The 84,498-nt window shown below is 70.4% G+C and carries 77 protein-coding genes, 1 tRNA gene and 1 pseudogene (1 of these 79 only partly in view); 31 read left to right on the top strand and 48 right to left on the bottom strand.

The annotated features are described in order from the left end of the window. Positions 1-260: 260 nt before the first annotated feature. From D0Y53_RS04720 to D0Y53_RS04685, 8 genes are all read right to left on the bottom strand, one after another. Positions 261-1,466, bottom strand: a complete 1,206-nt coding sequence (locus D0Y53_RS04720) for a D-alanyl-D-alanine carboxypeptidase family protein (RefSeq protein ID WP_117202041.1) — start codon at positions 1,464-1,466, stop codon at positions 261-263. 89 nt (positions 1,467-1,555) lie between these two features. After that, entirely contained in the window at positions 1,556-2,944 is a 1,389-nt protein-coding gene (locus D0Y53_RS04715) for a septal ring lytic transglycosylase RlpA family protein (RefSeq protein WP_117202040.1), read from the bottom strand. Beyond that, positions 2,941-4,122, bottom strand: coding sequence for a lytic murein transglycosylase B (mltB, locus tag D0Y53_RS04710; protein WP_117202039.1), 1,182 nt, complete (start codon positions 4,120-4,122; stop codon positions 2,941-2,943). Before mltB ends, D0Y53_RS04715 begins: the two co-directional genes overlap by 4 nt. A gap of 127 nt (positions 4,123-4,249) precedes the next feature. Then, entirely contained in the window at positions 4,250-5,362 is a 1,113-nt protein-coding gene (gene rodA / locus D0Y53_RS04705; RefSeq protein ID WP_117202038.1) for a rod shape-determining protein RodA, read from the bottom strand. Next, on the bottom strand, positions 5,359-7,311 hold the full coding sequence (gene mrdA, locus D0Y53_RS04700) for a penicillin-binding protein 2 (protein ID WP_117202037.1): 1,953 nt from the start codon (positions 7,309-7,311) through the stop codon (positions 5,359-5,361). The genes rodA and mrdA overlap by 4 nt, the downstream gene beginning before the upstream one ends. Before the next feature lie 3 nt (positions 7,312-7,314). Beyond that, complete coding sequence (mreD, locus tag D0Y53_RS04695) at positions 7,315-7,794, bottom strand: rod shape-determining protein MreD (RefSeq protein ID WP_117202036.1); 480 nt, start codon at positions 7,792-7,794, stop codon at positions 7,315-7,317. Beyond that, positions 7,791-8,756: a rod shape-determining protein MreC gene (mreC, locus tag D0Y53_RS04690; protein WP_117202035.1), complete on the bottom strand. Its 966-nt coding sequence runs from the start codon at positions 8,754-8,756 to the stop codon at positions 7,791-7,793. Before mreC ends, mreD begins: the two co-directional genes overlap by 4 nt. Positions 8,757-9,137: 381 nt before the next feature. After that, positions 9,138-10,184, bottom strand: coding sequence for a rod shape-determining protein (locus D0Y53_RS04685; RefSeq protein ID WP_117202034.1), 1,047 nt, complete (start codon positions 10,182-10,184; stop codon positions 9,138-9,140). A gap of 332 nt (positions 10,185-10,516) precedes the next feature. On the opposite strand from D0Y53_RS04685, the gene D0Y53_RS04680 reads away from it, so the two are divergent. Continuing rightward, positions 10,517-11,449 (top strand): carbohydrate kinase family protein, encoded by a 933-nt coding sequence (locus tag D0Y53_RS04680; RefSeq protein WP_117202033.1) that lies wholly within the window; start codon positions 10,517-10,519, stop codon positions 11,447-11,449. A 176-nt stretch (positions 11,450-11,625) separates the two neighbouring features. On the opposite strand, the gene D0Y53_RS04675 is transcribed toward D0Y53_RS04680, so the two are convergent. The 4 genes from D0Y53_RS04675 to D0Y53_RS04660 form a co-directional block, all read right to left on the bottom strand. After that, positions 11,626-12,093 (bottom strand): aminoacyl-tRNA deacylase, encoded by a 468-nt coding sequence (locus D0Y53_RS04675; RefSeq protein ID WP_117202032.1) that lies wholly within the window; start codon positions 12,091-12,093, stop codon positions 11,626-11,628. Positions 12,094-12,258: 165 nt separating this feature from the next. Continuing rightward, complete coding sequence (locus D0Y53_RS04670; protein ID WP_233511645.1) at positions 12,259-13,008, bottom strand: hypothetical protein; 750 nt, start codon at positions 13,006-13,008, stop codon at positions 12,259-12,261. Next, a complete protein-coding gene (locus D0Y53_RS04665; RefSeq protein WP_233511644.1) occupies positions 13,005-14,018 on the bottom strand; it encodes an alpha/beta fold hydrolase in 1,014 nt (337 codons plus the stop codon). The genes D0Y53_RS04670 and D0Y53_RS04665 overlap by 4 nt, the downstream gene beginning before the upstream one ends. 72 nt (positions 14,019-14,090) lie before the next feature. Further along, entirely contained in the window at positions 14,091-16,046 is a 1,956-nt protein-coding gene (locus D0Y53_RS04660; protein ID WP_117202031.1) for a M1 family metallopeptidase, read from the bottom strand. Positions 16,047-16,280: 234 nt separating this feature from the next. Between D0Y53_RS04660 and D0Y53_RS04655 the strand changes: the two genes are divergently transcribed. Further along, positions 16,281-18,527 (top strand): carbohydrate binding family 9 domain-containing protein, encoded by a 2,247-nt coding sequence (locus tag D0Y53_RS04655; protein ID WP_158550574.1) that lies wholly within the window; start codon positions 16,281-16,283, stop codon positions 18,525-18,527. A 223-nt stretch (positions 18,528-18,750) separates the two neighbouring features. Here the strand turns inward: D0Y53_RS04655 and ubiE are convergent, their stop codons facing one another. Further along, positions 18,751-19,512, bottom strand: a complete 762-nt coding sequence (ubiE, locus tag D0Y53_RS04645) for a bifunctional demethylmenaquinone methyltransferase/2-methoxy-6-polyprenyl-1,4-benzoquinol methylase UbiE (RefSeq protein WP_117202028.1) — start codon at positions 19,510-19,512, stop codon at positions 18,751-18,753. Between the two features lie 201 nt (positions 19,513-19,713). Here ubiE and D0Y53_RS04640 point away from each other — a divergent pair, with 201 nt between their 5' ends. From D0Y53_RS04640 to D0Y53_RS04630, 3 genes are all read left to right on the top strand, one after another. After that, a complete protein-coding gene (locus tag D0Y53_RS04640; protein WP_117202027.1) occupies positions 19,714-20,067 on the top strand; it encodes a hypothetical protein in 354 nt (117 codons plus the stop codon). A gap of 8 nt (positions 20,068-20,075) precedes the next feature. Beyond that, positions 20,076-20,555, top strand: a complete 480-nt coding sequence (locus D0Y53_RS04635) for a DUF2231 domain-containing protein (RefSeq protein WP_117202026.1) — start codon at positions 20,076-20,078, stop codon at positions 20,553-20,555. 133 nt (positions 20,556-20,688) lie between these two features. After that, complete coding sequence (locus tag D0Y53_RS04630) at positions 20,689-22,377, top strand: GspE/PulE family protein (RefSeq protein WP_158550573.1); 1,689 nt, start codon at positions 20,689-20,691, stop codon at positions 22,375-22,377. Between the two features lie 7 nt (positions 22,378-22,384). On the opposite strand, the gene hslU is transcribed toward D0Y53_RS04630, so the two are convergent. From hslU to D0Y53_RS04580, 10 genes are all read right to left on the bottom strand, one after another. After that, positions 22,385-23,779 carry an ATP-dependent protease ATPase subunit HslU gene (hslU, locus tag D0Y53_RS04625; protein WP_117202024.1) on the bottom strand — a complete coding sequence of 465 codons (1,395 nt, stop codon included), beginning with the start codon at positions 23,777-23,779 and terminating at the stop codon, positions 22,385-22,387. A 126-nt stretch (positions 23,780-23,905) separates the two neighbouring features. After that, entirely contained in the window at positions 23,906-24,457 is a 552-nt protein-coding gene (gene hslV / locus D0Y53_RS04620; RefSeq protein ID WP_117202023.1) for an ATP-dependent protease subunit HslV, read from the bottom strand. A gap of 49 nt (positions 24,458-24,506) precedes the next feature. Then, complete coding sequence (locus D0Y53_RS04615; protein WP_117202022.1) at positions 24,507-24,938, bottom strand: hemerythrin domain-containing protein; 432 nt, start codon at positions 24,936-24,938, stop codon at positions 24,507-24,509. Between the two features lie 61 nt (positions 24,939-24,999). Then, a complete protein-coding gene (gene xerC / locus D0Y53_RS04610; protein ID WP_117202021.1) occupies positions 25,000-25,899 on the bottom strand; it encodes a tyrosine recombinase XerC in 900 nt (299 codons plus the stop codon). Positions 25,900-25,903: 4 nt separating this feature from the next. Next, entirely contained in the window at positions 25,904-26,593 is a 690-nt protein-coding gene (locus D0Y53_RS04605; RefSeq protein ID WP_117202020.1) for a DUF484 family protein, read from the bottom strand. Then, positions 26,590-27,450, bottom strand: coding sequence for a diaminopimelate epimerase (gene dapF / locus D0Y53_RS04600; protein ID WP_117202019.1), 861 nt, complete (start codon positions 27,448-27,450; stop codon positions 26,590-26,592). The genes D0Y53_RS04605 and dapF overlap by 4 nt, the downstream gene beginning before the upstream one ends. A 3-nt stretch (positions 27,451-27,453) precedes the next feature. Further along, entirely contained in the window at positions 27,454-27,717 is a 264-nt protein-coding gene (gene lptM / locus D0Y53_RS04595) for an LPS translocon maturation chaperone LptM (protein WP_117202018.1), read from the bottom strand. 37 nt (positions 27,718-27,754) lie between these two features. After that, positions 27,755-28,186, bottom strand: coding sequence for a YbaN family protein (locus D0Y53_RS04590; protein WP_117202017.1), 432 nt, complete (start codon positions 28,184-28,186; stop codon positions 27,755-27,757). Between the two features lie 3 nt (positions 28,187-28,189). Beyond that, positions 28,190-30,358 carry a S9 family peptidase gene (locus D0Y53_RS04585; RefSeq protein WP_117202016.1) on the bottom strand — a complete coding sequence of 723 codons (2,169 nt, stop codon included), beginning with the start codon at positions 30,356-30,358 and terminating at the stop codon, positions 28,190-28,192. Positions 30,359-30,411: 53 nt separating this feature from the next. Beyond that, positions 30,412-32,571 carry a prolyl oligopeptidase family serine peptidase gene (locus D0Y53_RS04580; protein WP_117202015.1) on the bottom strand — a complete coding sequence of 720 codons (2,160 nt, stop codon included), beginning with the start codon at positions 32,569-32,571 and terminating at the stop codon, positions 30,412-30,414. Positions 32,572-32,682: 111 nt separating this feature from the next. Between D0Y53_RS04580 and D0Y53_RS04575 the strand changes: the two genes are divergently transcribed. Next, the gene (locus D0Y53_RS04575; protein ID WP_117202014.1) at positions 32,683-33,000 is read left to right on the top strand and encodes a hypothetical protein; all 318 of its coding nucleotides are present in this window, start codon (positions 32,683-32,685) and stop codon (positions 32,998-33,000) included. An 11-nt stretch (positions 33,001-33,011) separates the two neighbouring features. Here the strand turns inward: D0Y53_RS04575 and D0Y53_RS04570 are convergent, their stop codons facing one another. Then, positions 33,012-33,941: a patatin-like phospholipase family protein gene (locus D0Y53_RS04570; protein WP_117202013.1), complete on the bottom strand. Its 930-nt coding sequence runs from the start codon at positions 33,939-33,941 to the stop codon at positions 33,012-33,014. Between the two features lie 4 nt (positions 33,942-33,945). Continuing rightward, entirely contained in the window at positions 33,946-34,914 is a 969-nt protein-coding gene (locus tag D0Y53_RS04565; protein WP_117202012.1) for a helix-turn-helix transcriptional regulator, read from the bottom strand. 203 nt (positions 34,915-35,117) lie between these two features. Here D0Y53_RS04565 and D0Y53_RS04560 point away from each other — a divergent pair, with 203 nt between their 5' ends. From D0Y53_RS04560 to D0Y53_RS04540, 5 genes are all read left to right on the top strand, one after another. Then, positions 35,118-38,258 carry a molybdopterin oxidoreductase family protein gene (locus tag D0Y53_RS04560; protein WP_158550572.1) on the top strand — a complete coding sequence of 1,047 codons (3,141 nt, stop codon included), beginning with the start codon at positions 35,118-35,120 and terminating at the stop codon, positions 38,256-38,258. Continuing rightward, positions 38,255-39,088 carry a 4Fe-4S dicluster domain-containing protein gene (locus tag D0Y53_RS04555; RefSeq protein WP_117202010.1) on the top strand — a complete coding sequence of 278 codons (834 nt, stop codon included), beginning with the start codon at positions 38,255-38,257 and terminating at the stop codon, positions 39,086-39,088. Before D0Y53_RS04560 ends, D0Y53_RS04555 begins: the two co-directional genes overlap by 4 nt. Positions 39,089-39,140: 52 nt before the next feature. Beyond that, a complete protein-coding gene (locus tag D0Y53_RS04550; protein WP_117202009.1) occupies positions 39,141-39,494 on the top strand; it encodes a heavy metal-binding domain-containing protein in 354 nt (117 codons plus the stop codon). 34 nt (positions 39,495-39,528) lie between these two features. After that, complete coding sequence (locus D0Y53_RS04545) at positions 39,529-40,485, top strand: dimethyl sulfoxide reductase anchor subunit family protein (RefSeq protein WP_117202008.1); 957 nt, start codon at positions 39,529-39,531, stop codon at positions 40,483-40,485. An 85-nt stretch (positions 40,486-40,570) separates the two neighbouring features. Beyond that, positions 40,571-41,245, top strand: a complete 675-nt coding sequence (locus D0Y53_RS04540; RefSeq protein ID WP_117202007.1) for a DUF481 domain-containing protein — start codon at positions 40,571-40,573, stop codon at positions 41,243-41,245. On the opposite strand, the gene hemC is transcribed toward D0Y53_RS04540, so the two are convergent. The 9 genes from hemC to D0Y53_RS04495 all read right to left on the bottom strand — a co-directional run bounded on the left by hemC (position 41,233) and on the right by D0Y53_RS04495 (position 49,355). Further along, a complete protein-coding gene (gene hemC / locus D0Y53_RS04535) occupies positions 41,233-42,156 on the bottom strand; it encodes a hydroxymethylbilane synthase (RefSeq protein WP_117202006.1) in 924 nt (307 codons plus the stop codon). The genes D0Y53_RS04540 and hemC overlap by 13 nt on opposite strands. A gap of 420 nt (positions 42,157-42,576) precedes the next feature. Further along, the gene (locus tag D0Y53_RS04530; RefSeq protein ID WP_117202005.1) at positions 42,577-43,305 is read right to left on the bottom strand and encodes a LytR/AlgR family response regulator transcription factor; all 729 of its coding nucleotides are present in this window, start codon (positions 43,303-43,305) and stop codon (positions 42,577-42,579) included. A gap of 62 nt (positions 43,306-43,367) precedes the next feature. Continuing rightward, positions 43,368-44,432 (bottom strand): sensor histidine kinase, encoded by a 1,065-nt coding sequence (locus tag D0Y53_RS04525; RefSeq protein WP_117202004.1) that lies wholly within the window; start codon positions 44,430-44,432, stop codon positions 43,368-43,370. A gap of 2 nt (positions 44,433-44,434) precedes the next feature. Beyond that, positions 44,435-45,124, bottom strand: coding sequence for an alpha/beta hydrolase (locus tag D0Y53_RS04520; RefSeq protein ID WP_117202003.1), 690 nt, complete (start codon positions 45,122-45,124; stop codon positions 44,435-44,437). A gap of 77 nt (positions 45,125-45,201) precedes the next feature. After that, positions 45,202-45,858 (bottom strand): helix-turn-helix transcriptional regulator, encoded by a 657-nt coding sequence (locus tag D0Y53_RS04515; RefSeq protein WP_117202002.1) that lies wholly within the window; start codon positions 45,856-45,858, stop codon positions 45,202-45,204. 3 nt (positions 45,859-45,861) lie between these two features. Continuing rightward, on the bottom strand, positions 45,862-46,548 hold the full coding sequence (locus D0Y53_RS04510) for a hypothetical protein (RefSeq protein ID WP_117202001.1): 687 nt from the start codon (positions 46,546-46,548) through the stop codon (positions 45,862-45,864). A gap of 343 nt (positions 46,549-46,891) precedes the next feature. After that, complete coding sequence (locus D0Y53_RS04505) at positions 46,892-47,512, bottom strand: hypothetical protein (protein ID WP_117202000.1); 621 nt, start codon at positions 47,510-47,512, stop codon at positions 46,892-46,894. 386 nt (positions 47,513-47,898) lie between these two features. After that, positions 47,899-48,294 carry a cupin domain-containing protein gene (locus D0Y53_RS04500; protein ID WP_117201999.1) on the bottom strand — a complete coding sequence of 132 codons (396 nt, stop codon included), beginning with the start codon at positions 48,292-48,294 and terminating at the stop codon, positions 47,899-47,901. A 161-nt stretch (positions 48,295-48,455) separates the two neighbouring features. After that, positions 48,456-49,355 carry a LysR family transcriptional regulator gene (locus D0Y53_RS04495; RefSeq protein WP_117201998.1) on the bottom strand — a complete coding sequence of 300 codons (900 nt, stop codon included), beginning with the start codon at positions 49,353-49,355 and terminating at the stop codon, positions 48,456-48,458. 189 nt (positions 49,356-49,544) lie between these two features. Between D0Y53_RS04495 and D0Y53_RS04490 the strand changes: the two genes are divergently transcribed. Together D0Y53_RS04490 and D0Y53_RS04485 are read left to right on the top strand one after the other, a co-directional pair. Then, complete coding sequence (locus D0Y53_RS04490) at positions 49,545-49,958, top strand: DoxX family protein (protein WP_117201997.1); 414 nt, start codon at positions 49,545-49,547, stop codon at positions 49,956-49,958. A 120-nt stretch (positions 49,959-50,078) separates the two neighbouring features. After that, positions 50,079-50,885, top strand: a complete 807-nt coding sequence (locus D0Y53_RS04485) for a dioxygenase family protein (RefSeq protein WP_117202073.1) — start codon at positions 50,079-50,081, stop codon at positions 50,883-50,885. Between the two features lie 108 nt (positions 50,886-50,993). Here D0Y53_RS04485 and D0Y53_RS04480 read toward each other — a convergent pair whose 3' ends face one another. The 4 genes from D0Y53_RS04480 to D0Y53_RS04465 all read right to left on the bottom strand — a co-directional run bounded on the left by D0Y53_RS04480 (position 50,994) and on the right by D0Y53_RS04465 (position 54,652). Beyond that, positions 50,994-52,469 (bottom strand): MFS transporter, encoded by a 1,476-nt coding sequence (locus tag D0Y53_RS04480; protein ID WP_117202072.1) that lies wholly within the window; start codon positions 52,467-52,469, stop codon positions 50,994-50,996. Next, positions 52,466-53,725, bottom strand: a complete 1,260-nt coding sequence (locus tag D0Y53_RS04475; RefSeq protein WP_117201996.1) for an amidohydrolase — start codon at positions 53,723-53,725, stop codon at positions 52,466-52,468. The genes D0Y53_RS04480 and D0Y53_RS04475 overlap by 4 nt, the downstream gene beginning before the upstream one ends. Before the next feature lie 95 nt (positions 53,726-53,820). Continuing rightward, entirely contained in the window at positions 53,821-54,084 is a 264-nt protein-coding gene (locus D0Y53_RS04470) for a hypothetical protein (RefSeq protein WP_117201995.1), read from the bottom strand. Positions 54,085-54,238: 154 nt separating this feature from the next. Continuing rightward, positions 54,239-54,652, bottom strand: a complete 414-nt coding sequence (locus D0Y53_RS04465) for a VOC family protein (RefSeq protein WP_117201994.1) — start codon at positions 54,650-54,652, stop codon at positions 54,239-54,241. Positions 54,653-55,391: 739 nt separating this feature from the next. On the opposite strand from D0Y53_RS04465, the gene D0Y53_RS04460 reads away from it, so the two are divergent. The 8 genes from D0Y53_RS04460 to D0Y53_RS12565 all read left to right on the top strand — a co-directional run bounded on the left by D0Y53_RS04460 (position 55,392) and on the right by D0Y53_RS12565 (position 63,184). After that, complete coding sequence (locus D0Y53_RS04460) at positions 55,392-56,342, top strand: DNA-methyltransferase (protein ID WP_117201993.1); 951 nt, start codon at positions 55,392-55,394, stop codon at positions 56,340-56,342. After that, complete coding sequence (locus D0Y53_RS04455) at positions 56,339-56,794, top strand: BglII/BstYI family type II restriction endonuclease (protein ID WP_117201992.1); 456 nt, start codon at positions 56,339-56,341, stop codon at positions 56,792-56,794. Before D0Y53_RS04460 ends, D0Y53_RS04455 begins: the two co-directional genes overlap by 4 nt. A gap of 12 nt (positions 56,795-56,806) precedes the next feature. After that, positions 56,807-58,093 carry a hypothetical protein gene (locus D0Y53_RS04450; protein WP_147319005.1) on the top strand — a complete coding sequence of 429 codons (1,287 nt, stop codon included), beginning with the start codon at positions 56,807-56,809 and terminating at the stop codon, positions 58,091-58,093. 205 nt (positions 58,094-58,298) lie between these two features. Then, complete coding sequence (locus tag D0Y53_RS04445) at positions 58,299-59,912, top strand: DEAD/DEAH box helicase (RefSeq protein WP_199491999.1); 1,614 nt, start codon at positions 58,299-58,301, stop codon at positions 59,910-59,912. Further along, the gene (locus tag D0Y53_RS04440; protein WP_117201989.1) at positions 59,905-60,759 is read left to right on the top strand and encodes a protein NO VEIN domain-containing protein; all 855 of its coding nucleotides are present in this window, start codon (positions 59,905-59,907) and stop codon (positions 60,757-60,759) included. The genes D0Y53_RS04445 and D0Y53_RS04440 overlap by 8 nt, the downstream gene beginning before the upstream one ends. A gap of 392 nt (positions 60,760-61,151) precedes the next feature. Continuing rightward, positions 61,152-61,853, top strand: a complete 702-nt coding sequence (locus D0Y53_RS12575; protein WP_147319004.1) for a hypothetical protein — start codon at positions 61,152-61,154, stop codon at positions 61,851-61,853. 65 nt (positions 61,854-61,918) lie between these two features. Beyond that, positions 61,919-62,419: a hypothetical protein gene (locus tag D0Y53_RS12570; protein WP_147319003.1), complete on the top strand. Its 501-nt coding sequence runs from the start codon at positions 61,919-61,921 to the stop codon at positions 62,417-62,419. Positions 62,420-62,479: 60 nt separating this feature from the next. After that, positions 62,480-63,184 carry a hypothetical protein gene (locus tag D0Y53_RS12565; RefSeq protein ID WP_233511643.1) on the top strand — a complete coding sequence of 235 codons (705 nt, stop codon included), beginning with the start codon at positions 62,480-62,482 and terminating at the stop codon, positions 63,182-63,184. Between the two features lie 585 nt (positions 63,185-63,769). On the opposite strand, the gene D0Y53_RS04430 is transcribed toward D0Y53_RS12565, so the two are convergent. From D0Y53_RS04430 to D0Y53_RS04420, 4 genes and pseudogenes are all read right to left on the bottom strand, one after another. Continuing rightward, positions 63,770-63,964, bottom strand: coding sequence for a helix-turn-helix transcriptional regulator (locus D0Y53_RS04430; RefSeq protein ID WP_117201987.1), 195 nt, complete (start codon positions 63,962-63,964; stop codon positions 63,770-63,772). A 290-nt stretch (positions 63,965-64,254) separates the two neighbouring features. Then, positions 64,255-64,644 carry a hypothetical protein gene (locus D0Y53_RS12560; RefSeq protein WP_147319001.1) on the bottom strand — a complete coding sequence of 130 codons (390 nt, stop codon included), beginning with the start codon at positions 64,642-64,644 and terminating at the stop codon, positions 64,255-64,257. Positions 64,645-64,650: 6 nt separating this feature from the next. Continuing rightward, positions 64,651-65,860, bottom strand: a pseudogene (locus D0Y53_RS04425) (tyrosine-type recombinase/integrase). A 176-nt stretch (positions 65,861-66,036) separates the two neighbouring features. Further along, positions 66,037-66,112, bottom strand: a tRNA-Ile gene (locus D0Y53_RS04420). Between the two features lie 230 nt (positions 66,113-66,342). Between D0Y53_RS04420 and D0Y53_RS04415 the strand changes: the two genes are divergently transcribed. After that, a complete protein-coding gene (locus D0Y53_RS04415) occupies positions 66,343-67,134 on the top strand; it encodes an NRDE family protein (RefSeq protein ID WP_117201986.1) in 792 nt (263 codons plus the stop codon). A 316-nt stretch (positions 67,135-67,450) separates the two neighbouring features. Here the strand turns inward: D0Y53_RS04415 and rpoD are convergent, their stop codons facing one another. Both rpoD and dtd read right to left on the bottom strand, forming a co-directional pair. After that, on the bottom strand, positions 67,451-69,319 hold the full coding sequence (rpoD, locus tag D0Y53_RS04410) for an RNA polymerase sigma factor RpoD (protein WP_117201985.1): 1,869 nt from the start codon (positions 69,317-69,319) through the stop codon (positions 67,451-67,453). A 114-nt stretch (positions 69,320-69,433) separates the two neighbouring features. Next, complete coding sequence (gene dtd / locus D0Y53_RS04405; protein ID WP_117201984.1) at positions 69,434-69,874, bottom strand: D-aminoacyl-tRNA deacylase; 441 nt, start codon at positions 69,872-69,874, stop codon at positions 69,434-69,436. A 65-nt stretch (positions 69,875-69,939) separates the two neighbouring features. Here dtd and D0Y53_RS04400 point away from each other — a divergent pair, with 65 nt between their 5' ends. The 5 genes from D0Y53_RS04400 to D0Y53_RS04380 all read left to right on the top strand — a co-directional run bounded on the left by D0Y53_RS04400 (position 69,940) and on the right by D0Y53_RS04380 (position 74,582). Beyond that, complete coding sequence (locus D0Y53_RS04400; protein ID WP_117201983.1) at positions 69,940-70,869, top strand: lauroyl acyltransferase; 930 nt, start codon at positions 69,940-69,942, stop codon at positions 70,867-70,869. A 16-nt stretch (positions 70,870-70,885) separates the two neighbouring features. Then, entirely contained in the window at positions 70,886-71,395 is a 510-nt protein-coding gene (locus D0Y53_RS04395) for a PH domain-containing protein (RefSeq protein WP_117201982.1), read from the top strand. After that, positions 71,376-72,887 carry a PH domain-containing protein gene (locus tag D0Y53_RS04390; protein ID WP_117202071.1) on the top strand — a complete coding sequence of 504 codons (1,512 nt, stop codon included), beginning with the start codon at positions 71,376-71,378 and terminating at the stop codon, positions 72,885-72,887. Before D0Y53_RS04395 ends, D0Y53_RS04390 begins: the two co-directional genes overlap by 20 nt. Next, positions 72,884-73,645, top strand: coding sequence for a glycosyltransferase family 2 protein (locus tag D0Y53_RS04385; protein WP_158550570.1), 762 nt, complete (start codon positions 72,884-72,886; stop codon positions 73,643-73,645). Before D0Y53_RS04390 ends, D0Y53_RS04385 begins: the two co-directional genes overlap by 4 nt. Before the next feature lie 73 nt (positions 73,646-73,718). Continuing rightward, positions 73,719-74,582, top strand: coding sequence for a glycosyltransferase family 2 protein (locus D0Y53_RS04380; RefSeq protein WP_117201980.1), 864 nt, complete (start codon positions 73,719-73,721; stop codon positions 74,580-74,582). Here D0Y53_RS04380 and D0Y53_RS04375 read toward each other — a convergent pair. From D0Y53_RS04375 to def, 4 genes are all read right to left on the bottom strand, one after another. After that, positions 74,579-76,258 (bottom strand): ArnT family glycosyltransferase, encoded by a 1,680-nt coding sequence (locus D0Y53_RS04375; RefSeq protein WP_117201979.1) that lies wholly within the window; start codon positions 76,256-76,258, stop codon positions 74,579-74,581. The two genes, D0Y53_RS04380 and D0Y53_RS04375, sit on opposite strands and share 4 nt — an antisense overlap. Positions 76,259-76,495: 237 nt before the next feature. Next, positions 76,496-77,800 (bottom strand): 16S rRNA (cytosine(967)-C(5))-methyltransferase RsmB, encoded by a 1,305-nt coding sequence (gene rsmB / locus D0Y53_RS04370; protein ID WP_117201978.1) that lies wholly within the window; start codon positions 77,798-77,800, stop codon positions 76,496-76,498. Then, positions 77,797-78,717 (bottom strand): methionyl-tRNA formyltransferase, encoded by a 921-nt coding sequence (fmt, locus tag D0Y53_RS04365; protein WP_117202070.1) that lies wholly within the window; start codon positions 78,715-78,717, stop codon positions 77,797-77,799. The genes rsmB and fmt overlap by 4 nt, the downstream gene beginning before the upstream one ends. A 106-nt stretch (positions 78,718-78,823) precedes the next feature. Continuing rightward, the gene (gene def / locus D0Y53_RS04360; protein ID WP_117201977.1) at positions 78,824-79,342 is read right to left on the bottom strand and encodes a peptide deformylase; all 519 of its coding nucleotides are present in this window, start codon (positions 79,340-79,342) and stop codon (positions 78,824-78,826) included. 158 nt (positions 79,343-79,500) lie between these two features. On the opposite strand from def, the gene D0Y53_RS04355 reads away from it, so the two are divergent. The 4 genes from D0Y53_RS04355 to D0Y53_RS04340 form a co-directional block, all read left to right on the top strand. Then, positions 79,501-80,670, top strand: a complete 1,170-nt coding sequence (locus D0Y53_RS04355) for a LysM peptidoglycan-binding domain-containing protein (RefSeq protein WP_117201976.1) — start codon at positions 79,501-79,503, stop codon at positions 80,668-80,670. Between the two features lie 75 nt (positions 80,671-80,745). Further along, on the top strand, positions 80,746-81,876 hold the full coding sequence (gene dprA, locus D0Y53_RS04350; RefSeq protein ID WP_117201975.1) for a DNA-processing protein DprA: 1,131 nt from the start codon (positions 80,746-80,748) through the stop codon (positions 81,874-81,876). A 203-nt stretch (positions 81,877-82,079) separates the two neighbouring features. Continuing rightward, positions 82,080-82,586 (top strand): DUF494 family protein, encoded by a 507-nt coding sequence (locus tag D0Y53_RS04345; RefSeq protein WP_117201974.1) that lies wholly within the window; start codon positions 82,080-82,082, stop codon positions 82,584-82,586. 168 nt (positions 82,587-82,754) lie between these two features. Beyond that, positions 82,755-84,498: the 5' portion of a DNA topoisomerase I gene (locus tag D0Y53_RS04340; protein ID WP_117201973.1), read on the top strand. Its footprint extends 845 nt past the window's final position; only the first 1,744 of its 2,589 coding nucleotides appear in the window; it begins with the start codon at positions 82,755-82,757; its stop codon lies beyond the right edge, outside the window.

The following is an 84,498-nucleotide window of genomic DNA, read 5'->3' as shown; positions in this document are numbered from 1 at the left end:
GGGCCATGGATGGCCCACGACCCGACTTAAAGACAGGAGGTCGTCAGGAGGGCGCAGCACCCCCAGCCCGCCGGGCGGCGACTCCCTCCGAAGCCGATCCTGACGTGACGTCAAGCCAGGTATGGCCCGCGCCCCGACTGAGACAGGACGTCGCCAGCAGGCGCAGCCACCTCCAGCCGCCGGGCGGCGACTCCCTCCAAAGCCTGGAACAAAAAAGCCGGCTTGCGCCGGCCTTTTCGCATGCATCGGCGGCGCGGTGCCTACACCGAGTCCCACCACATCCAGAACTCGTCCCACAGGCGCTTGAAGAAACCGCCCTGCTCGACCGCCTCGATCGCCACCAGCGGCCGCTGCGCGATCACCTTGCCGTCCAGCGCCACCTTCACCGTGCCGATGCGCTGGCCCTTGGCGATCGGCGCGACCAGGGTCTTGGGCACGTCCATGGTCGGCTTGAGCTGCGCGTACTTGCCGCGCGGCAGGCTCACCAGCAACGGCTCGGCGACCCCCAGCCGGACCTCGCCGGCCTTGCCCTTCCACACCTTCTGTTTCGCCACTTCCTTGCCGGCGGCGTAAAGCTGATGGGTTTCGTAGAAACGGAAGCCCCAGTTGAGCAGCGCCTGGCTGTCGACCGCGCGCTGGTTCTCGCTGCTGTCGCCCAGCACCACCGAGATCAGGCGCTGGTCGCCGCGCTTGGCCGAGGCCATCAGGCAGTAGCCGGCGTTGGCGGTGTGCCCGGTCTTGATCCCGTCCACCGACGGGTCGCGCCACAGCAGCACGTTGCGGTTGGGCTGGGTGATCGGGCCGACGGTGAATTCCTTGATCTTGTTGTAGGAATACGCCACCGGGAAATCGCGGGCCAGCGCGCGCCCGAGCAGGGCCAGGTCGTAGGCGGTGCTGTAATGGCCTTCGGCCGAGAGCCCGTGCGGATTGACGAAGTGCGAGTTCTTCATGCCGATGCGCTGGGCATAGGCGTTCATCAGCGCCGCGAACGCCTGCTCGCTGCCGGCGACGTGTTCGGCCAGGGCGATCGCGGCGTCGTTGCCGGACTGCACCACCATGCCTTTCTCCATCTCCACCAGCGGCGCGGTCTGGTTGACCGGGAAGCCGCTGTAGCTGCCCTCGGTGCCGGCGCCGCCGGTGCGCCAGGCGTGCTCGCTCATCATCACCTGGTCGTCGGCCTTGACCTTGCCGGCGGCCATTTCCGCGGCGATCACGTAGGAGGTCAGCACCTTGGTGATGCTGGCCGGCTCGCGGCGCGCGTGGATGTTGTCCCCGGCCAGCACCTGGCCGCTGGCCGCATCCATCAGGATCCAGGCGGCGGCGGTGGCGGGTGCCGGCGGCGGCGGGATCGGCAGGGCGTCGCTGAGCGCGGCCGGCCGCGGCGCGGACGGCGCGGGCGTCTGCGCGAGGGCGAGACCGAAGACGGCGACGAGGGCGGCGGCAAGGGCGGCGGGGACTTTCTTCAAGACAACAGGCTCCGGAACGGCCGGCCTTCCGTGACCGGGATGACGGGGGCAGTCCGCAGGCGCAAGCCGCGGACCGGAAACACGCGAGTCTACTCGCGCACGGGTTGCGGCTGGCCGAAGCCCAGGCGCTGGATGCGCGCGACCAGCTCCGGCGTCCGCGCCGGATCGACCGGACCCACGCGCAGACGCCACACCCGGCGGCCGTTGGCGTCGGCGTCCAGCAGCCGCGCGCCGGCGATGCCGGCGCCGTCGAGCAGCGCCAGTGCGCGTTCGGCGTTGGCGTGGGCGGCGAAACTGGCGACCTGCAGGATCAGCCCGGCGCTGGCCGGCGGCGCGTCCGCGACCGTTGCGGCCGTCGCGGCGACGCCAGCGGCAGGCGGCACCACGGCAACCGCAGCGGACACGCCCGGCCCGTCGCCGGTGGCCGCGCCGGCGCCCGAGATCGGCGCTGCGGCCGCAGCCCGGCCCGCGAGCCGGACAGGTGCTTCGACCCCGGCTGCGCCTTCGCGCGGGGCCGGCTTGCCGGTGGCCACGCGCGCGCGGCGCGCGCGCATCCACGCGTCGAACTCGTCGGCGCCCATGGTGCGGCCGTCCTGGCGCATGTCGAAGCGCCATTCGCGGGCCTGCGCGGACCCGGCGGCGGCCGCGGACGCCGACGCCGGCGGGCGCTCGCCAGCCTGGGCGGCGGCGATCGGCAAGGCGCCGACCAGCCGGTCCAGCGCGCTCGGGGGCGACGGCGGGACCGCCGGGGCAGCCGGTGCCGCGGCTGCGGCGGCGGCGATCGCCGGCTCCGGCGGGCGCGCGTCCTCGCCCGGGCTCAAGCCCTGGACTTCGACCTGCGCGGTGCCGGCGCGATCGACGCCGAGTTTCACCGCCGCGGCATAGCTCAGGTCGATGATGCGGCCGTCGTGGAACGGACCGCGGTCGTTGACCCGCACCACCACCGACTTGCCGTTGGCCAGATTGGTGACGCGCGCGTAGCTGGGCAGCGGCAGGGTCTTGTGCGCGGCGCTGAAGGCGTACATGTCGTACACCTCCAGGTTGGAGGTGCGGCGGCCGTGGAACTTGTTGCCGTAGTAGGACGCCAGCCCGGTCTCGGCGTAGCCCTGGGCGCTGTCGAGCACGCGGTAGGACTTGCCCAGCACGCTGTAGGGCGAGCGGTTGCCGTAGCGCGAACGCGGCTCGGCGACCACATCCGGCTCCGGGATCAGGTCGATGTCGGGGATGCCGCCGCTGGGCGCGCTGTCGCGGATGTGCGGCGCATACAGGCCGCCGGCGACGTAATCGCCGCGCTTGCCCGGATCCTCCTGCGCCGGGGCGTAGGGCGAGCGCCGTGCGGGGGTCGCGGGCGACGCCGACCCCGGATCGATCCGCTGCCCGGTCGACGCCGGACCCGACCTGGGCGGCGCGCTGCTGCAGGCGGCCAGCGCGCCGGCGGTGAGCGCCAGGACCAGCCCGCGGGCGCGCGCGGGACTCATGCGCCGGGGGTTCCCGCCGCGTCGCCGGACGGCGGCTCGCTGCCGGCGCGGATCGCCTGCGCCAGCTGGTGCACCGCCAGCGCGTACATCGGCGAGCGGTTGTAGCGGGTGATCACGTAGAAATTGCGGTAGCCGAGCCAGTACTCGCGCCCGGCCGCGCCGTCCAGCGCCAGCAGGGTCGCGCCCTGGTCGGCGGCCACCCGCGGCTCGCCGGGCTGCGGCGTGTAGCCGCGCCGCGCCAGCGCCGCCAGCGGATACACCGGGTCGAGGGTGTCGGGGACGAAATCCGCGGCCGCCGGCGCCCGCGCCGCGCGCGCGACGACCGCGCCGCCGCGCTGCCAGCCGTGGGCCACGAAATAGTTGGCGATCGAGGCGAAGATGTCGTCGCGGTCGCCGATCAGGTCGCGGCGGCCGTCGCCGTCGCCGTCCTTGCCCCAGTTGCGCCAGCTCGAGGGCATGAACTGGCCCCAGCCCATGGCGCCGGCGTAGCTGCCGGTGAGCGCGGCCACGTCGATGCCCTCGTCCTTGCCCAGCGCGAACAGCTGCGCCAGCTCGCCGCCGAAGAACGGCGCGCGCGGGGCGTAGCCGAAGGCCAGCGTGTACAGCGCATCGAGCACGCGGTACTTGCCGGTGATGCGGCCGTAACTGGTTTCCACGCCGATGATCGCGACGATGTACTCGGCCGGCACCCCGCTGCGCGCGGCGACCCGGTCCAGCGCGGCGCGGTGTTCGGCGTAGAACGCGCGCCCGCCCTGGATGCGCGCGTCGTTGAGGAAGATCGGCCGGTACTGCGCCCACGTCCGCACCTTCTCGGCCGGGCGCGAGATGGCGTCGACGATGCCCTGCTGGAACCGCGCCTGTGCCAGCTGCGTGCGGACCGCGGCCGGGTCCAGGCCGTACAGGCCGGCGGCGTAATCGACGAACGCCTCGATCCGCTGCGCCTGCGGCAGCGCCGGGTCGGTCACTGCCGGCGGCGCCAGCGGGCGCTCGGGCGGCTGCGGGATCGGCGGCAGCAGGGGACCCTCGGCAGGCGCAGCCGCGGTCGAGGCCCGCGCCGGGGCGTGCGTGGCGCAGGCCGCCAGCGCCACGCTGGCCAGCAGCCCACAGGCCAGTGCCGGCGCCAGCGGGCGCCACCGCGGCCACGATCGGTACTGTCTGGACGTTGCGCGTCGGATCATCGGCGCGAGGGTAGCATGCGCTCCGGCAGGCTCAACCTCGGCGCCGCGCACGCACGCGCAGCCGAAAATGCGGTCGCGCGTCGACTCCCGGGCCGCCGCATCAACACGCCGCCGGACCCGGTCCGGTTCAATAGCCGTGCATCGGCTTGTGCGCGCGGACCGCCATCACCACGCCCAGGCCCGCCAGCAGCGACACCGCCGAGGTGCCGCCGTAACTGAGCAGCGGCATCGGCACGCCCACCACCGGCAGCAGCCCGGAAATCATGCCGCCGTTGACGATCACGTACACGAACAGCGACAGCCCCAGGCTGCCGGCGAGCAGCCGCGAATAGCCGTCGCGCGCCGACGCCGCGATCCACAGGCAGCGGCCGACGATGAACAGGTACAACGCCAGCACCGTCGCCACCCCGACCCAGCCGAACTCCTCGCTCAGCACCGCGAAGATGAAGTCGGTGGTGTGCTCGGGCAGGTAGTCCAGGTGCGACTGCGAGCCCTGGCCCCAGCCCTTGCCGGTGAGGCCGCCGGCGCCGATCGCGATCTTGGACTGGATGATGTTCCAGCCCGCCCCCAGCGGGTCGGACTCGGGGTCGAGGAAGGTCAGGATGCGGTCCTTCTGGTACGGCTTGAGCAGCCAGAACCAGGCCACCGGCGCGGCCGCGGCGATGCCGCCGGCCGCTGCCACGAACCACCACCACGACAGCCCGGCCAGGAACAGCACGAACGCACCGCTGGCCGCGACCAGCATCGCGGTGCCGAAATCCGGCTGCAGCAGGATCAGTCCGGTCGGCAGCGCGACCAGCGCGACCGCGCTGAGCACCACCCCGAACCGCGGCGGCAGCGGCTCGCGGTTGAGGTACCAGGCCAGCATCATCGGCAGGGTCAGCTTGAGCAGTTCCGCCGGCTGGAAATAGAACAGCTTCAGGTCGATCCAGTGGCGGCCGGAGCGGCCGGTGCCGATCGCCAGCACCAGCAGCAGCGGCAGCAGGGTCAGCGCATACGCCCCCGGCGTGACGTTGCGCAGCCGGTGCGGCGGCACCCGCGACAGCGCCCACAGCGCGGCGAAGCCCACCGCGTAGCGCGCGCCCTGCGCCAGCACCAGCCGCGGCGATTCGCCGCCGGCGCTGTACAGCACCGCCAGCCCGATCGCCATCAATGCCGCCAGGGCGACGCACAGCGGCCAGTCGAGGGTGCGCGCGAGCCGCGCGGCGAGGTCGTACAGCCAGCGCAGGATCGCGTTCATGGCCGCGCCGCCGGCCGCGGCGCCGCGGTGCTGCTCGCATGCGCCTGCACGTTGCCGAAGTCGGCCAGCGGAGCGCCGTCGGCGCCGGTGCGGGCGGGCGGCGCCGGCGGCGCGCCGAGCAGCCAGGCGTCCAGGATCTTGCGCGCGATCGGCGCGGCGGTGGTGGAGCCGAACCCGCCGTGCTCGACCATGACCGCGACCGCGATCGTCGGCGCCTGCGCCGGCGCGTAGCCGATGAACCAGGCCTGGTGGCGCAGGTGCAGCGGCAGCGCGTGCGGATCGGCGCTGACGTTGCCCTTGCGGCTGACCTTCTGCGCGGTGCCGGTCTTGCCGGCGATCAGGTAGGGCACATCGCGACCGATCGCGTAGTAGGCGGTACCGCCGGGCGCGGTGGTGGCGATCATGCCCTCGCGCACCGCCTGCAGGTGCCCGGGCTGGTCGCTGACGCGCTGCGGCGGCGGTTCGGGCAGCGCCTGCCACGGCGCGTTGTAGCCGTCGCGGCGCTGCCGCACCAGGTGCAGGCGCCGCAGCTGGCCGTCGTCGGCCAGCGCCGCGGTGGCGCGCGCCAGTTGCAGCACCGTCGTCTTCCAGTAGCCCTGGCCGATGCCGGCGATCACGGTCTCGCCGACGTACCACGGCTCCTTGCTGTGCGCCGCCTTCCACTGCGGCGAGGGCAGGATGCCGGCGCTCTCGCCGACCAGGTCGATCCCGGTGGGCGCGCCGAAGCCGTACTTGCGCATCCACGCATCGAAGCGGGCGATGCCCATGTCCAGCGCCAGCTTGTAGTAGTAGGTGTTGACCGAGGCGGCGATCGACTTGCGCAGGTCGGTCCAGCCGTGGCCGCCGGCGTGCGAGTCGCGGTAGCCGCGGCGCTGGCCGGGGATGTGGAACTCGCCGGTCGACAGCACCCGGTCCGACGGCGTGCGCAGGCCGCTGTCGAGCCCGGCCAGGGCGAGGAACGGCTTCACCGTGGAGCCCGGCGGGCCGCCACCGAGCACGTTGCGGTTGAACAGCGGCCGCGACGGGTTGTCGATCAGCGCCTGGTAGGCGTCGTGGGAAATGCCGTTGACGAACGCGTTGGGGTCGTAGCTGGGCAGGCTGACCATCGCCAGGATCTCGCCGCTGCGCGGATCCACCGCCACCGCCGAACCGTCGAAGTCGCCGAACGCCGCGACCGCGGCGCGCTGCAGCTCCAGGTCGATCGACAGCTTGAGGTCGGCCCCCGGCACCGCCGGCACCCGGCCGACGGTGCCCAGCGCGCGGCCCTCGACGTTGGTCTCGACCTGCTCGTAGCCGACGCGGCCGCGCAGCGCGGCGTCGTAATAGCGCTCGATCCCGGCCTTGCCGGTATGGGTGAAAGCGCTGTCGGCCGCGTCCGGCTGCTTGAGGTCCTGCTCGTCGATGCGGCCGACGTAGCCGATCACGTGCGCGAGCAGGGCGCCGTGGGGATAGCGGCGGTTGAGGTAGGGCACCAGCTCCACGCCGGGGAAACGCCAGCGGTCGACCGCGAAGCGCGCGGCCTCTTCCGGGCTCAGCCGCGGCTTCAGCGTGATCGGTTTGAAGCGCTTGCCGGCGCGGCGCGCGGCCTCGAACCGCGCCAGCTCCTCGGCGTCGAGCGCGACGATGCGCCGCAGCGCCGGCAGCCAGGCCCGCGGCGGGCCGGCTTCCAGCGGAGTGACGTCGAGCCGGTAGGCGGGCACGTTGTCGGCCAGCACGCGGCCCTCGCGGTCCAGGATCAGCCCGCGTCCGGGCAGCACCGGCCGCGGCTTGACCCGGTTGGCCTCCGAGCGCATCGCATAGTCGTGGTGCTCCAGCACCTGCAGCCGGAAATACCAGGCGGCGAGTCCGCCCAGCGTCAGCAGCACGACCGCGAAGCCGATCGCCGCGCGCACGCGGAACTGCATCGCCTCGGCGCCCGGGGACTTGAGCTGGCGGCGGCGCGGACCCATCGCTCAGCCGCGGCGCCCCAGCCGCAAGGTATCCAGCAGCAGGAACACCGGCGTCCACAGCAGCATCCCCAGCAGCGGCGCCCACCAGAAACTCCACGGCAGCTGCGGCTCGCCCAGCATCAGGTGCAGCGCGGCGCTGACCACGCGGTCGTTGAGCAGCAGGCCGCCGATCGCCAGCGCCTGCTGCGACAGCGGGAAGAACCGCAGCTGCGCGCGGAAGCGCTGCACGATGAAGGCGACGATCACCAGCCGCAGCGCCTGTTCGCCGAGCAGGCCGCCGAAGGCGAGGTCGGCGATCACGCCCAGGGCGAAGGCGGCCCCCAGGCCGATGCGGGTGGGCGCCTGCAGCAGCCAGTACACCAGCGCCAGCGCCAGCCAGTACGGCCGCAACGGCTGCAGCCACGCCGGCAGCGGCAGCAGCCCCAGCAGCAGCGCCACCAGCAGGCTCAGCGGCAGCAGCCACGGGCGCTGGCCGCGGCTCATGGGGTGCGCTCCGCCGCGGCAGCGGGTGCGGACTCCGGGGCGCGGGCGGCGGCGGTCGGCGCCCGCGCCTGCGACGATTGCGCCGGCCGCGCCGGCGGCGGCGCCTCCCGCAGTCCCGCGGCCGAGCCCCGGCTCTTGAGCAGCAGCACGTCGCGGCCGCGATCCAGCTGCGCGGCCGGGTCGAGGTCGCCGACCAGGAAGGCGCGGCTGTCGTCGGGGCGCAGCGCGGTCAGCGTGCCGACCGGGAAACCGGCCGGGAAGCGCCCGCCCAGTCCCGAAGTGACGACCGCGTCGCCGACCCGCACGTCGCTGGACAGGGGAATGTTGGCCAGCTCCAGCTGGTCGCTGCGGCCCTTGCCGTACGCCACCAGGCGCACGCCGCTGCGCGCCACCACCACCGGCACCGCATGGTCGGGATCGGTCAGCAGCAGCACCGTCGCCGTGCCCGGCTGCACCGCGATGATCTGGCCGAGCAGGCCGCCGGCGTCGATCACGCTCTGCCCGGCGTGGACGCCGTCGCGGCTGCCGGCATCGAGCACCAGCCGCTGCCGGGTGGGGTCCAGGTCGATGTCCAGGATCGGCGCCAGCTGCACGTCCAGGCCGCCGCGCTCGGCCGCGCCCAGCAGGCCGCGCAGGCGCGCGTTCTCGGCCGCCGCGGTCTGCAGCCGCGCCAGCCGCGCGCTGCCGATCAGCAGCGCGTTGCGCAGCATGCGGTTCTCGCGTACCAGGCGCGAGCGGGTGGCGGCGCTGTCGCGGATGTTGTCGCCCACCCGCCCGGGCAGGCCGGCGAGCCACCACAGCGGCTGCACCGCCAGCTCGCCGCGGGCGCGGATCTGCGCCAGCCAGCCGCCGCGGTGGTCGAGCACGATCAGCGCGACCGCGAGCGCCAGGTACGCCAGCAGCCGCAGCGTACCGGCGACATCGCCGGAACGGGCAGCAGGGGAACCGGCATAGGCGGGCACGTTCGCGGGATTCGGCAGGCGGTCGGTGGCGGGATGGAACGGCGTCCCGGCAGCGCCGGGCGATGCAGCGGCTCCGTGCCGCCCGCGACGCGCGGCGTGCGCGAACCGCGCCCCGCCGAGGATCGATGCATCGATTGTGTCCGAAGACGCGCGCGTTTTGTAGCCGCGTCGTCACGCAACAGGAGCGCAGCCCCGCATCCGGCCCGGCGACGGGCCAACGCCAGCGGTCGCAGACCGCTTGCGGCGCATGGATGCGTCCGAAGACATGGTCCATGGAGGGACCAACACCAGCGGCTCCTTGCCGCTGGCGGCGGCGGACAAAAGTCGCACTTTTGCCCGTCGCTTCGGGGCCGGCCCTGGATGGCCGATCCCCGAATACGGTTATTCCGGGGCGAAGAACTCGTTGCCGTGCATGTCCACCAGCTCCAGCGCGCGGCCGCCGCCGCGGGCGACGCAGGTCAGCGGGTCGTCGGCCACCTGCACGTGCAGGCCGGTCTCCTCGCTGATCAGGCGGTCCAGGTCGCGCAGCATGGCGCCGCCGCCGGTGAGCACGATGCCGCGCTCGGCGACGTCGGCGCACAGCTCCGGCGGGGTCTGCTCCAGCGCCTGGCGGATCGCGGCCACGATCCCGGCCAGCGGCTCGCGCAGCGCCTCCAGCACCTCGTTGGAGTTGATCGTGATCATCTTCGGCACGCCCTCGGCCAGGTGGCGGCCGGAGATCTCGATTTCGCGCACGTGCTGCTGCGGGTAGGCGCAGCCGATCTCCAGCTTGATCCGCTCGGCGGTGGCGTCGCCGATCAGCATGCCGTAGGTGCGGCGGACGAAGGCGATGATCGCCTCATCGAAGCGGTCGCCGCCGATCCGCACCGACTGCGAGTAGACGATGCCGTTGAGCGCGATCACCGCGACCTCGGTGGTGCCGCCGCCGATGTCCACCACCATCGAGCCGCGCGCCTCGGTCACCGGCATGCCGGCGCCGATCGCCGCGGCCATCGGCTCCTCGATCAGGAACACCTCGCGGGCGCCGGCTTCTTCCGCCGATTCCTTGATCGCGCGGCGCTCGACCTGGGTGCTGCCGGCCGGCACGCACACCAGCACCCGCGGGCTCGGCCGCAGCATCCGCGACTTGTGCACCTTGCGGATGAAGTACTTGAGCATCTCCTCGGTGTAGGTGAAGTCGGCGATGACGCCGTCCTTCATCGGCCGGATGGTGCTGATGTGGCCGGGAGTGCGGCCGAGCATCTGCTTGGCCTCGGTGCCGACCGCGGCGACCGAGCGCGAGTTGCCGGACAGGCGGTCCTGGCGGATCGCCACCACCGAGGGCTCGTTGAGCACGATCCCCTGGCCGCGGACGTAGATGAGGGTGTTGGCCGTGCCGAGATCGATCGACAGGTCGTTGGAGAACATGCCGCGGAACTTCTTGAACATCGGGGAAGGGCGTCCGTCAGGGGCGGGAACTGGGGAAGCGGGCCGGGTCGGACAGGGGCCATCCGGCCGGGGGACCGGGTCCGCATGCGAACCGCAGGGGATGGGCTAGCCTAGCAACGCCCCCTACCCCGGGCAACCGGAAAATCGCGGGATTTCCGCCGCGGTTTGCGCCGCGCGTCGCGTTTGCGGGCCGCGCCCGCGGCTGGCCTCGCCACCGGCGAGCCGCTACCCTAGCCGCTCGCCGCACGCGGCGACCCCGGCCCGCCGCCGGACCCGTCCGGATTCCCCTTCCCGCCGCCCCGCCGGCCCGCCGGCGCCCACGAGGCTCGTCCATGTCTGCGCTGATCTGCGGTTCCCTGGCCTACGACACCATCATGGTGTTCCCGGACCAGTTCAAGAACCACATCCTCCCGGACAAGGTGCACATCCTCAACGTCTCGTTCCTGGTGCCGCGCATGCGTCGCGAGTTCGGCGGCTGCGCCGGCAACATCGCCTACAACCTGAAGCTGCTGGGTGGCGAGCCGGTGCCGATGGCGACCGTCGGCCAGGACTTCGGCCCCTACCGCGAGTACTTCACCGAGCTGGGCATCGACCTGTCGCGGGTCAAGGAGATCCCGGAGCTGTTCACCCCGCAGGCCTTCATCACCACCGACCACGACAACAACCAGATCACCGCCTTCCACCCCGGCGCGATGATGCGCAGCTACGAGAACCACGTCCGCGACGTGCCCGGGATCAGCATCGGCATCGTCAGCCCGGACGGCTACGAGGGCATGCTGCAGAACGCGCGCGAGTTCGCCGAGGCCGGGATCCCGTTCATCTTCGACCCGGGCCAGGCGATGCCGCTGTTCAACGGCGCCGAACTGCGCGCCTTCATCGAGCAGGCCGACTACGTCACCGTCAACGACTATGAGTCCAACCTGCTGCAGGAGCGCACCGGCTGGGACGAGAAGACCATCGCCGGCAAGGTCGAGGCCTACATCGCCACCCGCGGCCCGCACGGCGCGGTGATCCACGCCGGCGGCAAGGTCATCGAGGTGGCGCCGGCGCACGAACGCCGCATCACCGACCCCACCGGCTGCGGCGACGCGTTCCGCGCCGGGCTGATCTTCGGTATCCAGAAAGGCTGCGACTGGCCGACCATCGGCCGCATCGGCAACCTGATGGGCGCGCTCAAGGTCGAGCACCCGGGCACCCAGAACCAGCGCTTCGACTACGCCGAGTTCGCCGAGCAGTTCCGGCAGCAGTTCGGCTACGCGCTGTAGCGCGGCCGTCGCCGCCCGCCCCTCGCCGCCCGCCGACCGCATCCGGCGGACCGCATCCCGCGATGCAGGAGCGACGCAAGTCGCAAGGGGTCGGCTGCGGGACCGCCGGGCGTGAGCGCGTTCACGGCGCGCCCGCGCCCGTGCTCACCCGCGCCGCCGCCCTGCCGCCGCCCGCCTCACATCACGTGCGCCAGCCACAGCAGTTCGGGCTGCGCCAGGCGCTCGAACTCGCTGTAGGGCATGCGCACCAGATCGGTATGGGTGCCGGCGTTGAACGCGATCTCCGGCTGCCCGACCAGGCGCTCGTCGACATACACCGGGATGCCGTAAAGATGCCCGAACGGCGGCATCGCGCCGATCTCGCAATCCGGGAACGCGTCCCTGAACTCGTCTTCCTGCGCCAGCTCGACCTCGCGGCCGCCGAGCGCGCGCGACAGCCGCGTCAGGTCGATGCGGTAGGCCGCCGGCATCACCATCATCGCCATCTCGCCGTCGACCTTGAGCATCACGGTCTTGGCGAAATGGCGGTTGCCGATGTGCGCGGCGTTGGCGGTCTCCTGCGCGGTCAGGGTGCGCTCGTGGCGCAGCGTGCTGTAGGGCGCGTGGCCCTGGTCGAGGAACTGGTGCAGGCGTGGGGAGAGCATGGTCGCCTCCGTTGGCGCCCCCTCCGCTCCTTCCGCGGCGGCAGCGCTGGCAGGGCCGGGCGCGTGCGTCCTGCGCCGCGCCGCCGGGCATCGGTACGTTCGCCGTGCCCGCCCCGAAGGTACTCCGCGCGCCTTAGCGCGGCGTGATGCCGGCGCGGTCGCGGTTCAATCCCAACCCGGCAACTGCGCGCGATCCAGCCCGCCGACCTCGAACACCGCCGTCTTGCTGCCGACGGCCCTGGTCGGGAACCGGATCTGCAGCAGCTTCGCGCCGCGGGTCATTCGCCACAGCCCGCGCTCGTCCTCGATGAACATCGCGATCGCCTCGTCGGTCTTCGGGCGCGAGGCGGCCATCGCCTTCGGCGCGGCAGCGTCGACCTCGACCTGGACCTTGCAGCCGCCGTAGCAGTCGAAGTCGCCGGCCTGCAGCACCAGGTAGGCGCTTTTGCCCCACGCCGGGTGGTCGCGGAAGATCAGCCGCACCGGCGTGGCGCCGCTGCCGTCGACGTCGACTTCGTCCTTGGCATAGATCGAGGCCGACAATTGCGTGCCGCCCTGCACCGGCTCGCGGTTGTAGCTCCACAGCGCGGCGGTGCGCGACTGCTCGCGCGCGGCCTCGGCCCTGGCCGCGACGGCGTCGAACTGCTTGCGCACCCGCGCTGCGGTCTCGGTCTCCGGGTATTGCGCCAGCAGCACGTCGGCCTGGGCCTTGGCCAGCGCCCAGTTCTGCTGCGCGAGCGCACCGTCGAACGCGGCTTCCGCCTGTTTCGCGGCATCCTCGGCGATCGCGGCCTGCATCGCGGCCTGCGCGGCCGCCTGCTCGACCAGGCGCTGCTTGCGATCGCAAGCAGGCAGGCCCAGCAACAACGTCATCGACAGCAAGACGCACAAAGCCGGCTTCGACAGGTCTGTCATCGGGGTTGTCCTCGTTCGATCAGCGCAACCACGGCATCGGCCACCGCATCGGGGCGTTCCATCAGCGACATGTGGCCGCAATCGTCCAGCAGCACCTGCGTCGCCTGCGGCAGGCGCGCAGCGTACAGCTCCAGCGCGCTGGGATCGATCACCGCGTCCTGCCGGCACCACAGCAGCAGCGCCGGCTGCGCAATGGCGGCGGCGGCGTCGCCGGGCAGGAAGCGTTCGGGGCCGCGACCGATGCGGTCGAGCACCGCCTGCTCGAAGCCGGCGTCGGCGCGGCGGCGCGCGATCAGGCCGCTGGACGCCGGCCACGGGATCCACGGCTTGGCTTCCGGGCGATGGAACACAGTGTCGATATAGCGCGTGAGGCTGGCGCGGTCGTCGACCGCGAACGGATTCCGGCCGGCGAGCACGTCGATGCCGAACCGGTTGTCGTCGAAGCGCACGCCCGCGGCATCCAGCAGCCCGACCCGCGCGACCGCCTCCGGATCGCGCGCCGCCACCAGCGCGGCGATGCCGCCGCCCATGGAATGCCCCAGCAGCACCACCGGCCGGCCCGGCGACAGCGCGCGGATGAACGCGTCCACGCGCGCGGCCTGGGCGCGGAAGCCGTAGTCGGCCCCCGGCTTGCGTTCGCTCTGGCCCCAGCCCGGCAAGTCCGGGATCAGCAACCGGTAGCGGCCGCGCAGGCGCTGCGCCAGCGGATACCAGTTCTCCTTGCTGCCGGTGAAGCCGTGCAGCATCACCACCACCGGCGCGTCGGCGGGTGCGACATCGCTGGACGCATAGACCCAGCGATGGTCGGCGACCTCGATCGTGTCCGCCGCCAGGCCGGCAGCCAGGCGCTGGCGCTCGAACTGCGCGCGCACCAGCAGGTAGGGATCGTGCGCCAGCCAGCCGCCGAGCGCGAACAGGGCGAGCGCCAGCGCGAGGAGCGCGCGTTTGCCGCCGCGCTTCACCGCCGGCGACTCACCCCGCGCCGCCGGCGCCGGCGCGGACGCGGGCACGCAGCGGCATGCGCCCGGACCGGGAGGCGGCTGCCGCCAACCGCGCGGCCGTCGGCGGCAGGCGCGACGGCCTCACTGCGGGTCGGCGGGGGCGCCCGCGGCCTGGGCCTTGGCGATCGCCGCCTCGACCGAGCCGCTGGTGATCGGGTGGTAGCCCGGCCGCGCCTGCGCGAACACCCGCTGCGCGAACTGCAGGCCTTCGGACGTTTTCACCAGCGCGTTGTAGATCGGCATGATCAGCTTGCGGCGGCCGACGCGCTGCATGAACGCGGCCATCGCATCATCGGCGGCGTGGTAGCCGCTGCGCACCGCCAGCGGATACCAGCGCTGCGCGATCTCGCCGTTGGCGGTGCCGGTGAAGTGGTAGGCGCCATCCAGCGCCGCCATCTGCTCGGCGCTCAGCGTGTCCGGCATGCCTTCCAGGAACCGCACCCATTCCTGTGTGCCCCACGCCGAGGTCACGACCGACGCCGGCAGCTTGCCGGTCCCGGTCCAGGCGATGCGCGCGGCATCGACGATGCTGAAACGCTGCGAGCGCAGCCGCGGCGCGGTCGCCGGAATCCCCGGCTGGTACAGCCAGGCGTCGAACTCGGCCTGGTCGACCTTGCCCGGGTGCTTGTCCAGCAGGTTGGCCTTGGCGTACTGCGCGAACTGCGCGCTGGAGATGCTCTGGAACGCGAAATGGTCGAAGTAGCCGCGCAGGAAGGCGTCGAAATCGGCGCGGCCGTAGCGGTGCTCCAGGAACTGCATGAACCAGGCGCCCTTGGTGTAGACGGTGCCGGTGAGGTTCTCGTCCGGGTCCTTGAGGTCGCCCGGCTTCACCACCAGCGGTTGCAGCGGCTTGTTGGCGTCGGTGAATTCCTCGCGCAGCTCCTCGCGAGCGATCACGCTTTCCATGTTGGCGCGCTCCTCGCCGTAGAGCGCCTCCACGATCCGGTTCTCGACGTAGCTGGTCAGGCCCTCGTTGAGCCAGGCGTCGCGCGAGGTCGAAAACGTGACCAGGTTGCCGGACCAGCTGTGCGCCAGCTCGTGCGCGACCAGCGACACCAGCGACTTGTCGCCGACGATCACGGTCGGGGTGGCGAAGGTCAGGCGCGGGTTCTCCATGCCGCCGTAGGGGAACGAGGGCGGCAGCACCAGCAGGTCGTAGCGGCCCCAGCGGTACGGGCCGTACAGCGATTCCGCGGTCTGGATCATCTTCTCGGTGTCTTCGAATTCCTTCTGCGCCTGATCGACCATCGCCGGCTCGGCCCAGACCCCGCTGCGCTCGGAGATCGGCTTGAACACCAGGTCGCCGGCGGCGATCGCCAGCAGGTAGGACGGGATCTTCTGCGGCATGGTGAAGCTGTAATCGCCATCACGCACGGCTTTGGGATCGTTGTCGGCGCTCATCAGCACCATCGTGTCCTTCGGTGCCGTCACGTGCGCGCTGTAGGTGAAGCGCACCTGGGTGGTGTCCTGCAGCGGCACCCAGGAGCGGGCGTGGATCTGCTGCGACTGGCTGAACATGAACGGCTGCCGCTTGCCCTGGGTCATCGATGGCGCCAGCCACTGCAGGCCGGAGGCCTCGGGCGAGGTCCTGTAGGCGATGCGCACGGTGGCGTTGCGCTCGGGCGTCTGGATGGTGAGCTTGCTGCCCAGCAGCGGGTCGGGGTCGGCCAGCGCGTAGCGCAGCGGCGCCCACTGTCCGTCCTTGCCGGCGCCCTCGACCTTGTCGATGGTCAGGTCGCGCGTGTCCAGCAGCAGCTGCGTCGCCTCCGGGTCCAGCCATTCCAGCGCGTAGGTGGCGGTGCCGGCGATCTGCTTCTTGTCGAAGTCGATCGCCAGCTCCAGCCCCAGGTCGGTGGTGCGGACCTGGTCCGGCTGCGCGTAGGAGAACTCGTCGCGGGCGACGGCATCGGTGGACATGGCGGCCTCCGGCTGGGCGGCGGGCGGAGCGGCCCGGTCGGCGGCCGGGGCGGACTCGCGCGCGCAGCCGGCGAAGGCGAAGGCGGCGATGGCGGACAACAGCAGCAGGCGTGGGCGCATGGGCAGGAGCCGATGGGACGGGCCGGCGAGTTTAGCGCCGCCTGCGTGTCCTTGCCGCAAACCCATTCATGGGTCAACCCGACTTGCGGCACTCCTGCGCCGGCACGCAACCGCGCATCGTCTGCATCGCGCAGCTGCACTGGGCCTGCAGTCCCTGCCATTGGTCATGCCAACCCGGACGCCCGCACGTGCATCCCTACCCCCGGACTGCCGACGCCTCCCGGAGAATGCCGCTTGAACCTGCACGCCCTGCTCGCCGCCCTGCTGCTGTGCGCCCCCATTGCCCATGCCCAGGACGCCGGCATACCGGCTCCGGCCGGGGATGTCCCCGGCGGCCGCATCCCGCAGTTGCAGGGCGAGATCGTCATCGACGGCAAACTCGACGACGCGGCTTGGCAGGGCGCGCTGGTGCAGGAGATCGCCTACGACATCCAGCCCGGCGACAACACCCCGGCGCCGGTGAAGACCGTCGTCCGCATCGGCTACACCACCGACGCGCTGTACCTGGCCTACCACGCGTTGGACGACGACCCGTCGCAGATCCGCGCCCACCTGCGCGACCGCGACGCCGCGTTCGACGACGACTGGGTCGGCGTGTTCCTGGACACCTTCAACGACAACCGCCGCGGCTACGAGCTGATCGTCAACCCGCTGGGCGTGCAGGCCGACCTGATCCGCGACGAAACCAACACCAACAACCAGGAAGACACCAGCTGGGACGGGCTGTGGCAGAGCGCCGGCCAGCTCACCGCGGACGGCTACGACGTCGAGATCCGCATCCCGTTCTCGACCCTGCGCTTTCCCACCGGCGGCGGCGACCAGCGCTGGGGCATCTCGCTGTTCCGTAACTGGCCGCGCGACAAGCGCCACCAGCTGACCAGCCACAAGGTGCCGCGCGAGTCCAACTGTTTCCAGTGCGAGTGGGGCAAGTACGAGGGCTTTGCCGGTGCGCACCAGGGCCGCAACCTGGAGGTCGTGCCGACCCTGACCATGGGCAAGTCGCAGCGCCGCGACGCCGCCGGACAGCCCTGGCAAAGCGGCGACAGCTCGATCGAACCGGGCCTGGACGTGAGCTGGGCGCCGTCGCCGGCGATGACCCTCAACGCCACCATCAACCCGGATTTCTCCCAGGTCGAGACCGACCAGCTGCAGCTGAACTTCAACGACAGCTTCGCCCTGTTCTACCAGGAGAAGCGGCCGTTCTTCCTCGAGGGCGCGGACTACTTCACCAGCCAGTTCGACGTGCTCTACACCCGCCAGATCGCCGACCCGGACTTCGGCCTGCGCGTCACCGGCCGCACCGGCAGCGGCGCCTACGGCGCGATCGTCGCGCGCGACGCCACCACCTTGCTGCTGGTGCCCGGCGTGCTCGGCTCCGGCTTCGAGCAGCTCGACCAGAAGGCGGATGTCGCCGTCGGCCGCTACCGCTACGACTTCAACACCCATGTCAGCGTCGGCGCGATCGGCACCTTCCGCCAAGGCGACGACTACGCCAATAACGTGGCCGGCGTGGATGCGCGCTGGCAACAGGGTGCGCACACCGCCACCGCGCAGCTGCTGCACAGCCAGTCCGAATATCCGCTGGCCATCGTCGACACCTACAAAGACGAACTCGGCGGCGACCCCACACCCACCGGCAACGCCTGGCGCGCCGAATATCTCTACGACAGCCGCAACTGGAACTTCGACGCCTGGCACGAGAACATCGACCCCGGCTTCCGCGCCGACCTGGGCTTCATGGGCCAGGTCGGCTACGACAAGTCGCTGCTCGGCGGCCAGCACACGTGGTACCGCGACGACAAGTCTTTCAACCGCATTTCCGTGTACGCCGATTTCGACGTCACCCACCGCTACGACGGCCAGTTGCTGGAGCGCGAGTGGGAAGGCCAGGCCAGCGTGCAGGGCCCGAAGCAGAGCCAGCTCACCCTGCACGGCATGACCCGCCAGCGCTTCTGGCAGGGCACGCTGTTCGACGAGCACTATGTCGACGTCAACGGCAACTACCGCCCGAGCGGCAACCTGCAACTGGGCGCCTACATGCAGGTGGGCACGATGATCGACCTGGCCGCGGAGCAGACCGGCCGGCGCACGATGCTCGAGGTCTGGGGCAACGCCAACGTCGGTCGTGGCATCGCCATGAACTGGGACCTGATCCGCCAGCGCATGCGCCGCAACGGCGGCACCGCGTTCACCGCCACCGTGCTCAACGCCGGCGGCAGCTGGCAGCTCGACCCGCGCCAGCGCCTGCGCCTGACCCTGCAGGGCAGCGACGTGCAGCGCGACCAGACGTTGTACTTGGACCCGGTCGACGCAACCGCGCGCGACTGGGCCGCGCAGATGGTCTATTCGTACAAGGTGAATCCACACACCGTGGTCTACGCCGGCGCGTCCTATGGCGCGTTCATGGACGACGACAACCCGGACCTGTTCGGCGATACCCGCAGCATGTTCCTGAAGCTCAGTTACGGCTGGCAGCCGTAGGCCGGGAAAAGCAGCCCCTCATCCGCCTTCGGCACCTTCTCCCCGCAAGCGGGGAGAAGGAACAGCATTGCCCCCGCCCCCCGCAGCGGACAGAACCGTCCCCTCGCCCCGCGCAGCGGGGTGAGGGACAGATCCGCGCAGCGGATCAGGGTGAGGGGTGCGTGACAGGCGATGCTGCGCGGCGCGTCGTACAAACAACTGCGCGCCGCAGCAGATTCACGCCTCAGACCCTGTAGCCGGTATGGATCGCGACGATCCCGGCATTGAGGTTGCGGTAGTCCACGCGCGCGAACCCGGCCGCTTCCATCATCGCCTTGAGTTCGTCCTGCGGCGGATGCCGGCGGATCGACTCGGCCAGGTACCGGTAGCTGCCGGCGTCGTGCGCGAACAGTTGCCCGAGCCGCGGCAGCACCTTGAACGAGTGGAAGTCGTAGAGCGGCTTGAACCAGTCGGCCTGCACTTCCGAGAACTCCAGCACCCGCGCCTGCCCGCCGACCTTGAGCACGCGCTGCATCTCGCGCAGCGCGGCATCCTTGTCGGTGACGTTGCGCAGGCCGAAGGCGATGGTGACCAGGTCGAAGCTGGCGTCGGGGAACGGCAGCTGTTCGGCGTTGCACTGCACGTACTCCAGCCCGCGCACCAGCCCGCGGTCGGTCAGGCGGTCGCGACCCACGCGCAGCATGCCGGCGTTGATGTCGCCCAGCACCACCTCGCCGGCGTCGCCGACGCGGTCTTTCAGCAGCGCGGCAATGTCGCCGGTCCCGCCCGCCAGGTCGAGCACGCGATCGCCCTTGCCCACCTGCGCGGTGGCGACGAAGTAGCGTTTCCAGACCCGGTGGATGCCCAGCGACATCAGGTCGTTCATCAGGTCGTAGTTGCCGGCGACCGAGGAGAACACCTGCCCGACCAGCTTCTGCTTGTCGCCGGTGGGCACCTCGCGGTAGCCGAAGTGGGTGGTGTCGGAGGGGTGGGCCGGATCGCTCATGGGCGGATTATCGCATCGCCGTCGCCCCCGATCGATTCGCGCCGCCACGGCCTTTGCACATGCCGGCGTTGCCGTCCGCGCACGCGCCGGCTGCAATCGTCCGGCAACGATGCCCGCCGGTGCCTGCCGGCGGTCGCGCTTGCGGGGGACGGCTCGCCGACGGCGAGCCGCGGCAACGCAATCCACGGGGAGACACACATCATGATGCTGATCTATGCGGCGGTACTGTTCGCGTTGGGCGCCCTGGGCGGGCTGGTACTGGCGCTGCGCGCCTTCAAGGGGCAGGCGCTGCCGCTGCCGCTGGCGCTCGGCCATGGCGTGCTCGGCGCCGCCGGCCTGGTGCTGCTGATCGTCGGCGCGCTCACCGGCAGCGGCAGCCAGACCGCGCGGATCGCCCTCGCGGTGCTGGTGATCGCCGCGCTCGGCGGCTTCTACCTGCTGTCGTTCCACCTGCGCAAGCAGCAGCACCCCAAGGCGGTGATCGGGCTGCATGCGCTGCTGGCGGTGGCCGGGTTCGCGACCCTGCTGGTCGCGATCCTGCAACTGCAGGCCTGAGCCGGACGATGCGCGCACGAGCGGCCCGGCAGCGCCATCCGCTGCATCCGGCGCTGGTGCATTTCCCGATCGCCTGCTGGAGCGCGGTGCCGGTGCTGGACGCGCTGTACCTGCTGCTGCAGACGCCGCTGTGGTGGCGCTGCAGCTTCTGGCTGCTGGCGATCGGGACCGCCACCGCGCTGGCGGCGATGGCGGCCGGGCTGGTCGACCTGCTGCGCCTGGCGGCGGCGCATCCGGCGCAGCGAACCGCGCAGCGCCACCTGCTGCTGATGGGCAGCGCGTGGAGCGTGTTCGTGCTCGACCTGCTGCTGCGCTCACCCACGCACCTGCCCACCGCGGCCATGGCCTGGTCGGGCCTGGCCGCATCGCTGCTCGGGTTCGGGCTGCTGCTGGCCGGCGCCTGGGCCGGCGCCGAACTGGTGTACCGGCACGGCGTCGGCCAGGTGCCGACGCCGGAGCCGTCCGCCGCGGAGCGCGGACCGGCCTGAGGTTCGCCACGTCGCCGGCGCTGCGCCCGGCGGATGAATGCGGGGCCGCAGGTGCGGCGCCGCTCGATTTTGACCCGAATCAATGCGACCGCGCCGGCCGCCCCCATACTCGCCGCAAAGGGGAGAGGGGGCGATGGCCGACGACGGCACACACAGCAGCGGGCCGCTGACCCTGGTAGACGATGCGGCGCTGGACGCCTATCTGGCCGGGTATTCGCGCCAGGCTTTTTCCTCCCCGCGCGAATCGCACGGCCTCGACCTGACCGCCTGGCTGGCGCTGGGCGAGGACGCCGACGAGCGCAGCTACGACACCGCGTTGCGGCTCGGCTTGCCGCTGGTGCGGCTGGCGGCGCTGACGCCGGATCCGGCCGCGCTGGCGCTGATCGCGCCGCGGGTCGCACGCGAACTGCGCGCGGTGCCGCTGCGCGTGCGCGAGGGCATGGTCGCGGTGGCGATGGAGTCGCCGGGCGCGGGCAACGTGCACGCGATGCTCGACTTCCTCAGCCGCGAACGCATCGTCCCGCTGGTCGCCACCCCGCGCGAGATCCGCGAGGCCATCGCCCGCTGCTACGACCGCGCCGAGGACCAGGAGACGGTGCGCCAGCTCGGGCTGGACCCGCTGGCCGGCGCGGTCGATGCCAGCGAGGAGGAAGCGCAGCGACTGGCCCGGCAACGGCCGGTGGTGCACCTGGTCCACACCCTGATCGCCGACGCGGTCGCGCGCCGCGCGTCCGACATCCACCTGCGCCCGGGCCCGCACGGCACCGACGTGCTGTACCGCATCGACGACGAGATGGTGCCGGTGCGTGCGCTGCTGCGGGCGCTGCACCCGGCGGTGGTCTGCCGGATCAAGGTGCTCGGGGCGATGAACCTGGCCGAGCACCGCAAGCCGCAGGACGGCCGCACCAGCTTTGTGCTCGACGACGGGCGCAAGGTCGACCTGCGCATCTCGGTGCTGCCGGCGGTGTTCGGCGAGAGCGTGGTGGTGCGCCTGCTGGACACCAACGAGAGCCTGTGGAGCCTCGACCAGCTCGGGCTGACCGGCGCCGACCGCCAGCGCGTGGACGACGTGATGCAGCGCAGCCACGGCATGTTCCTGGCCACCGGCCCCACCGGCTGCGGCAAGTCCACCACCCTGTACGCGATGCTGCTGGAGCTGCGCAAGCAGCGCATCAACGTGCTCACGATCGAGGACCCGGTCGAGTTCCACATCGAGGACATCCAGCAGATGCAGGTGAACCGGGCCGCCGGCTTCACCTTCGCCAGCGCGATGCGCAACTTCCTGCGCCACGACCCGGACGTGATCATGGTCGGCGAGATCCGCGACCGCGAGACCGCCGACATCGCGGTGGAAAGCGCGCTCACCGGCCACCTGCTGCTGAGCACGCTGCACACCAACACCGCCGCAACCACGGTGACGCGGCTGCTGGACCTGGGCGTGGAAGCCTACCTGCTGCGGGCCTCGTTGCTGGCGGTGATCTCGCAGCGGCTGGTACGGCTGACCTGCGCGCACTGCCGCGAACCCGAGCCGGTCGACGCGCACGTGCGCGCGGCACTGGGCGTGGGCCTGGACGAGGTCTTCCACATCGGCCGCGGCTGCAGCCGCTGCGACGGCCTGGGCGTGCACAAGCGCCAGGCGGTGTACGAGCTGATGGTGCTGACGCCGCGACTGCGGGCGCTGATCGTGCCCGGCGCGGAAGCCGACGCGATCCACGCCGCCGCGATCGAGGAAGGCATGGTGCCGATCACCCGGGCCGCGGTCGCGCTGGCCCGCAGCGGCGCGATCTCGCTGGCCGAAGCCTGGCGGGTGCGGGCGGACTGAGCGCCGCTCAGAGGATGTAGCGCGACAGATCCGGGTCCTGCACCAGCTCGCCCAGGTGCGCGTCGACGTAGGCGCGGTCGATGGCGACCGTGTCGCCGCCGCGGTCCGGGGCCTCGTAGCTGAGCGTGTCGAGCAGGCGCTCGAGCACCGTGTGCAGGCGCCGCGCGCCGATGTTCTCCTGGCGCTCGTTGACCTGCGCGGCGATGTCGGCCAGGCGCTCGATGGCGTCGCCGGCGAAGCGGAGCGCGACGCCCTCGGTCTTCAGCAACTCCACGTACTGCGTGGTCAGCGCCGCTTTCGGTTCGGTCAGGATGCGGACGAAATCGTCCTTGCTCAGCGCGCTCAGCTCGACCCGGATCGGGAAGCGGCCCTGCATCTCCGGAATCAGGTCGCTGGGCTTGGCCAGGTGGAACGCGCCGGAGGCGATGAACAGGATGTGGTCGGTCTTCACCGGCCCGTACTTGGTGCTGACGGTGGAGCCTTCCACCAGCGGCAGCAGGTCGCGCTGCACGCCCTCGCGGCTGACGTCGGCGCCGTAGCCTTCGGCGCGCTTGGCGACCTTGTCGATCTCGTCGATGAAGACGATGCCGTGCTGCTCGCAGGCCTGGATCGCGGCCTCGCGCACTTCCTCCTCGTTGACCAGGCGCGCGGCCTCCTCCTCGACCAGCTGCGGGCGCGCGGCGGCGATCGTCAGGCTGCGCTTGTGGGTCTTGCTGCCGGCGACCTGCGCGAACATCTGCCGCAGCTGCTGGCCCATTTCCTCCATCCCCGGCGGCGCCATGATGTCGACGCCGACGTTGACCGCGGTCTCGATCTCGATCTCGCGCGCATCCAGCGCGCCGCTGCGCAGTTGCTTGCGCAGCTTGGTGCGGGTGTCGCTGTCGGCGGCGTGCCGGGCCGAGGGTTCGGCGCCGATGTCGATCGTGGTCTGGGCGCCGAAGCCGAAGCCGGTCGCCGGCACTTCGCGCCGCGGCAGCAGCGCATCGAGGATCCGCTCCTCGGCGCGCTCCTCGGCCTGGGTGCGTACCCGCGCCTTGGCCTGCTCGCGGTACAGCTTGACCGCGGTGTCGGCCAGGTCGCGGATGATCTGCTCCACGTCCTTGCCGACGTAACCGACCTCGGTGAAGCGGGTCGCCTCGACCTTGACGAACGGCGCGTTGGCCAGGGTCGCCAGCCGCCGCGCGATCTCGGTCTTGCCGACGCCGGTGGGGCCGATCATCAGGATGTTCTTCGGCATCACTTCGTCGCGCAGCTCCGGGGCGAGCTGCATCCGCCGCCAGCGGTTGCGCAGCGCGATCGCCACCGCGCGCTTGGCGGCCTGCTGGCCGACGATGTGCTTGTCCAGCTCCTGCACGATCTCGCGCGGGGTCATGGTGGCGGAGGTGTTTTCGGTCTTGTGCATTTCGGATCCGTTCGTCCTGGGCGTAGCCGCGAAGCGGCAGAGTCGAAGGACATCGCAGTGCCACGGGCCATCCCACCCTTCGACTTCGCGCCTACGGCGCTACGCCCAGGGCGAACGGCCGGATTGTCAGAGTTCCTCGACCACGACGTTGCGGTTGGTGTAGATGCAGATGTCGCCGGCGATGCCCAGCGCCTCGACCGCGACCGCGCGGGCGTCCAGCTGCGTGTGCGCCAGCAGCGCGCGCGCCGCCGACAGCGCGAACGGGCCGCCGGAACCGATCGCGACCAGGCCGTCCTCCGGCTCGATCACGTCGCCGGTGCCGGAAACGATCAGCGAGGTCTCGCGGTCGGCCACCGCCAGCAGCGCCTCGAGCTTGCCGAAGCGACGCTCGGTGCGCCAATCCTTGGCCAGCTCGACCGCGGCGCGGGTCAACTGGCCGTGTTTCTCCAGCTTGGCCTCGAACAACTCGAACAAGGTGAAGGCGTCGGCGGCGGCGCCGGCGAAACCGGCCAGCACCTGGCCGTCCTTGCCCAGCCGGCGCACCTTGCGCGCATTGGCCTTCATCACCGTGTTGCCGAGCGTCACCTGGCCGTCGCCGGCGACCACCACGCGGCCGTCGCGGCGCACCGAGACGATGGTGGTGGCATGGAACACGTTGGGCTGCTGGCTCGGATCCATCGGCGACTCCCGGGAGACCTGACCGATGTGGGGGCCGCCGCGCGGCGTCTCAAGGCGGGTCGGAGCCCGCCGGGGCGAGGTCGGCGGCCGGCAGCCGCTGCAGCACCGGCCACAGCACGCGCTCCTCGAAGCGGACGTGGTCGGTCAGCCGCTGGCCGTACTCGGCGATCGCGGCCGCCGTCGGCGGCATCGCCTGCGCCCGGGCACGCAGCCAGGCGTGGTCGGCGCGCGTGCGCTCCTGCAGCGCCGCCGGCACCGCGGCCGCGTGCCGCCGCAGCAGGGCTTCCTCGGCGGCGAAATGGGCCACCAGCACCTCACGGTGATGGGCCGCGATGCGCGCGCGCAGCGCGGCGACCTCGGCATCGCTCGCGCGCTTGCAGTCGCGCCCCAGCACCAGCGCCTGATGGTGTTCCTGCGACAGCGCGCGCAGCACGCCGCGGCGCGGGAGCTGGTTGGTGGTGTCGGGACGCGCCTCGCTCACGCGGCAACGCCTGCGCCGCGACCGGCGCGGCCGTCGCCAGCGCGCGGCCGCGACGACGCGCTCACCGCTCGCCTCCGGACTTGCGCCGGGCGCGCGGATGTGCGGCGTCGTAGACCTTGGCCAGGTGCTGGAAGTCCAGGTGGGTGTAGATCTGGGTGGTGGCGATGTCGGCGTGGCCCAGCAGTTCCTGCACCCCGCGCAGGTCACCGGAGGATTCCAGCACGTGGCTGGCGAAAGAATGCCGCAGCAGGTGCGGATGCACGCGCTTGAACAGGCCCTGGCGCTGCGCCAGCAGCCGCAGGCGCAGCTGCACCGCGCGCGGGGTGATCGGGCCGTGGCGGCCGGGGAACACCGGCGTCTCGGCGGAGGTCGGCGGCTGTTCAGCGCGCCAGGCCGCCAGCGCGGCGCGCGCATGCGAGCCGACCGGCACGCTGCGCTGCTTGCCGCCCTTGCCCAGCACCGTGACCAGGCCCTCGTCCAGGGCCAGGTCGCGCCAGCGCAGCGCGCACAGTTCCGACAGGCGCAGGCCGGAGGAATAGAACAGCTCCAGCAGCGCGCGGTCGCGCAGGCCCAGCGGCGCATCGGTCGGCACTTCGACCAGCGCCTTGGCCTCGTCCGGGTCCAGCACATGCGGCAGCTTGCGCGGCGCTTTCGGCGCGCGGATCGCGGCGGCGGGGCTGGCGGCGATGCGGCCGCGCTTGAGCAGCCAGCGATAGAAGCTGCGCACCGCCGACAGCCGCCGCTGCAGGCTCTTGGGCGACAGTCCGCGGCGGTGCTCGGCGGCGACGAACGCGCGGATGTCCTCGCTGCCCAGCGCCGGCAGCTCGCGCGCCTGCGCCCGCGCCCAGGCCGCGAGCGCATCGAGGTCGCGGCGGTAGGCGTCCAGCGTGTGCGCCGACATCCGCCGTTCCACCTGCAGGTGGGCGAGGAACTCCTCGACCGGTGCGGCGCTGGCGCTCATCCGCTCAGCGGTCGAAACGGCGCAAGGCGGTCGCCAGCGCCTCGCCCATCATCCGCAGGAACAAGGTGCCCATGCCCGGATAGAAGCGGTTGGGTTCGCGGCTGCCGACCGCGAGCAGGCCGACGCCCGGCAGCGGCAGCAGCGCGCTCGACTGCACCTCCGCGGCGCGTTCGCCGTACAGCAGCGCGTTCTTCTCCGGCTGCAGGCGCCCGCACAGCGGTTCGCCCTCGGCCAGGCAATCGCGGAATGGCGCCAGCGCCGTGTCGTCGCCGGCGATCGTCTGCAGCCAGTCGACGTCGTCCAGGCCGGCGACCGCGTCGAACAGCACGATCCGCACCAGGTCGCCCTGGAAATCCTCGGCCAGCGAGGCCGCCATCGCCCGCAGCGTGTCGGCGGCGCTGGCCTGGCGCAGCAGCGCCAGGGTCAGCTGGTGGGTGCGCACCGCCAGGCGCTCGTTCTCCTGCGCATTGGCGAACAACTCCTGCAGCCGCCGCGACAGCTCGCGGTTCTTGTCGCGCAACACCTCCAGCTGGTAGCTGGCCAGCGACGCCGCCGGGCCCTGCTCGCGTGGCACCACCATGCTGATCGCCAGGTCCGGGAATTGCTGCAAAAACTTCGGATGCCGGCGCAGCCAGGCCGCGACTTCGTGCGCGCCGAGCTTTTCCTGGGCGTGCCTTTCGCTGCTGTCGCTCATGCCAGGAACTCTCCTTCGAAGACGAATGCCGCCGGCCCGGCCATTGTGAGTGGCGCGTCGTCCTCGCGCCAGCCGATGCGCAACGTGCCGCCGGGCAGCACCACCGCGACTTCGCGATCGATGCGGCCGCGGCGCATCAGGATCGCCGCCGCGGCGCAGGCGCCGCTGCCGCAGGCCCGGGTTTCGCCGGCGCCGCGCTCGTACACGCGCAGGCGGATGCGGTCGCGGGCCTGGACCTGGACGAAGCCGACGTTGACCGACTGCGGGAACGCCGCCTGCGCCTGCAGCGCGGCGCCGAGCGCGGCCACCGGCGCGGCCTCGACGGCCTCGACCTCGATCAGCGCGTGCGGGTTGCCCATCGACACCGCGCCGAAGCGCACTTGCCGCCCGTCCACCGCCAGCGCGTATTCGTCCTGCGCCGCGTCGAACCCGAGCAGCGGCAGCGCCTGCGGCGCGAATTGCGGCACGCCCATGGCGATGCGGTAGTGGCCGTCGTCCAGGCGCTCGACCGCGTGCCGGCCGGCGGGGCTGTCGAGCACGAAGCGCGTACCCGTCGCGGCGCCGTCGCGCACCAGCCAGGCGGCGATGCAGCGCGCGCCGTTGCCGCACTGCTGCGCCGGCGAGCCGTCGGCATTCCAGATCCGGTACGCGGCGACCGCTTCCGCGCTGCGCGGCGGCTCCACGGTCAGGATCTGGTCGCAGCCCACGCCGGTGTGGCGGTCGGCGAGCGCGCGGCTGAGCGCGGGCGACGGCGGCGGCGCACCGGCGCGCAGGTCCAGCACGACGAAGTCGTTGCCGGCGCCGTGCATCTTGGTGAAGCGCAGCGGCGTGGCCAGGGGTCGCGGCGCGGCGCCCATCGCTCAGTCGTCGCTGTCGGCAGCGGGCGGCGCCGGCGGGGGTTCGGGCGCGGCGGGCGGCGCAGGCGCAGGGGGCGGCGGCGGGACGCTGTCGTCCGCCGGGGCGGCGTCCTCGGCCGGCGCCGCGGGCGGCGCGTCGGCGTCCGGCGCGGGCATCGCTGGCACGGCTTCGGGCATCTGCGAGGGCAGCAGCAGCGGGCCCTTGTTGCCGCAAGCGGCGAGCAGCAGCGCGGCCGCGACCAGGGCGAGGACGGGGAGCGTTTTCATGCCGGCAGTGTAGCGCGGGCGCCTGCCGGCGGCGCCGTCAACGCGGCTCCGGACGCGTCCACAGCCACAGCGCGACCGCGGCCATGATCGCAGTGCCGGTAGCCGCCATCCAGACCTGCGGCGCGGTCAGAAACAGGATCGCCGCGCAGGCGGACATCATCGCGGTGGCCAGGCGCTTGCCGCGACGGCTGACCGCACCCTGCGCCTGCCAGTCGCGGATCACCGGGCCGAACTGGCGGTGCGCCAGCAGCCAGCGATGCAGGCGCCGTGAGCCGCGCGCGGCGGCGTAGGCGGCCAGCAGCACCAGCGGCACCGTCGGCAGCCCCGGCAGCACGATCCCGACCAGCCCCAGGCCCAGCGCCGCGTAGGCCAGCAGCCACCACGCCCAGCGCCAGCGCCCCGATCCCGGAGCCGCCGCCGGGTCCGGGGGCGGCCGCGGACCGCGCGGCGCCGGCGTCTGCGTCGCCACGTCCTAGCGGGCGGCGACGCCGAGCTGGTCGAGCATGAAGGCGTACATCTCGGCGCGCTCGCGGTAGCGGCGGAAGCGGCCTGACTTGCCGCCGTGGCCGGCTTCCATGTTGGTGCGGAACACGACCGGGTGCGTGCCGGTGTCGAGGTCGCGCAGGCGCGCCACGTACTTGGCCGGCTCCCAGTACTGCACCTGCGAATCCCACAGCCCGGTGCCGACGAACATCGCCGGATACGCCTGCGGCTTGAGGTTGTCGTAGGGCGAATAGCCGAGCATGTAGTCGTAGGACGCGCGGCTCGCCTCCGGGTTGCCCCACTCGTCGTACTCGTTGGTGGTCAGCGGGATGCTGGCGTCCAGCATCGTGGTCACCACGTCCACGAACGGCACCTGCGACAGGATCACGCGGTAATCGTCCGGCGCCAGGTTGGCCACCGCGCCCATCAGCAGGCCGCCGGCGCTGCCGCCCATCGCCGCCACGCGGTCCCTGGCCGCGTACTTGTGCTCGACCAGCCAGCGGGTGACGTCGATGAAGTCGGTGAAGGTGTTGTTCTTGTTGAACAGCTTGCCGTCGTCGTACCAGGCCCGGCCCAGTTCCTGGCCGCCGCGGATGTGCGCCAGCGCGTACACCATGCCGCGGTCGAGCAGGCTGACGATGGTGGCGTTGAAGTTCGGGTCCATCGACAGGCCGTAGCTGCCGTAGCCGTACTGCAGCATGGCCGCGGTGCCGTCGCGCCGGAAGTCCTTGGCGTACACCAGGGTCACCGGGATCCGCGCCTTGCCGTCGCGCGCCGGCACCCAGACGCGCTCGGTGACGTACTTCGACGCGTCGTAACCGGGCACCGGCTGCTGCTTGAGCCGGCGGCGCTTGCCGCTGGCGACGTCGACCTCGTAGGTGATCTCCGGGGTGGTCAGCGAGGTGTAGCCGTAGCGCAGCCAGGTGGTGTCCGGTTCGGCGTTGACGTCGATGCCCATCGAATAGGCGCTCTCGTCGGCCTTGACGTAGTCCTCGCTGCCGTCGCGCTTGCGGATGCGGATGCGCTCCAGCCCCTGCGAACGTTCGGCGATCGCGGTGAAGCCGTCGAACAGCTCGAAGCCCTCGATGTAGACCTGCGGGTCGTGCGCGATCCAGTCCTGCCACTGCGCGCGCGAGTCGGCGCCGTCGGGCGCGACCACCAGCTTGAAGTTGGTGGCGCCGTCGGCATTGGTGCGGATCACCCAGCGCCCGCCGAAATGGTCGGCGTCGTATTCCACGTCGCGCTCGCGCGGGGCCAGCACCGCGAACGCGCCGGGCGCGGCGGCCGGGGTGTAGCGCAGCTCGCTGGAGACGGTGCTGTCCAGGACGATGACCAGGTAGCGGTCGTCGCGGCTGCGGTCCACGCCCATGTAGTAGCTGTCGTCGGTCTCCTCGTAGACCACCGGGTCGGTGGCCGGGTCGCTGCCGAGCACGTGCTGCTTCACCCGCGTGGTCAGCAGCGTGTCCGGATCGTTCTCGACATAGAACACGGTGCGGTTGTCGTCGGCCCAGACCGCGTCGCCGCTGGTGCCGGCGATGGTTTCCGGATAGGTCCGGCCGCTGTCCAGGTCGGTGAAGCGCAGGGTGTACTGGCGGCGGCCGTTGGTGTCGTCGGCCCAGACCAGCAGCCGGTTGTCCTGGCTGACGGCGACCGGGTTGGCGGCGTAGTAGTCGTGGCCGCGGGCCAGCGCGTTCACGTCCAGCAGGATCTGCTCGCCGGCGAAATCGCCGCGGTCGTTGGCGGCCTGGATGCTCACCGCGTCCACGCCGTCGGCAGCGCGGCGGCGGGCATGGACCGGATAGTCCTGGCCGGCGACGTAGCGGCTGTAGTACCACCAGCCGCGCTCGCGGTAGGGCACCGAGCTGTCGTCCTGCTTGATGCGCGCGACGATCTCCCGGTACAGCGTGTCCTCCAGCGTCTTGAGCGGCGCCATCAGCGCGTCGGCGTAGGCGTTCTCGGCGTTCAGGTAGCCGAGCACCTCCGGGCGCTCGCGCTTGTCGTCGCGCAGCCAGTAGTACTCGTCGACGCGCTCGGCGCCGTGTGGCGCCTTGACGACATGCGCCTGGCGGGCGGCATCGGGCGGCGGCGGCAGGGTCTGGGCGAAGGCGGGTGCGGTCATGGCGAGGACGAGGACGAGCAGCGGGGTCGGGAACTGCATGGATGGGGGTTCCGGATGGCGAAGGCAAACGCCCCGCGCGGGGCATCGCGTGGTCAGTGTCCGGCGCCCAGCTGGCGCCACAGGAAGCGGTAGGTCAGCGCCCACACGTGCGCGGATTGCGCGTTGGTAGCGCCGGCGCCGTGGCCGCCTTCGGTGTTCTCGAAGTAGCGCACGTCCTTGCCGGCGGCGAGCATCTTCGCCGCCATCTTGCGGGCGTGGCCGGGATGCACGCGGTCGTCGCGGGTGGTGGTCCAGATGAAGGTCGGCGGGTAGGCCTGCGCCGGATCGAAACGGTGGTACGGCGAGAAACTGCGGATGTAGGTCCAGTCGGCGGTGTCGGGATCGCCGTACTCGGCCATCCACGAGGCGCCGGCCAGCAGGTGGCTGTAGCGCTGCATGTCCAGCAGCGGCACCTGGATCACCACCGCGCCGAACAGCTCCGGATAGCGGGTGAGCATGTTGCCGGTGAGCAGGCCGCCGTTGCTGCCGCCCATGATGCCGAGGTGCTCCGGGCTGGTGATGCCGTGCGCGATCAGGTCGCGGGCCACCGCGGCGAAGTCCTCGTAGGCCTTGTGCCGGTTGGCCTTGAGCGCGGCCTGGTGCCAGCGCGGCCCGTATTCGCCACCGCCGCGGATGTTGGCGACGACGTAGACGCCGCCCCCGCGTTCATCGGTATGCTCGAGCCAGCCCTTGCCGACGATGCCCGAGTACGCCGGCGTCAGCGAGACCTCGAAGCCGCCGTAGCCGTACAGCAGGGTCGGCTGCTTGCCGTCGTGCGGCACGCCCTGGCGGTGGACGATGAAGTACGGCACGCGGGTGCCGTCGGCGCTGCTGGCGAAATGCTGTTCGAGCACCAGGTTGGAGGCGTCGAAGAACGCCGGCATCGACTTCAGCTGCTCCGGCGTCTGCCCGATCTGCGCCAGCGACAGCGTCGTGGGCGTGAGGTAATCGGTCGCGGTCAGCCACACCGCGTCGCTGTCGTCGGCGTCCACCGCGCGCACGTCGAGGGTGCCGATGGCGGGCGCGCCGACGAACTCCGACGCGGTCCAGCCGGCCGCGCCCGGGGTCAGCACGCGCAGCCGGTTCTTGACGTCGTCGAGCACGTTCAGCACCAGGTGCGAGCGGGTCCAGGCGTAGCTTTCCAGCGAGGTCGTCGCGGTGGGCTCGAACAGCATCGCGAACTCGCGCCCGCCGGCCATGAACGCGTCGTAGTGCGTGGCCAGCAGCGCGCCGGCCGGATACGTGCGGCCGCCGACGGTCCACGGCTCGCGCAGCTTCACGGTCAGCCACTCGCGCTGCACGCCCTTTTCGCTGGAGTCGGGCGCCGCGACCTTGACCAGTGCGCCGCCGGGCAGCCGCTGGTACAGCGCCGTGTCGCGACTGTCCAGGTAATGCAGCACGAAGTCGCGCACGAATCCCGGAGTGTGGTCGCGCTCGGCGTAGACGCCGTAGCCGGCGTTGTCGGCGGGACCCTCGAACACGGTGGTCGCCGCCGTCAGCGGGGTGCCGCGCTTCCATTCCTTGGCGAAGCGCGCATAGCCGGCCTTGTTCGACGATTGCGGGCCGAAGTCGGTGACCGCGAACACGGTGTCCGCGTCGATCCAGCGCAGCGCGCCCTTGGCTTCGGGGCGGAAGAAACCGTCCGCGACCCACTGTTTCGTCGTCAGGTCGAACTCGCGGGTGACGTCGGCGTCGGCGCCGCCGCGCGACAGCGCGACCAGGCAGCGCCGGTAGTCGGGCTTGAGGCAGTCGGCGCCGTGCCAGACCCAGTTCTCGCCCTCGGCCTGGTTCAGCGCGTCCAGGTCGATGACGGTTTCCCACGCCGGCTCGGGCTTGCGGTATTCAGCCAGGGTGGTGCGGCGCCACAGGCCGCGCTCGTGCTGCGCGTCCTTCCAGAAGTTGTAGTAGTACTCGCCGAGTTTCTGCACCTCCGGGATCTTGGCGTCGGAATCCAGGATCGCGAGGAGGTCGGCCTGCAACTGCGCGAATTCCGGTCCGCTGGCGAGCTCGGCGTCGGTGCGCGCATTCTGCTGTCGTGCCCAGCCCAGGGCCTGGTCGCCGGTGACGTCCTCCAGCCACAGGTAGGGATCGGCGGTCTGGGCCTGGGGGTCGGCCACGGCGGGCTCCTTCGGATCGGTGGCAAGGGCCGGCGCGGCCAGGGCGAAAATTCCCGCGGCGAGCAGCGCGCGGCAGGCGGTCGGCAACGGCGTCATTCTGGCTCCGGCAACGGCATCGGGCCGGCCAATCTACCATCGGCGGCCGGTTCGCAGCCCGTGAGATGGGGCCGCGCCAGGCTGCGGGGCATCGTTCCGAAGAGACCCGCCATGGCCCGCCATCCCGTCCGCGACCCCATCGTTCCCGATCCGCGCCTGGTGCGGGCGCTGCACCGGATCGTCCTCGCCGGCGCGGTGCTGGTTGCGGCGCTGCCGGCCGCGCGCGGCGCCCACCCGTGGATCGGCGCGCTGTGGCTGTGGCTGCTGGCGATGCCGCTGGCCAGCCTGTGGGCGCTGCACGGTTGCCGCCTGCCGCGGTGGCGCGCGCCGGCGCCGGCCGTGGCGGCATCGCGCCTGCGCCGACGCGCGCCCCAGGCCCGGCGCCGGGTTCCGGCGCGCGCCGCCGCCCGCGCCGCCTACGCCGCCTGAACGGCAGCGGCCTAGTACCCGGCCGCGTCCAGCGCCCGGTCGGCGGCGTCGCGGCCGATGTCGACCAGCTCGCGTGCGCGCCAGAACTCGTAGAACTGGCAGGCGTCGCGCGGGATCCGGATCACCAGTTCCGGCGGGTCCAGCGCCAGGTGCACGCGCGCGATCTGCGCCTGCATGGTGTCCAGCGAGCGCGCCATCAGCTCGGTGAACCCCAGCTGCTCGCGCCCGCTGGCCAGCGCGCCGCGGCGTGCGAACCGCGCCCACCATCGGGAAGTACGGTCGCCGTTGCGGTGGTTGCCGGTGCCATTGCCGTTGTCGCTGCCGTTGTCGTCCGCGGCTGCCGGCGGGCCCGGCGGCCGTTGCGGCCAGCCGTGCATGTCCACCGCGACCAGCCGCTGCGCGCCGGACATGCGCGTGGCGGCGATCGGCAACGGCGCCAGCAGGCCGCCGTCCACCAGCGCCCGGCCCTGCACCACGTGCGGGGTGAACACGCCGGGGACCGCGAACGAGGCGCGGATCGCGTCCCACATGTCGCCGTGGCGCAGCCACACCTCGCGCTCGCGCAGCAGGTCGACCGCGACCGCGGTGAAGTCGATCGGCAGCTCCTCGATCCGCGGCGAGCCGGCGACCTCGCGCAGCGCCGCCACCAGCCGGGTGCCGGTGAACAGCGAGGCGCGCCCCCAGCCCGGGTCCAGCAGCCGCAGCATCGCGTTGCGGTCCATGCCCAGCAGCCAGTCGCGGTAATCGGCGAGCCGGCCCGCCGCGTGCAGGCCGCCGACCAGCGCGCCGCTGGAACTGCCGGCGATGGCGACGATGTCGAAATCGCGCGCTTCCAGCGCCTCGATCACCCCGATCTGCGCCAGCCCGCGGGCGCCGCCGGAACCGAGCACCAGCGCGACTTTCTCGCCGTGGCGGATCTTCGGGGCCTCGGCGCCGGGCATCGGCTCAGCGGTCGTAGTTGGCCAGCGCCAGCGCCAGCAGCGCGCGCGCCTGTTCGCGCAGCGACGGCGGGTCCACGATCTCGGCGTCGGCCCCGTAGTGCAGCACGTCCATCAGCAGCTCGCGCGAGGAGCTGTAGGGGAGCTTCAGCTCGTAGCGGCCGTCGGCGAGGAAGCGCCCCTGCTGCTGCGAGTGCCAGTGCTCGTCGGCCACCCAGCGCGCGGCGCGATCGTTGAACACGATCGTGGCCCAGCCCTTGGGCGCGCCGGAAAAAATGCCGTAGCTGCCGGCCAGGTGCTGGTCCAGCTCGGCCTCGGCGATGTCGCGGGCCGCCGCATCGAGCATCCGCGCCGCGCCGATGCGGTCGACCGAAAAACTGCGCAGCGCCTCGCGCTCGTGGTCGAAGGCGTCCAGGTACCAGTTGTCGCGGTAGTGGGTGATGCGCTGCGGCGAGACCGTGCGCCGGGTCTTCTCGCCGGTGGAACGGGCGCGGTACTCGAACGCCAGCTGGCGCCGCTCCAGCACCGCCGAACACACGATCCGGAACGCGGCCTCGTCCATTCCGCGGGTGCGGTGCGGGATCACCCGCACCCGCTCCACCGGCCAGCGCTTGCCGCTGGAATGCTCGTCCAGCAGCTTCTCGATCCGTTGCTGCAGCGGCGCCAGCGCGCCCGACAGCACGCCACCGCCGCTGCGCGCCAGCAGTTGCTGCGCGGCCAGCAGCGCGTGCAGTTCCTCGGAGTTGAGCCACAGGCCCGGCAACTCGAAACGCTCGCCCTCGGCCGGGTCGTAACGGAAGCCGGCCTCGCCGTCGCCGAGGATCGGCGCCATCAGCGCATCGCGCAGGAAAGCGAGATCGCGATACACGGTGGCGCGCGAGCAGCCGAGTTCGTCCTGCAATCGCGGTACCGTCACCGGGTAGCGTGCGGCGCGCAGGGTGCGATGCAGGGCAATGATGCGTTCGTAGCGGTCCATGCGCCGATTATGGCGCGCCCCGGGCGGCCGCGCCGCAGTCGCCATTTCCGGCCCCCCGCCGGCCTTGCCTGCCCCGTCCCCGGACCGGGCTCCGACCCGCCGCAGCGGTCGCGTCGCGGGCGATCCGGGGCGCCGCCGGCCAGGCTGGCGGCACCGGCGCGTCGCGCCGCGACTTCCGCCGCGCCCGCATGCACAATGCCGGCATGCGCGAGCCCCCGCTCAATACCTCGCCCTCGCCCGGGGAGGCCAAGACCACCACCTGCTACATGTGCGCCTGCCGTTGCGGCATCAAGGTGTGGCTGCAGGACGGGCAGATCCGCTACATCCAGGGCAACCCGGCGCACCCGGTCAACCAGGGCGTGCTCTGCGCCAAGGGCGCGGCCGGGATCATGCAGCACTACTCGCCGGCGCGGCTCCACAAACCGCTGCTGCGGGTGGGCGAACGCGGCAGCGGCGAGTTCCGCGAGATCGAGTGGGAGGAGGCGCTGCGGATCGCGACCGACTGGCTGGCGCCGATCCGCGCACGCAACCCCGACGAGCTGGCGTTCTTCACCGGCCGCGACCAGTCGCAGGCGCTGACCGGCTGGTGGGCGCAGCAGTTCGGCACCCTCAACTACGCCGCGCACGGCGGTTTCTGCTCGGTCAACATGGCCGCGGCCGGGCTGTACACCCTGGGCGGCAGCTTCTGGGAATTCGGCGAGCCGGACTGGGAGCACACGCAGTACCTGATGCTGTGGGGCGTGGCCGAGGACCACGACTCCAACCCGATCAAGCTCGGCCTGGGCAAATTGAAGGCGCGGGGCGCCAAGATCGTCGCGGTCAACCCGGTGCGCTCGGGCTACGGCGCGATCGCCGACGAGTGGATCGGCATCCGCCCCGGCACCGACGGCCTGTTCGCCTTCGCCCTGATCCACGAGCTGCTGCGCAGCGACCGCATCGACCTGGACTACCTGGTGCGCTACGCCAACGCCCACTGGCTGGTGCTGCGCAATCCCGGCGGCGGCGATGACGGCCTGTTCGCGCGCGACGCGGACGGGCATCCGTTGTGCTGGGATCGCAACGCCTCTGCTCCTCCCCCTGCGAAGGCAGGGGGAGGTGGGGAGGGGGTGGCTTTTAGCGCGGATGCTCCGCGGGCATCGGATGCTCCGCAGCCAAGAGCAACCCCTCCCCAGCCCTCCCCTGCCTTCGCAGGGGAGGGGGCAACGGCGCGCGCCGACGCCATCGACATTTCCCCTGCCGTGGTCGGCGAATACACCCTGCCCGACGGCCGCCGCGCGGTGCCGGTGTTCCAGCTGCTGGCCGAGCGCTACCTCGATCCGCAGTACGCGCCGGAGGCGGTGAGCGCACGCTGCGGCATCCCCGCCGCCACCATCCGCCGGATCGCGCGCGAGCTGGCGCAGGCCGCCTTCGACAGCAAGCTCAGCCTGCCGATCGCCTGGACCGATGCCTGGGGCCGCGAACACGCGGAAATGACCGGCCGCCCGGTGGCGATGCACGCGATGCGCGGCATCAGCGCGCACAGCAACGGTTTCCACACCTGCCGCGCGCTGCACCTGTTGCAGTTGCTGCTGGGCGCGGTCGACGCGCCGGGTTCGTTCCGCTACCAGCCGCCGTACCCGAAGCCGATCCCGTTGCCCAACCGCCCGGGCCGCACGCGGCGCGAGGACGGATCGCTGGACGCCGGCCCGCTCGGTTTCGTGCACGGGCCCGAGGACCTGCTGGTGGATGCCGACGGCGAGCCGCGCCGCATCGACCATGCCTTCTCCTGGGCCTACCCGCTGGCCGCGCACGGGATGATGCATACCCTGTTGCGCAATGCCTGGGCCGGCAACGTGTCCGGTAACAGCGCACAGAAGATCGACACCCTGCTGATGTTCATGGCCAACATGAGCTGGAACTCGGCGATGAACACGCGCGAGACCCTGCACTGGCTGACCGACAAGGACGCAAGCGGCGACTACCGCATCCCCCGCATCATCTACAGCGATGCGTACGCCAGCGAAATGGTCGCCTACGCCGACCTGGTGCTGCCCGATACCACCTACCTGGAACGCTTCGACGCGATCAGCCTGCTCGATCGCCCGATCTCCGATGCCGACGGCGTCGCCGACGCGATCCGGCATCCGGTGCTGGAGGCCGCGACCCAGGCGCCGGGACGCGACGTACGCGGCTTCCAGTCGGTGCTGCTGGAGCTGGGCGCGCGGCTGGGGTTGCCGGGCATGGTCCACGCCGACGGCTCGCCGGCCTACCGCGACTACGCCGACTACATCGTGCGCCACGAACGCGCGCCCGGCGTCGGCCTGCTCGCCGGCTGGCGCGGCGCCGACGGCAGCCAGCACGGCAAGGGGGCGCCGAACCCGGCGCAGCTGGACGCCTACATCGCCAACAACGGCCACTGGCGGCAGGAAATCCCCGAACACGCGCGTTATTACAAGATGGCCAACCGCGGCTACCTGGAGTGGGCGCAGCGCCTGGGTTTTGTCGCCTCGACCGCGCCGATCGTGCTGCAGCTGTATTGCGAACCGCTGCAGAAGTTCCGGCTCGCCGCGCTCGGCCATGGCCGGGTGCAACCGCCGGCGCAGCATCGCGCACGGGTGGCGACCTATTTCGACCCGTTGCCGATCTGGTACGAGCCCTTCGAATCCGCGCAAGCCGAAATCCTGCAGCCGCAGGATCCCGGCGCGGGCGATCGCAGCGACTCCCGCATGGCACCTGCTCCCCCTCTCCCGCCCGCGGGAGAGGGATGGGGTGAGGGCGAACGCCGGCCACCGCGCTACCCGCTGCACGCCGTCACCCAGCGGCCGATGTTCATGTACCACGCCTGGGGCTCGCAGAACGCGTGGCTGCGGCAGATCGCCACGCGCAACTTCCTGTACCTGCATCCGGGCACCGGCGCGGCATACGGCATTGCCGACGGGGACTGGATCGAGGTCGCCTCGCACCACGGCCGCATCACCGTGCAGGCGAAGTTCGCCGCCAACGTGCAGCCGGACACGGTCTGGAGCTGGAACGCGATCGGCAAGCGCAAACGCGCCTGGCGCCTGGCCAAGGATGCGCCGGAGTCGCAGCAGGGCTTCCTGCTCAACTACCTGATCTCGGACGTGACGCCGAAGGGCGATTACGCCAACGCCGACCCGGTCACCGGACAGGCGGCGTGGTTCGACCTGCGGGTGTCGATCCGCAAGGTGCAGGCCGCGCAGGCCGGCGCAAGCGCGCCGCAACTGCCGGAACTGGCCTTCGCCGAAGCCGACGCGCGCCCGCTGCGCTACGGCGCGCGCCTGCGCAACGCGCAACACCGCAGCCAGGCGGCGCCGGACGCGCCGCGCAGGGAGGCTGGCCCGTGACCGCGCTGCCGCCGCCGTCGAAGAAGAAGCTCGGGCTGGTGATCGACCTGGACATCTGCGTCGGCTGCCATGCCTGCGCGGTGAGCTGCAAGGAATGGAACGCCGGCGGCATCGCCGGGCCGCTGACCGACACCGATCCCTACGGCAAGGACCCCGATGGCGTCTGGTTCAACCGCGTGCACAGCTACGAGCTGGAAGCAGTCCCGGCTGCCGACGCGACCGGATCGACCGGCCAGCGCGCGCAGCGCGATGGCGCGCAAGGGAGCGCGACCTGCGCTACGACGCACGTCGCAAGCGCTCCCCAGCCGGCGCAGACCCTGCACTTCCCGCGTTCGTGCCTGCACTGCGAACAGCCCGCGTGCGTGACCGTGTGCCCGACCGGCGCCAGCTACAAGCGCGCCGAGGACGGCATCGTGCTGGTGGACGAGGACAAGTGCATCGGCTGCAAGCTGTGCAGTTGGGCCTGTCCCTACGGCGCGCGCGAGTACAGCGTGGTCGAAGGCGTGATGAAGAAATGCACGCTGTGCGTGGACCGGATCTACAACGAGCACCTGGAAGAGAGCGAGCGGCAGCCGGCCTGCGTGCAGGCCTGCCCGACCCGGGCGCGCATGTTCGGCGACCTCGGCGACCCGGACTCGGAGGTCTCGCAACGGGTCGCCGCGCGCGGCGGCGTCGCGCTGCTGCCGCAGCTGGGCTACCAGCCGGTCAACCGCTACCTGCCGCCGCGGCCGCGGCGCGCGGGCGACGGCGACGCCGCGGACGCCGCTGCGGAAGACAGCGCGGCCGGGCGCGACACGCGCAAGTGGCTCGACCGGCTCCTGCGCCGATGAATGCCGTCGGCAGCAGCCCAGCACGAACGCAAACCGACATGCGGGAACCCACATGAGCAGCAACAAACCCATCGAATTGGTCTCGACCACCCACACCATCGAAGGCCGCCGCATCCTCGCCTACAAGGGCCTGGTCGGCGGCGACGCGATCCTGGGCGCCAACCTGTTCCGCGACTTCTTCGCCGGCATCCGCGACCTGGTCGGCGGCCGCTCGGGCAGCTACGAGAAGGTGCTGCGCAAGGCCAAGCAGGAAGCGGTCGAGGACATGCTCGAGCAGGCGCGCGAACTGGGCGCCAATGCCGTGGTCGGCGTGGACCTGGACTACGAGACCATCCAGGTGCAGGACGGCGGCAGCATGCTGATGGTGTCGGTGTCGGGCACCGCGGTGGTGGTGGAAGCGGCATGAGCGGCCGCGATCGCGCCACGCCGGCGGCGCGCGCATGAACCCCGCGCTCTCGGTCATCTTCTTCACCACGCTGTCGGGCGCCGGCTACGGGCTGCTGTTCTGCAGCGCACTTGCCGCGCTGGCCGGCGGCGTCCCGGCGCGCGCGTTGCTGGTCGCCACGCTGCTGGCGCTGGTGCTGGCCAGCGCCGGCCTGCTGGCCTCGTTCTGGCACCTGGGCAAGCCGCTGCGCGCCTGGCGCGCGTTTTCGCAATGGCGCAGCTCGTGGCTGTCGCGCGAGGCCGTGGCCGCGCTGCTGACCTACGTGCCAGCGCTGCTGTTCGCCGCGGCGCTGTTGCCGGCGACGCTTGGCGCGCACGCGTCGGGCACCACGCCCGCCCTGAGCGCGGCCGGCGTCGCGGTCGCCTGCGCGCTGATGGCTTGCGCGCTGGCGACGGTGGTCTGCACCGCGATGATCTACGTCTCGCTCAAGCCGATCCCGGCCTGGCGGCACCCGCTGGTGCTGCCGGGATATCTGGGCTTCGCGCTGCTGTGCGGCGGCCTGTTGCTGGCGATGCTGGCGGCGCTGGCGGGAACGCCGCCGACGCCCGCCGCGGCCAAGGCCGGGATCGTGCTGGCGGCGCTGCTCGGCGCGCTGAAGCTGCATTACTGGCGCGCGATCGACGCCGCCGCGTTGCCGGCCACGCGCGGCGACGCCCTCGGCCTGCCGCAACGCAACGTGAGCGTGCTGGAGCGCCCGCATACCGAGGCCAACTACCTGACCCGGGAGATGGCGTTCGTGCTCGCGCGCAGGCACGCGCAGCGGCTGCGCGGGCTGGCGCTGGCGCTGTTCGCGGTAGTGCCGATCGCGTGCCTGTTCGCGCTCGGACGGGTGCCGGGCATCGACGCGGGCGCCTGGCTGGGGCTGGCGGCGCTGGCGGCGCTGGCCGGAGCGTTCGTCGAGCGCTGGCTGTTCTTCGCCCAGGCGCGGCACCTGGTCACGCTGTACTACTGACCGGCGTCGCAGCGCCGGCGCGCGGATTTCGGGATCGCTGAATACGCCCGCATAATCGCCGCTTCCCGCAGTCAGGAGTTGCGCGATGTTCGCGGCCTGGTGGCTCGCCGTGCTCGTCCCGCCCGTGTTCGTGCAGCCGCTGCCGCAGGCCGCGGATGTCGACGCGGCGATAGCGGACGTGCCCGCGGTCGTCGCGCTCGCCGGCGGCCGCGCGTCGCTGCAACGCCCCTGCCGCAGCCTGGCCTGCCTGCAGGCGGGTTGGGCGTTGCCGCCGGCGCCGGTGTTCGCCGTGCATGCGGCGCGCGATCCGTTCGCGCTGCCGGCGCCGCTGCCGCCCGCGGCCGGCGGCGGCCTGTACGTCCCGGCCTCGCGCAGCGACTGGCTCGGCACCTACGGCAGCAACTGGCGGCTCGGCGCGCGCTACGGCATCGAGGCGATCCGGCAACCGGACACGCAACTGCGGATCGAGCTCGGCAGCGGCTACCGCCTGCAACCCTACGTCGACGACGGCACCGCCGGCACCGGCCCGGTCGCGCGGGGTCGCGTCGACTGGACCCAACGGCTGGGCGAGCGTGCGCAACTGCGCCAGCAGCTGCAGGTGGAAACCGGGCGCCACGACACCTACCTGCGCAACTCGCTGCTGCTGGAGCTGGTGCTGCAACCCAACTGGACCCTGCACTCGCGGCTGGAATTGCGCCACGACAGCGCCGCCGCGGACACCACCACCCAGGGCACCGTGCAATTGCGCTACGCGTTCTGAGGCGACGGCAGCAGGGCGCCGGCGCCGGCCTGCAGCAGCTGCTGCGCCACCCGCAGGCCGAGCGCGTCGGGCGCATCGCTGCGGCCGAGCGCCTGCGCGCGCACCAGGGTGCCGTCGGCGGCGGAGCCGACCAGGCCGTCGAGCGCCAGTTGCGCGCCGTCCAGCCGCGCGAACGCGGCGACCGGTACGTGGCAGCTGCCGTGCAGGGCGCGGTTCATCGCCCGCTCGGCGTCGCTGCAGGTGCGGGTGTCGGCGTGGTCGAGCGCCGCGCACAGCGCCAGCGTGGCGGCATCGTCGTCGCGGCATTCGATCGCGATCGCGCCCTGCGCCGGTGCCGGCAGCCACTGCGGCGGCTGCAGCCGCGTGCGGATGCGGGCGTCGAAGCCCAGCCGCTGCAGCCCGGCGCAGGCGAGCACGATCGCGTCGTAGGCGCCGGCGTCGAGTTTCGCCAGGCGGGTGTTGACGTTGCCGCGCAAGTCCAGCAGCTGCAGGTCCGGGCGCTGCGCGCGCAGTTGCGCCTGCCGGCGCAGTGAGGAAGTACCCACGCGCGCGCCCGCCGGCAGCGCGTCCAGGGTGTCGCACTGGTTGCTGACGAAGGCGTCGGCCGGATCGCCGCGCTGCAGGACCGCCGCCAGCGCGAACCCCGGCTCCAGCTCCATCGGCACGTCCTTGAGCGAGTGCACCGCGCAGTCGGCATCGCCGCGCTGCATCGCCAGCTCCAGCTCCTTGAGGAACAGGCCCTTGCCGCCGATCGCCGCCAGCGAGCGGTCCAGCACCTCGTCGCCGCGGGTCGACAGCGGCACCAGTTCCACCGCCAGCCCGGGGTGCGCGGCGCGCAGCGCCGCCGCGACGTGTTCGGTTTGCCACAGCGCAAGCGGGCTCTTGCGGGTGGCGATGCGCAGGATGGTCATGCCGGCATTATCGACCATGCGGCGGCCTTTCCCCTCTCCCCTGCGTTGAGGTGCCGTTCCCTGCACCCCGCCTGCGGGGAGCAGGTGCCGCAGGCGGATGAGAGGCCGGCGGAGCGACGACAAGCGGGTGCGTCGTCACTCGATCCGCGCGTCGAGCCGCACCCCCTCACCCTGCCGTGCTGCGCACGGCTGTCCCTCTCCCCGCAAGCGGGGCGAGGGAGTGGTCCGGCGGGGACGGGGCGAGGGAGTGGCCCGGCGGGGACGGGGGTGAGAGGGCAGCCCGGCGTGGAACAGGGCGCGGTGAGCAGCCCGGCGCGGCGAGTGGCGAAGGTGGAAGACTTGCGCAGCGCGGCGCGGGGCGAGGAGGGAGTAGCCCGGGGCGAGGGAGTGGCCCGGCGCGGGAGGGGGCCGTGGGGCCGGCTACAAGCGCCGGATCGTCTCGCGCAGGGCGGCCACGCAGCGGCGGCTGACTTCCAGCGGGCGCTCGCCGTGGCGCAGCAGCGCCTGCATGTGGCCGTCGGCGCCGCGCCTGAGTTCGAGGATCTCGTGCCGCGCCACCAGGCAGTTGCGGTGGATGCGCACGAAACGCTCGCCGAATTCCTCCTCCAGCGACTTCAGCGATTCCTCGATCAGGTCCTCGCCGCGGGCGTGGTGGACGACGACGTACTTTTCCTCGGCCTGCAGGTAGTGCACGTCCTCGACCGGGATCAGGCGCAAGCTGCCGCGCAGGCGCGCGCACAGGTGGGTGCGGGCCTGGCCGGGCTGCGCGGCGCCGGCCTGGTCGCGGCCGGCGGCGAAGGTGCGCACGCGCTCCAGCGCGGCGGCCAGGCGCTCGGGACGCACCGGCTTGACCAGATAGTCGATCGCCTGCGCGTCGAACGCCGACAGCGCATGCGCGTCGTAGGCGGTGCAGAACACCACCGCCGGGCGCGGCTCGAATGCGGCCAGGTGGCGCGCGGCCTCCAGGCCGTCGATCCCGGGCATGGCGATATCCAGCAGCACCAGGTCCGGGGCGTGCTCGGCGCAGGCGTGCAACGCGGCGTGGCCGTCGCCGGCCTCGGCCACCACCTCGACGCCGGGCTGCGCGGCCAGCAGCTCACGCAGGCGCGCGCGCGCCAGCGGTTCGTCATCGACGATCACGACCTTCATGGGAGCCGCCATGGACATGGTGTCGCCCTCGCCAGCACTGCGCGCGCGCCGCCGCGTCCGCTTCAGCCGGCTGGCACCGGGGCCGCGAGCGGCAATTGCAGTTCGCAGCGATAGTAGCCCGCCTCCCAGGCCGACGTCATGCCCGCCTGCGGGCCGAACGCGTAGGCCAGGCGATGGCCGATGCTGCGCTGGGCGTGCTGCGCGCCACCGCCATCGCGCTCGCGCGGCGGCGGCGCCGGGTTGCGCACCGCGATCCGCAGCCGCTGCGCCTGCACCTCCAGCGCGATCTCCACGGTGCCGCCCTGCGGCAGCCGCGCGATGCCGTGCAGCACCGCATTCTCGACCAGCGGCTGCAGCAGCAATCGCGGCAGCGGCTGGTCCCAGGGCAAGGGTTCGCGGCGCTCCCAGGCGACCTGCAGCCGCGGCCCCAGACGCAGCGCTTCGATCGCCAGGTAGCGCTCGGCCAGTTCCACTTCCTCGCGCAGGCTGGAATCGGACTCGCCGGCGCCCAGCGCGGCGCGGAACAGGTCCGACAGGTCCAGCAGCGCGCGCTCGGCCAGCGCCGGGTCGCGCCGCACCAGGCCGGCGATCGCGTTCAGGCTGTTGAACAGGAAATGCGGCTTGATCCGCGCCTGCAGTGCGTCGGCCTGCGCGCGCGCGCTGGCACGCACCTGCGCCTGCCAGCCGTCGACCGCGTACAGGTAGCGCAGCACCACCGCGGTGATCAGCGCCGCGATCGCCGCGCTGCCGAGCGCGAACTGCGGCAGCCGCACCCCGGCCGGCACCAGGCCGTAGCCGAGGCTGCGGTCGAGCTGGTGCAGCAATGCCGCGCCGAGCAGCGCCACCAGCGTCGCCGCCGCGACCGCGGCCAGCGCGCCCAGCGCCTTGGGCAGGCGCGAGAGCTGCCGGCGCGAAGCGCACAGCAGCACTGCGATGGTCAGCGCCAGCCACAGCGCGAAGCCGCTGGCGGACACCACCCGCTCCGGGGTCCAGCGGGTGCCGCCGTCGGGCGCCAGCGCCAGCACCAGCACCACCAGTTCGGCGACGCCGAACATCATCGCCAGTCGCGGCAGGCGGCACAGGTCCGGCAGCCAGGGTTCGGAGTCGCCGCTGCGCGCCGGATGCATGCTCAGCCCGCGGCGAAACGCCGCGACAGCCAGTCGCCGAGGTCGCGGATTTCCTCCGCGCACACCGTATGCCCCATCGCGTAGCAGTGCCATTCCAGCGCGAAGCCGAGCGCGTGCAGGGCGCCGGTGCTGCGCTCGCCGGCGGCGTAGGGCACCACCGGATCCTGCAGGCCATGGGCCATGAACACCGGTTGCGCGCGCGCGTCCGGCGCCAGGTCGGCCGGCGGCGGCAGCGGCAGATAGGTCGACAGCGCCACCAGCCCGGCCAGCGGCCGGGTCCGGCGCAGGCCCGCGGCCAGCGCGATCGCCCCGCCCTGCGAGAAGCCGGCCAGGATCAGCCGTTGCGGCGGGATCCCGCGCTCGCCCTCGCGCGCGATCAGCACCTCGACCTTGCGCACGGAGTGCAGCACGCCGTCGCGGTCGGCGCGTCCGCCGCCGCCCAGCTCGTCGGCGCTGAAGTCGCGGATGTCGTACCAGGCGCGCATGCGCGCGCCGGCGTTGATCGTCACCGTGCGCAGCGGCGCGTGCGGGAACACGAAGCGCAGCGGCGGCCAGTCGCCGCGCACCAGCTCCGGCACGATCGGGGCGAAATCGTGGCCGTCGGCGCCCAGGCCGTGCAGCCACAGCACCGTCCATTGCGGTGCGGCGGCGGTCTCGTGTTCGACGGTGTCCAGGGCGGCATCGAGGTCCATTGCCGCATTGTAGGCATGGCGGCCCCGCAGGCGCGGCCGCGGCCGCGCTCCGGGGATCCGCGCAATTGCAGCCGCTGCTACGCGGGCGTGCCGCGCGCGTGCTCCGGCCCGATCCGGAAGCGGCAGACATGGCCGCCGCGGACGATGCATTCCATGTGGTGGATGCGGCGCCCGGTGGCCGCCTCCATGTAGGCCAGGTCGAACTTGCACACCTGCGGGTGCTGCCGCGCCAGCGCATGGAACACGCAGTTGAAGGCCTCCACCTGCCATTCCTCGCCGTGCCGCGCCGGCAGCGCCTCGTAGCCCAGCGCGTCCAGCCGCTGCGCCAGCGCGCGCGCCAGGGCCTCGGAGCCTTCGCCGGCCTGCAGCGTCGGCTGCGTGGCGGCGACGGTGGCGCCGAGTTCCTGCAGCAGGGCGCCGACCTCGGCCTCGCCCATGCGCGTGTGCAGCTGCGCCAGCAACGCCGCGGCGATGGCGCCATAGTTGCGCGGAAACAGCTCGCGACCTTCGACGGTCAGGGCGAAACGCGCCTGCGGGCGGCCGCCGGTCGGGCGCGACTGCACCCGCTCGACGTAGCCGCGCACGGTCAGTGCGGTCAGGTGCTGGCGCACCGCGTTGTGGCTGACGTGCAGCCGCTCGCACAATTCCTCGACCCCGCAGCCTTCGGCGGCCAGCAGCAGCTGCCGAAGCAGCCGCTGCTGGGTGTCGCCCAGGCGCGCCAGTGCCTGCGCCACGGATCAGCTCGCCTTGTCCGGGAACTGCTTGGCGATCGCCGCGGCCAGCGCATCGGCGATGGAGTCCATGTGCGCCTGCATCGCGGTCCATTCGGCGGCTTCGCCGGCGGTGTCGTCCTTCAGGATCAGGTCGATCTGCGAGGAATGGTGCGCGCCGTGCGCCAGCAGCAGGCCGCGGACGGTGTCCTCGGGCAGGTTCGGGTTGGCCGCGGCGAGGAACTTGGCGATCTCGCCGGCGTTGGCGGTGAGGTCGGCGAACGCCTTGTCGGCGCCGGCGGTGTCGTTCTTGGCGCGCGCGTCGGTCAGCGCCTGCACCGCGCCCCAGTGGCCGGCCAGCAGGGTCAGCATCTGGTCGCCACCGGCCTGGCCGTAGAAGCCGGCGACCGCGTTGGCGATGTCCTTGGCATTGGCGACCACCGCGTCGGCCGCGGCCTTGGCGTCGGCGGCGTTGCCGGCGTGCACGGCCAGCGCGTAGTCGCGGGTGTGGACGATGTGGCCGTGCCACAGGTCGCGCATCGCGGCCTGCAGCTGCGGCGCGGGGACCGCGGCGGCGGCCGGGGCGGGAGCGGGCTCGGCCGGGGCGGCCTCGGTCGGGGCGGCGGCTTCCGGCGCGGCCGGCGGCGGGGTCTGGGTGCAGGCGGCCAGTGCCAGCGCGCTGGCGAGGCCGAGGAGCTTGAGCGGAGTGGACATGACGAGGGTCCCGATGGCGTCGCGGAATGCGACTGCGGCTAGCCTGCGCGCTTTCACCCTACATGTCAGTCGAATATGTGTAAAGCTGCCACGCAGCCCCTGTCGGCAATTGCGGCCAGCCATGGCGCCGGAACCAGGCGCGTCGGACCCCGGCGCGCAAGGACGCCGCGCCGGAGCCGCGCCGTCGGCACCCGCCCGGCGTCGCTGCGGCGCCCGGGCCGAGGCCGCGTCCGCGGGGCCGGTCCGCCAGACACGGACCCGGCGCCGCTGCGCACGCGCGCATGGCCGGGTCGCCGGCACGCCACGCCTTGGCCCGTCGGGCCGCCGGCGCGGGCGCGGCACCTCAGTGCCGCTTGTCGAGCATCGCCCCGCGCTGCTGTTCCGCGCGCGCGGCGCCGATCGCGGTTTCGACCTGCTTGACCTCCTCCGGCGGCGGCAGCACCGCCGGCAGACCGAGCGTGTCGATCCACAGTTCGCGGGTCCAGCCGGCGGTGTGGTAGAGGTGGTGGTCCTCGTCCTTCTCCACCGCCGCGAACGCCCGCCGCAGCACCGAGGCGTGCTCGCCGCGGCCGTGCTCGGCGACGTGGCCGATCAGTTCCCAGTTGAGGTGGTCCTTGGTCTCGGCCAGGACCACGCATTCGCCCGCGACCCGTTCGGCGGCGGCGGCGTCGCCGGCTTTCTGCGCCATGCGCATGGCCTTGACCAGCGATGTGCCCAGATGTGCGACCACCTGCCGGCCCGGGGTCTGCCGCGCCGGGTCCAGCCCGAGCGCCTCGAACACCGACAACAGCACCTCGCGGTGGGTGCGGGTCTGCTCCAGGTATTCGTGCCATTCCCGGCGCAGGTCGTCGTTGACCGCGCACCGGACCGCCGTCTCGTAGACGGCGATGCCGCCGATCTCGGTTTCCAGGGCCTGATACAGCAGTTCGTTGAGTTGCTCGTTGTCGTATACGCGCTTGGCCATGCGGGGACTCCAGGCTGGGGGTTGCGGATTCGCGGCGACGCACGAGCGGTCACCCGCGCGATGCCGGCGGATCTTCCCAAGGCCGCCGTTAGCGCCACGGCACGGCGGGGTGAGCGCCGCGCTCACGCCACGGAAGCGGGCGCGCGCCGGCAGCGGGGGCGCAGCGAAGGCGGCACGGCGTGCCGACCTGCGGCCCGGCGTGCAGGGCGCCGAGCGACGCAGGCGCAATGCTGCGCGGACTCGGCGCAGCCGCGCGACGTGGCAAGGTCGCAAGCCGATGCCTATCGATGCGGGCGCAGTGCAGCGCTGCGCGGACGCAGCGCCGTGCGGACGCCGCAGCCGCACGGCGGCGGGCGCCGCCGGTCGCGCGAACGCCCGGCCGCGGCTCAGGCGTCGGTCGTCGCCGCGCGCTCCGCCTCCGCGGCCAGCGCTTCGGCGCGGGTGGCGTGCACGGTGCCGGGCGGATGCTGCGGCGGCGCGTAAAGCGTGTACAGCCGCAGCCGCTGGTCGCCGACATTGACCAGGTTGTGGCGGGTGCCGGCCGGGACGATCAGCAGCGCGCCTTTGCGCAGCGGCCTGCGCACGCCGTCGAGCACCGCCTCGCCCTTGCCCTTGACCACCACGAACGCCTGGTCGACCTCCTCGTGGACCTCCTCGCCGATGTCCTCGTCCGGCTCCAGGCACATCAGCACCAGCTGACTGTGCGCATTGGTCGCCAGCTCGCGCCTGAAATCCTTGTTGCGTTTCGCCAGTTTCTTGATTGCACCCAGGAACACGGCCACGGCACACCTCCATCGCAGCGGAACCGGCAGCGTAGGCGCGCGCCCGTGACCGGCCGTTGACGCAGGTCAATGGTTGGCGGCAAGGCACGCCCGACTGCCGGGCGTGGAAGGGCGGGGCCGCCGGCCGGGGGCGGCCGCTGCGGGCAGCCGCGTCCGTGAGTTCAGGCCGCCCACGGCGGCGCGGCGAAGGCCTCGACCAGGAAGTCGATCAGGTGCCGGGTCTTCATCGGCAGGTGCTTGCGCGACGCGTAGACGGCGTGGATGCCCAGCTCGATCGAGCGCCAGCCCGGCAGCAGTTCGACCAGGTCGCCGCGGCGCAGGTCGTCGCCGACCAGGAAGTCCGGCTGCAGGACGATGCCTTGTCCCTGCAGCGCGGCGCGGCGGCAGGTATCGCCGCTGTTGGTGTGGATGCGCGGCCGCACGCGCACCCGCGCCTCGCCTTGCGCACCGGTGAAACGCCAGTCGTCGCCGCCGGTCCAGTACGCATAGGAAATCACCTGGTGCCCCGCAAGCTCGTGCGGATGCGACGGCGCGCCGTGCGCGGCGAGATAGGCGGGCGACGCGCACAGCACGATCCGCGTGCTCGCCAGGCGCCGGCTGCTCAGTTGCGAACTGGCGAGGTTGGTGATGCGCACGGCGACGTCGTAGCCCTCCTCCACCAGATCGACCACGCGATCGTTCAGGGTGATGTCGAGCGCGACCTTCGGGTTCGCCGCCAGGAAAGCCGGCCACAACGGCGCCAGGTGCAGGTTGCCGAAGGTCAGCGGCGCGTTGATCCGCAGCACGCCGGTCGCCTCGCCGCTGCTGGAACTCGTCTCGGCTTCCAGTTCGCCGGCGTCGGCCAGCAACGCGACGGCGCCGGCGAAGAAGCGCTGGCCATCGTCGGTCAGCGACAGGCGCCGGGTGGTGCGATGGAGCAGGCGCACGCCCAGGCGCGCTTCCAACTCGGCCACCTGCCGCGAGACCGCCGCCTTCGACAGCCCGGTGACCTCGGCGGCGCCGACGAAGCTGCCGGCGTTCACCACGGCGACGAAGCTGGCCAGTTGCTGCAGATCGAGCATGGCTCGATTGTTCCTTTTTAATTGACAATAAGTCAATCAAATCGCTGTTTATATTGAACATACAGATCAATAGAGTGACCGCCAAGCCCACCTCCGGGCGCCGCCACCAGAATCGAGCCAATGAACCTCCTCGTCTCCGGCGCCGGCCACCCGGGCCCCACCACCCGCCACACACAACGGAGTGCCGCCATGAACGCTACCTTCTCGCTGCTCGGCCGCCTCGGCCTGTCGCTGATCTTCATCATTTCCGGCTGGGGCAAGATCGCCGGCTACGCCGCCACCCAGCAGTACATGGAGGCCGTGGGCGTGCCCGGCGGCCTGCTGCCGCTGGTGATCGCGCTGGAACTCGGTGGCGGCCTGGCCATCCTCGCCGGTGGCTTCACCCGCTGGATCGCGGTGGCGCTGGCCGCATTCTCGCTGGCCGCCGCGGCGCTGTTCCACGGCAACCTCGGCGATGGCGCGCAGGCCATCCACTTCTGGAAGAACGTGGCCATGGCCGGCGGTTTCCTGATGCTGACGGCGCAGGGCGCCGGCGCGCTCAGCCTCGACGCCGCCTGGTCGCGCCGGCGCGCATCCTCGGGCGCGTCGCCGGCCACCGCCTGACCCGCCTTCCGGCCCGCCCGGGATCCCACCCGGGTGAAATCCGGCGATCGACTTCCCCGATCGACATCCGATCCACGGCCCGGGCGCATGCGCGCCCGCGGCCTTTTTCCGGAGTCCGCCATGACCCTCGCCCCGTCCCTGTTCGTCTCCCACGGCTCGCCGATGTTCGCGCTGGAGCCGGGCCTGCTCGGCCCCGCGCTGCAGCGGATCGGCCGTGCGCTGCCCGAGCTGACCGCGGTGGCGATCGTGTCGCCGCACTGGCAGACCCGCGGCGTGCGCGTGGCCACCAGTCCGGCACCGGAGACCCTCCACGACTTCGGCGGCTTCCCGCCGCCGCTGTACGCGCTGCAGTACACCCCGCCCGGCGCTCCGGCCCTAGCGGGCGAAGCGGCGAGGATGCTGGCCGACGCCGGTTTCGACGCAGGCGTCGACCCGCGGCGCGGCCTCGACCACGGCGCCTGGGTACCGATGCGCTACCTCAGGCCCGCCGCCGACGTGCCGGTGTTCCAGGTCTCGCTGCCGCACGACCTGGACACGGCCGGTGCCTTGCGGCTGGGTCGGGCGCTGGCGCCGCTGCGCGCGCGCGGCGTTCTGGTGCTGGGGTCGGGCAGCCTGACCCACAACCTCTACGAATTCCGCCAGCACATCCGCGACCCGGAGTACGCGCAGGCGTTCGCCGACTGGGTGGCCGCCGCGGTGCGCCGTCGCGACATCGACGCACTGCTGCACTACCGCGCGCGCGCCCCGCACGCCGCACGCGCGCATCCCACCGAGGAGCATTACCTGCCGCTGCTGGTCGCGCTCGGCGCCAGCGGCGACAACGACACCGCGTCGCTGGTCGAAGGCGGCATGACCTACGACGTGCTGTCGATGGATTCGTTCGGCTTCGGCCTGCCGCAAGGCCTCGCGCCGGAGGCGACCGCATGAACGGCCCTCGGCGCAGCGCAGCGCGCGATTTCCTCGAGTGGACGCAAGACGTCGACGACGCCGCCTGAAAGAGCCGCCACCTGAAAGACCGGCGGCATCGCGCACGCGTCATTTCCCGCGCTTGCCCGCCGGGATCGTCAGCAGGATCGAGGCGATCGCCACCGCCACCATCAGCAGGTTGAAGCCCAGCGCCACCATCGCGGCCTCGCGCACGGCCAGGTTGTCGACCCGGCCCTGGAAGGTGATCACGCCTTCCAGCCAGCGGATGCCCTCGCCGGCAGCCCCCAGAGCGGTGAAGATCGCGCCGGACACCGCCACGCCCAGTGCCGCGCCCAGCGACGAGGCCATCTTGTAGATGCCCGCGCCCGCGCCCGACTGGTCCATCGGCAGGCTCGACAGCGCGGCATCGGTGGACGGCGTGGCGTAGAACGCCAGCCCCAGGCCGAACAGCGTGTAGCCGGCCACCGCGACCACGCGATAGGCGTCGAGCATGATGTTGGTCGGCATCAGGCAGGCGATCGCGACGCCGGTGATCGCGCAGCCCCAGACCATCGGCTTGCGCGGGCCGAAGCGCTGCAGCAGCTTCTCGCCCACGCGGATGAAGGCGATGATCGCGATCGCGTAGCCCAGCGTCAGCAGTCCCGCCTGCTGCGCGCTCATGCCGCCGCCCACCTGCACCAGCTGCAGCGACACCAGCTGCATGCCCACGGTCGCGTTGACCAGGAAATTGGACAGCGTGGCGCCGGTGTAGACGCGGTTGCGGAACAGGCGGAAGTCGACGAAGCCGTGCGCGTTGCCGGCCTCGATGCGGAAGAACGCGACCGCGGCCACGACGAAGGCGATGGCCAGCCCGATCGCCAGCGGACTGCCCCAGCCCAGCGTGCTGCCCTGGGTCACCAGCACCTGCAGCGCCACCATCGCCACCATGAAGGCGATCACCCCCGGCAGGTCGAAGCGGTAGCCCTGCACCGCCGCCGCCTTGCTCTCCGGCGTGCCGCGCACCAGCCACAGGCCGAGCAGCGACACCGCCACCGAGATGAAGAAGATCCAGCGCCAACCCAGCGACTGCGCCATGTAACCGCCGAACAACGCCGCCAGCCCCGAACCGCCCCACGAGCCGATCGACCACAGACTCACCGCGCGCTGGCGCCCGGCGCCGTCCCAGTACGCTTTCACCAGCGCCAGGCTGGCGGGCATGATGCAGGCCGCCGACAGGCCCTGCACCGCGCGGCCGAGCAGCAGCATCGGCGCGGCCAGCGCGCCGGACGGCGCCAGCCCCACCAGCAGCGAGCCGGCGATCCCGAGCACGAAGCCGGTCCGGAGGATGCGCATGCGCCCGAGCCGGTCGGCCAGGCCGCCCATCACCACGATGAAGATGCCGGAGAACAGCGCCGCCATCGCCACCGCGTTGTTCATGGTGCCGGCGGCGATCCCGAGATCGCGCTGCATGTCCGGCGCGATGTTGAGCGTGGTCTGGGCGAACAGCCAGAACGTGACCACGCCCAGGATCATGCCGAACAGCAGGCGGTCGTTGCCGACGAAGCCGGCGTCGGCGGCGGGCGCCGTTGCCGCGGTCGTGCTCATGCGGCACCTGCCCGCGCCGCCGCCCCGGCCGGCGCGCACAGCCACGCCGACGCCGCGCCGAGCAGCGCCTGCAAGCCGGTCTTCAGGGTCGGATCGAGCACCGGCGCGAAGCGCGGCGAATGGTTGCTGGGCAGCTTGTTGAGCGTGCCTTCGGCCTTCGCCCGCGCATGCACCGCCGGATCGGTGCCGCCGACGAACCAGAACACGTAGGGCACGCCCCAGCTGCGGCCGAACACGCTGAAGTCCTCGCTGGCCGCCATCGGCTTGCTTTCGTACGCCGCGTCGCCGAACTGCGCGCGGAACGCAGCCACCACCCGCGCCGTCGCCTCGCGGTCGTTGTCGGTCGGCGGATAGCTGCTGAGGGTGGCGAACTCCGGCGGCTGCGGCGCGTTCGAGGCCTCGCACTCGGCGCGGCAGATGCGCCGCACCGCCTGCAGCATGTGCTCGCGCACGCCCTCGTCGTAGCTGCGCAGGTTGAGCTTGATGGTGGCGTCGTCGGGAATGATGTTTTCCTTGGTGCCGGCCTGCAGCGCGCCGACGGTCAGCACCGCGCTGTCCAGCGGCGAGACCTCGCGCGCGACGATGGTCTGCAGCCGCAGCACGGTCGCGGCCGCCATCACCACCGGATCGATCGCGGTCTGCGGCTGCGAGCCGTGAGAGCCGCGGCCGAACAGCGTCACCTGCAGGCTGTCGCCCGCCGAGAGGATGACTCCGGCGCGGTAGCTCACGGACCCGGCCGGACCGACCATCACGTGCTGGCCGAGGACCACGTCCGGATGCGGCAGCCCCGCCTTGTCCCAGTCGGCGACCATCGCGCTCGCGCCCTGCGCCACTTCCTCGCCCGGCTGGAAGGCGACGACCGCCGTGCCCCGCCACGCTTCGCGCGCCTCGGCGAGCACCCGCGCGGCGCCCAGCAGCCAGGCCACGTGCAGGTCGTGGCCGCAGGAATGCGCGACGCCGGCGACTTCGCTCGCATACGGCAGGCCGGTGTCCTCGTCCATCGGCAGGGCGTCCATGTCGGCGCGCAGCATCACCGTGGGGCCGTCGCCGTTGCGCAGCACGCCGACCACGCCGGTGACGCCGACCCCGCGGGTGACCGCATAGCCGAGCTTTTCGATGTAGTCCGCGGCGATGGCCGCCGTGCGCCGCTCCTGCATCGACAGCTCGGGGTGCCGGTGCAGGTCGCGGTAGATCGCCAGCAGCTCCGGCGCCAGCGCGGCGTGGCGGGATTCGAGGGCCTGGGCCAGGGGGTTCATGGGCGCACCTGTCCGGCTGCCGTCGGGGCCCTCAAAGGTACGCCGGGGGCATGTGAAGGCCCGTGCAGCGGCGCCGGCCCGGTTGCGTTGGCCGGTCAGCCGGCGGGCGCCGGCGACAGCGCGAAGCCCAGCGCCGTGGCAAGCATCACCACCAGCCCGTTGACCAGCAGGTGCGGCAGAGGCGATGTCCCGGAACGGCGCAGGTCCGAAGCGCGCGTGGCCAGCCGTCCCAGCGGCAGCACCGCGACCAGCCAGGGCACCCACGCAAACGGCAGCAAGGCGGCAAGCACGAGCGGGATCGCCGCGATCCCGACCACGTGGAGGTCGAGCGCATCGAGAAACCGGTTCCGGTCTGCCATCTGGCGGCGCCTTGCGGGAGGAGGCCCATTCTGGCCCACGCAGGCCTCTTGAAAAACCTGCTCTGACCCGGGTTTTCCCCGGGTTTTCCGACCCAGGTTTTTCGTGACGGCCGGTTGTCGCCGGTCGATACCCGGCGCCGGACTGCGCGCTGCGTCAGCCCGCCGCCGCGGACATCGCCGCCGGGTCCATCCACATCGCTTCCCAGACGTGGCCGTCGGGATCGGCCAGGTTGCGGTTGTACATGAAGCCCAGATCCTGCATCGGATTGATGTCGGCGTTGCCGCCGTGCGCCGCCGCCGCCGCGTTCATCGCATCGACCGCCGCGCGGCTGTCCAGTGAAATCGCCAGCAGCACCTCGCTCGCCGTCGGCGGCGGGATCGGGCGGCTGGTGAAAGTGCGCCACTTTTCGTGGGTGAGCAGCATCACGCTGATCGCCTCGCTCCAGACCATGCACGCGGCGGTGTCGTCGGTGAACCGCGGATTGTTCTCGAAGCCCAGGGCCGTGTAGAAGGCCGCCGAAGCGGGAAGGTCGGCGACCGGGAGGTTGACGAAGATCATGCGGGGCATGGCAGGGGTCCTTCGGGTGTGCACCAACGCGGCGCGTGGGCGGGGCGCCATTCGACATCCTCAAGGGGGCGGATGACGTGATGGCACGACGGCCGCTCGCGGCAGGTCCGAGGCACGTCGCACTGTTGCGGCGGCGTGCCCTTGCGATCGGTCAGGCGATGCCCCCGGACATCGATGAAGCTGTTGAGACCATGCGACAGCGGTTGAACCTCCCGGGTCGGCTTGTTCCCACCAGCTGCCGCCGGAAGGAGCTCCATGGACGCCGCCGGCATCCGTGAGCACGATCCGCATCGCCGCCTGCTACCGAGGCGATAGCGCGCGCCCCCTCGCCGAGTTGGTGGGCCCACCACCTACCAAATATTATCCGCAACGCATTGCTCTAGCTGGGGTTTCGGCTCCAGCGTCAGCCAAGTTGCCCCCAGAGTTGCCCCCATAAGAGGCCGGCTAGCCTCTATTGTTCGTAGACAACTTCAGGGCGAGACGCGCGCTTTCTTTGTTGGGCCACGCTGAACCTCTCATACGGTGAGAACCGCCGGTGTCATCTAGTCGGAGGCTGCCGCCACTGCCCGCTGGGGGACGGTCGGCGCCGGGCCTAGATCTTTCGTCGGGATTGGTGGAACATCCAGGGACCAATGCTTCCCTGGCCGCCCCCAACGGCGATCAGGCATCGGCCTGGATCTTTCTCTCGGACTGTTGGAAGATCAGGCCCCGGAATTGAAATGCAACTAATAGAGCCGTCATGAGCCCGAAGCGTAATGCTCTTCCAACCGCACCCACTGCCCATGTCGTCAAGGCCAAGGAGGCGCTCAAGACCGTTGCTGACCTGGATCACGCGATTTGGCAAGGCGATGCAGAAGCTCTGCTCTCTGCCCTCCCAGCTCAACCCATTTTCGATCTCGTTGTCTCGTCGCCGCCATACAACATTGGCAAGTCTTACGAAAAGAAGGGCGCGCTGGAGGACTACCTCAAATGGCAGGAGCGAATCCTCGATTTGATCATTCCGCGCTTGAAAGAGACTGGCTCAATCTGCTGGCAAGTGGGGAACTTTGTCGATAACGGGATGATTGTGCCGCTCGATATCGAAATGGCTTACATCTTCAAGAAGCACGGCCTTAAGTTGCGCAACCGCATTATTTGGCACTTTGGGCACGGCTTGCACAACAAGCGCCGGTTCTCTGGGCGCTACGAAGTGATCATGTGGTACTCGAAATCCGATGACTATCAGTTTGACCTAGACGCTGTGCGCATTCCCGCCAAGTATCCGGGCAAGCGTCATTTCAAGGGCCCGAAGAGGGGCAAGCTTTCTGGCAATCCGTTGGGGAAAAATCCCGAGGACGTGTGGGGAATTCCAAACGTCAAAGCCAACCATATCGAAAAGACCGATCACCCGTGCCAGTTCCCGGTGGGCTTGATTGAGCGGCTTGTCCTGTCCATGACAAAGCCCGGTCAGCTGGTCTTCGATCCGTTTGCTGGCGTGGGATCCTCTGGTGTTGCCGCCGCGTTGCACGGTCGTAATTTTCTGGGGTGCGAGCTGATTGCGAACTACGCGAGACAAGCCAAGGAGCGAATCGACGCGGCGTTAGCTGGCACCGCAAAGTACCGTCCGCACGACAAAGAACTCTATGACCACACCAAGAGCAAATTGTCGCAGGTCGTGCTGTCTGAGGATGAAGAGGCCGAAGCCGCGTGAACTTCACTGTCTATGACCACTGCGGCGGATTGGCCGCGGTGCCAACAGCGTCGCGCCACGAGATTGAGCGCGCAATTCATTCCTGCTCCATCACTCCCGCGCGCGGCAAGGCGCGCGAGATAGGGAGCACCATTGTGGCCGGGCTGGTGAAGCACGGCTGGTCGGGCAAGGTGAAACTTGCTCGGGACTCTAAGATCACGATCACCAGCTCCAAGAACAGTATCGGTCTGTGCCTTCAAACAGGAAACATGGCCCGCTTGTATGCCGACCTGCTAAAGCTGCAACAGATGTTCCTCAACAAGGCAATCAAGGCGGGGGTGATGGTTGTGCCTACGCGCACTGCAGCCAAGTGCCTGGGAGACAACATTGCTCACGCAAACCGATTGCAAAGCGAGTTGGAAATCTTCCGTGCCGTAATCCACATGCCGCTAATTGTGCTGGCGATTGACTAATCCTGAGGCCGTATGACGAACCCGCGCTTTGGCTTTCCGTTTGAAATGCGACTCAAGGAGCTCGCTTCGTCGAAGCCTGCCGTTCCGACCGCCACGTTTGCGATGGAGGTCAAGGGCGAGAAGATGGAACTCGTCAAATTTAAGGTTCCGATCGAGCTGCCCAAGTATCGGCTTGCCAATGGCCGCACCGCTTCGCTTCAAGAGCAGTGGCTGGCAGATCACTCGGGCCAGGAAAGCACCTACTTCGAATCGGATCCAGAACTGGACGTAGTTCAGGAGACGCAGCACGAGCTGCTGCTGAAGCTCGTAAAAGAAGCCGGTCTACTCGCGTTCTTTAAGGACAAGACCAATAAGCAGGTGGAGCCGATCATCCTGGATGAGAACGGCTTCGTGGTGAACGGAAACCGGCGCCTGTCTTGCTGGCGGAGCTTGTACTACAACGAACCCGGCGACTATCCGCACTTCTCGCACATTGATGTCGTGGTGCTGCCCCACTGCGATGACAAGGAAATTGACAAGATTGAGGCCAATCTCCAGATCAAGAAGGACATTCGCGCCGGATATAGCTGGGAAGCGCGGGCCATCATGATGCAGCACCGACAAAAGCTGCATGGCTTTACTGATCCCGAGTTGGCCGATTTGTATGGCATGACAAAGGCCGAAGTCGAGCAGGCGCGGTCGATGTTGGAAATGGCCGATGCCTATCTCAAAAGTCGCGGTCGTCAACACCAATGGTCCGACGTTCAAGCCGCCGAAGAAGCGTTCAAGCAGCTCTACAAGGCCGCGCGCAAGAGCACGTCGGTGGGCGAGCAGACGCTGTTGAAGAATACGGCGTTTACGTTGATTGACCAGCCCGGCAAGGCCGGCGAGCGGTTGTATAGCGCCATCCCAAAGATTCAGGAGCACTTGGCCAAGGTTAAGACCAAACTGGCCGCTGCGTTCCCCGTTTCGCCAACAACACCCGATCCGCTGACGCAAGAGTTGTTCGGTGGAGACGTGCCGGGGTCCGTGCCAGACGTGTCCTTTGCACTGGCCGCTGAGATTGTGAAGCCCGAAAACTCAGACAAGGTCCGCGAGCTCGTTGTCGACGTTATCGAAACCGAGAACGAGCTTCAGAAGGAGCGCAATAACGCGGGGTACCTTCTCAAACAGCTGACCGATGCAAACACCAAGCTCCAAGCAGCGGTGTCCGATGGAATGAGGGACGACTCTACGACCGCTGGCGCCGAAGAGCAGATTAAGAGCATCGAGGCGGCGCTCCAAATTATCCGCAATTGGTTGGCGGTCCGGAATGCTTAGGATCGGATATCGCGCGGCTGATCAACGTGCAGTCATCTCATGGGATGACGCCGATGTAGATCGGCCTTGGCTGCCGTTGGCTCGAGCGCTGTTCGCGACCGCCTCCGCGGATTCGCAGGGAGAGGGGGGGAACGCGGTCAGCTTGCCCTGGTGGAGTTTCGTTGGGTTGCGGGCCCAAGTTGGCCAACTAATGCAGTCCTTTCAAATGCGGGCTGATCAAGACTTTCTGATCGATGCACCGGCGGCCGAACTGCTTCGCCAGTCCGCCCGAAACACAAATTTCTACAAGGACGCCATTGCTGGCCAGCAGGTGGACGAGCAGGGCCTACTGGCTCGGCTCCAGGCCGCTGGATTTGGGCGCACCCTCAAATCACACCAAGTCCGAAATGTGCGAGTACTGGCAGCGCTGCCGGCCGGCGCAACGTTCTCAGTGCCTGGGGCGGGCAAAACCACCGAAGCTTTGGCCACTTTCGCCTACAGGCGGCAGCCCGGCGACCGCTTGCTAGTCATTGCGCCCAAGAACGCGTTTGCCGCCTGGGACGAGCAGTTGCAGGAGTGCTTCCCGAATACCAGCGATGCATTTGTCCGCCTGCGGGGCAGCAACATTGCGAAAGCATTGAACGATGATCCGCCGTTCATGCTGATGTCGTATCAGCAGGTCGCCATATCGCGCGATCTCATTACCCCGCACCTTGCGCGCCACCGTGTTCATGTTTTCCTGGATGAGAGTCACAGGATTAAAGCCGGGCCGTCTCGGAAGACAGCTCAGGCCGTCCTGAGTGTGTCTCAGTTTCCGGTGGGCAAGCTGGTTATGTCGGGCACGCCCATGCCGCAATCTCGCGATGACCTTCTGCCCCAGTTCTCATTTTTGTACCCCGAGATTCCGGCGAATTCCGATAACGTCGTGGAACGGATGCGGCCGATCTATGTTCGTACAAACAAGCGCGAATTAGGCCTGCCCCCTGTCACGCATTTACGCAAAACCGTGCCGATGAGTCCCCTGCAGTTGGAGCTCTATCGGTACATGAAGAGCGAAGTGGCGCGGCAAGCCACAGCGTACTTGAGCGATCGCGGGCGCCAGGCATTTCGATCTCTCGGTCGTTCGGTCACACGTTTGTTGATGTTCGTGTCCCATCCGGCTTTGTTGTCCCGCGAGATCGATTTCGCCAAGCCTGGACTGCTGTCCGCTGTGTTGGCGGAAGGCAAGGGTCCCAAGATGAACTATGTCCTCCACCGGGCGCGCGAGCTTGCGCGCAAGGGGGAGAAGGTGCTGATTTGGTCGTCGTTCCGGCACAACGTGGAATACATCGCCGATTCACTTCAAGACCTGGGCGCTGTGTACATCCATGGCGGCGTCGATGCCGGCGATGAAGACGACGATGGCACGCGCGAAGGCAAGATCAAGCTGTTTCATGACGATGAGAATGTCCGAGTAATGGTGGCCAACCCTGCAGCGGCTAGCGAAGGCGTGAGCCTCCATACCGTCTGCCACCACGCGCTTTACTTGGATCGGACATTCAACGCGGCCCACTTCCTGCAATCAATGGATCGAATTCATAGGTTGGGCCTTCCGCCGGATCAGGCCACAACAATTGAGATTGTGGGATGCAGCGGAAGCGTGGACGAAACCGTACAGAGGCGCCTCAAAGCCAAGATCGACGCGATGGCGGCCGTCCTCAATGACACCAGCCTGCAGATTGATCCCATCCCTATGGATCCCGAAGCTGTCGATGAAGATGACGATTGGTCTGGGGGCGGCATGGACGCCGACGACGTACAGGCGCTTCTTCGCGATTTGAGCGGGGCACCCAGTGAGTGAGTCGCTCTCGCCTGGTGTGGCCTACGGCTGCTTCGAGCTTCTCCGCTTGCTTGGCGAGACGCCTATGCCGGTGACCGCCGCTCGGACGCTCGGCAAGCTCGGCGTGGTCAGTGCAAAGAGGGTGACGGATTGCTCAGTGTTGTTAGGGTGGACCGAGGTCAACGACGTAGGGTTGCTCGCTCCCACTTTGCGCGGGCTGGCGGTCAGCACCATGCCACGCACCGAAGAGCGCCTTCGCGAAGCATTGGTGGATCTCGTTGCGGCCACCGACCCCCCTTGGGTTCAGAACGCCAGGTTTGGCCGGCGTCGAGTACTACAGTACGCGCCCCCTGAAATCGCTCAGATTTGTCAGGAAGCCGGTCTAGCAGATGCGTCTACCCCTGAAGTAGTAGCCTTCTGGGACTCTCTCGCTGCACGTGCGCGCGGCCTTCACGACGTTCGACTGAACGAAATCGGTCGCGCCGGAGAACGCTTGACTCTTGGATTTGAGGAGACGCGAACCGGGCGCACCCCGCGATGGGTTGCCTTAGATAGCAATGAAGACGGATACGACGTGCTGTCCAGTCTCACCGCAGAGAATCGCGCGCCCATGTGCATCGAGGTCAAGGCTAGTCGACTTGGGCTCCGGGGATCGTTTTACCTGACGCGAAACGAGTGGGAATCAGCTGCGTCGTTCTTGCACTTTCGTATGCACCTGTGGGACCTAAGTGTTGCGGCTCCTCGATTGGCCGTTTTGGACCTGGAGAGCGTGGCTGCGCACGTGCCAAGAGACCTCGGCAGTGGCCGATGGGAAAACGCCTGCGTTCCGTTCAGCGCGTTCGCCGACCACTTCGCAGAATTGACTTGATCCACATTGCATCTTGGCGATTAAAACGATCTATGAGGACGGCTGATGGCGACTCGGGAGGATATGAAGGAGTGGGTGCTGGTTGCCCTTCGATCGCTAGGAGGTAAGGCTTGGCCTAGCGACGTCGCGAAGTACATCTGGCACAACTACGAGTCAGACCTTAGGGGCTCGGGAACGTTGCTATACACGTGGCAATACGACGCCCGTTGGGCCGCGACCGTACTTCGCAAGACTGGCAAACTTAAGGCAGTGCATGGAAGGCGCGACCTTCCATGGGAGCTTGCGTGAGAGAACGGCAGTAGCGCGATAGGCGCATTGATGGAGAAGCCGCCGCGGAGCCCTCATCCAGATCATGTTTGGAGAATTCGTTTCCAATGAGCACCCCTGGTCAAATGAGCCTGTTCCTATCGAGCGCACCACTTGTTCGCTTGGGCGAAGACTCCTTACCCAATGGAATTGCTTCAGCCTGCCTTGTGGACTATCGCGACAAGCGCATTTTGCTCACCGTTTCCCATGCAACTGGAGATCAGGGGAACTGGGCGCTACAGCTCCGTTATGTGCCCCAAAAGGGCACCCAGCTACGCCAGCTAGGCGCCATGAACTTTCTCGCCAAGGCGACGCTTTCGTCACCGAAGCTGAAGGATGTCGATTTCTCGTACGTTGAGTTGCCGCAAGGCACCGTTGCGTACAGACAAGAGATCGAAGCTCCAACCAAGGTAAGGGCCGAAGCTCCGATTACGGTCCACGCGGTGAGCCTCACCGAGATGCCCGACCCTAAAGATAGATTCGGCTTCTGTGGCATGGTCCTTCCAGCCCAAGAAGAGCACTTTGGCCAAACGTACCTCTCCGGCGAGATCCGAATTTATGAAGGGCTATCGTTCCTTCGGTTCAGCGGCGACTACATCGTCTTCAAACTACCGTTTAAGCATCCAGGCCATAAGTATTTCAAAGGATGTAGCGGTGCTCCCATCATCAACAGCGACGGTGTCCCAGTCGCGCTAGTTTGCGAGGGGAGCGAAGAGGAAGATGAGATTTTGGGGATATCTTTGGCTGCTTACAAAGTTGCCATCGACATAATGATTGATTTTGGTTGAGGGATCACGACTCATTCAAGCCGAGAAATGTTCATGGCTCGGCTCAATTCAGGACTTCGATACGCATGGACAATGGCGACATCGCGGCGACAATTTTGGCTTCGCTAGCTCTGCTGGTTTCGATTGCCACTCTTTATTTGACGTTCTTGCGAAAGAAGTCCTCTCTCATTGGATGCATTGCTGCTGTTTCAACTCCAGAACCAGGCTCCTTGGATGACTGCATGTTTGATTTCGCATTGTCCAACACTGGAACGCTGGAGCTGCTCATACGCGAGATGACCCTCGACATCGATGGGCCAGGCCCAGCCTTAATTCCCGAGATTTCGACGCCTGACGTGCCGGTAGTGCTAAAGCCGGGACAAGTACAACTGCTCAGGATTGGCATCCCAAATCTATTCTTCGAAAATGTCGCTGACCGGGCAGGGAGCTTGCTGGTCCAATTCCATGTGTTCTCGTCGCGTGGCGCTCAATTCCTTCCGCATAAATCGATATCACCAATAGGAAAGGAGCGCGATCTGCCTGCTGACACATGGGCTCCATTTTCGCTCGGAGCGGTGGAGCAGTAACTTAGCGCCCCTGCCGCACCGAACTGTTCCGTCCGCGAAAACTCGCTCACGACCCCACATTTGACGACCATGCCCCTCGGACCGGTACCCGACTATCTCAAGCTTGCAATGCGTCAGCACTTTCTTGCTGGGCTAAAGAACAGTCATTCGCTTGAGACTTACGAGCTCGATCTGTTTCGATGGTTCAAGACCGAGACTGAAGGCACTTGGGCGTTGATGGACGGGGAAGAGCAACGCTACGTGCAGCAACAGGTGGCACTAGGTTCTGAAGATATCAACGACTCTGGCATTCTCGCGACGGACTATTACCGCAAGCGAATGCGCTCGTCGCATGTCATTTTTCTTGCTTCTCTCCTTGAGGGAGCCATGAAACGTGAGTGCGATAGGCTTAGCCACGTCTTGGGGGAGCAAGCAATTTTTAAGCCTTCCGATCTCAAAGGCGATCCTTGGAGCGCTCGTAGAATCTTCCTGGAAAGATACGCAGGTTTCGAGATTCCAGCTGACCTGTGGCGCCCAATCAAGGACCTTTTGGCTGTACGCAACGCCCTGGTGCATCACAGCGGAGACGTGCTCCTGCTAACACAAGAACAAGTCTCAGCGCTCGGCAAAATTCATGGGGTCTACTTGAGTGGATCAGAGGTTGTGATTGATGAGACCTACGTTGATCGCGCGATCGACTCGGTCCGCGACATCATGGAGTTGTTGCATAGCGAGACGAACGCTCTGATTGACCGCACTGTTAGCCAATCTCCTGACGCCACTTAGCGCTTCATTCGACCGGACCGCTTCCTGGGGATTGGGCAATTGACTGCCTGCCCTCGTTCGCGTGCTGGGCATTTTTGGCGATAGGCGGCCGGCGAACTGAGCATCTGCCCAGAATAATTCGTTCGCACTTATCTGATTCGATTCTCGAACTGAATCGCAAAGCGGCCCAGGGCGTTGTGCCAATTTCGGACTGGCCGTGACCATCGGTAAGCGCAGCACCCCAGCCTACTTCCTGCATGGCGCGCCGGCGTGCTCGCCGTTGCTCCAAGGATTCCGGCCACGCACGCGGCGGGTGCAGGTCTGCCCAAGTGAGCCCCAGCGCAGCGAAGACCGCATTTGCGTCGCCACAGGCGAAACAATGGACCAGTACGCGACCGTCGACCTCGGTCACGCTCAGTTTTTGCGAGCGTCCACCACAAGCCGGACACCGCGCGCGCCATCCATTGCCACTGCGGCTCACACCGTCGAGACGACGCAACAACAGTTCCGCGTTCGTACCGCTTGCATACGTTGCGCCGTGCAGGGTAGATGCCCGCTGTGAACCTTTGGGTGAGTCGCCAGCGCTTCGGAAATCCGGGTGCGTCGTCATGCCGATGCCCCATCAATGAGGGCCCGAACATCTTCGGCACGCCATGCTGTGCAGCGTTCGCCAAGTTTCACAGGAGCGGGATAACGCCCAGCTTTTACGCCGGCCCACCAGGTGGACTTGGATACTGGGTAAAGAGACAACACCTGCGGCAGTCGCAGGAAGCCTGTTTCAGGAAGTAGACGGTGCTGCAAGGCTTAATCCTCTGCCGTGCCAAAGTGGACGGCTTCGGATATGGAATTCTTCACATGGGCAGAGCCGATAACAGGAAGAAGAACGGCTTTATTTTTCCGGCTTGACCCTCGAGGAATGCTTGTTCACAGCGCGCAGCACCGTTTCTGGGTCGATCCGTAGCCCGTCGCGCTCAACGATTTCCTCAGCGGCATGTATATCGCCTCCAGCATCTTCGCTACTCACCGCCACGCGGATCGTCCACTCCAGCTCCTTGAATCTGCGCGCACATCGCGCCGCGTAGTTTCCGGACTTAGGTTTGGGCTTGCCAAAAAAACACTCCTCCATCGTCAGACTGCCCTTCCGCCTCGAGATAGGTTCGATACATACGAAGGACAGCCAGTAGCAACTCTGGGGGCGGGTAGTGCCCCGCATCCACAAACACGGACATCGCAGCCAGCGGATGGTCGCCGAGCTCTTCCATTTGAAAGCGTCGAAACTCACTCAGGACCGGAAGCATTGGTGCACCCGCGCCGGCAGCGATCGCACGCCACGCGTGTTCTAAGTCGGACAACGCATTTTGGCGAGGCTTGCCAAAGGGGGGATAATCTTCCCAACTCTCAGTGATCGGCCGGCTATCGGCCTCTTCAATCAGCTCCCGGCGATATTCCTCAACCACGTCGCGACTAGATTTCGTCGTCATCGATCATCAGCTCCGGCGATGCATCGCGACTACGTTGCTGCCGATGCGCAGGACGTCGAGATAATCCGCCCAGGCCTGCATCATCTTTCGGCGTTCGGCCAAGGGGGCGGTGCGATTGTATGCGCGGCCGTTTGGATCCCTCACCGCATGTGCCAACTGGTGCTCAATATAGTCAGGCCGGAAATTCAGCACCTCGTCCAAGATGGTTCGTGCCATCGCTCGAAAACCGTGACCCGTCATCGTGTTCGAATCGAAGCCCAATCGTCGCAATGCCTCGTTGATCGTGTTTTCGCTCATCGGACGATTGCGACCCCGTACTCCCGGAAAAACGAACTCTCCTCGTCCGGTTAGCGGTTGTATTTCGCGCAAGACGTTTGCCGCTTGCGACGCCAGGGGCACTAGGTGCGGCTGGCGAGTCTTGCTTGCCGTGTAACGCCACTCGGCAGCGTCCAAATCGATGTCATTCCAACGCGCCGCCCGCAACTCTCCTGGGCGCGCAAACAACATCGGTCCAAGTTTGAGGGCAGCCAACGTAACGGGCGAGCCCTCGTAACCCCACAGCGCACGCAGCAAAGGTCCAACTTCCGCCGGGTCGGTAATGCTGGCAAGGTGAACTTTGTTTCTCGACTCTAGCGCGCCTCTCAAATCGGCGGCCGGGTTTCGCTCTGCCCGTCCAGTTCGCACGGCGTACAAGAAAACCATAGATGCCAGAGCACGCGCGCGGTGAGCAGTCTCGACCTTGCCGGATGATTCGGGCTTGCGTAGCGCGGCCAATAGAGTTGGCGCTGTGATCTCTGCAACTGGCTGACCTCCGATGTAGGGGGTCAGATAATTGTCCAAGAGATTTCGTTCACGTTTCGCCGTTCCTGCCGCAACCTTGCGCGCACGAAGGCGCAGCAATTCATTCGCCACTGCATCAAACGTATTTGCGCTCGTCTCTGCCGCGGCGGCCTTTTCCGCCTTGCGCTTTCCGCTGGGATCAATGCCCGATGACAACAGTCTGCGTGCGTCAGCGTGGCGAGCGCGCGCATCGGCCAAGCTGGTATTTGGATAGACGCCAAGTGAGGGCGCTTTTCTTTACCCGCGTAGCGATATTTCCATCGCCACCATTTGCCACCAGTCGGCCGATCTCCAGATAAAGACCGCCGCCATCGAACAGTCGTTGAGTCTTCTCTGCGGGCTTCGCTTTGCGAATCGCTGCGTCGGTCAATGGCATGGGGGCAACTTCATTGGGGGCAACGCCCCACCTCATTTCGGAGTTGCCCCCTATGTTGCCCCCAGGCGCATCCGGATTCAATCGGACGCGGTCAGACGCCATCAGCCATGGAACGGCTTGTTTTGTGGGATTCGCATAGCCCACTGGATGTTGCTGGACTGCTCGGAAGTCTGATTTGGTGGGCCCACCAGGACTCGAACCTGGAACCAAAGGATTATGAGTCCTCTGCTCTAACCATTGAGCTATAGGCCCGTGTGTGGGGGATTATGGCGCACGCAAAAGCCGCGCACGCGCCGGGCTTGCGGAGTGCAGCCGCACCGGCCTCGGCCCCGCACGTGGCGCCATGCGCGCGGCCGCCGCCGTTGCCATCCGTGTTTGCCCGCCTGCGCGCCTTCCCGCAGTACAGTGGGCCGAGCCTGTCATGTTGCCCCGCCGGATCGGGCGCGCCGTGCGCGTCGCCGATCGCCGATCGCCGAATCCGCATGTGCCTGATCGCCCTCGCCCTCGACTGCCATCCCGCCTATCCGCTGGTGCTGATCGCCAACCGCGACGAGCTGCACGCGCGCGCCGCCGCGCCGGCCGGGCCCGATCCGCAATATCCGGATGTGCATGGCGGGCGCGATCTGGCGCAGGGCGGCGGCTGGCTGATGGCGTCCCGGCGCGGGCGGCTGGCGGCGGTGACCAACGTGCGGGTGCGGCCGCTGGGCGCGGCGCATCCGCGCTCGCGCGGGGCGCTGGTGCGCGGGTTCGTGAGCGGTGCCGACGACGTCGATGCCTGGCTCGACGCGATCGCGCCCGCAGCCGGCGATTACGGGCCGTTCAACCTGGTGTTGTGGGGCGGCGCCTGCCTGGCGTTCGCCGGCAACCATCCGCGCTTCGCACGCCATCCGGTGGCGCCGGGGCTGCACGCGGTGTCCAACGGCGCTTTCGATGCGCCGTGGCCCAAGAGCACCCGCGCCAGCCAGGCGCTGGCGCGATGGCTGGAGAACGGCCTGCCCGCCGACGCACGCGCGGCGGATGTCGCGCCGTTGCTGGACGCGCTGGCCGACACCACGCCGGCGCCGGACGCGGCGCTGCCCGACACCGGCATCGGGCTGGCGCTGGAGCGCACGCTGTCGCCGCCGTTCGTGCGCGATCCGCGCTACGGCACGCGCTGCAGCACGGTGGTGCTGGTGCAGGCCGATGGCATCCGCTTCGTCGAACGTCGCTTCGGAGCCGCGGCGCAGGTGCTGGGCCAAAGCGATGCGTGGTTGCCGCGGATCGCGTCGCGGTAACGCCCGTTGCACGGGTCTGGCGGACCCGACCGCGGATCCCCTGTCGGCCCCTCATCCGCCCTGCGGGCACCTTCTCCCCGCGCGCGGGGAGAAGGAAAACAGGTCCGGGGTGCCGCGTTGGCTTCCGTGGCTCCGCGCTGGCTTCGCGACCCCGCGTTGGCTTCGCGACCCCGCGTTGGCTTCGTGACCCCGCGTTGGCTTCGTGATCCCGCGTTGGCTTCGTGATCCCGAAGAAAAAGCCCCGCACATGGCGGGGCTTTTCTCTGCGACTGGTCGGCTCTCATCCTCCTCCGCAAGCGCGAAGAAGGAAGCGCGCTTACTCGATGTCGAGGAAACTGCGCAGCTGCTCCGAGCGGCTGGGATGGCGCAGCTTGCGCAGGGCCTTGGCCTCTATCTGGCGGATGCGCTCGCGGGTGACGTCGAACTGCTTGCCGACCTCTTCCAGGGTGTGGTCGGTGTTCATGTCGATGCCGAAGCGCATGCGCAGCACCTTGGCCTCGCGCGGGGTCAGGCCGGCGAGCACGTCGCGCACCGTCTCCATCAGGTTGGTGTTGGTGGTCGCGTCGATCGGCGACTCGACGTTGGTGTCCTCGATGAAGTCGCCCAGGTGCGAATCCTCGTCGTCGCCGATCGGGGTCTCCATGGAGATCGGCTCCTTGGCGATCTTCATCACCTTGCGGATCTTGTCCTCGGGCATGTCCATTTCCTTGGCCAGCTCCTCGGGCGTGGCCTCGCGGCCGAACTGCTGCAGCATCTGGCGGGAGATGCGGTTGAGCTTGTTGATCGTCTCGATCATGTGCACCGGGATGCGGATGGTGCGCGCCTGGTCGGCGATCGAGCGGGTGATCGCCTGGCGGATCCACCAGGTGGCGTAGGTCGAGAACTTGTAGCCGCGGCGGTATTCGAACTTGTCCACCGCCTTCATCAGGCCGATGTTGCCTTCCTGGATCAGGTCGAGGAACTGCAGGCCGCGGTTGGTGTACTTCTTGGCGATGGAGATCACCAGGCGCAAGTTGGCCTCGACCATTTCCTTCTTGGCCTTGCGCGCCTTGGCCTCGCCGTAGGCCATCGCGCGGCTGATCTCCTTGGTCTCGGCCAGGGTCACCATCATCGACTTCTCCAGGGCGATGGTGGCCTCCTGCTCGGCGATGATCTGGTCCTTGACCTCGCGCAGGCCGCTGGACCACTTCTGCTTGCGCTTGAGGACGTCGTCGACCCAGTGCAGGTTGGTCTGGTTGCCTTCCCAGGCGCGGATGAAGTCCTTGCGCGGCATCTTGGCCACGCGCGTGGACAGCTCCAGGATGCGGCGCTCGTGGTCCTTGATCTCGCCCAGCACCTCGCGCAGTCCGCGCACCAGGGTGTCGACCAGCGGCAGCGGCAGCTTCAAGGTCATGAACAGCGCGGCCATGTCCTCGCGCAGCTTCAGCGCGGGCTTGGCGCTGGGGCCGTGCTTGGCGTAGGCGCGGGTGAACTTGGCGTACAGCGCGCCGAGCTCGTCCATGCGCCGCGCGACTTCGACCGGGTCCGGGCCGGTGGGGCCGGCTTCCTCGGCCTCGTCGGTGGCGGTGTCGTCCTCGTCGTCCTCGTCGCCCTCCTCGTCGTCCTTGGCGCTGACAGCCGGCGCCGGCGCCGGGGCCGGCTCGGGCTCCTCGTCGAGACCGTCGTTGAAGCCGACCACGATCTCGGCCAGGCGTTTCTTGCCGGCCTTGTGCTGCTCGTAGTCCTCCAGCAGCAGGTTGATCGACCACGGGAAGCTGGCCAGCGAGGACAGCATCTGGTTGAGGCCTTCCTCGATGCGCTTGGCGATGGCGATTTCGCCCTCGCGGGTAAGCAGCTCCACCGTGCCCATCTCGCGCATGTACATGCGCACCGGGTCGGTGGTGCGGCCGCCCTCGGCGTCCAGCGCCGACAGGGTGGCGGCGGCTTCCTCGGCGGCGGTGTCGTCGACCTCGCGGCCGCTGCCGGAGGTGCCGGCCAGCAGCAGGGTCTCGGCGTCGGGCGCGATCTCGTGCACCTCGATGCCCATGCCGTTGATCATGCCGATGATGTCTTCGATCTGCTCCGGATCGACCATGTCGTCGGGCAGGTGGTCGTTGACTTCGGCGTAGGTCAGGTAACCCTGTTCCAGGCCCTTGCTGATCAGCTGCTTGATGTCGGACTGCGGGGCCGGACGTTCGTTGGCCATGAGGCGTGCCACCGGGAAAAGGGGTGAAGAGAACCGTGCATTATACTGCGCAGTGCCGGGATCCGGCTTCGACGGCCGCCATGGCACCGCCAAAACCCCGTCCCCCGCGACGCCTCAGGCGCGCAGCAGGAACGTGACCGGGCCGTCATTGACCAGGCTGACCAGCATATGGGCCCCGAAGCGGCCGCTTTCCACCCCCGGCGGGTGGCGGTCGCGGCAGGTTTGCAGCAGTTGCGCGAAGATCCGTTCAGCCTCGGCCGGCGCCGCGGCGGTGCTGAAGCCCGGGCGCAGCCCCGAGGCCGTGTCCGCGGCCAGGGTGAACTGGCTGACCAGCAGCAGCCCGCCGCCGGTGTCGGCCAGGGAGCGGTTCATCCGCCCCTGGGCGTCGGCGAACACGCGGTAGCCCAGCAGCCGCTGCGCCATCCGCGCCACCTGGGCCGCGCCGTCGCCCGGCTGCACCCCCACCAGCGCCAGCAGGCCGGGGCCGATCGCGCCGACGCAGGCGCCGTCGACCTCCACCCGGGCCTGGGTGACGCGCTGGATCAAGGCAAGCATGGGCGGATGCTGGCGCCGCGCGCGGGCGCCGGTCAACCTGAACATGCAGCCGCTAGACTGCCCGCGTGACCGCCTTCGCCGCCCGCCTGCTGTACCTGCTCGCCGCAGCGCTCGGGCGGTTGCCGTGGCCGTGGCTGGACCGCCTCGGCGCGGGCATGGCCCGGCTGTGGCGGCGGCTGGACGCGCGCGAGGCGAGGGTGGCGCGGCGCAACCTGGCCCTGGCCTGGCCGCAGCTCGACGCCGCGGCCCGCGACGCACTGCTGCGCGCGATCCTGCGCACCACCGCGTGCCAGGCGCTGGAAACGCTGCGCTTGTGGACCCGGCCGCAGGCCGACAACCTGGCCCTGATCCGCAGCGCCCACGGCACGGCGCTGCTGGACCAGGCGCTGGCCCGCGGCCGCGGCGTGATCGTCGCCGCGCCGCACTACGGCAACTGGGAGCTGCTCAACCAGTGGCTGGCCGCGCGCACCCCGCTGGCGATCCTGTACCGGCCGCCGGAATCGGCGATCGGCGAGGCGTTCCTGCAACGGGTCCGCGCCGACGACGGCGGCCGCGTCGCCCAGGTGCGGGCGGACGGTCCGGCGGTGCGGCAGCTGTTGAAGCGGCTGCAGCACGGCGGCGTGGTCGGGATCCTGCCCGACCAGCAGCCCAAGGCCGGCGAGGGCGCGTTCGTGCCGTTCTTCGGCCTGCCGGCGCTGACCATGACCCTGCTGCCGCGGCTGGCCGCGCGCACCGGGGCGACGGTGCTGCTGGCCTACTGCGAGCGCCAGCCGCCGGTGCGGGGGGCCGCGCCGGCGTTCGCGCTGCATCTGGAAGCCGCGCCGGCGGAGGTCGCGGCGGCGGATCCGGCGGTCGGCGCGCGCGCGCTCAATGCCGCGATCGAACGCATCGCCCACCGCGACCCGGCGCAATACCAGTGGACCTACAAGCGTTACACCCTGCGCCCGCCGGACAGCGGCGAGGCCAACCCCTACCGCGACCTGGAGCGGCACTGATGCCGGCCCTTGCCCGATGAACGCTGCCCTGCCCGCAGCCGACCACGATGCCGACGGCTGGCAGCCGCTGCCGCGGCGCGCCCGCGCGCTGTTCCTGCTCGGCGGGCTGGGGTTCGCGCTGCCGGCGGCGCTGGTGCCGCTGCTGCTGGCCGGCGCGCTGGACCTGGCCGGCCCCGGCCGCTACGCGCTGGCCGGCGCGCTGCTCGGCGCCGCCTTCGGAGTCTGGCGCGGCGACCGCGCGTGGCGCTACACCCACTGGCGCCTGGACGCGGACGGTTTCAGCCTGCGCCGCGGCCGCCTGTGGCGCGCGGAAACGCGGGTGCCGCAGTCGCGGGTGCAGCACCTGGACCTGCGCCGCGGCCCGCTGCAGCGCCGCTACGGCCTGGCGACGCTGGTGATCCACACCGCCGGCACCCGCCACAGCGCGGTGGCGGTGCCTTGCCTGGACGCGGCCGATGCCGAGCGCCTGCGCGACCGCCTGGCGCGGCAGCGCGACGAGGACGACGATGACGACGCCCCCGCCTGAGCCCGCGACGCACGCCGGCGAAGCGCCCGAGCGCCGGCTGCATCCGCTGTCGTGGCTGTTCGTGCTGATCCAGCAGCTCAAGCAGTTCATCGTGCCGCTGCTGGCGCTGCTGCTGTTCGGCCGCGGCGGCGAGGACGACGCCGGCCAGTGGTGGGCGCTGGTCGGCGTCGGCGTGCTGGCGCTGGGCTCGCTGTGGCAATACTTCACCTACCGCTACCGGATCGGGCACGACAGCCTGGTGGTGCGCAGCGGCGTGCTGCAGCGCAGCCTGCGGCAGATCCCGTTCGCGCGGATCCACAACGTCGCCCTGCACCAGAACCTGCTGCACCGGCTGTTCGGCGTGGCCGAGGTGCGGCTGGAATCGGCCGGCGGGCAGAAGCCCGAGGCGCAGATGCGGGTGCTGCGGCTGGCCGACGCGCTGGCGCTGGAGGCGCTGGTGCGGCGGCGCGCGGGCGCTGCGGCCGCGAGTGGAGACGCCGTCGCCGAGGCCGGCCACACTCTGCTGCGGCTGCCGCTGGCGGAGGTGCTGCGCCTGGGGCTGGTGTCCAACCGCGGCCTGATCGTGCTCGGCGGCGGCGTGGCCGCGCTGTCGCAGTTCAACCCGCGGCTGCTGTCGGGCCTGTTCCAGGGCTGGAGCGAGCGCGCACTGGGCTGGGCGCTGGCGCACGGCCAGAGCGACTGGACCTATGCGGTCGCCGCCGCCAGCCTGCTGCTGGCGTTCGTGCTGCTGTTGCGGCTGTTCTCGGTGGCGCTGGCGCTGCTGCAGTATTCCGGCTTCCGGCTGGACGAGCACGGCCGCCGGCTGACGGTGGAGCGCGGGCTGCTGACGCGGCTGCGCACCAGCACCTCGCGGCGGCGGATCCAGGCTTGGACCCTGCGCGAGAGCCTGCTGCAGCGCTGGCTGCGGCGCCGCAGCCTGCAGATCGACACCGCGGTGGCGGAGGCCAACGGCCAGCCGCGCGCATTGCGCGAACTGGCGCCGATCGCGCCGCCAGCCGCCTGCGACGCCCTGGTCCGGCACCTGCTGCCGCACGCGCAGTGGCCGCCGCCGGACTGGCAGCCGCTGCATCCGCACGCATGGCTGCGGCTGTGCCTGCCGGGCACGGTACTGGCGCTGCTGGCGGGCGCGGCGCTGGGCTGGCGCTTCGGCGCCTGGGGCTGGCTGGCGCTGGCGTGGCTGCCGTGGACCCTGCTGGCGGCGCGCCAGCGCGCGCGCCGCGCCGGCTACGCCTGCGACGCCACCCTGGTGGCGTGGCGCGAGGGCTGGTGGTCGCGGCACTGGCGTTTCGCCGAGATCGACAAGCTGCAGGCGCTGCAGCTCACGCAGTCGCCGCTGGACCGCCGCTGCGGCATGGCCACGCTGTGGCTGGACACCGCCGGCGCCGGCGCACTGGCGCCGCCGCTGCGGCTGCGCTACCTGCCGCTGGCGCAGGCGACCGCGCTGCTGGCGCAACTCGGCCACGCGGTCGCGCGCCGCAGGCTGCGCTGGTGAGCGCGGTGGCGGACAAGTTGCCGCTCTCCGGCGTGGTGATCGCCAAGGACGAAGGCGACCGCATCGGTCGCTGCGTCGCCAGCCTGGCCGCGCTGTGCCGCGAGGTGATCGTGCTCGACTCCGGATCCGGCGACGACACCGTCGCCGTCGCCCGCGCCGCCGGCGCGCGGGTCGAACAGCAGCCGTGGCTCGGCTTCGCGGCGCAGAAGAACGCCGCGATCGCGCGCGCGACGCAGCCCTGGGTATTGCTGCTGGATGCCGACGAATGGCTGGACGCCGCCGCCGGCTCGACGTTGCGCACGCTGTTCGCCGGCGGCGCGGTCGAGCGCGCCGACGTCTGGCGCCTGCAGCGGCGCACGCATTTCCTCGGTACGCCGCTGCAGCACGGCGGCTGGGGCCGGGAGCCGGTCGAGCGCCTGTTCCGTCCGGACCTGCGCTACCTACCCGCCGAGGTGCACGAGAAACTCGACTTGGCCGGCCGCCGCGTGGCGGCGGTCCCGGCGCGGATCGAGCACGACACCGCGCGCTCGTTCGCCGAATACGCGGACAAGCTGCAGCGCTACGCGCAGCTGTGGGCGCAACAGCGCCGCGCCGCCGGCCAGCGCGCCGGCGCGCTGGCGGCGCCGCTGCACGCGGCCGCCTACTGGCTGAAGAACTACCTGCTGCGCGGCGGCTTCCTCGACGGCCCGATGGCGCGTCGCTTTCACGCCCTGCACACACGCTATGTGTTCTTGAAATACAAGCTGTTGCGCGGCTGAACGAACGACGGCAGGCCCGGCCGCGACAGCGCTGTCCCCCTCTAGGATTGCGCGCCCCCAGCCGCCCGCTCCCGTGCCGCCCGCCAGCCTCAGCCTGATCGTCACCACCTACAACTGGCCGCAGGCGCTGGCCGTGGTCCTGGACAGCGCGCGTCGCCAGACCCGGCTCCCCGACGAGGTGATCGTCGCCGACGACGGGTCCGGCCCCGACACCGGCGCGCTGGTCCGCCGCCTCGCCGCGGGGTTTCCGTGCGCGCTGCGGCATGTCTGGCAGGAGGATCGCGGCTTCCGCGCGGCGCGCGTGCGCAATCTGGCGATCGGCGCCGCCGGCGGCGACTACGTGCTGCTGCTGGACGGCGACATGGTGCTGCATCCGCGGTTCGTCGCCGACCACCTCGCCGCCGCCCGCCGCGGCAGTTTCGTGCAGGGGTCGCGCGCGCTGGTCTCCGCGGCGTTCAGTGCCAGGATGCTGCAGCAGCCCTGGCTGCGCCCCGCGTTCTTCAACAGCGGCCTGGTGCGGCGCCGCCACACCGTGCGGCTGCCGCTGCTGTCCCGCGCCTACCTGCAGCTGCGCGACGGCCGGCCGCGCATGATCAAGAGCTGCAACCAGGGCTGGTGGCGCGAGGACCTGCTGCGCCTCAACGGTTTCGACGAGCGCATGCACGGCTGGGGCCGGGAGGACGACGAACTGGCGCTGCGCGCCTGGCACGCGGGCCTCGCCTGCCGGCAACTGCGGTTGTCGGGCCTGGCGTTCCACCTGCACCACCGGGAACGCCACAGCAACGGCGCGAGTCCGAACGACGTCTATCTGGCGCAGACGCGGACCTCGCACCGCACCCGCTGCGACCTCGGCATCAGCGCTCACCTCGCCGAATTCGCGCGCCGTCCGGCACCCGACCTGCGCGCGGATCCGGCTGCCGCGCCAAACGTCTACTAGTCGTCGCAGCCCGCGGTCGCCGCCGCCGGCAGCAGCCACCAGCCGCGGCGGTTGGAAACGCTCAGCTGCCGCGCCTGCGAGCGGTCCACGCACGCGGCCAGGGCGCTGTCCTGCACCAGCAGCCAGCGCCGCGCCGGCGCCTGCCTCTGCCAGGCGATGCCGCGACGCCACTGCTCGGCCGGCTCCACCCGGAAGCCGAAAGTGGCCGCCGGGCGGTCGGCCATCAGCAGGTTCTGCTCCTTCCACGCCACCAGCCCCAGTTCCGCATCCGGGCCGATGTGCGCACCGGCCTCGCGCATCAGTCCGCGCGCAGAGCTGGAGTTGTTGAGCAGCGGATACCCGACCAGCCCGTACAGCACCCACAGGCCGATCAGCAGCGACAGCAGGCCGGCGATCGCGCGCCGGCGGCCGCACCACAGCAGACTGCCCGCGCCCCAGCCGCCCATTGCCAGCAGCAGCCAAGCGCCGGCCTGCACTTCGGCCGCCGACACGCCGCGCTCCACGATCAGCCGGCGCTCGAAGCCCGGCTCGCCGGCGAGCATCGCCAGCCCGGCCGCCAGCAGCGTCGACGCCAACACCGCGCCGAACGCCAGCGCCAGCCGCTGCGCGCCCGCCTTGCGCACGATGCCGGGCAGCAACGGCGCCAGCGCCAGGCACACCATCGGCAACGCCGGCAGGATGTACATGTCGCGCTTGCCCGCCGGAATGGTGAAGAACAGCAGCACCAGCAGCCACCAGCCCAGCGGCAGCAGGTAGCGCGGATCGCGCCGTTGCAGGCGACGTTTCCACGCCGGCAGCGCCCACGGCAACGCCAGCAGCGTCGGCAACCACATCGTCGCCATCACCCCGAGGAAATACCAGGGCGGCTGGCCGTGGTCCCAGGAGTCGGCGTAACGCTTGGCGGTCTGCCGCAGCAGCAGGTCGTCGAGGTAGGCGCGGTAGGCGGGATCGGGCTGCGACAACGCGGCCACGGCCATCGGCAGCAGCCACAGCGCGACCGCCACGAAAAACGCAAGCGGGCCGAGCCAGAAGCGCGCGTCGCGCGCCGGAAAGCGCAGGCCACGCCAGCCATGCCACGCCGCGTACGCCGCCGGCAGCAGCATTGTCAGCGCGAGCACGCCGACGCCCTTGGTGATCGTGCCCAGGCCGGCGGCGAACCAGCCCAGCATCCAGAACGTCCAGTCCGGCGACGGATCGGCGCGCGTGCGCAGCAGGAAGCGCAGGAACCCGTAGTTGGCCAGGGTGATCCAGAACACCACCAGCGGATCGATCTGCGCGCGCTTGGCCTGGTAGGTGAACTGCAGGGCCAGCAGCAGCGCCCAGCCGGCGTAGACGCCCACGCGCCGCGTCCACAGCCGCCGGCCGAGGTCGGCCACGCACCACAGCGTACCCAGCGCCGCCAGCAGCGACGGCAGCAGGAAGGCGACGCGCCAGTGGCCGGTCAGCGTGTATGCCGCCGCCTGCAGCCACATGAACAGCGGCGGCTTGTCCGAATACAACTCGCTGCCGCGATGCGGGAACAGCCAGTCGCCGCTTTCGACCATCTGCCTGGCCACCAGCGCGAAGCGCGGTTCGTCGGCCGGCCACGGATCGCGCAGGCCCAGGCCGGCGCCGAGCACCAGCAAGGCGAGGAACCAGAACAGCCAGGTGTCGCGGGAGCGGGGGGACAGGCGCATGCGGGGACGGGGCGGGGAACGCAAGAGGAGGGAACGTTAGACGAAATGCAGCAGTCGGGCGATGACAGCCCTGCTCCCGGCGTCGCTGCCGCGGCTCGATGGCCGTCGTGCTTGCGGGCCCGGGCCGAGCGCTCCCGCGGCGGCGGGGACTTCCGGACTTCTGGACTTCGAACTTCTGGACCTCGAACTTCCGGACTTCGAAGTTCCGGCTTCCGCCTCAGATCCGGGGTGTCCGGTTCACGGCGCGCGTTTCACCAGCCGCGCGTAGAAAAAGCCGTCCATGCCGTCTTCGCCCGGCAGGCGCTGGTGGCCGTGGCCGCTGTCGCGGCCGAAACGCGCATCCAGCGGCTGCAACTGCGCGTCCGGCGTGCGCGCCAGGAATGCGGCGACCTGGGCGTCGTTCTCCGCGCGCAGGATCGAACAGGTCGCGTACAGCAGGGTGCCGCCGGTGGCGAGCGTCGGCCACAGCGCGTCCAGCAGCCGCGCCTGCAGCGCGCACAGCGCGTCGATATCCGCGGCCCGTCGATGCAGCAGGATGTCGGGCTGGCGGCGGACGATGCCGGTGGCGCTGCACGGCGCGTCCAGCAGGATCGCGTCGAACGGCGCGCCGTCCCACCACGCGCCGACGTCGGTCGCATCGGCGGCGTGCAGTTGCGCCTGCGCGCCCACGCCCAGGCGCGCGAACGTGGCCCGCAGCCGCTGCAGGCGCTCATAGTCGATGTCGAGCGCGGTCAGGCGCAGCGTCGGGTCGCGTTCGAGCAGGTGCGCGGCCTTGCCGCCGGGTGCGGCGCAGGCGCCCAGCACGCGCGCGCCGGCGGCCGGCGCCAGCGCCTCGGCGACCAACTGCGCGCTGCCGTCCTGCACCGACAGCGCGCCGTCGGCGAAGCCGGGCAGCGCCGACACCGGCACCGGCGCGTCGATGCGCAGGCCGTCGGGGCAGCGCGGACCGGGCTGCGCCTGGATCCGGCTCGCTTCCAGCCGCGCGCTGCAGGCGGCGACGCTGCCGCGCTGCCGGTTGACGCGCAGCCACAGCGGCGCCGGCAGCGCGCTGGCGGTGACGATCGCATCCAGCTCGCCCGGCCAGTCCTCGCGCAGCCGGCACAGCAGCCATTGCGGCCAGGCCGCGGCCGCACTGGAAGCCGGCAGGCCCTCGCGCAGCGTGCGCCGCAGCAGCGCGTTGACCAGTCCGGCTTGGTGCATGCGGCCCAGCGCGCGCGTCGCGTCCACCGTGGCCGCCAGCGCCGCGTGCGGCGGCAGGTGCAGGCTGTCGAGCTGGGCGAAGCCGGCGTACAGCAGCGCGCGCAGCGGCCCGTCGCGGCGCCCCGGCGGCTTGCACATCCATTGCGCCAGCGCCGCGCCGTAGCGCGCGTGCTCGCGCAGGGCGGCGAAGGCGATCGCCTCCAGCAGCGCGCGGTCGCGCGGATCGTCGAAGGTGGGCAGTTGCGCCGCCAGTTCCGCTTTCAGCGAGTGCCCCTGGTGCAGCACCGCATCGAGCACGCGCGCGGCCGCCGCGCGCACCGCGACGCCCGCCGGTGCGTTCATGCCTGCGGCGGCAACGGCCGCGCGTTGAGGTAATCGGCGGCGCCGAGCGCGCGGCCGCCCTCGCGCTGCAGCACCTCGATGCGCAGGGCGTCCTCGCCGCAGGCGACATCGATGCCCGCGCGCCCGGCCGCCAGCACCGTGCCCGGCGCGGCGGCGTGCCGGCAGGGCAACACGTGCGCGGCGTGGATGCGGATGCGCTCGCCGCGCAGCTGCGCCTCGGCTACCGGCCAGGGATGGAAGGCGCGGACCTTGCGCGCCAGGACGGCGGCCGGCTGCGCCCAGTCGAGCTTCGCCTCGGCCTTGTCGAGCTTGCGCGCGTAGGTGACGCCGGTGTCCGGCTGCGGCTGCGGCACCGGCTTCATGCCCGCGCGCAACAGGCCGAGACCGTCGGCCAGCGTCTGCGCGCCGAGCTCGGCCAGGCGCGCGTGCAACTGGCCGGCGGTTTCGTCCGCGCCGATGGCGGTGCGCTGCGACAGCAGCACCGGACCGGTGTCCAGGCCTTGTTCCATCTGCATCAGGCACACGCCGGTTTCCGCGTCGCCGGCTTCGATCGCGCGCTGGATCGGCGCGGCGCCGCGCCAGCGCGGCAGCAGCGAGGCGTGCACGTTCCAGCAGCCGTGGACCGGAATCTCGAGGATCTTCGGCGGCAGCAGCAGGCCGTAGGCGACCACCACCAGCAGGTCCGGCTTCAGCGCCCGCAGCGCGTCGCGCGAGAGCTGCGACTTCAGCGATTCGGGCTGCAGCACCGGCAGCCCGCGCGCGAGCGCCTCGCGCTTGACCGGCGAGGGCTGCAACCCACGGCCGCGGCCGGCCGGGCGGTCGGGCTGGGTATAGACCGCGACCACCTCGCCGCGCTGCGCGGCGGCGCGCAGCGAGGGCACGGCGAATTCCGGGGTGCCGGCGAAGACGATTCTCAGGGGCATGCGCAGGGTTCCTGCCTGTCCGCGTGCGATGCGGCCGGGGCGCTGCGCCCGGATGGCGCGGGCACGACGCCCGTGCCGCGACGACGGTGCGCGCCGGCGCTCAGGCGGCAGCCGACTGCTTGCGCTGCTTGAGCAGCTTCTTGCGCACCAGCTCGCGCTTGAGCGGCGACAGGTAATCGACGAACAGCTTGCCGTCCAGGTGGTCCATCTCGTGCTGGATGCAGACCGCGAGCAGGCCGTCGACCTCCAGCGCGAACGCCGCGCCGTGGCGGTCGAGCGCGGTCACCGCGATCTTCTCGGCGCGGGCGACGTCGGCGAAGATGCCCGGCACCGAGAGGCAGCCTTCCTGGAACACCTGCTCGCCGCTGCGCGCGGTGATGACCGGATTGACGAACACCAGCGGCCGGTTCTTCTCTTCCGACACGTCTATGACCATGAACCGCTTGTGCACGTCGACCTGGCTGGCGGCCAGGCCGATCCCGGGGGCGGCGTACATGGTCTCGAACATGTCGTCGAGCAGGCGCTGGGTGGCCGCCTCGGCCAGCCACGCCGGCTCCACCGGCGCCGCCTTGGTGCGCAGCCGGGGGTCGGGGAACTCGAGGATCGGGAGCAGGGCCATGGCGGGGAGCGTATCGGCGAAAACGGGGGCGGCGGTCACATCCGCGGGCGCCGGGGCTGGCGCAGGGTGGATTGTAGCGCCCAACGCTTGCCAAGGCCCGTGTTTTCTGGGCTATATTGGCCCGGCTGTACGGGGAAATTCTCAAGGGGAGCGGGTAGATGGCCGCCAAGCTTAAGCGCCTTTCTCAAGGGCTGCGCACGGTTTTCGCCGTCGCGCTGCTGACCGTCGCGACATACGCGGCCGCCGTGGAAATGCGCGGCGACCACCCCGACCGCTATGTCGTCCAGCGTGGCGACACGCTCTGGGACATCGCCGGGCGCTTCCTGCAGAAGCCGTGGCTGTGGCCGGAAATCTGGCAGGCCAACCCGCAGATCCAGAACCCGCACCTGATCTACCCCGGCGACGTGATCTCGCTGGCCTACCTGGACCGCGTAGCGGTGCAGCCGGGCCCGCGCGAGGGCGCGCCGATCGACGCGATCCCGCTGGTGCAGGTGGAACCGTTCCTGAAGGACCTGCGCGTGGTCGACGGCTTCGAGCAGTTGCCCTACGTGGTCGGCCTGGAAGAGGACCGCCTGCGCAGCAGCCAGGGCCAGCTCGCCTACGTCCGCGGCCTGCCCGACGCACAGCCCGGCCAGCGCTACGCGGTGGTGCGCCCGACCCAGCGCTACACCCACCTGGACCGCAGCGGCATGTGCTGCGACCTGTTCCACAAGGACGACCTGGATTTCCGCGGCCGCCGGATCGCCGACTCCCAGAACTACTGGACCGACGTGGTCACTCCGGACAAGGGCAACGAGGTCCTGGGCTACGAGCTGATGCGGGTCAATGCCGGCACCATCACCCGCGGCGAGGTCGGCGGCATCAAGGCCAGCACCCTGCTGCTGGACGACTCCGCGCGCGAGGTACGCATCGGCGACCGCCTGGTCGCGGTCGATGCGCAGCCCTACGACCTGCAGTTCTTCCCGCACCCGCCGGCGCAGCAGCTCGAGTACGGCCGTGCCCGGGTGCTGGCGGTGGCCGACATGCTCACCACCGGCGGCCCGCGCGACGTGGTCGCGCTGTCGATCGGCGCGCGCGAGGGCGTGGACAACGGCACCGTGTTCTCGGTCTGGCGCGTGGGCAGCAACGCCGTGGACCGGGTCGAGTACGGCGCGGAGCGCGGCGAGGAGACCGTGCCCTACGAAGCCAAGGTGCGGCTGCCGGACGAATTCGCCGGCCACGTGCTGGTGTTCCGCACCTTCGACAAGATGAGCTACGGCCTGGTGATGGACAGCGTCAAGCCGACCCGCGTGGGCTACGAGCTCAAGCATCCGGACGCGCCGTACTGAGATTCGGAAGTTTCCGACAGCTCATCGCGACGGCGCCCGAGGGCGCCGTCGCCGTTTCCGGCCTAGCCTGCGGGCATGCTCGAGGACACCGACGCCCTGCTGCTCCTGCATGCCGCCGGCGGCGCAGTGGCGCCGCGTCGCGCCCTGCTCGACGCCCACGCCACGCCCGCGGCGGCCCTGGCCGCCGGCCCGCGGGCGTGGCGCCGGCAGGGCCTGGACGCCGACCAGCGGCGGGCGCTGCGGCACCCCGACGGCGCCGCGCTGGCGCGCAGCCGGGCCTGGCTGCAGGCGCCGCGGCGCCACCTCGTCGGCTGGCACGACCCCGACTACCCGGCGCTGCTGCGGCGCACCGCCAGCCCGCCGCTGGCGCTGTTCGTCGCCGGCGACCCGGCAGTGCTGTGGCATCCGGCGGTGGCGGTGGTCGGCAGCCGCTCGCCCAGCGCCGGCGGCCGCGACAACGCCGGCGACTTCGCCCGCGCGCTGGCCGCGGCCGGCCTGGCGGTGACCAGCGGCCTGGCCACCGGGATCGACACCGCCGCGCACGAAGGCGCCCTGGCCGCCGGCGGCCTGACCGTGGCTGTGCTCGGCACCGGCCCGGACGTGCCCTACCCACGCGCCAACGCCGGCCTGCACGCGCGCATCGCCGCCGCCGGCGCCGTGGTCAGCGAGCACGCGCCCGGGACCCGCGCACGCCCCGAGCATTTCCCCAGCCGCAACCGAATCCTCGCCGGGCTGGCGCTGGGCACCCTGGTGATCGAGGCCGCGCAGCGCTCCGGGGCCCTGATCACCGCGCGCCTGGCGGCCGATGCCGGACGCGAGGTGTTCGCGGTCCCGGGCTCGATCCACAACCCGCTGGCCCGCGGCTGCCACCGCCTGATCCGCGACGGCGCCGGCCTGGTCGAATCGGCGCAGGAGGTCGTGGCCGCGATCGCCCCGGTGGCCGCGGCCCTGGCCGACGCCTTGCGCAGCCGCCTGGCGACCCCCACATCGCCAGCCACGACCACCGCCGGGTCCGTCCCCGGCGTGCTCCGCGAGGACCCCGACTCCCAGCGCTTGTGGCAGGCCCTCGGGCACGACCCCACAGGTATGGATCGGCTCGTCTCACGCACCGGATTGACGGCCGCGGAGCTGTCCTCCATGCTGCTGCACATGGAGCTGGAAGGCCGCGTGGTGGTGGAACACGGCCGCTATTCCCGCAAGGGCTGAGGAGCCGCTCCCGGGGGGTTCCCGCGCCGCGACGCAGGACGCGTCGCCACCGCCATCGCCGGACCGATGGCGGCGGCACCCCGCCGCGGCAGGGTGCCACGACGCCGGCGGGCAGGACGCCCGACGGCGACACACCGGCACGCGCCCAGGCGCGCCGCCGGTACTCCTGATCGACGCGCCGCTCGCGGCGCAGGCCGAGGGAAATGAAAGAGAGCATCCTGGACGTCCTGCTGTACCTGTTCGAGCACTACTTCACCGAAGACGCCGCCCCGCCACCGGGCGAGCGTCCGCTCCCCGGCCGGGACCAGCTGGCCAACAGCCCGCTGCTCGACGAGCTGACCCAGGCCGGCTTCAGCCCGGCCGAGATCCACAAGGCGTTCGACTGGCTCGATGCCCTGGCCGCGCAGCGCCCGGACGCCGGCGCCGCGCGCGCCGACGGCCCGATCCGCGTCTATTTCGGCCCCGAGCTGGACAAGCTCGATGTCGACTGCCGCGGCTTCCTGCTGTTCCTGGAACAGCACGGCGTGCTCGACGCCGACCAGCGCGAGCTGGTGCTGGACCGGGCCATGGCCCTGGACCAGGACGAGCTGGATCTGGACGACCTGAAGTGGGTCGTGCTGATGGTGCTGTTCAACCAGCCCGGCAGCGAGGCCGCCTACGCCTGGATGGAAACACAGATGTTCCTGGACGAGCCGGAACCGGTGCATTAGCCCCGCGCCGGACCCCGCGTCCGGCCCTCCCGGCTTGACAGCCGTGGCCGCGACGTGATTCCACTGTATTAAGCAAATCCCCCGACGCCCGAGGCCGCCGGCCCCGGGCGTCGCCTTGTGTCGCCGCCGCCCCGCGGCGCGGCACACCCCCGAACGAGACCCCGCCGCATGGCCAAGAACCTGCTCATCGTCGAGTCGCCGGCCAAGGCCAAGACGATCAACAAGTACCTCGGCAAGGACTTCACCGTGCTGGCGTCCTACGGCCACGTCCGCGACCTGGTGCCCAAGGAGGGCGCGGTCGATCCGGCGCACGGCTTCGCCATGCGCTACGACCTGATCGAGAAGAACGAGCGCCATGTCGAGGCGATCGCCAAGGCGGCGAAGGCGGCCGACGCCCTGTACCTGGCGACCGACCCGGACCGCGAGGGCGAGGCGATCAGCTGGCACATCGCCGAGATCCTGCGCGAGCGCGGCCTGCTCGAAGGCAAGCCGCTGCACCGGGTGGTGTTCACCGAGATCACCCCGCGCGCGATCCGCGAGGCGATGACGCAGCCGCGGCAGATCGCCGCCGACCTGGTGGACGCGCAGCAGGCGCGGCGCGCGCTCGACTACCTGGTCGGCTTCAACCTGTCGCCGGTGCTGTGGCGCAAGGTCCAGCGCGGCCTGTCCGCCGGCCGCGTGCAGTCGCCGGCGCTGCGCATGATCGTCGAGCGCGAGGAGGAGATCGAAGCCTTCGTCGCCCGCGAGTACTGGTCGATCGAGGCCGAGTGCGCGCATCCCTCGCAACCCTTCACCGCCAAGCTGGTGAAGCTGGACGGGAAGAAGTTCGAGCAGTTCACCGTCACCGACGGCGACAGCGCGCAGGCGGCGCGCGAGCGCATCGCCCAGGCCGCCGGCGGCGCCCTGCACGTCACCGACGTGGCCAGCAAGGAGCGCAAGCGCCGGCCGTCGCCGCCGTTCACCACCTCGACCCTGCAGCAGGAAGCCGCGCGCAAGCTCGGCTTCACCACCAAGCGCACGATGCAGGTCGCGCAGAAACTGTACGAGGGCGTGGCGATCGGCGAGGAAGGCACGGTCGGCCTGATCAGCTACATGCGTACCGACTCGGTCAACCTGTCGGCCGAGGCGCTGGCGGAACTGCGCGACGTGATCGCGCGCGACTTCGGCACCCGCGCATTGCCGGACAAGCCGAACTTCTACACCACCAAGTCCAAGAACGCGCAGGAAGCGCACGAGGCGGTGCGCCCGACCTCGGCGCTGCGCACGCCGGCGCAGGTGGCGCGGTTCCTGTCCGACGACGAGCGCCGCCTGTACGAGCTGATCTGGAAGCGCGCGGTGGCCTCGCAGATGGTGCCGGCCACGCTCAACACGGTGTCGGTGGATCTCGCCGCCGGCAGCGCGCACGGCTTCCGCGCCTCGGGCACCACCGTGGTCGACCCCGGCTTCCTCGCCGTGTACGAGGAGGGCAAGGACACCCGCGGCAAGGACGACGAGGACGAAGGCCGCAAGCTGCCGCCGATGAAGCCGGGCGAGCGCGTGCCGCTCGACCGCATCCACGCCGACCAGCACTTCACCCAGCCGCCGCCGCGCTTCACCGAAGCGGCGCTGGTCAAGGCGCTGGAGGAGTACGGCATCGGCCGCCCGTCGACCTACGCCTCGATCATCCAGACCCTGCTGTTCCGCAAGTACGTGGAAATGGAAAGCCGCAGCTTCCGCCCGACCGACGTCGGCCGCGCGGTCTCCAACTTCCTCAGCAGCCACTTCACCCGCTACGTCGACTACGACTTCACCGCCCGGCTCGAGGACGAACTCGACGCGGTGTCGCGCGGCGAGGAGGAATGGGTGCCGCTGATGGAGAAGTTCTGGGGCCCGTTCAAGGAACTGGTCGACGACAAGACCGAATCGGTCGACC

Source organism: Cognatiluteimonas weifangensis, assembly GCF_003416885.1.
GTDB lineage: Bacteria > Pseudomonadota > Gammaproteobacteria > Xanthomonadales > Xanthomonadaceae > Cognatiluteimonas > Cognatiluteimonas weifangensis.
The sequence above is the reverse complement of the archived record's forward strand: the minus strand, read 5'-3'. Positions and strand labels throughout refer to the sequence as shown.

Bases quoted from the DNA above. Each gene is read 5' to 3' on its own strand.
- dtd (WP_117201984.1), bottom strand. From the start codon at position 69,874: ATGCTTGCCTTGATCCAGCGCGTCACCCAGGCCCGGGTGGAGGTCGAC.
- mltB (WP_117202039.1), bottom strand. From the start codon at position 4,122: ATGATCCGACGCGCAACGTCCAGACAGTACCGATCGTGGCCGCGGTGG.
- D0Y53_RS04345 (WP_117201974.1), top strand. From the start codon at position 82,080: ATGAAAGAGAGCATCCTGGACGTCCTGCTGTACCTGTTCGAGCACTAC.
- D0Y53_RS04480 (WP_117202072.1), bottom strand. From the start codon at position 52,469: ATGAGCACGACCGCGGCAACGGCGCCCGCCGCCGACGCCGGCTTCGTC.
- D0Y53_RS04450 (WP_147319005.1), top strand. From the start codon at position 56,807: ATGACGAACCCGCGCTTTGGCTTTCCGTTTGAAATGCGACTCAAGGAG.
- D0Y53_RS04525 (WP_117202004.1), bottom strand. From the start codon at position 44,432: ATGCATCCGGCGCGCAGCGGCGACTCCGAACCCTGGCTGCCGGACCTG.
- D0Y53_RS04640 (WP_117202027.1), top strand. From the start codon at position 19,714: ATGATGCTGATCTATGCGGCGGTACTGTTCGCGTTGGGCGCCCTGGGC.
- D0Y53_RS04415 (WP_117201986.1), top strand. From the start codon at position 66,343: ATGTGCCTGATCGCCCTCGCCCTCGACTGCCATCCCGCCTATCCGCTG.
- D0Y53_RS04565 (WP_117202012.1), bottom strand. From the start codon at position 34,914: ATGGACCGCTACGAACGCATCATTGCCCTGCATCGCACCCTGCGCGCC.
- D0Y53_RS04485 (WP_117202073.1), top strand. From the start codon at position 50,079: ATGACCCTCGCCCCGTCCCTGTTCGTCTCCCACGGCTCGCCGATGTTC.
- D0Y53_RS04520 (WP_117202003.1), bottom strand. From the start codon at position 45,124: ATGGACCTCGATGCCGCCCTGGACACCGTCGAACACGAGACCGCCGCC.
- D0Y53_RS04560 (WP_158550572.1), top strand. From the start codon at position 35,118: ATGCGCGAGCCCCCGCTCAATACCTCGCCCTCGCCCGGGGAGGCCAAG.
- lptM (WP_117202018.1), bottom strand. From the start codon at position 27,717: ATGAAAACGCTCCCCGTCCTCGCCCTGGTCGCGGCCGCGCTGCTGCTC.
- rpoD (WP_117201985.1), bottom strand. From the start codon at position 69,319: ATGGCCAACGAACGTCCGGCCCCGCAGTCCGACATCAAGCAGCTGATC.
- D0Y53_RS04470 (WP_117201995.1), bottom strand. From the start codon at position 54,084: ATGGCAGACCGGAACCGGTTTCTCGATGCGCTCGACCTCCACGTGGTC.
- D0Y53_RS04675 (WP_117202032.1), bottom strand. From the start codon at position 12,093: ATGCTCTCCCCACGCCTGCACCAGTTCCTCGACCAGGGCCACGCGCCC.
- xerC (WP_117202021.1), bottom strand. From the start codon at position 25,899: ATGAGCGCCAGCGCCGCACCGGTCGAGGAGTTCCTCGCCCACCTGCAG.
- D0Y53_RS04510 (WP_117202001.1), bottom strand. From the start codon at position 46,548: ATGTCCACTCCGCTCAAGCTCCTCGGCCTCGCCAGCGCGCTGGCACTG.
- D0Y53_RS04460 (WP_117201993.1), top strand. From the start codon at position 55,392: ATGAGCCCGAAGCGTAATGCTCTTCCAACCGCACCCACTGCCCATGTC.
- D0Y53_RS04490 (WP_117201997.1), top strand. From the start codon at position 49,545: ATGAACGCTACCTTCTCGCTGCTCGGCCGCCTCGGCCTGTCGCTGATC.
- rodA (WP_117202038.1), bottom strand. From the start codon at position 5,362: ATGAACGCGATCCTGCGCTGGCTGTACGACCTCGCCGCGCGGCTCGCG.
- D0Y53_RS04685 (WP_117202034.1), bottom strand. From the start codon at position 10,184: ATGTTCAAGAAGTTCCGCGGCATGTTCTCCAACGACCTGTCGATCGAT.
- D0Y53_RS04660 (WP_117202031.1), bottom strand. From the start codon at position 16,046: ATGCGCCCACGCCTGCTGCTGTTGTCCGCCATCGCCGCCTTCGCCTTC.
- dapF (WP_117202019.1), bottom strand. From the start codon at position 27,450: ATGGGCGCCGCGCCGCGACCCCTGGCCACGCCGCTGCGCTTCACCAAG.
- D0Y53_RS04395 (WP_117201982.1), top strand. From the start codon at position 70,886: ATGAACGCTGCCCTGCCCGCAGCCGACCACGATGCCGACGGCTGGCAG.
- D0Y53_RS04575 (WP_117202014.1), top strand. From the start codon at position 32,683: ATGGCCCGCCATCCCGTCCGCGACCCCATCGTTCCCGATCCGCGCCTG.
- D0Y53_RS04445 (WP_199491999.1), top strand. From the start codon at position 58,299: ATGCGGGCTGATCAAGACTTTCTGATCGATGCACCGGCGGCCGAACTG.
- hslV (WP_117202023.1), bottom strand. From the start codon at position 24,457: ATGGATCCGAGCCAGCAGCCCAACGTGTTCCATGCCACCACCATCGTC.
- D0Y53_RS04375 (WP_117201979.1), bottom strand. From the start codon at position 76,258: ATGCGCCTGTCCCCCCGCTCCCGCGACACCTGGCTGTTCTGGTTCCTC.
- mrdA (WP_117202037.1), bottom strand. From the start codon at position 7,311: ATGGGTCCGCGCCGCCGCCAGCTCAAGTCCCCGGGCGCCGAGGCGATG.
- ubiE (WP_117202028.1), bottom strand. From the start codon at position 19,512: ATGAGCGATCCGGCCCACCCCTCCGACACCACCCACTTCGGCTACCGC.
- D0Y53_RS04630 (WP_158550573.1), top strand. From the start codon at position 20,689: ATGGCCGACGACGGCACACACAGCAGCGGGCCGCTGACCCTGGTAGAC.
- D0Y53_RS04680 (WP_117202033.1), top strand. From the start codon at position 10,517: ATGTCTGCGCTGATCTGCGGTTCCCTGGCCTACGACACCATCATGGTG.
- D0Y53_RS04570 (WP_117202013.1), bottom strand. From the start codon at position 33,941: ATGCCCGGCGCCGAGGCCCCGAAGATCCGCCACGGCGAGAAAGTCGCG.
- D0Y53_RS04530 (WP_117202005.1), bottom strand. From the start codon at position 43,305: ATGAAGGTCGTGATCGTCGATGACGAACCGCTGGCGCGCGCGCGCCTG.
- mreD (WP_117202036.1), bottom strand. From the start codon at position 7,794: ATGAGCCGCGGCCAGCGCCCGTGGCTGCTGCCGCTGAGCCTGCTGGTG.
- dprA (WP_117201975.1), top strand. From the start codon at position 80,746: ATGCTCGAGGACACCGACGCCCTGCTGCTCCTGCATGCCGCCGGCGGC.
- D0Y53_RS12570 (WP_147319003.1), top strand. From the start codon at position 61,919: ATGGACAATGGCGACATCGCGGCGACAATTTTGGCTTCGCTAGCTCTG.
- D0Y53_RS04545 (WP_117202008.1), top strand. From the start codon at position 39,529: ATGAACCCCGCGCTCTCGGTCATCTTCTTCACCACGCTGTCGGGCGCC.
- D0Y53_RS04495 (WP_117201998.1), bottom strand. From the start codon at position 49,355: ATGCTCGATCTGCAGCAACTGGCCAGCTTCGTCGCCGTGGTGAACGCC.
- D0Y53_RS04465 (WP_117201994.1), bottom strand. From the start codon at position 54,652: ATGCCCCGCATGATCTTCGTCAACCTCCCGGTCGCCGACCTTCCCGCT.
- D0Y53_RS04390 (WP_117202071.1), top strand. From the start codon at position 71,376: ATGACGACGCCCCCGCCTGAGCCCGCGACGCACGCCGGCGAAGCGCCC.
- D0Y53_RS04670 (WP_233511645.1), bottom strand. From the start codon at position 13,008: ATGACAGACCTGTCGAAGCCGGCTTTGTGCGTCTTGCTGTCGATGACG.
- D0Y53_RS04505 (WP_117202000.1), bottom strand. From the start codon at position 47,512: ATGGCCAAGCGCGTATACGACAACGAGCAACTCAACGAACTGCTGTAT.
- D0Y53_RS04550 (WP_117202009.1), top strand. From the start codon at position 39,141: ATGAGCAGCAACAAACCCATCGAATTGGTCTCGACCACCCACACCATC.
- D0Y53_RS04605 (WP_117202020.1), bottom strand. From the start codon at position 26,593: ATGAGCGACAGCAGCGAAAGGCACGCCCAGGAAAAGCTCGGCGCGCAC.
- D0Y53_RS04475 (WP_117201996.1), bottom strand. From the start codon at position 53,725: ATGAACCCCCTGGCCCAGGCCCTCGAATCCCGCCACGCCGCGCTGGCG.
- D0Y53_RS12575 (WP_147319004.1), top strand. From the start codon at position 61,152: ATGAGCCTGTTCCTATCGAGCGCACCACTTGTTCGCTTGGGCGAAGAC.
- D0Y53_RS12560 (WP_147319001.1), bottom strand. From the start codon at position 64,644: ATGACGACGAAATCTAGTCGCGACGTGGTTGAGGAATATCGCCGGGAG.
- def (WP_117201977.1), bottom strand. From the start codon at position 79,342: ATGGCCCTGCTCCCGATCCTCGAGTTCCCCGACCCCCGGCTGCGCACC.
- D0Y53_RS04540 (WP_117202007.1), top strand. From the start codon at position 40,571: ATGTTCGCGGCCTGGTGGCTCGCCGTGCTCGTCCCGCCCGTGTTCGTG.
- D0Y53_RS04635 (WP_117202026.1), top strand. From the start codon at position 20,076: ATGCGCGCACGAGCGGCCCGGCAGCGCCATCCGCTGCATCCGGCGCTG.
- hemC (WP_117202006.1), bottom strand. From the start codon at position 42,156: ATGACCATCCTGCGCATCGCCACCCGCAAGAGCCCGCTTGCGCTGTGG.
- D0Y53_RS04580 (WP_117202015.1), bottom strand. From the start codon at position 32,571: ATGACGCCGTTGCCGACCGCCTGCCGCGCGCTGCTCGCCGCGGGAATT.
- D0Y53_RS04715 (WP_117202040.1), bottom strand. From the start codon at position 2,944: ATGAGTCCCGCGCGCGCCCGCGGGCTGGTCCTGGCGCTCACCGCCGGC.
- hslU (WP_117202024.1), bottom strand. From the start codon at position 23,779: ATGCACAAGACCGAAAACACCTCCGCCACCATGACCCCGCGCGAGATC.
- rsmB (WP_117201978.1), bottom strand. From the start codon at position 77,800: ATGAACGCACCGGCGGGCGTCGCGGTGCGCGCGGCGGCCGCGCGCGTG.
- D0Y53_RS04585 (WP_117202016.1), bottom strand. From the start codon at position 30,358: ATGCAGTTCCCGACCCCGCTGCTCGTCCTCGTCCTCGCCATGACCGCA.
- D0Y53_RS04355 (WP_117201976.1), top strand. From the start codon at position 79,501: ATGGCCGCCAAGCTTAAGCGCCTTTCTCAAGGGCTGCGCACGGTTTTC.